The organism is Caulobacter sp. GW821-FHT11E11, from assembly GCF_058808315.1.
The window spans coordinates 1-86,324 of record NZ_JBXARO010000011.1 but is presented as its reverse complement, the minus strand read 5'-3'; the positions used below and the strand labels follow the sequence as shown (position 1 = coordinate 86,324).

The 86,324-nt window shown below is 67.1% G+C and carries 78 protein-coding genes and 2 tRNA genes; 37 read left to right on the top strand and 43 right to left on the bottom strand.

Going from position 1 to position 86,324, the window contains the following annotated elements; genetic code table 11:
* The first annotated feature begins 85 nt into the window (after positions 1-85).
* On the top strand, positions 86-1,078 hold the full coding sequence (locus AC1RR5_RS23940; RefSeq protein WP_492925763.1) for an LLM class flavin-dependent oxidoreductase: 993 nt from the start codon (positions 86-88) through the stop codon (positions 1,076-1,078).
* Here the strand turns inward: AC1RR5_RS23940 and AC1RR5_RS23935 are convergent.
* The 7 genes from AC1RR5_RS23935 to clpX form a co-directional block, all read right to left on the bottom strand.
* The gene (locus AC1RR5_RS23935; protein ID WP_492926021.1) at positions 1,075-2,277 is read right to left on the bottom strand and encodes a glycosyltransferase family 4 protein; all 1,203 of its coding nucleotides are present in this window, start codon (positions 2,275-2,277) and stop codon (positions 1,075-1,077) included. The two genes, AC1RR5_RS23940 and AC1RR5_RS23935, sit on opposite strands and share 4 nt — an antisense overlap.
* A gap of 74 nt (positions 2,278-2,351) precedes the next feature.
* Positions 2,352-2,552, bottom strand: a complete 201-nt coding sequence (locus tag AC1RR5_RS23930; RefSeq protein WP_492925761.1) for a type II toxin-antitoxin system antitoxin — start codon at positions 2,550-2,552, stop codon at positions 2,352-2,354.
* 1 nt (position 2,553) lies between these two features.
* A complete protein-coding gene (locus AC1RR5_RS23925) occupies positions 2,554-3,426 on the bottom strand; it encodes an SPFH domain-containing protein (RefSeq protein WP_492925759.1) in 873 nt (290 codons plus the stop codon).
* Between the two features lie 128 nt (positions 3,427-3,554).
* Positions 3,555-3,629 (bottom strand) — tRNA-Val (locus AC1RR5_RS23920).
* Positions 3,630-3,741: 112 nt separating this feature from the next.
* A complete protein-coding gene (locus AC1RR5_RS23915) occupies positions 3,742-4,020 on the bottom strand; it encodes an HU family DNA-binding protein (RefSeq protein WP_172271492.1) in 279 nt (92 codons plus the stop codon).
* Positions 4,021-4,163: 143 nt separating this feature from the next.
* A complete protein-coding gene (gene lon / locus AC1RR5_RS23910; RefSeq protein ID WP_492925757.1) occupies positions 4,164-6,563 on the bottom strand; it encodes an endopeptidase La in 2,400 nt (799 codons plus the stop codon).
* A 401-nt stretch (positions 6,564-6,964) separates the two neighbouring features.
* Complete coding sequence (gene clpX / locus AC1RR5_RS23905) at positions 6,965-8,227, bottom strand: ATP-dependent Clp protease ATP-binding subunit ClpX (protein WP_492925755.1); 1,263 nt, start codon at positions 8,225-8,227, stop codon at positions 6,965-6,967.
* 341 nt (positions 8,228-8,568) lie between these two features.
* On the opposite strand from clpX, the gene AC1RR5_RS23900 reads away from it, so the two are divergent.
* A complete protein-coding gene (locus AC1RR5_RS23900) occupies positions 8,569-9,240 on the top strand; it encodes an HAD-IB family hydrolase (protein ID WP_492925753.1) in 672 nt (223 codons plus the stop codon).
* A gap of 84 nt (positions 9,241-9,324) precedes the next feature.
* On the opposite strand, the gene AC1RR5_RS23895 is transcribed toward AC1RR5_RS23900, so the two are convergent.
* From AC1RR5_RS23895 to AC1RR5_RS23870, 6 genes are all read right to left on the bottom strand, one after another.
* A complete protein-coding gene (locus tag AC1RR5_RS23895) occupies positions 9,325-9,963 on the bottom strand; it encodes an ATP-dependent Clp protease proteolytic subunit (protein WP_199170567.1) in 639 nt (212 codons plus the stop codon).
* 183 nt (positions 9,964-10,146) lie between these two features.
* On the bottom strand, positions 10,147-11,505 hold the full coding sequence (gene tig / locus AC1RR5_RS23890; protein ID WP_492925751.1) for a trigger factor: 1,359 nt from the start codon (positions 11,503-11,505) through the stop codon (positions 10,147-10,149).
* Between the two features lie 196 nt (positions 11,506-11,701).
* Positions 11,702-11,786: transfer RNA gene (locus AC1RR5_RS23885), tRNA-Leu, on the bottom strand.
* A 45-nt stretch (positions 11,787-11,831) separates the two neighbouring features.
* Positions 11,832-13,283 (bottom strand): NAD(P)H-hydrate dehydratase, encoded by a 1,452-nt coding sequence (locus AC1RR5_RS23880; RefSeq protein WP_492925749.1) that lies wholly within the window; start codon positions 13,281-13,283, stop codon positions 11,832-11,834.
* Positions 13,284-13,293: 10 nt separating this feature from the next.
* Complete coding sequence (locus tag AC1RR5_RS23875; protein WP_492925747.1) at positions 13,294-13,857, bottom strand: histidine phosphatase family protein; 564 nt, start codon at positions 13,855-13,857, stop codon at positions 13,294-13,296.
* Positions 13,858-13,862: 5 nt separating this feature from the next.
* Positions 13,863-15,413 (bottom strand): acetyl-CoA acetyltransferase, encoded by a 1,551-nt coding sequence (locus AC1RR5_RS23870; RefSeq protein ID WP_492925745.1) that lies wholly within the window; start codon positions 15,411-15,413, stop codon positions 13,863-13,865.
* 235 nt (positions 15,414-15,648) lie between these two features.
* Here AC1RR5_RS23870 and AC1RR5_RS23865 point away from each other — a divergent pair, with 235 nt between their 5' ends.
* The 3 genes from AC1RR5_RS23865 (at position 15,649) to AC1RR5_RS23855 (ending at position 19,911) form a co-directional block, all read left to right on the top strand.
* Positions 15,649-15,987 (top strand): P-II family nitrogen regulator, encoded by a 339-nt coding sequence (locus tag AC1RR5_RS23865; RefSeq protein ID WP_492925743.1) that lies wholly within the window; start codon positions 15,649-15,651, stop codon positions 15,985-15,987.
* Between the two features lie 43 nt (positions 15,988-16,030).
* A complete protein-coding gene (gene glnA, locus AC1RR5_RS23860) occupies positions 16,031-17,440 on the top strand; it encodes a type I glutamate--ammonia ligase (protein WP_492925741.1) in 1,410 nt (469 codons plus the stop codon).
* Between the two features lie 296 nt (positions 17,441-17,736).
* Entirely contained in the window at positions 17,737-19,911 is a 2,175-nt protein-coding gene (locus AC1RR5_RS23855) for a TonB-dependent receptor (RefSeq protein WP_492925739.1), read from the top strand.
* 63 nt (positions 19,912-19,974) lie between these two features.
* On the opposite strand, the gene AC1RR5_RS23850 is transcribed toward AC1RR5_RS23855, so the two are convergent.
* Entirely contained in the window at positions 19,975-20,358 is a 384-nt protein-coding gene (locus AC1RR5_RS23850; RefSeq protein ID WP_492925737.1) for a putative quinol monooxygenase, read from the bottom strand.
* Entirely contained in the window at positions 20,355-21,236 is an 882-nt protein-coding gene (locus tag AC1RR5_RS23845) for a LysR family transcriptional regulator (protein WP_492925735.1), read from the bottom strand. Before AC1RR5_RS23845 ends, AC1RR5_RS23850 begins: the two co-directional genes overlap by 4 nt.
* A 74-nt stretch (positions 21,237-21,310) precedes the next feature.
* Between AC1RR5_RS23845 and AC1RR5_RS23840 the strand changes: the two genes are divergently transcribed.
* Positions 21,311-21,934 carry a hypothetical protein gene (locus AC1RR5_RS23840; protein ID WP_492925733.1) on the top strand — a complete coding sequence of 208 codons (624 nt, stop codon included), beginning with the start codon at positions 21,311-21,313 and terminating at the stop codon, positions 21,932-21,934.
* Here AC1RR5_RS23840 and AC1RR5_RS23835 read toward each other — a convergent pair.
* A complete protein-coding gene (locus tag AC1RR5_RS23835; RefSeq protein ID WP_492925731.1) occupies positions 21,931-22,278 on the bottom strand; it encodes a Kazal-type serine protease inhibitor family protein in 348 nt (115 codons plus the stop codon). The two genes, AC1RR5_RS23840 and AC1RR5_RS23835, sit on opposite strands and share 4 nt — an antisense overlap.
* A gap of 140 nt (positions 22,279-22,418) precedes the next feature.
* Between AC1RR5_RS23835 and AC1RR5_RS23830 the strand changes: the two genes are divergently transcribed.
* From AC1RR5_RS23830 to parE, 3 genes are all read left to right on the top strand, one after another.
* Complete coding sequence (locus tag AC1RR5_RS23830) at positions 22,419-23,882, top strand: amidohydrolase (RefSeq protein ID WP_492925729.1); 1,464 nt, start codon at positions 22,419-22,421, stop codon at positions 23,880-23,882.
* Positions 23,882-25,234, top strand: a complete 1,353-nt coding sequence (locus AC1RR5_RS23825) for an amidohydrolase family protein (RefSeq protein ID WP_492925727.1) — start codon at positions 23,882-23,884, stop codon at positions 25,232-25,234. Before AC1RR5_RS23830 ends, AC1RR5_RS23825 begins: the two co-directional genes overlap by 1 nt.
* A gap of 103 nt (positions 25,235-25,337) precedes the next feature.
* Positions 25,338-27,449: a DNA topoisomerase IV subunit B gene (parE, locus tag AC1RR5_RS23820; RefSeq protein WP_492926019.1), complete on the top strand. Its 2,112-nt coding sequence runs from the start codon at positions 25,338-25,340 to the stop codon at positions 27,447-27,449.
* 563 nt (positions 27,450-28,012) lie between these two features.
* Here the strand turns inward: parE and AC1RR5_RS23815 are convergent.
* A complete protein-coding gene (locus tag AC1RR5_RS23815; RefSeq protein ID WP_492925725.1) occupies positions 28,013-28,735 on the bottom strand; it encodes an EcsC family protein in 723 nt (240 codons plus the stop codon).
* Between the two features lie 135 nt (positions 28,736-28,870).
* Here AC1RR5_RS23815 and AC1RR5_RS23810 point away from each other — a divergent pair, with 135 nt between their 5' ends.
* The 4 genes from AC1RR5_RS23810 to AC1RR5_RS23795 all read left to right on the top strand — a co-directional run bounded on the left by AC1RR5_RS23810 (position 28,871) and on the right by AC1RR5_RS23795 (position 33,815).
* Entirely contained in the window at positions 28,871-30,202 is a 1,332-nt protein-coding gene (locus AC1RR5_RS23810; protein WP_492925723.1) for a YaaC family protein, read from the top strand.
* Positions 30,203-30,320: 118 nt separating this feature from the next.
* Positions 30,321-31,010: a DnaA regulatory inactivator HdaA gene (gene hdaA / locus AC1RR5_RS23805; protein ID WP_492926017.1), complete on the top strand. Its 690-nt coding sequence runs from the start codon at positions 30,321-30,323 to the stop codon at positions 31,008-31,010.
* Between the two features lie 196 nt (positions 31,011-31,206).
* On the top strand, positions 31,207-33,432 hold the full coding sequence (locus tag AC1RR5_RS23800; RefSeq protein ID WP_492925721.1) for an RNA degradosome polyphosphate kinase: 2,226 nt from the start codon (positions 31,207-31,209) through the stop codon (positions 33,430-33,432).
* On the top strand, positions 33,429-33,815 hold the full coding sequence (locus AC1RR5_RS23795; RefSeq protein WP_492925719.1) for a hypothetical protein: 387 nt from the start codon (positions 33,429-33,431) through the stop codon (positions 33,813-33,815). The genes AC1RR5_RS23800 and AC1RR5_RS23795 overlap by 4 nt, the downstream gene beginning before the upstream one ends.
* On the opposite strand, the gene AC1RR5_RS23790 is transcribed toward AC1RR5_RS23795, so the two are convergent.
* On the bottom strand, positions 33,812-34,768 hold the full coding sequence (locus AC1RR5_RS23790; protein ID WP_492925717.1) for a phosphotransferase: 957 nt from the start codon (positions 34,766-34,768) through the stop codon (positions 33,812-33,814). The genes AC1RR5_RS23795 and AC1RR5_RS23790 overlap by 4 nt on opposite strands.
* 170 nt (positions 34,769-34,938) lie before the next feature.
* Here AC1RR5_RS23790 and AC1RR5_RS23785 point away from each other — a divergent pair, with 170 nt between their 5' ends.
* Positions 34,939-36,429 (top strand): Ppx/GppA phosphatase family protein, encoded by a 1,491-nt coding sequence (locus AC1RR5_RS23785; protein ID WP_492925715.1) that lies wholly within the window; start codon positions 34,939-34,941, stop codon positions 36,427-36,429.
* A gap of 157 nt (positions 36,430-36,586) precedes the next feature.
* On the top strand, positions 36,587-36,859 hold the full coding sequence (locus AC1RR5_RS23780) for a hypothetical protein (protein ID WP_492925713.1): 273 nt from the start codon (positions 36,587-36,589) through the stop codon (positions 36,857-36,859).
* Positions 36,860-36,955: 96 nt separating this feature from the next.
* Here AC1RR5_RS23780 and AC1RR5_RS23775 read toward each other — a convergent pair whose 3' ends face one another.
* The 5 genes from AC1RR5_RS23775 to rnd all read right to left on the bottom strand — a co-directional run bounded on the left by AC1RR5_RS23775 (position 36,956) and on the right by rnd (position 44,997).
* Entirely contained in the window at positions 36,956-38,845 is a 1,890-nt protein-coding gene (locus tag AC1RR5_RS23775; protein ID WP_492925711.1) for an alkaline metalloproteinase, read from the bottom strand.
* Between the two features lie 150 nt (positions 38,846-38,995).
* Complete coding sequence (locus tag AC1RR5_RS23770; protein WP_492925709.1) at positions 38,996-40,483, bottom strand: PAS domain-containing sensor histidine kinase; 1,488 nt, start codon at positions 40,481-40,483, stop codon at positions 38,996-38,998.
* A gap of 129 nt (positions 40,484-40,612) precedes the next feature.
* Complete coding sequence (locus AC1RR5_RS23765; protein ID WP_492925707.1) at positions 40,613-41,842, bottom strand: serine hydrolase domain-containing protein; 1,230 nt, start codon at positions 41,840-41,842, stop codon at positions 40,613-40,615.
* Between the two features lie 136 nt (positions 41,843-41,978).
* Positions 41,979-43,643, bottom strand: a complete 1,665-nt coding sequence (locus tag AC1RR5_RS23760) for an ATP-binding protein (protein WP_492925705.1) — start codon at positions 43,641-43,643, stop codon at positions 41,979-41,981.
* Between the two features lie 184 nt (positions 43,644-43,827).
* Entirely contained in the window at positions 43,828-44,997 is a 1,170-nt protein-coding gene (gene rnd, locus AC1RR5_RS23755; protein ID WP_492925703.1) for a ribonuclease D, read from the bottom strand.
* Between the two features lie 137 nt (positions 44,998-45,134).
* Between rnd and purM the strand changes: the two genes are divergently transcribed.
* Positions 45,135-46,160 carry a phosphoribosylformylglycinamidine cyclo-ligase gene (gene purM, locus AC1RR5_RS23750; protein WP_492925701.1) on the top strand — a complete coding sequence of 342 codons (1,026 nt, stop codon included), beginning with the start codon at positions 45,135-45,137 and terminating at the stop codon, positions 46,158-46,160.
* The gene (gene purN, locus AC1RR5_RS23745) at positions 46,160-46,741 is read left to right on the top strand and encodes a phosphoribosylglycinamide formyltransferase (protein WP_492925699.1); all 582 of its coding nucleotides are present in this window, start codon (positions 46,160-46,162) and stop codon (positions 46,739-46,741) included. Before purM ends, purN begins: the two co-directional genes overlap by 1 nt.
* Here purN and AC1RR5_RS23740 read toward each other — a convergent pair.
* Entirely contained in the window at positions 46,738-47,091 is a 354-nt protein-coding gene (locus AC1RR5_RS23740) for a PRC-barrel domain-containing protein (protein WP_492925697.1), read from the bottom strand. The genes purN and AC1RR5_RS23740 overlap by 4 nt on opposite strands.
* 173 nt (positions 47,092-47,264) lie before the next feature.
* Here AC1RR5_RS23740 and AC1RR5_RS23735 point away from each other — a divergent pair, with 173 nt between their 5' ends.
* Positions 47,265-47,888 (top strand): DedA family protein, encoded by a 624-nt coding sequence (locus tag AC1RR5_RS23735; protein ID WP_492925695.1) that lies wholly within the window; start codon positions 47,265-47,267, stop codon positions 47,886-47,888.
* Here the strand turns inward: AC1RR5_RS23735 and AC1RR5_RS23730 are convergent.
* Complete coding sequence (locus tag AC1RR5_RS23730; RefSeq protein WP_492925693.1) at positions 47,885-49,390, bottom strand: tetratricopeptide repeat protein; 1,506 nt, start codon at positions 49,388-49,390, stop codon at positions 47,885-47,887. The two genes, AC1RR5_RS23735 and AC1RR5_RS23730, sit on opposite strands and share 4 nt — an antisense overlap.
* Positions 49,391-50,065: 675 nt before the next feature.
* On the opposite strand from AC1RR5_RS23730, the gene AC1RR5_RS23725 reads away from it, so the two are divergent.
* Positions 50,066-50,425, top strand: coding sequence for a DUF3892 domain-containing protein (locus AC1RR5_RS23725; RefSeq protein ID WP_492925691.1), 360 nt, complete (start codon positions 50,066-50,068; stop codon positions 50,423-50,425).
* Between the two features lie 77 nt (positions 50,426-50,502).
* Here AC1RR5_RS23725 and ndk read toward each other — a convergent pair whose 3' ends face one another.
* Positions 50,503-50,922, bottom strand: a complete 420-nt coding sequence (gene ndk, locus AC1RR5_RS23720; protein ID WP_454716404.1) for a nucleoside-diphosphate kinase — start codon at positions 50,920-50,922, stop codon at positions 50,503-50,505.
* Between the two features lie 94 nt (positions 50,923-51,016).
* Between ndk and AC1RR5_RS23715 the strand changes: the two genes are divergently transcribed.
* A complete protein-coding gene (locus tag AC1RR5_RS23715) occupies positions 51,017-52,876 on the top strand; it encodes an ABC-F family ATP-binding cassette domain-containing protein (RefSeq protein ID WP_492925689.1) in 1,860 nt (619 codons plus the stop codon).
* Between the two features lie 93 nt (positions 52,877-52,969).
* Positions 52,970-53,371: a hypothetical protein gene (locus AC1RR5_RS23710; protein ID WP_492925687.1), complete on the top strand. Its 402-nt coding sequence runs from the start codon at positions 52,970-52,972 to the stop codon at positions 53,369-53,371.
* A gap of 13 nt (positions 53,372-53,384) precedes the next feature.
* Here AC1RR5_RS23710 and AC1RR5_RS23705 read toward each other — a convergent pair whose 3' ends face one another.
* Complete coding sequence (locus AC1RR5_RS23705; protein WP_492925685.1) at positions 53,385-54,290, bottom strand: LysR family transcriptional regulator; 906 nt, start codon at positions 54,288-54,290, stop codon at positions 53,385-53,387.
* Positions 54,291-54,424: 134 nt separating this feature from the next.
* Here AC1RR5_RS23705 and AC1RR5_RS23700 point away from each other — a divergent pair, with 134 nt between their 5' ends.
* The gene (locus AC1RR5_RS23700) at positions 54,425-55,174 is read left to right on the top strand and encodes an SDR family oxidoreductase (protein WP_492925683.1); all 750 of its coding nucleotides are present in this window, start codon (positions 54,425-54,427) and stop codon (positions 55,172-55,174) included.
* A 120-nt stretch (positions 55,175-55,294) separates the two neighbouring features.
* Here AC1RR5_RS23700 and AC1RR5_RS23695 read toward each other — a convergent pair whose 3' ends face one another.
* From AC1RR5_RS23695 to AC1RR5_RS23675, 5 genes are all read right to left on the bottom strand, one after another.
* On the bottom strand, positions 55,295-56,986 hold the full coding sequence (locus tag AC1RR5_RS23695; RefSeq protein WP_492925681.1) for a cellulase family glycosylhydrolase: 1,692 nt from the start codon (positions 56,984-56,986) through the stop codon (positions 55,295-55,297).
* A gap of 84 nt (positions 56,987-57,070) precedes the next feature.
* Entirely contained in the window at positions 57,071-59,560 is a 2,490-nt protein-coding gene (locus tag AC1RR5_RS23690; RefSeq protein WP_492925679.1) for an MASE1 domain-containing protein, read from the bottom strand.
* Between the two features lie 92 nt (positions 59,561-59,652).
* Complete coding sequence (locus AC1RR5_RS23685; protein WP_492925677.1) at positions 59,653-59,997, bottom strand: peptidase inhibitor I78; 345 nt, start codon at positions 59,995-59,997, stop codon at positions 59,653-59,655.
* Positions 59,994-60,455 (bottom strand): DNA polymerase III subunit chi, encoded by a 462-nt coding sequence (locus tag AC1RR5_RS23680; protein WP_492925675.1) that lies wholly within the window; start codon positions 60,453-60,455, stop codon positions 59,994-59,996. The genes AC1RR5_RS23685 and AC1RR5_RS23680 overlap by 4 nt, the downstream gene beginning before the upstream one ends.
* Positions 60,456-60,457: 2 nt before the next feature.
* A complete protein-coding gene (locus AC1RR5_RS23675) occupies positions 60,458-61,939 on the bottom strand; it encodes a leucyl aminopeptidase (RefSeq protein WP_492925673.1) in 1,482 nt (493 codons plus the stop codon).
* A gap of 226 nt (positions 61,940-62,165) precedes the next feature.
* On the opposite strand from AC1RR5_RS23675, the gene lptF reads away from it, so the two are divergent.
* From lptF to AC1RR5_RS23630, 9 genes are all read left to right on the top strand, one after another.
* Positions 62,166-63,305 (top strand): LPS export ABC transporter permease LptF, encoded by a 1,140-nt coding sequence (lptF, locus tag AC1RR5_RS23670; protein WP_492925671.1) that lies wholly within the window; start codon positions 62,166-62,168, stop codon positions 63,303-63,305.
* Positions 63,302-64,408: an LPS export ABC transporter permease LptG gene (gene lptG, locus AC1RR5_RS23665; RefSeq protein ID WP_492926015.1), complete on the top strand. Its 1,107-nt coding sequence runs from the start codon at positions 63,302-63,304 to the stop codon at positions 64,406-64,408. Before lptF ends, lptG begins: the two co-directional genes overlap by 4 nt.
* A complete protein-coding gene (locus tag AC1RR5_RS23660; RefSeq protein WP_492925670.1) occupies positions 64,401-66,815 on the top strand; it encodes an LPS-assembly protein LptD in 2,415 nt (804 codons plus the stop codon). Before lptG ends, AC1RR5_RS23660 begins: the two co-directional genes overlap by 8 nt.
* A gap of 188 nt (positions 66,816-67,003) precedes the next feature.
* Positions 67,004-68,350 (top strand): peptidylprolyl isomerase, encoded by a 1,347-nt coding sequence (locus AC1RR5_RS23655; protein ID WP_492925669.1) that lies wholly within the window; start codon positions 67,004-67,006, stop codon positions 68,348-68,350.
* Positions 68,351-68,352: 2 nt separating this feature from the next.
* Entirely contained in the window at positions 68,353-69,351 is a 999-nt protein-coding gene (pdxA, locus tag AC1RR5_RS23650; protein ID WP_492925668.1) for a 4-hydroxythreonine-4-phosphate dehydrogenase PdxA, read from the top strand.
* Between the two features lie 11 nt (positions 69,352-69,362).
* Entirely contained in the window at positions 69,363-70,184 is an 822-nt protein-coding gene (rsmA, locus tag AC1RR5_RS23645) for a 16S rRNA (adenine(1518)-N(6)/adenine(1519)-N(6))-dimethyltransferase RsmA (RefSeq protein WP_492925667.1), read from the top strand.
* Positions 70,185-70,195: 11 nt separating this feature from the next.
* Complete coding sequence (locus tag AC1RR5_RS23640; protein WP_492925666.1) at positions 70,196-70,717, top strand: SMI1/KNR4 family protein; 522 nt, start codon at positions 70,196-70,198, stop codon at positions 70,715-70,717.
* A 4-nt stretch (positions 70,718-70,721) separates the two neighbouring features.
* Positions 70,722-71,171, top strand: coding sequence for a GNAT family N-acetyltransferase (locus AC1RR5_RS23635; RefSeq protein ID WP_492925665.1), 450 nt, complete (start codon positions 70,722-70,724; stop codon positions 71,169-71,171).
* A gap of 73 nt (positions 71,172-71,244) precedes the next feature.
* Entirely contained in the window at positions 71,245-72,135 is an 891-nt protein-coding gene (locus tag AC1RR5_RS23630) for a pepsin/retropepsin-like aspartic protease family protein (protein ID WP_492925663.1), read from the top strand.
* Here AC1RR5_RS23630 and AC1RR5_RS23625 read toward each other — a convergent pair.
* Entirely contained in the window at positions 72,110-72,514 is a 405-nt protein-coding gene (locus AC1RR5_RS23625; RefSeq protein ID WP_492925661.1) for a MerR family transcriptional regulator, read from the bottom strand. The genes AC1RR5_RS23630 and AC1RR5_RS23625 overlap by 26 nt on opposite strands.
* A gap of 70 nt (positions 72,515-72,584) precedes the next feature.
* Between AC1RR5_RS23625 and AC1RR5_RS23620 the strand changes: the two genes are divergently transcribed.
* From AC1RR5_RS23620 to AC1RR5_RS23610, 3 genes are all read left to right on the top strand, one after another.
* The gene (locus AC1RR5_RS23620) at positions 72,585-73,325 is read left to right on the top strand and encodes a MauE/DoxX family redox-associated membrane protein (protein WP_492925659.1); all 741 of its coding nucleotides are present in this window, start codon (positions 72,585-72,587) and stop codon (positions 73,323-73,325) included.
* 72 nt (positions 73,326-73,397) lie between these two features.
* Positions 73,398-75,047 (top strand): sensor histidine kinase, encoded by a 1,650-nt coding sequence (locus tag AC1RR5_RS23615; protein ID WP_492925657.1) that lies wholly within the window; start codon positions 73,398-73,400, stop codon positions 75,045-75,047.
* A gap of 271 nt (positions 75,048-75,318) precedes the next feature.
* Entirely contained in the window at positions 75,319-75,576 is a 258-nt protein-coding gene (locus AC1RR5_RS23610) for a GlsB/YeaQ/YmgE family stress response membrane protein (protein WP_492861191.1), read from the top strand.
* Between the two features lie 36 nt (positions 75,577-75,612).
* Here AC1RR5_RS23610 and gmk read toward each other — a convergent pair whose 3' ends face one another.
* The 8 genes from gmk to AC1RR5_RS23570 form a co-directional block, all read right to left on the bottom strand.
* Entirely contained in the window at positions 75,613-76,254 is a 642-nt protein-coding gene (gene gmk, locus AC1RR5_RS23605) for a guanylate kinase (protein ID WP_492925655.1), read from the bottom strand.
* Positions 76,247-77,128, bottom strand: a complete 882-nt coding sequence (locus AC1RR5_RS23600) for a YicC/YloC family endoribonuclease (RefSeq protein WP_492925653.1) — start codon at positions 77,126-77,128, stop codon at positions 76,247-76,249. The genes gmk and AC1RR5_RS23600 overlap by 8 nt, the downstream gene beginning before the upstream one ends.
* 4 nt (positions 77,129-77,132) lie before the next feature.
* Positions 77,133-78,227, bottom strand: a complete 1,095-nt coding sequence (gene mltG, locus AC1RR5_RS23595; RefSeq protein WP_492925651.1) for an endolytic transglycosylase MltG — start codon at positions 78,225-78,227, stop codon at positions 77,133-77,135.
* On the bottom strand, positions 78,224-79,504 hold the full coding sequence (gene fabF / locus AC1RR5_RS23590) for a beta-ketoacyl-ACP synthase II (RefSeq protein ID WP_492811043.1): 1,281 nt from the start codon (positions 79,502-79,504) through the stop codon (positions 78,224-78,226). The genes mltG and fabF overlap by 4 nt, the downstream gene beginning before the upstream one ends.
* Positions 79,505-79,670: 166 nt before the next feature.
* On the bottom strand, positions 79,671-79,907 hold the full coding sequence (locus AC1RR5_RS23585; RefSeq protein WP_004615098.1) for an acyl carrier protein: 237 nt from the start codon (positions 79,905-79,907) through the stop codon (positions 79,671-79,673).
* A gap of 138 nt (positions 79,908-80,045) precedes the next feature.
* Positions 80,046-80,786 carry a 3-oxoacyl-[acyl-carrier-protein] reductase gene (gene fabG, locus AC1RR5_RS23580; RefSeq protein WP_492925649.1) on the bottom strand — a complete coding sequence of 247 codons (741 nt, stop codon included), beginning with the start codon at positions 80,784-80,786 and terminating at the stop codon, positions 80,046-80,048.
* Between the two features lie 19 nt (positions 80,787-80,805).
* Complete coding sequence (gene fabD / locus AC1RR5_RS23575) at positions 80,806-81,750, bottom strand: ACP S-malonyltransferase (protein ID WP_492925647.1); 945 nt, start codon at positions 81,748-81,750, stop codon at positions 80,806-80,808.
* A 68-nt stretch (positions 81,751-81,818) separates the two neighbouring features.
* Complete coding sequence (locus AC1RR5_RS23570; RefSeq protein WP_492925645.1) at positions 81,819-82,289, bottom strand: group II truncated hemoglobin; 471 nt, start codon at positions 82,287-82,289, stop codon at positions 81,819-81,821.
* A 112-nt stretch (positions 82,290-82,401) separates the two neighbouring features.
* Here AC1RR5_RS23570 and AC1RR5_RS23565 point away from each other — a divergent pair, with 112 nt between their 5' ends.
* From AC1RR5_RS23565 to AC1RR5_RS23555, 3 genes are all read left to right on the top strand, one after another.
* Positions 82,402-82,938 carry a peroxiredoxin gene (locus AC1RR5_RS23565; protein ID WP_492925643.1) on the top strand — a complete coding sequence of 179 codons (537 nt, stop codon included), beginning with the start codon at positions 82,402-82,404 and terminating at the stop codon, positions 82,936-82,938.
* A 69-nt stretch (positions 82,939-83,007) separates the two neighbouring features.
* Entirely contained in the window at positions 83,008-84,135 is a 1,128-nt protein-coding gene (locus AC1RR5_RS23560) for a helix-turn-helix domain-containing protein (RefSeq protein WP_492925641.1), read from the top strand.
* A gap of 69 nt (positions 84,136-84,204) precedes the next feature.
* The gene (locus AC1RR5_RS23555; RefSeq protein WP_492925639.1) at positions 84,205-85,014 is read left to right on the top strand and encodes a sterol desaturase family protein; all 810 of its coding nucleotides are present in this window, start codon (positions 84,205-84,207) and stop codon (positions 85,012-85,014) included.
* On the opposite strand, the gene AC1RR5_RS23550 is transcribed toward AC1RR5_RS23555, so the two are convergent.
* Together AC1RR5_RS23550 and AC1RR5_RS23545 are read right to left on the bottom strand one after the other, a co-directional pair.
* Positions 84,989-85,651: a hypothetical protein gene (locus tag AC1RR5_RS23550; protein WP_492925637.1), complete on the bottom strand. Its 663-nt coding sequence runs from the start codon at positions 85,649-85,651 to the stop codon at positions 84,989-84,991. The genes AC1RR5_RS23555 and AC1RR5_RS23550 overlap by 26 nt on opposite strands.
* Before the next feature lie 47 nt (positions 85,652-85,698).
* Complete coding sequence (locus AC1RR5_RS23545; RefSeq protein WP_492925635.1) at positions 85,699-86,223, bottom strand: DUF2059 domain-containing protein; 525 nt, start codon at positions 86,221-86,223, stop codon at positions 85,699-85,701.
* Positions 86,224-86,324: the final 101 nt, after the last annotated feature.

The window sequence follows — 86,324 nt, the reverse complement described above, 5'->3', positions numbered from 1 at the left end:
CCACCGTCCAGTGGTTCTTCTCCTTACATCGATAATGCTCTTCGCAACGCCTTGAGTTGCGGTTTCCGCACGCCATGTAGCGGACATGACCTCCGCTTACCCGCCGTTCTCCGTCCTCGACCTGGCGCCCGTTCCGCAAGGCACGCCCGTCGGACAAGCCCTCCACAACAGCCTCGATCTGGCCCAGCACGCCGAATCCCTCGGCTTCCACCGCTATTGGCTGGCCGAGCACCACAACATGCCGGGAATCGCCTCGGCCGCGACGGCCGTGGTCATCGGCCACGTGGCCGGCGGGACGAAGACGATTCGAGTCGGTTCGGGCGGCGTCATGCTGCCCAACCACGCACCGCTGATGGTCGCCGAGCAGTTCGGCACGCTCGCCGCGCTCTATCCTGGCCGCATTGACCTAGGCTTGGGCCGCGCGCCCGGCACCGACCAGGCCACCATGCGGGCTTTGCGTCGCTATGCCGGCGCCGTCGATTCGTTCGCCCAGGACGTCGTCGAGCTGCAGCACTGGTTCAAGCCGGCCGATCCCGACCAGAATATCCGCGCCGTGCCGGGCGAGGGCCAGGACGTGCCGATCTGGCTCTTGGGCTCCTCGACCTGGGGCGCGCAGCTGGCCGCCGCCCTCGGCCTGCCGTTCGCTTTCGCCGCTCACTTCGCGCCCGACTCGCTACTGGACGCTCTGCTGCTCTATCGCCGGCACTTCAAGCCGTCTGAGGTCTTGGACAAGCCCTACGCCATGGTCTGCATCGGGGTGTGCGCGGCCGATACCGACGCGGAGGCGACTCGCCTGGCGACCTCGACCCAGCAGCAGTTCCTGGCCCTCCGCCGTGGCCGTCCGGGCCTGTTGCCGCCGCCAGTCGACGACATCCGCGAGCACGCCTCGGAAGCCGAGTTGGCGGGTCTGGACCACACCTTCCAATACTCGGCGATCGGTTCGCCCGAGACGGTGAAGCGCAAGGTCGAGCAGATTCTGAAGCTGACCGAGGCCGACGAGCTGATGTTCGCCTCGCAGATCTACGATCACGCCGCCCGCAAGCGCAGCTACGAGATCCTCGCAGCGCTCAGGGGCTAGTGGTCGCGCAGCTGAAGCTGGTCGCCGAACGCCTTGCGACCAGTCAGGCCGCCGTAGATTCCGCAGAGTTGGCGGAAAACCGCGTCCCAGCCATGGCGCTCGACCGCGCGTAGGCGTGCCGCCGCGCCGATGGCGGCGACGTCGCGCGCGAACAGGGCCTCGATCGCCTCGGCGAAGGCGGCGGGCTCTGACACCGACGCCAGCTGACCAACTTCCTCGTCGACCGATTCGGCCACACCGCCGGCGGCGACGCCGACCACGGGCAGGCCGCAGGCCATGGCCTCCAGCACGATCAAACCAAACGGCTCGTTGTCGTTGCCGTGGACAAACGCGTCGCAGCTGGCCAGCACGCCAGCCAGGGTCGCCGGATCGCGAACATAGTCCAGGCACAGGGCCCGGTCGCTGACTGGCGCTCCACCGCCGGCGCCGACAAACAGCAGCTTGTAGGGCGCGCCCAGACGCTCGACCGCACCGACCAGCACGTCCAGCTTCTTCTCACGCGCCGGACGGCCCGCAAAGACCAGCAGGCGCTCGTCCGGCGAGACGCCGAGTCGCCGGCGCAGACCATCACGATCCGCGCGCGAGGGATGGAAAAGATCGGTGTCGACGCCCAGTGGCAGGCCGATGGCGTTGTGCACGCCGGCCTCGATCAGCCGGCCGGCGATGAACCGGCTGGGGGCCACGGCCTGGTCGAACTGGCGATAAATCGCCGCCCAACGCTTCTGGACGGGCTTTTCGGCCCACTCGCCAATATGCAGCGCCGCCAGCTTGCCCAGATCGGTGTGGCAAAAGCCGACGACCGGGATGCCCAGGGCGTCCCCTGCCCTCAACGCCGCCAGGCCCGGGGTGTAGGGATCGCCGGCCTCGATGATGTCGGGACGCTGACGGATCAGGCGCTCCATCCAGGCTGCCTTGACCACGGGCCAGCGATAGCCGGCCCCGAACGGCAGCGGCGCGGCATAGATCGAGACTCGGCCTAGGCCGTCGTAGGAATCGCGCGCGCCCGGCACGACCAGCGTGTGGCGTACATCCTGGCGATTGGCCGCCAGCCAGGCGCGCTTGGAGGCCAGGTAACGACGCACGCCGCCACTGCGCGGCGCATAGAGCATGGTGGTGTCGACGAGGCGGACGGGGCCATCAGTCGACGGAGCGATGTCAGAGAGAAAACCAGGCTGGCTCAACGGTCGGGTCGATCGCAGGTCCGTCACGCCGATTCCTCATCGCTACTCCAGGCCCCCCATACGGCCCTGGAACGATAAAGCTTTTGCGACACTCACAGTTCCTCGCCGTTCCCGGACGATTTCAGAGTGACGCCGCGCCGCCCGAGGGCCTCACGCAGCAACATCTCTACCTGAGCATTCACGCTGCGCAACTCCGCATCGGCCAGCCGCTCGACGGCGGCCAGCACCTCAGGACGGACGCGCATCAGGAACGCGCGCCGCCCGCCTTTCGCCTCGTTGGGGTCGCCCGCCACGTCAGCCGTACAGTGTGCCGGTGTTGACCACGGGCTGGGCCTCGCGGTCGGCGCACAGCACCACCAGCAGGTTGGAGACCATCGCCGCGCGCCGCTCGTCGTCCAATTCGACGACGCCCCGCTCGGACAGTTGGGCGAGCGCGCTCTCGACCATGTCGACGGCCCCGGCCACGATCGTGCGGCGGGCGGCCAGCACGGCCTCGGCCTGCTGGCGCTTGAGCATCGAGCCGGCGATCTCGGGGGCATAGGCCAGGTGCATCAGGTGGGCCTCGTCGATAGCGACGCCGGCGACGTTGCAGCGCAGCTGCAGGTCTTTCTGCAGCCGGTCGCCGACCTCCTCGGCGTGGGCGCGCAGGGTCGGCTCGCCCTCCTCGGCGTGGTCGTAGGCATAGTGCGAGGCGACCTCGCGCAGGCCGGTCTCGATCTGGATGTTCACGAAGGCGACGTAGTCGTCGACGTCGAACAGGGCCTGGCCCGAGTCCTTCACCCGCCAGACGATGTTGGCGGCGATCTCGATCGGGTTGCCGCGCTTGTCGTTGACCTTCAGCGTCTCGCTGGTGACGTTGCGCACCCGCAGGCTGATCTTCTTGCGGCCGTACCAGAACAGGATCCAGCGCAGGCCGGTCTTGCGGTCGGTGCCCACGTACGAGCCGAACAGCGTGATGGCGTAGGCCTCGTTCGGCTGCAGCGAATAGAAGCCGGCCGACACCAGCATGAACAGCAGGATCAGACCGACACCGATGGCGGGCAGGTCCTGCACGAACATGAAGATCGCGCCCCCGACCAGGAACGGCAGCGCCAGCAACGGCAGGCCGCCGCTCGTGCCGCCGTGCGCGCGTTCGACGGTCGGATTGATGGTGTGGGTCTCGGTCATGGCGCTCCTCCAGCGGTGCGATCAAAGTGATATCACTTCGACCAGCGTTACGCAGGTTAAAACGGCGCCATGTAGCCACGCCCCGCGCTGGCTGGCGCGAGGTTGGATCGGACGGGTGCTGGAAGGAATGGTGGGCAGTGAGGGGATCGAACCCCCGACCCTCTCGGTGTAAACGAGACGCTCTACCGCTGAGCTAACTGCCCTCTTGGGTCGGCGCTTCTAGCCGTAGCCGCGCGCCGCGCATAGCGCGAAAACGAAAAGGCGGAACGTCAGCCCCCCAGGATGACGCTCCGCCTCTCTTAAGCGGAAACTGGTTTAGCCGTTCAGCGAGGACTTCAGGCCTTCGCCGACCTGGAAGCGCGCGGTCTTGGACGCGGGACGGTTGACCGTCTCGCCGGTGCGCGGATTGCGGGCGGTGCCGGCGGCGCGGGCCACGGCCTTGAAGGTGCCGAAACCGACAAGGCGAACGTCCTGACCCGATTTCAGCGAGTCGGTGACGGCGTCGATGAAAGCCTCCAGCGCGTCCTTCGCCTGGTTCTTGTTGATGCCCGCCTTCTCGGCGATCGCCGTTACGAGTTCGGCTTTTGTGGTCATGTTTTTCTCCCAGCCTGAGCAGCGCCGCTTATTCCTTACGGCGCTTGGCTCAGCGGGGGATTATGGCGGCATAAAATGCCCCGTCAAACGCGAGCGGCGCGGGAAACTCCCGCGCCGCCTAAGTTATCAACGATTAGTTGCGTTTAGTGGGTCAGAACGGCGTCCCCGTCGGGGTCATCCTTCTTCGCACCCGCAGCAATCGGCTCATCCGCCTCGTTCCATTCGACCGGGGTCAAAGGGCCGGTGAGGCCGTGCTTGAGCACCTCGTCCATGGTCGAGACCGGGATGATTTCCAGACCATCCTTGACGCTCTGGGGCACATCCACGAGGTCCTTCTCGTTCTCCTGCGGGATCAGCACGGTCTTCACGCCGGAGCGCAGAGCCGCCAGCAGCTTTTCCTTCAGGCCGCCGATGGCGGTGACCCGGCCGCGCAGGGTGATCTCGCCGGTCATGGCGATATCCTTGCGGATCGGGATGCCGGTCAGCACCGAGACGATGGCCAGACCCATGGCCGCGCCGGCGGACGGACCGTCCTTGGGCGTGGCGCCGTCCGGCACGTGGATATGGACGTCGGTCTTCTCGAAGATCGGCGGCTTGATGCCGAACTGCGTCGCCCGCGAACGGACGTAGCTGTTGGCCGCCGAGATCGACTCCTTCATCACGTCCTTGAGATTGCCGGTGATCGACATGCGACCCTTGCCCGGCATCTTCACGGCTTCGATGGTCAGGATGTCGCCGCCGAATTCCGTCCAAGCCAGACCGGTGACGATGCCGACTTGGTCGACTTCGTCGGTCTCGCCGTAACGGTACTTCTTGACGCCCGAGTACTTGGCCAGGCGCTCATCGTCGATGGTGATCGTGGCCACCTTTTCGCGGGCCAGATCACGCACCGTCTTGCGCGCCAGGGCGCCCAGTTCCCGCTCCAGTGACCGCACGCCGGCTTCCCGGGTGTAGTAGCGGATCAGGTCGCGGATCGCCTTGTCCGGAACGATGAACTCGGCCGGCTTCAGGCCGTGGTCCTTGCTCAGCTTCGGCAGGATGTGACGCTTGGCGATCTCCAGCTTCTCATCCTCGGTGTAGCCGGGGATGCGGATGATCTCCATGCGGTCCAGCAGCGGCTGGGGCATGTTCAAGCTGTTGGCCGTCGTGACGAACATCACCTGGCTCAGGTCGTAGTCGACCTCCAGATAGTGGTCGCCGAAGGTCGAGTTCTGCGACGGATCGAGCACTTCCAGCAGCGCCGAGGCGGGGTCGCCGCGGTAGTCGCTGCCCATCTTGTCGATCTCGTCCAGCAGGACGAAGGCGTTGGTGGTCTTGGCCTTCTTCATCGACTGGACGACCTTGCCGGGCATCGAGCCGATATAGGTGCGGCGGTGACCGCGGATCTCGGCCTCGTCACGCACGCCGCCCAGCGACATACGCACGAACTCGCGACCGGTGGCCTTGGCCAACGACTTGCCCAGCGAGGTCTTGCCGACGCCGGGAGGACCGACGAGGCACAGGATCGGGCCCTTCAGCGAGTTGGTCCGGGCCTGGACGGCCAGGTACTCGAGGATCCGTTCCTTGACCTTGTCGAGGCCGTAGTGGTCCTCGTCGAGGATGCCTTCGGCTTCCGGCAGGTCGATCTTCTTGGTCTTGGCCTTGCCCCACGGGATCGACAGCAGCCAGTCCAGATAGTTGCGGACGACGGTGCTCTCGGCCGACATCGGGCTCATGTTGCGCAGCTTCTTCAGCTCGCTCTCGGCCTTGGTGCGGGCTTCCTTGGAAAGCTTGGTCTTCTTGATGCGCTTTTCGAGATCGATCAGCTCGTCGCGCGAGTCATCCGGATCACCCAACTCGCGCTGGATCGCCTTCATCTGTTCGTTCAGATAGTACTCGCGCTGGGTCTTCTCCATCTGGCGCTTGACGCGCGAGCGGATCTTCTTCTCGACCTGCAGCACCGAGATCTCGCCCTCCATCAGGGCGAAGACCTTCTCCAGGCGCTTCACGACGTCGAAGATTTCCAGCAGGTGCTGCTTGTCGCCGATCTTCACCGACAGGTGGGCGGCGATGCTGTCGGCCAGCTTGCCCGGCTCGGCGATCTGCGGGATCGACGCCAGGGCCTCCGGCGGCACCTTCTTGTTCAGTTTGACGTAGTTTTCGAATTGCTCGACGACCGCGCGTGACAGGGCTTCGGCCTCGGGGCCTGCGCCTTCGTCTTCGCTGACTTCGCCGATCTGGGCCTCGTAGAAGGACTCCTGGTCGGTGAACTTCACGACGGCCGCGCGGCCCTTGCCTTCGACCAGCACCTTGACGGTGCCGTCGGGCAGCTTCAGCAGCTGCAGGACGGTGGCCAGGACGCCGACGTCGAAGATGTCGCCCGGCGCCGGATCATCATCCGCCGAGTTCTTCTGGGTGACGAGCAGGATCTGCTTGTCGCCGCGCATGACTTCCTCGAGCGCGCGCACGGATTTGTCGCGGCCCACGAAGAGCGGCACGACCATGTGCGGGAACACAACGATATCCCGCAGCGGCAAAACAGGAAGCGTACGTAGTTCGGACATGTGCTCAATACTCCCGGCCGTCAGCGCCCCTAGACGCCTTGGCCCTGCGGGCCGCCGTAACATCAGACGATGCGCCTGAGTCGATCGGCCCGTCCGCCCGTGACTGGGCGAATGGTCGTTATTTATGTGGACGTTTTACAACAGGGTTCAAGCGCACTCGCCCAACAGCGGCGACAGGTCGCGCAGCACAGGCAAAGCTGGGGCGCGCATGCCCCTTGTCCGGCCGTAGAGGGCAAGTTCGTCCAAATCCCAGTATTTTATGGGCCTTTCGCTCGCTCAAGCTGCCCGTGGCGCCGAAGCCTCACTGGTCGTGCAACAGGTTTACGAAGCGGCTTTATCCACGAAAAAGGCGCGCCTCCCTGTGGAAGACGCGCCCTGTTTCTCGCGGTGAAGCTTCAGCTTTAGGCCGAAGCGGCCCCGCCCTTCTTCTCGGCGTAGATCAGCAGCGGCTGAGCGCGGCCTTCGACGACCTCGGCATTGACCACCACTTCCTCGACGCCCTCGTAGTTGGGCAGCTCGAACATGGTCTCCAGCAGGATGCCTTCCATGATGGAACGCAGGCCGCGGGCGCCGGTCTTGCGGGCGATGGCCTTCTTGGCGACGCCGTGGAGGGCGTCCTCGGTGAAGGTCAGGCCGATGTTCTCCATCTCGAACAGGCGCTGGTACTGCTTGACGAAGGCGTTCTTCGGCTCGGTCAGGATCTTGACCAGGGCGGTCTCGTCGAGATCCTCCAGGGTCGCGATCACCGGCAGACGGCCGATGAATTCCGGGATCAGGCCGAAGCGCTGCAGATCGTCGGGCTCGACGTTCCGCAGGATCTCGCCCGTGCGGCGCTCTTCCGGATCGGTCACTTTCGCGCCGAAGCCGATCGACTTGGCCGCGCCGCGCGCCGAGATGATCTTCTCGAGGCCGGCGAAGGCGCCACCGCAGATGAACAGGATGTTCGTGGTGTCGACCTGCAGGAACTCCTGCTGCGGATGCTTGCGCCCGCCTTGCGGCGGCACGGAGGCGACGGTGCCTTCCATGATCTTCAGCAGGGCCTGCTGCACGCCTTCGCCCGACACGTCGCGCGTGATCGACGGGTTGTCGGACTTGCGGCTGATCTTGTCGATTTCGTCGATGTACACGATGCCGCGCTGGGCGCGCTCGACGTTATAGTCGGCGGCTTGCAGCAGCTTCAGCACGATGTTCTCGACGTCTTCACCGACGTAACCGGCTTCGGTCAGCGTCGTGGCGTCGGCCATCGTGAATGGCACGTCGATGATTCGCGCCAACGTCTGGGCCAGCAGCGTCTTACCCGTACCGGTCGGACCGACCAGCAGGATGTTCGACTTGGCCAGTTCGACGTCGTTGTTCTTCGATGCGTGGTTCAGCCGCTTGTAGTGGTTGTGGACAGCAACCGCGAGAACCTTCTTGGCGTGACCTTGGCCGATCACATAGTCGTCCAGAACTTCGCAGATCTCACGCGGCGTCGGGACGCCGTCCTTGGACTTCACGAAGGCGATCTTGTGCTCTTCGCGGATGATATCCATGCAAAGCTCGACGCATTCATCACAAATGAACACCGTCGGCCCTGCGATGAGCTTGCGCACCTCGTGCTGGCTCTTTCCGCAGAAAGAACAATACAGAGTGCTCTTGGTGTCGCCGCTCGCGGCTTTCGTCATGATCGCTTCTCACACTATGGCGACTTACGGCTTACGCCGGTGACGCCCCTCCGAGCGCACACACCGCCACCGAAGCAGACAGGATATACGCCGGGAGTTGTCTAATCCTTGACAATCCCCGATCCGGGCGCGGTTCACAAGCCTTGGAGGCGGGCTTTCCGCCTGAAACGCTCGAACCCGCCGGATCGTGTCATGACCCAGTCATCTAAATTGGGCGATTGGCGCTCGGGCGCAAGCGTCGGTCGTCTTGGCCCTTACCGCGAGCGCCGGAAGACCGTATGACCGAACACTGGAATCGTATGGAACGGCGCGCGGCGGGCGCGGCTGGCAATGGAAGGTCTATGGCGAAGCGTTCGTTGATGGCCAAGGGGTTGAGCGCGTCGCGCCCGATGACCGGCGACATGGGCCACGAGCCCGCCCTGGTGGCTTTCGACTTTGACGGCACCCTGACCGTGAAGGACAGTTTCAACGCATTCCTGAAGTGGCGCGCGGGCCGCAGATGGACACGCGGCGTCATCCGCCTGACCCCGTCCCTGATCGCCTATGTGTTCGACAGGAACCGCGCGAAACTCAAGGCCGCCGCGGTTCGCGAGTTCATGAAGGGCGCGACGGTCACCCAGATCGAGAACGACGCGCGGGCCTTCGCCGAGACCCACGCCCCGTCCCTGCTGCGTCCCGACGCCCTGGCCGTCTGGCGGTCCTGGCGGGCCAAGGGCGCCAAGCTTGTCATCGTAACCGCCTCCCCCGAAATCACCGTCGCGCCGTTCGCGCGGGGCCTGGGCGCCGACATGCTGATCGGCACGCGGCTGATGACCAACGAGGATGGCCGCATCCTGGGCGGGCTGGACGGGAACAACTGCCGGGCCAAGGAAAAGGTGCTGCGCCTGCGCGAGGCCTTCGGCCCCGACGTACACCTGACGGCCGCCTATGGCGACACCTCGGGCGACACCGAGATGCTCGCGATCGCCGACGAGAAGGGCTACCGCGTGTTCCGAGGCCGCCCCGCGACCTGAGCGGATTTGTCGCAGCTAAACGGGCAAAGAAAAAGCCGCCGATCCTAAGATCGGCGGCTTTCTCGTTTTCAGCGTCCGATCGCCTTATTCGGCGATGTCCGGACCGTCGCGGCTTTCGTTGATGTGGTCGATCAGACCCCAGGCCTTGGCTTCCTCGGCGCTCATGAAGTGGTCGCGGTCCAGCGTGCGCTCGACCTCTTCATAGGTGCGGCCGCAGTGCTTGACGTAGATTTCGTTCAGGCGGCGCTTGGTCTTGATGATGTCCTCGGCGTGGCGCTCGATGTCCGAGGCCTGGCCGCGGAAACCGCCCGACGGCTGGTGCACCATGATGCGCGAGTTCGGCAGCGAGATGCGCTGGCCGGGCGCGCCGGCGGCGAGCAGCAGGCTGCCCATCGAGGCGGCCATGCCCATGCACACCGTCGAGACCGGGCTCTTGATGTATTGCATGGTGTCGTAGATCGCGAGACCAGCCGTCACCACGCCGCCCGGCGAGTTGATGTACATGGCGATCTCTTTCTTGGGGTTCTCGGACTCCAGGAACAGCAGCTGGGCGCAGATCAGGCTGGCCATGCCGTCCTCGACCGGACCGGTCAGGAAGATGATCCGTTCCTTCAGCAGGCGCGAGAAGATGTCGAAGGCGCGTTCGCCACGGCTGGTCTGCTCGACCACCATCGGAACCAGGTTCATGGCCGTGGCCATCGGATCGTACATCATCGGGATCACCCTTCGTCGTGTGCCTAAACACTTGCTTATGGGGCGCGCGAAAACGAATCAGCTCCGCCGCGCCGTCGCTCTCGCATATCGCGTGGCGCTTAACAGGTTGCAAGGAGCCGGCGGTTTCGCGGCCAAACGAAAAAGGCGCGGCCCTCGCGAGCCGCGCCTCATTTCTTTCAGCTTTCGCCGGCCTTAGCCGCCGTAGCCTTCCGGCAGGTCGTCTTCTTCCAGGAGCTCGTCCTTGGAGACTTCCTTTTCCTCGACCTTGGCCTTGCCGAAGATCAGGTCGACGACCTTGTCTTCGTAGATCGGGGCGCGCAGGGCGGCCTGCAGGTCGGCGCGCTGGCGGTACATGTCGAACACTTGCTGGGCCTGAGCGCCGTACTGGCGGGCTTCGCGCATGATCGCGTCGGTCAGTTCCTGGTCGGTGACGACGACGTCGTTCTTGCGACCGATTTCGGCCAGCACCAGACCCAGGCGCACGCGGCGCTCAGCGATCTTGCGGTACTCGTCCTTCAGGGTGTCTTCCGACTTCTCGGCGTCTTCCGGCGGCAGGCCGCCGCGGGCCTTGTCGGCCTCGACCTGTTGCCAGATGCCGGCGAACTCGGCGTCGACCATGCGCGGCGGCAGGGCGAAGTCGTGCTTGGTGTCCAGGACGTCCAGCAGGGCGCGCTTCAGCTTGAAGCGCGAGCTGTTCTCGTAGCGGCTGCCCAGGTTCGAGCGCAACAGGTCGGTCAGGGCGGCCAGGTCCGACAGGCCCAGGCGCTTGGCCAGCTCGTCGTCGGCCTTGCCGTCGACCGGCGCGCGGACTTCGGTGACCTTGGTGGCGAACTCGGCGTCCTTACCGGCCAGGTCGGCGGCTTGGTACTCTTCCGGGAACTTCACCTTCACGACGATCTCGTCGCCCGGCTTGGCGCCGACCAGTTGTTCTTCGAAGCCCGGGATGAATTGGCCCGAACCCAGGACCAGCTCGGCGCCTTCGGCCTTGCCGCCGGCGAATTCGACGCCGTCGATCGTGCCGACGAAGTCGATCAGCAGTTGGTCGCCGTCCTTGGCCTTCAGGCTCTTGCCCGTGCGCGGCTCATAGGTGCGGGCCTGCTTGGCCAGCTCGGCCAGGGCTTCTTCGACTTCCTCGTCGCCGACCTTGTAGACCGGCTTGACCAGTTCGATCGACGTCGGGTCGATCGGTTCGAATTCCGGCATCACTTCGACGGCCAGATCGAAGACCAGGTCTTCGCCGCCGTTGATGACCTTGTCCATGTCCGAGGTCGGGTTCAGCTCGGGCTGACCGGCCGGACGCAGCTTGTTCTCTTCCAGGACCTTCGAGGTCGTCTCGTTCAGAGCCTGCTCGATGACTTCGCCCATCAGGCCCTTGCCGTACAGGCGGCGAACGTGGGCCGTCGGCACCTTGCCGGGACGGAAGCCCTTCACGTTCATCTGCGGCGCGACTTCGGCGATGCGCGCTTCCAGGCGCGTGGCCAGTTCACTCGCGGGCACCGTGACACCGAACACGCGGCTGAGGCCTTCGCCCGACTTTTCAACGATCTGCATCGACATTCTTTAATTCTCGGGTCCGAGGCGCCGAGCGCCCGAGCTCCGCCCTGGGGTCCAAAGATCGACGCCGCCCGCGAGGCCGGGGCGGCGAAAGAGCGCCCTTATGTCACGACGTGCGCGAGCATCCAAGAGCGCGATAAGTAAAACTCGTGACAGCTTGCCCGGTCTTTTGAGCAGGCCGTCACGAGGCGTCTGGTGCGGATGAGAGGACTCGAACCTCCACGCCTCTCGGCGCTAGAACCTAAATCTAGTGCGTCTACCAGTTTCGCCACATCCGCGTGCGAGGGGGATTACGGACTTAACCCCCGCCGCGCAAGTCCCGGTCAGCGTCGCGCGTAAAGCTCGCTCAGCACGGCGGGCGCGAGATCCGGCAGGTCCTCGGCGATCAGGCCAGGGCCGTGGCGGGCGCCGCATTCGGCGTGGATCCAGGCCCCGGCGCAGGCGGCCTCGAAGCTGTCCATGCCCTGGGCGATCAGGCCGCCGATGAAGCCGGCCAGCACGTCGCCCGAACCGGCCGTGGCCAACCAGGGCGAGCCATTCAGCGACACGGCCGCCCGGCCGTCGGGCGCGGCGACCACGGTGTCTGGGCCCTTGAGCAGGACGACGGCCCCTGCCCGCCTAGCCGCCTCGCGAGTCGCGGCGATGCGCTCGGGCGACCGTCCCAGCAGGCCGGGGAAGATCCGCTCGAACTCGCCCGGGTGCGGGGTGAGTACGTCGTCGCGATCGAGGCAGGCGAACAGGGTCTCGACGTCGTGCCGAAAGCTGGTGAGGGCGTCGGCGTCGACGACCAGGGCCGCGCCGGTCTGGGCCAGGGCCTGCAGGTTTTGTGCGGTCGCCTCCCCTACCCCGGCGGCCGGACCGATGATCACCGCGTCGGCATCCTCGGCGGCGACGGCCAGGTCGGCCTCCGCCCCGAACGGCGCCAGCATGATCGCCTCCAGGTGGGCGGCATTGACCGCCAGGGCGCCCGGCGGCGACAGCAGGGTCACCGCGCCGGCGCCGATCCGCAGGGCCCCGCGCGCCGCCAGCCGCGCCGCGCCGGTGCTCCACATCTCGCCGCTGATCACCTTGAGTCGGCCGCGCGTGTGCTTGTGAGCGTCCAGCGCCGGCCACGGGAAGCGCTTGCCCCACAGGTCCGGATCATTCTCAAAGAGGTCCGCGCTCTCGCCGGGCCACAGGCCGATGTCGGCGACGATGATCTCGCCGCAGGCCTTACGGCCCTCGACCAGCACGTGGGCGGGCTTGCGGCGATGGAAGGTCACGGTCAGATCGGCGCGGAAGGCGGTCTCGCCCAGCGGTCGGCTGGTGTCGCCGTGCAAACCGGACGGCGTATCGACCGCGACGATCGTCAGCGGCTGCTCGACGGAAGCCCGCGCCAGCTTGGCGACTTCGCCCTCCAGCGGCCGCGACAGGCCCGCCCCGAACAACGCGTCTATATAGAGCGTGCCGCCGGAGAGCTCCGTCGACAGCGCCCGCGTCTCGCCCTTCCAGCGGGAAGCGGCCCAGCGGCAGGCGTCGGAGGACGGCGGATAGGCGGCCTCGACCACGACCTGCCAACCGCGCCGGCGCAGGTGACGGGCGGCGACATAGCCGTCACCGCCGTTGTCGCCGGGGCCGCACCAGATCACCACGGGGCGTCGGGCGTAGCGGGCGCGAACGGCCTGGGCCACCGCCTCCCCGGCTCGCTCCATCAGGACCGGCGTCGGCGTGCCGCGCTCGACGGCGGCGCGGTCGGCCGCGGCCATCTGGGCGACCGTCAAAATCTCTCGCGCCACGCCTACTCCTTCACAGCACCTGGCTCTGAGCTTCACGCCCTTTCTCCACCAGGATCAAGCGGTCGCCTTCGATCCCGAAGACGGTGCGCGAGCAGTGGTCGGGCCGGAACGCCATGACCTCGGCCTGGCCGGTCGCGACGCCGACCGCCGCGTTCAGGGCGACGAAGTGACTGAACACCGCCGCGCCCGCGTGCTCGCGCAGCGCTGCCGCGACGCCTTGCGTCCAGGCGACATAGTCCAGGTCGCCCTGGATCTCGTCCCAGCGACCGCCAAAGGCCTGGCGCAACCAGGCGGGCCGTTCTTCGTGGCTCAGCGCCGCCGGGGTCGGGATCTCGCCGACGCGCGGATCGATGACGATCTCCACGCCCAAGGCGTCGGCCAGCGGCTCGGCCGTCTCGCGGCAACGGCGCAGCGGTGAGGACACCACCCGCGTCGGCCGCTCCGGCAGGGCCAGGATCTCCTTGGCGACGGCCAGGGCCTGCAGCAGGCCCGTGTCGTCCAGGCCTGGATCCTCGTCATCGCCGCCCCAGGTGGCGGCGGGTTTCCCATGGCGGATCACATGCACTCTATTCATGGCGCTCAGTCCGGGACGAACAGGTTGCGCACGCCGTCCGGATGCGGTCCGACCACGCCGGTGCGGCCGACGCCTTCGCGGCTTTCCAGGTCGCGCAGCACCTCGGGATCGTCGGGCGTCTGGGCGACAAAGCGGCGGCCTTGCGCGTCGCGACCGATGATGATGCCCATGCGGACACCCTCGCGGCCGTGCACGACGGTGTAGGTCTCGATGGTCGCCGGTCCCTCAGGCTTCTCGACGATCTCGGGATGCGGCAGGGCGTCGATCTGGGCCTGGATCACCGACGGCGGCTGGCGCTCCCATTTCCCCTCGACCGGCTTGGTCGAATAGATGCCGACCGACTGCTTGGTCAGGAACCAGCCGTTGGCCGTCGACAGGCCATAGGCGCCGGGTCGCTCGCGCAGCCGCGTGACCATCTCGGCGATGGCGTGCAGGGCGTAGTTGTTTCCCGGCCCGCCGAAATACGGCAGGCCGCCGGTGATCGTCAGGCCGCGCGGATCGTCCAGGGCCAGGCCGATCTCCTCGGCCCCGACCCGCACCGCTGAAGGGAAGCAGGAATAGAGGTCAATGACGTCGAGGTCCTCGACCCCGATCCCGGCCATCTCCAGCGCCCGTTCGCCGGTCAGGCGCATGGCCGGACTGGAGTGATAGTCCTGCCGTTCCAGCGGATACCAGAGGTCCGAGGCGTCGGCGCAGCCGTGCAGGAACACCCACTTGTCTTCCGGCACGCCCAGCTCACGCGCCTTGGCGACGCTGGCGATCAGCACGGCGGCCGACTGGTCCACCTCCATAACGGCGTTCAGGTACTTCGGGTACGGATAGCCGACCATCCGATTGCGGTCGGTTACGGTGACTAGTTCCTCGGCCGAACGCTCGACCGGGAACCAGGCGTGGGGATTGGCGGCGGCGACCTTGGTGAAAGGCGCGAAGAATTCGCCCAACTGCTTCTGGTGATCCGCCAGCGACCGCCCGTCCCGCGCCCGCAGCGCGTTCTCGAACAGAGGATAGGTGTTCACCGGATAGCCCAAGCCGTGCGCGCCCTCCTGCCGGGTGACGCCCGGACGCGGATCGCCGATGCGCTTTGGCGTACTGGTGATGTCGTCGCCCCAGCCCTCGAAGCCCAGGCCGCCCTTCATCCTCTTCATCAGCGAACCCAGGAATTCGGCGCCCGTCACCAGGGCCAGGCTCGACTCGCCCTGGGCGATCCGTTCGCAGACGATATTGACCGCCTGCTGCGGGCTGTTGCCGCCGGTCTCGGTGTAGACGCTCCACCCCGGCGCCGCGCCGACCGCCCGCGCCAGCGAGGCCGGCGGATCCGCCAGACGCGGCAACGGCAACTTCGACAGCCCTCCCGGGGCGTCGATGCTGAACGCAACGACCGCCAAAGCGTCGAGATCGGCAAGAACCGACCCTTTCAGCCCGGCATCGAGAACCGCTCTATCCGCCGCAGTTTTCAGCAATTCCAGCGGAGATGGTGAATTTCCCGGCTCGCCTCGATACGTGAATTGGCCCGCGCCAATCAAAACCGGCGTGTCGTCGCGCACGTTCACCCCCATTCAAACGATCGTTGGGCGCGATCGTAGGCGCGAAACCGCATGCCGCAAGGCCATTTGGCGGCCATTCCGAAAATGCACATTTCGACGGCGCCAGACGCCCAAGATTTAATCACATGCCTGGAAGTCAACCGTTCGGTCAGGTTTGTCGCAGGCCCTCGCTTGCGACGCTCCGGACGGCGTGATGGTTGCCCGCTCAGTGAAGGCGGTTCGCCGCCGACGGGACCGAGTGGAACCGATGAAGAAGATCGAAGCCGTCATCAAGCCGTTCAAGCTGGATGAGGTGAAGGAGGCCCTGCAGGACATGGGCGTCCAGGGCATGACCGTGCTCGAAGCCAAGGGCTATGGCCGTCAGAAGGGCCACACCGAACTCTATCGCGGCGCCGAGTACGTCGTGGACTTCCTCCCCAAGATCAAGGTGGAGGTGGTCGTCGAGGACAGCCAGCTGGAACCCGCGCTGGAAGCCATCACCCGCGCCGCCCGCACGGGCCGCATCGGCGACGGCAAGATTTTCGTCTCGGAGATCGCGGAAGTCATCCGCATCCGAACCGGAGAAACCGGCCCGGCCGCCGTCTAAGGCCCGGTCGCAATAGCTACAGACTCTACAAAGGGGATACGGAATGACTACCGCCAAGGATATCCTGAACCTGATCAAGGAAAAGGACGTCAAGTACGTCGACGTCCGCTTCACCGACGTGCGCGGTAAGCTGCAGCACGTCACGTTCGACATCGACCTGGTTGACGATGACTTCCTGAACGACGGCACGATGTTCGACGGTTCGTCGATCGCCGGCTGGAAGGCCATCAACGAGTCGGACATGAAGCTGCGCCCAGACCTGGATAGCGCGATCATCGACCCGTTCTACCAGCAGACGACCCTGGCGCTGTTCTGCGACGTCGTGAACCCTGACACCGGCACCCCCTACAACCGCGACCCGCGCTCGATCGCCAAGGCCGCGCTGAACTACGTGAAGTCGGCCGGCATCGGCGACACCGTCTATTTCGGTCCGGAAGCCGAGTTCTTCATCTTCGACGACGTGCGTTGGTCGACGGCTCCGCACGACACCGGCTACTCGTTCGACTCGACCGAACTGCCGGTCAACTCGGGCAAGGTCTATCCGGAAGGCAACATGGGCCACCGCCCGGGCCCCAAGGGCGGCTACTTCCCGGTGAACCCGGTCGACTCGGCCCAAGACCTGCGCGGCGAAATGCTGGCCGTCATGGGCGAACTGGGCATGAAGCCGGAAAAGCACCACCACGAGGTGGCCCCGGCCCAGCACGAACTCGGCCTGAAGTTCGACACCATGGTCGTGATGGCCGACCGGATGCAGCTCTACAAGTACGTCATCCACAACGTCGCCGCCGCCTACGGCAAGACGGCCACCTTCATGGCCAAGCCGATGTTCGCCGACAACGGCTCGGGCATGCACGTCCACCAGTCGATCTGGGAAAACGGCAAGCCGCTGTTCGCCGGTGACAAGTACGCCGGCCTCTCGCAAGAGTGCCTGTGGTACATCGGCGGCATCATCAAGCACGCCAAGGCCATCAACGCGTTCTCGAACTCGACGACGAACTCGTACAAGCGCCTGGTGCCCGGCTACGAAGCCCCGGTGAAGCTGGCCTACAGCTCGCGCAACCGCTCGGCCTCGATCCGCATCCCGCACGTCGACTCGCCGAAGGCCAAGCGTCTGGAAGCTCGCTTCCCCGACCCGATGGGCAACCCCTATCTGACCTTCGTCGCCCTGCTGATGGCCGGCCTGGACGGCATCATCAACAAGATCGATCCGGGCGCTCCCGCCGACAAGAACCTGTACGACCTGCCGCCCCGCGAGCAGAAGAAGATCCCGGAAGTCTGCGGCTCGCTGCGCGAAGCCCTGGAAAGCCTGGACAAGGACCGCGCCTTCCTGAAGGCCGGCGGCGTCATGGATGACGACTTCATCGACAGCTACATCGAGCTGAAGATGGAAGAGGTGATGCGCCTGCAACTGCACCCGCACCCGGTCGAATTCGAGATGTACTACAAGTGCTAATCGCTTAAGCGGTCAAAGCAACGACGAGGGCCGGAGAGCGATCTCCGGCCCTTTTTCGTGGGCGCCGCAAGGTCAACAAGGCCAGTAAGTAGAATAACTTATTACTTACCAGGCGCCGCCTGAACAAAATTGTCGCAACTTCGCAACATAATCGACGTAATCGGCTCCAAACGGCCGTTTTCGAGCAAAGCAAGATATCCGAAGAGCCGCTGTTTCGCTTATCGCAGCGCAATAGCAGCGCCGTTAACGCCCCGGTCAGAGTCGGCGAGCGGTCCTCATCAGCACAGGATGTCTCCATGCTCTCCAACCGCTCTTTCCGTCGCGCGCTCACGGTGTCGTGCGGCCTGACCGCCCTGGCGGTCTCGCTCGCCGCCGGCTCGGCCTTCGCCCAGGACGTCACCGTCGGCGAAGTCGTCGTCACCGCCCAGAAGCGCAGTGAAAACCTCCAGGACGTCCCGGTCTCGGTCGCCGCCATCGGTGGCGAGCGCCTGCAGTCGGCCTTCGCAGCCGGCGACGACATCCTGACCCTGTCGGGCAAGGCCCCGGGCCTGTACGCCGAGTCCTCGAACGGCCGCGCCGCCCCGCGCTTCTACATCCGCGGCCTGGGCAACGCCGACTTCGACCTGGCCGCCTCGCAGCCCGTGTCGATCATCCAGGACGACGTCGTCCTCGAGAACGTCGTCCTGAAGAGTTCGCCGATCTATGACCTCGACCACGTCGAAGTCCTGCGCGGCCCGCAAGGCACGCTGTTTGGCCGCAACACCACTGCCGGCATCGTCAAGTTCGACACCATCAAGCCGTCGGACGAGATCAAGGGTCGCGCCACGGCCTCGTACGGCAGCTACAACACATTCACGTTCGACGGCGGCATCGGCGGCGCCATCGTCCCCGGCAAGGTCGCGGCCCGCGCCTCGGTGCTGTACCAGCGCCGCGACGACTGGATCGACAATACCTTCACCAAGAAGGACAACGCGCTGGGTGGCTTCAACGAAAAGGCCGCGCGCCTGCAGGTTCTGGTCACGCCGAACGACAAGCTGAGCGCCCTGTTCAACGTCCACGCCCGCGACCTGGACGGCACCGCCGCCGTGTTCCGCGCCAACGTGCTGACCAAGGGTTCCAACAAGCTCAACAGCAACTACGACCGTGACTCGGTCGCCTACAGCAACGCCGCCAACAACCCGCAGAAGTACAAGGGCTACGGCGGCTCGGCCAACATCGAGTACGACTTCGACGGCGCCAAGCTGACCTCGATCACCGCCTACGAGAACACCCACGGCTACAGCCTGGGCGACATCGACGGCGGCAATCCGGGCGGCCCGGGCTTCATCCCGTTCCAGTCGGACACCCAGGACGGCATCAAGAACCTGTTCCAGTGGACGCAGGAAGTGCGCCTGGCCAGCGACACCGACGGCCCGCTGAGCTGGCAAGTCGGCGGCTTCTACTTCGACACCAAGTACGACATCCGCACCGACCCGTTCTTCATGCCGGCCACCACCCTGCGCCAGAAGAACAAGGCCTGGGCCGCGTTCGGTCAGGCCTCGTACAAGGTCAATGACCAGCTGACCCTGACGGGCGGCCTGCGCTACACCGACGACGACAAGGACATGAACGTCGTCTCCGGCCCGAACCCCGCGCCTTCGGTCGCCGTGTCGGACTCCAAGGTCACCTGGGACCTGTCGGCCTTCTACAAGATCGACGAGGACGTCAGCGTCTACGCCAAGGTCGCTTCGGGCTTCCGCGGCCCGTCGATCCAGGGTCGTGACATCGCCTTCGGCTCGCCGGCCTCGGCCGCCAAGTCCGAAACCATCATGTCCTACGAGCTGGGCCTGAAGAGCGAGCTGTTCGAGCGCCGCGTGCGCCTGAACGGCGCGGTGTTCGCCTACACCATCGACGACCCGCAGTTCAGCGCGGTCGGCGGCGGCAGCAACTCCAACCGCCTGATCAACGCCAAGAAGGGCGAGGCCTACGGCCTGGAACTGGACAGCGAGTTCGCGGTCACCGAGAACTTCGTGGTCACGGCCGGCTACAGCTACGCCCACACCAAGATCAAGGACAGCACGCTGGCCGTCGCGCCTTGCGCCGCCTGCACCGTCACCGATCAGCTGACCGCCGGCGGCCTGGCCCTGGTGAACGGCAACCCGTTCCCGAACGCGCCGAAGTACACCTTCGACTTCACGGCCCGCTATTCCTACCCGATCGCCTCGGGCGAGCTGTTCGCCTTCACCGACTGGAAGGTCCAGGGTTACACGAACCTGTTCCTGTACCAGTCGAAGGAGTTCTACTCGAAGGGCGACTTCGAGGGCGGCCTGAAGCTGGGCTACGCCAACAAGGCCGGCGGTTGGGAAGTGGCGGCCTTCGCCCGCAACATCACCAACGAGAGCAACATCAAGGGCGCGATCGACTTCAACAACCTGACCGCGTTCGTCAACGAACCGCGCGTGGTCGGCATCTCGCTGGACGCTCGCTTCTAAGACCTTCGGGTCCTCAGAAACTGGAAAGGCCGCGGAGCGATCCGCGGCCTTTTCTTTTGATCGCTACTTCAGGCCGTGGCCGCTGACCGGGATGGTCTCGAAGTGCTGCGGGAAGCCGGCGATGATCGGCCGGGCCTTGGCGATCGCCGCCTGCACCGCCGGCAACTTCAGCGACGCGGCGTGGGCGTCCTTGTCGGTCCAGACCTCCGTGATCCAGATCGCATCGGCGTTGGCCGGATCCTTGGCGATCACGTAGCTGAGGCAGCCGGGCATGTCGTTCACGCCCTCGCCCAGGATGGCCAGCAGCTCGTCGCGCTTGCCGGGCGCGGCCAGCATCTGTCCGATTAGTCCGTACATGGGCGTCTTCTCCTGGGCATGGGCTATGGTCGCGAGGGCGGCGACGGCGAGGCCGCCGACCAGTACGTCGCGTCGAACGATCTGGGTCATGAGCCTTCTCCTACCGCCAGCGCGGACCGGATGGTGTCAGCATCGGCCGACACGAGCGCCGCGCCCAGACCCAGGAGATGCAGGGTGTTGACGCAGACCGGCAAGCCGGGCGGCCGGATCACGCGGACCCGCTCCCGCCACGCAGGGGCCTGAACCAAGTCCAGCGGCGCGATGATCGCCCCGCGCCCGGCGGCGCAGCTCTCCATCGCCTCCTCGATCTCGCCGGTGTGGTCCAGGCGGCGCAAAGCATCGGGCTGACGGCCGAACACCGTCTCGAACCAGTGGCCGAAGACGAACTTGTATTCGTCGTAGGTGACGAAGGTCGTGGTCGCCATGGCGGCGAGGTCCGCCGGCGCCGGGGCGCCCTGGGCCACGGCCAGGACGATCTCCTCCTGCGCCAACGGTTTGGACTGCACCGGCGCAGCGGTGACCGGGCGATAGGTTACTGCCAGATCGGCGGCGCCGCTCGACACCGCCGCCAGCACCGTCTCGTGCGCGCCGAAGGTCAGCTCCAACGGGCGATCGACGGGCAGGCTGGCCATCAGGCATGGCGCCAGGCGATAGCGGCCGAACGCCGAGACGGTGGCGATCCGCAGCGGCCGAAGGGCCGGATCCTCCTGCGCCAGCCGCATCCGGGTGCGCTCGACCTCGTCCAGGGCCCGGCCGACGGTCTCGAACAGCGCCTGCCCCGCCGCCGTCAGCCGCAGCGCCCTGCCCGCCCGCTCGAACAACGGCCGGCCGATCTCGGCCTCGAAGCGCTTGAGGTCGTGGTGGATGGCCGGCGGCGACTTGCCCAGGCGCGGGCTGGCGGCGGCGATGCCGCCCGCCGCCGCCACCGCGTGGAACACCGCCGCCCGGCGCAGGTCCGCGTGCCGCATGATTTCGCTATCCGAAAGAATGACGCTCTTCGTTCGAAATATTCCCGAACGCCGTTCGCCGCTAGGTCTGGCGCATGACCTCTCTGCTCCTGATCGCCCAAGCCGCCTTCCTGTTCGCCTACGACATCGATCGCGGAAAGGAAGACGCCTTCGAGGCCGGCTATGCCGCGCACCTCGCCTGGCACGCCGAGCACAAGGATCCGCTGCCCTGGTACGGCTGGTACGTGACCAGCGGTCCGCGGACCGGGCTCTTCATCGACGGGACCTTCGGCATCCCGTTCTCGGCGATGGACCAGCGCGTCGATCCAGCCGGCGACGGCGCCGACATGGAGGCCAGGGTGCTGCCGTTCGCCAAGGCGCGGACCTATTCTGCGCTCGAGTACTGGCCCGAAGTCAGCACGGCCCGCACGCTGGAGGACCGCAAGCCGACCGCCGTGCTGGACGCCTTCGCCGTGACCGTCGCGCCCAAGAACGTCGCGGCCTTCGAGACGGCGCTGAGCCGCGAGCCGAAGGGTCAAGCCGCCTGGTACCGCACGGTCAGTGGCGGATCATCGGGCGCCTACCTGGCGCTGGTCCCGCGCCAGAGCTGGGTGGACTTGGCCGGCCGCCCCGCCCTGCTGGGCAAGGCCGCCGCCCTGGTCGAGCACGTCGAGGTCGAGAGCTGGTCCTACCGGCCCAGGCTCAGCCGCATCCCCTAGGCCTTGCACTCGCCTTCGGAGGCGACGCTGACACCGGCCCCGGACGCCTGACAGGCATTGCCGTAGGTCTTGCCGTCGCAGCCACAGACCGGCTTGTAGATCATCGGGCAGACCTGCGGCTTCTTGCGGCAAGTCCCCGCCGCGTCGGCGATGGTGCGGCAGGCATTGGTTTCCATCTGGCAGGTCAGGCCGGCCTGGCACTGGAAGCCAGCGAAGCCGCCACACATGCCGCCCTCGGCCACCGGGGTGCGCGGCGATTGAGCCGGCGGCGTACCGCCACCCGAAGCCGGCGCGCTGCAGGCGGTCAGCACGATCATGGCGAGACAGGCGAGCAGACGGCGCATGGACGACCTCCGATAGGCGCGCCGCCAAAAGCGTGCCGCGCAACAAATTTGCCGTAAATGCGTCCGTCGGACGCTGTTCGACTTGATAGCGTGGTTCTTTTCGTCTGTCCTTCCCGCCTCTTCGAGAGTCGGGGTTTTTCATGATCAGATGGCGTTCCGTGGCGATGGCCACGAGCCTCTTGGCGCTTAGCCTTTCGGCCTGTGCGACGACCGGGACGACAGCGCCCGCCAAGCCCGCTGCCAAGGCGCCGGAAAAGGCCGAAGCCAAGCCGCTGCCCAAGGGCCTGGACGGCCAGGCCTCGACCGGCTTCCCGTCGACCTACGCCCCGCTGCCCTCGCGCGCCACGGCCTTCGTCGGCGCCACGATCCTGACCGCCACCGGCCAGCAGATCGAGAACGGCGTCGTCTTCGTGTCCGGCGGCAAGATCTCGTCCGTCGGCGGTCCCGAGACCCCCATCCCGGCCGACATCGCGGTGATCGACGCCAAGGGCAAGTGGATCACCCCCGGCATCATCGACGCCCACAGCCACCTGGGCGTCTATCCCTCCCCCGGCGTCCAGGCGCGCTCGGACGGCAACGAGGCCACCGATCCCAACACGGCCCAGGTCTGGGCCGAGCACTCGGTCTGGCCGCAGGATCCCGGCTTCAACCGGGCCCGCGCCGGTGGCGTCACCACGCTGCAGATCCTCCCCGGCTCGGCCAACCTGTTCGGCGGCCGCTCGGTGACCTTGAAGAACGTGCCGGCCCTGACCATGCAGGGCATGAAGTTCCCCGACGCGCCCTACGGCCTGAAGATGGCCTGCGGCGAGAACCCCAAGCGCGTCTATGGCGGCAAGAGCCGGTCGCCCTCGACCGCGATGGGCAACGTCTTCGGCTATCGCAAGGCCTGGATCGACGCCGCCGACTACGCCCGCAAGTGGGATGATTATCGCGCCAAGCAGCAGAAGGGCGAGAAGGCCGATGCGCCCAAACGCGACCTGCAGCTGGAGACCCTGGCCGGCGTCCTGAAGGGCGACATCCTGGTCCAGAACCACTGCTACCGCGCCGATGAGGAAGCGGTGATGATCGATATCGCCAAGGAGTTTGGCTACAAGATCACGATGTTCCACCACGCGGTGGAGAGCTACAAGATCGCCCCGCTGCTAGCGAAGGAAGGCATCTGCTCGGCCACCTGGGCCTCGTGGACCGGCTTCAAGATGGAAAGCCTGGACGGCATCGACGCCAACGCCGCCATCCTGTGGAAGAATGGCGCCTGCGTCGTCATCCACTCCGACGATCCGATCATGACCCAGCGGCTGAACCAGGAAGCCGCCATCGCCATGACGGCGGGCGCCAAGCTCGGCTACGACATTCCTCGATCCGAAGCGATCAAGTGGATCACCGCCAACCCGGCCAAGGCCATGGGCATCGGCGACAAGACCGGCTCGATCGAGCCCGGCAAGGCCGCCGACCTGGTGGTCTGGAGCCGCGACCCGTTCAGCGTCTACGCCCAGGCCGAGAAGGTCTTCATCGACGGCGCGCTGATCTATGACCGCCAGGACAAGCGCTTCCAGCCCAAGTCCGATTTCGAGCTCGGCCAGCCCGGCCAGGGAGCGTTCAACTGATGATCCGGTCACTGTTTCTGGCCAGCGCCGCCTGCGCCCTGGCCCTCCCCGCCGCGGCCCAGACGGTCGCCATCGTCAACGCCCGCATCGAGCCGGTCTCCAGCGCCGCGATCCCGAACGGGACCCTGGTGATCAAGGACGGCAAGATCGCCGCCGTCGGCGCCAGCGTGACGGTCCCGGCCGGCGCCAAGGTGATCGACGCCAAGGGCGGTGTCGTCACGCCCGGCCTGGTCGCGCCGTCCTCGAACCTGGGCGCCTCCGAAGTCAGCGGCGTCCGCGAGACCCGCGACGACGGCACCGGCAGCGCCCTGAGCGCCGCCTTCGACATCAGCTACGGCGTCAACCCGGCCTCGCCGATGCTGGGCCTGGCCCGCGACGGCGGCGTCACCAGCTCGGCCGTCGTGCCGGTGCTGTCCGGGACCGGCGGCGGCGCTCACGAGCATGCCGACGATGGCGTGGTCGAGGAGATGACCGCCGGCCACACCGGCGACGGCGACCCGCCGCTGTTCGGCGGCCAGGCGGCGTTCATCCGCCTCAAGGCCGGCGCCAGCGACATCGTCGAGGCCTCCAAGCTGGCCGTCACCGTCTCGCTGGGCGAGAGCGGAGCCCGCGCCGCCGGCGGCTCGCGCGGCGCCGACCTCGTCCTGATCCGCTCGGCCCTGGAGGACGCCCGCGCCTTCGCCAGCCGTCGCGCGGCCTTCGAGCAGGGCGCCACCCGCGACTTCGGCCTCTCGCGCCTGGATCTGGCGGCCCTGATCCCGGTCGTGCAGGGCAAGACGCCGCTGCTGATCCGCGTCTCCCGCGCCGCCGACATCCGCCAGGCCCTGAAGCTGGCGGCCGACGAGAAGATCCGCATCGTCCTCGAAGGCGTCGAGGAAGGCTGGATGGTCGCCCCCGAGATCGCCAAGGCCGGCGTGCCGGTCATCGTCGATCCGCAGGCCGACCTGCCCGACAGCTTCGAGGCCCTGGGCTCGCGGCTGGACAACGCCGCCCGCCTGAACGCGGCGGGCGTCACGGTCGCCATCAACGGCGCTCGCGACTTCAACAACCTGCGCCAGGAGCGGCTCAACGCCGGCCTCGCGGTCGCCAACGGTCTGCCCTACGCGGCCGGTCTGGCGTCCGTGACCCTGACCCCGGCCAAGATCTGGGGCCAGGACGGCAAGATCGGCTCGCTGGACGTGGGCAAGATCGCCGACATCGTGGTCTGGAACGGCGACCCGCTGGAGACGACCAGCTGGCCGCTGAACGTCTTCGTCGGCGGCGTCGAGCAGCCGCAGGACAGCCGCCAGACCCAGCTGCGGGACCGCTACGCCGCCACCGACGGCAGCGGTTACCCGCCCGCCTACCGCTAAGACCCGATCCGCCCCTGGCAAAGGCTGGGGGCGGATTTCGCTTTTCAGGGGAAGCCCGCGAGCCCATACGAGGCCCCCGCGTTCGAATCGCTTAAGACTCCTCCTGATGTCCTCCGACAAGACCCCCTCGCTATTCGACGACGACGCCCTGGCGCCCGTCCCCGCCGCGCCGTTCCAGGCCAGCGTGGAGCCGCACGTCGAGCCGACGCCGCGTCCGATGCCGCCGCCGCCCCCGTCGAGCAAGGCGGCCCCGCCGCCCTCGCCCGCCAAGACCTCGGCGCCCGGCGAATACTCCGCCGCCGACATCGAGGTGCTGGAAGGGCTGGAGCCCGTCCGCAAGCGCCCCGGCATGTACATCGGCGGCACCGACGAGCGGGCGCTGCACCACCTGTTCGCCGAAGTGCTCGACAACTCGATGGACGAGGCCGTCGCCGGCTTCGCCAAGACCATCGAGGTCAAGCTCGACGCCGACGGCTATCTGTCGGTCAAGGACGACGGCCGCGGCATGCCCGTGGATCCGCACCCCAAGTACCCCGGCAAGTCGGCGCTGGAGGTCATCATGACCGTCCTGCACGCCGGCGGTAAGTTCACCGGCAAGGCCTATGAGACCTCCGGCGGCCTGCACGGCGTCGGCGCCAGCGTCGTCAACGCCCTGTCCGAGCGCGTGGAGGTCACCGTCTGGCGCGACGGCTTCGAGCACCTGCAGGTGTTCTCGCGCGGCAAGCCGCTGGGCCCGATCGCGCAGATCGCCCCGTCGCGCAAGAAGGGCACCATGGTGCGCTTCAAGCCCGACGACGAGATCTTCGGCGAAGGCACCAACTTCAAGCCCGCCCGCCTGTACCGCATGGCCCGCTCCAAGGCCTATCTGTTCCGCGGCGTGCAGATCAAATGGTCCTGCGATCCCTCGCGGATCCATGACCAGACCCCGCCCGAGGCCACCTTCCACTTCCCCAACGGCCTGGCCGACTTCCTGGCCGAGCGCACCAAGGGCCTGAACACCGTCACCCCCGAGAGCTTCTCGGGCCGCATCGAGCGCCAGGGCGAGGCCGGCGCGGTCGAGTGGGCCGTCAGCTGGACGCCCCAGGGCTTTGGCGAGCACGACGGCTTCATGCAGTCGTACTGCAACACGGTCCCGACCCCCGAAGGCGGCACCCACGAGAGCGGCTTCCGCGCCGCCCTGACCCGCGGCCTCAAGGCCTATGCCGACCTCAAGGGCGAGAAGCGCGGCGCGATCATCACCGCCGACGACGTCGTCGCCCAGGCCGGCGCCCTGATCTCGGTGTTCATCAAGAACCCGGAATTCCAGGGCCAGACCAAGGAAAAGCTGTCGACGACCGAGGCCCAGCGCTTCGTCGAGGCGGCCCTGCGCGACCCGTTCGACCTGTGGCTGACCTCCAGCCCCAAGAACGCCCAGGCCCTGCTGGAATTCATCATCGAGCGAGCCGAGGAACGCCTCAAGCGCCGCAAGGACAAAGAAGTCACCCGCGCCAGCGCTACCCGGAAGCTCCGCCTCCCCGGCAAGCTGGCCGACTGCGCCGGCGGCGCGGTCGACGGCGCCGAACTGTTCATCGTCGAAGGCGACTCGGCCGGCGGCTCGGCCAAGCAGGCCCGCGACCGCAAGTACCAGGCCATCCTGCCCCTGCGCGGCAAGATCCTGAACGTCGCCAGCGCCAGCGGCGAGAAGTTCACCGCCAACAAGGAACTGTCGGACCTGATGCTGGCCCTGGGGGCCCAGGGCGGCAACAAGTATCGCGAGGAAGACCTCCGCTACGACCGCATCATCATCATGACCGACGCCGACGTCGACGGCGCCCACATCGCATCCCTGCTGATCACCTTCTTCTACCGCACCATGCCGGACGTGATCCGCCAGGGGCACCTGTACCTGGCCCTGCCGCCGCTCTACCGCATCGCCCATGGCGGCAAGTCCGAATACGCCCGCGACGACGCCCACAAGGACGAGCTGCTGGCCACGGTGTTCAAGGGCAAGAAGCCCGAGATCGGCCGCTTCAAGGGCCTGGGCGAGATGATGGCCTCCCAGCTGAAGGAGACCACCATGGACCCCAAGAAGCGCACCCTGGCCCGCGTGACCCTGCCGCGCCACGAGGAGACCGTGGAAGAGCTGGTCGAGACCCTGATGGGCCGCAAGCCCGAACTGCGCTTCCGGTTCATCCAGGAGAACGCCGAGTTCGCGACGGCGGATCTGGATCTCTAGCGCTCACGGCTTCGCCGCCTCACGCGGCCAGCCGCTGAAGGTGTTGGGGAGGCGACGGAGCGGCCGGGCGAACCCGGGGACCGTAAGGTTTGTTGTGTTTCGGCTCGCTGACCGCTCCGCCAGGCTGTTCTTGCCCGTGAGGATGGGAGGCGTGAGCGTCTTTCAGCTCGGGTCCCCATTAGCCCCCGGACGGGCGCGGACCAAGTCGATCGGCTACATCCGTCTCGACCCCGACGATCCACGATAGGCGGCTTGTACGATCACCGCCCTGTCGCTCCGCTGATGGCTTTGGCCCCGGACGACCCGTCACTCGCGTGCGATCCTAAAGAGTAATCCACGCAACCTGACGAAACCGCTCGGGAACCGCCAGCGGCCCCGCTCAACCTAGCCCCGCCGCCGTCTTGGGCCGGATCCAAACGCCCTCCCCCGCGACGGGGATGGCTATGATTGTGCGGCGGTTCTGAACGCAGATCATTCAGCGGCGTCTAAAATCGACAAGCGATTGATTTCGCTGACTTCGATCTCGCGAATTCCGAGGATAGAGCGCCCTGAATCCCCTCTTTCTATGAGAGAGGGAGTCTGGAGGCCGCCCCCTGCTCCGCCCGCATCCGGTAGGCCATCACCGCCGTATGGCCCAGCCGCTCGACCAGCCGCCAGTTGACGATCGCCCCCAGCGGCGCGCCGACCACGGGGATGAACTGGGCCAGCTTGGCCAGGTCGATATGGTCCCGGTACTGCTGCTGGAAGGCCCGCCAGTCGAAGTCGTCCAGGTGCTGGGGATGCGCCCGCGCCTCCCAGTCGTCCATCGCCGCCAGCACCCCGGCCCGGTGCTGGGCGTCCGAAAACGCCAGCTCGAAGATGTGCAGGATGAACAGGCGCTCGGGCAGCTCGGTCCCGTCATGGCCGAAGATCGCGGCGATCTCGAACAACAGCTTGATCTTGAAGCTCATCAGCAGCGGGAAGTCGGCCGCCGCCGCCAGGAAGCCCCCGAACCCGGTGACCCCGCCCTCGACGGACGCCGCCTTCTTCCACCCGTCGATCGCCTTGGCCGCCTTGGCCCGCCGCTCGTCCAGGGTCAGGCCGATCAGCGGCGACCCCGTCGTGAAGTCCGACCCGACCAGCAAGGCCCGCGTCATCCCCTCGATGGCGGCGGTGATGGCGGCGTGGACCTTCTCCGGGATCAGCCGGTTGATCCGCTGCTGCGTGGCGCGGGCGAGGCCGTTCAGCGGGCCGGGCGAGCGGAGCAGGTCAGCGCGCCAAGTGAGGAGGTCAGGGGAGATGGGCATAACGGGGCCTTACTCATCCTCACTATAGGCTCGCCAGAAGTTTTGACATTCGCGACGCCACTTGCTTGTTCAAATCACCCGACTAACATCACACTTAAACGCTAAGGCGAAAACTCTCCGGGGGGAGATACAGGCGTGCTGGAAGAAATTGTCGAGGATAGCGTCGACAGAGCCCTCGCTTCGAACCAACCAATATTTTCAAAAGATGTTGACTACGAAACGCTTGTTCAGCGGCGCCGGGAAATACAGCTCGAATGGAAGGCGCTCAAGGAGTCAGGCGATGACACATATCCTGATCAAAAGGCATTTGAAATCGCCAAGGAAATGCCGGATCTGAAGGCACCTGGCGTTATACCCGCGAAAAATTACTCCGTATTGGTAAAGGAGGCCAACGGAAGAATTAATTCGGACAACTACCTCCAACTTCTCTCCCTAGACAGCCTCGATTTTGACGATTCCGTTTTGGAGTTGGCAGAAAGCCTCGAGAATAGCCCGGATATTAGAAAGCTATACAGACTAAGAAAGAAGACTACCGGTGAAAGCACTAACGCCGGAATCAATTCCGATGAAGCAAGTAGATTGAAAAACTGCTTTTCTCAGGGGCGCGAGTTATACCTAGCCGGGAAGAACGGCTCACTCATGGTGAAGCCGTTAAATTTTTTCTATGCGATAACTGCCTATTCATATGGAATAATTGTCCTCAACAACCCCATACGTTACTCTAAAGGAAACATTCCAGGTTCTCACGGCCTATCATACTCCCCTGACACCATAAAAATTCAGTTCGGCGGGGACACAGCTCGAGGAACCTTTAGCGATCTTCTAACATCATTCCCAACTCAACTTATAAAAAGTCGAGGCGTGGAAATACATCAAGATTGCACCAGCTCGGTGTTTGACTTCTATAATATCAAATTCACATCAAGCCTCGGCACTCTTCTCAGCATGATTCCGGAGATGGCCGAATATTATAAATTGACTACTGGGAAGAATAGTCGAGCTCACCCATTAGACATCGTCAATGCCTACGATACACGTAGCGTCCGATGGGAGTTTCAGATCGGAAATGGCGAACATCGCCCAGAACGCGATGACATCGAACGATCATTTTCAGGCTTCGACATCAGCGAACGGCACGGAAAATACGTGGTATCCGTTCCAGCACAAGAAGCCCACAAGATCGGCGCGTGCATCTATACCGATATACGTGGCGATTTCTGGTACATAGAGAATCCATTTCACCCTATAATTATGCCAGAAATATGCACCCATTTCCTCATATCGAATATGTTCTCAAACATCATGAGATACAGACCTGACGAATGGGGAAACATACTTCTGAACGAAGTTTCATCCGAAATATCCCTTATAACTCGCCATTACTTTTCTTCCTTCGAGAGGAAGTTTTTTATTCTGATGCTTAGGGCTGCATCTCGCTACATCCCGCACGTGAGCCCTAGCCGCTAGCTTGCCATCCACACTCCCTTCCCTTCCATCCCCACTATCCCCAGCCCCGTCGCTCGCCCTACCCCGCGGGTCGCCCTATATGGCTAGCGACACGTTCACCACGCCGGGCGCCCGAGGCTTGTCCACCCAGTTCAGACTGCCGCTGACCGCCGCCCCGACCTGGGGACGGGACGACTTCGCCGTGTCGGTGGTGAACAGCGACGCCCTGGCGCGGCTGGACGCCTGGCCGGCGTGGCCTGAGGGCCGGCTGGCGCTGGTCGGGCCGGCGGGCAGCGGCAAGACGCACCTGGCGCGGGCCTGGGCCGCGCAGGCGCAGGCGGTGATCATCGACGCCACCGGCCCGGCGGCGGCCGCTCCCGACCTGCCGGCCCTGCGCGGCAAGGCGATCCTGGTCGAGGACGCCGACCGGCGCGGTGAGGCGCTGAGCGACGAAGCCCTCTTCCACATCCTCAACATGGCCGGGGTCGACGGCGGGACCGTGCTGCTGACCGGCCGCGTCGCGCCGCTGGCCTGGGCGTGCGCGGTGCCCGACCTGCGCTCGCGGCTGAACGCCCTGTCCGTGGCCACGATCGAGGAGCCCGACGACGTGGTGCTGGAGGCGGTGCTGCGGCGGGCCTTCGCGCAGCGGCTCTTGAAGCCCGATCCGGACCTCTATCCCTACCTGGTCTCGCGCCTGCCCCGCTCGGCGGCCGAGGCGATCGCGGCGGCGGACCTGCTGGACGAGGCGGCGGCGGATCGCAAGCGCGAGCTAAACAAGGCGCTGGCGCGGGAAGTGCTGGGGGATTTCGAGGGCGAGGAATCCGAATAGCCCCCTTCCCCCTTGATGGGGGAAGGGTTGGGGATGGGGGCGACCTGCCGAGCCGGCAGGCGCCGGCGCGGTTTAACCGCTGCATCACCCCCAACCCTGCCCTTCCCCCATCAAGGGGGAAGGGTTGCGACGATGTCTTCGTCCCGTCACTTGTCTCGTTCACCATGGCGGAACACACTCTGCCTATAGTGATCTCATGACTGACGCCGTGACCATGCCACTCGCCGCCAATGTTCCGCAGACGGAAAGCCAGACGGGCCTCGTCCTCGACGCCGAGTGGATGGCCTCGCCCGAGCGGTTCTTCAATCGCGAGCTGTCGTGGCTGACCTTCAACCAGCGGGTCCTGGAAGAGAGCGCCAATCCGCGCCACCCGCTGTTCGAGCGCCTGCGGTTCCTGTCGATCAGCGCCAATAACCTCGACGAATTCTACATGGTCCGCGTGGCCGGCCTGAAGGGCCAGGTGCGCGAGGGTGTGCGGGTGGTCAGCCAGGACGGCATGACGCCGGGCGAGCAGCTGACCCGCATCAACACCGCGGCCTTCGACCTGATGACCGAGCAGCAGAAGATCTGGCGCCAGGTCCGCACCGAGCTGTGGGACGAGGGCCTGAAGCTGCTGGACGCCAAGGACATCGAGGGCGAGGACCGCAAGCTGGCCGAGGACATCTTCCTCAACCAGATCTTCCCGGTGCTGACGCCGCTGGCCATCGACCCGGCCCATCCGTTCCCGTTCATCCCGAACCTGGGCTTCTGCCTGGCGCTGAAGCTGCGCCGCATCTCGGACGACAAGCACCTGTACGCCCTGGCCCCGATCCCCTCGCAGGTGCGGCGGTTCTGGGAGCTGTCCTCGGTCGTCTCGCGCGGCAAGAAGCGCCAGCGCAAGATCGTGGCGCTGGAAAGCTTCATCATCCTGTTCCTGGACCACCTGTTCCCCGGCTACGAGGTCGAGGGCCGGGGTCTGTTCCGCCTAATCCGCGACAGCGACCTGGAGATCGAGGAAGAGGCCGAAGACCTGGTGCGCGAGTTCGAGGCGCGGCTGAAGAAGCGCCGCCTGGGCCGCGTGGTGCGGGTCAAGATCCAGACCACCATGCCGCCGGACCTGCGCGAGTTCATCATCGAGGGCCTGCGCGCCGAGCCGGAAGACGTGGTGCTGGTCGACGGCAAGCTGGGCCTGGCCCAGATGTCGGAGCTGATCCCGCCGGACCGTCCGGACCTGAAGTTCCCGCCCTTCAACGCCCGCTTCCCCGAGCGCATCCGCGACCACGGCGGCGACTGCTTCGCGGCGATCCGCGAGAAGGACATTCTCGTCCACCACCCGTTCGAGAGCTTCGACGTGGTGGTGCAGTTCGTGCGCCAGGCCGCGCGCGATCCCAACGTGCTGGCGATCAAGCAGACCCTGTACCGCACCTCCAAGGACAGCCCGATCGTGGCGGCCCTGATCGAGGCGGCCGACAACGGCAAGAACGTCACGGCCCTGGTCGAGATCAAGGCGCGCTTCGACGAGGAGAATAACCTCAAATGGGCGCGCGACCTGGAGCGGGCCGGCGTGCACGTGGTGTTCGGCTTCGTCGACTGGAAGACCCACGCCAAGCTGTCGGTGGTGGTGCGCCGCGAGGCCGACCAGTCCTTGCGGACCTACTGCCACTTCGGCACCGGCAACTATCACCCGCAGACCGCGCGGGTTTACACCGACCTGTCCCTCTTCACCTGCGACCCGGCCCTGGGGCGCGACGGCGGCAAGCTGTTCAACTTCATCACCGGCTACGCCCAGCCCGGGCGGCTGGAGAAGCTGTCGTTCTCGCCCCATACGCTGAAGCCCGACCTGCTGCGGATGATCGAGACCGAGGCCGACGCGGCGCGCGCCGGCAAGCCGGCCGGCATCTGGGCCAAGATGAACTCGGTGGTCGATCCGCAGGTGACCGACGCGCTGTACGCCGCCAGCCAGGCCGGCGTGCAGATCGACCTGGTGGTGCGTGGCATCTGCTGCCTGCGTCCGGGCATCAAGGGCCTGTCGGAGAACATCCGGGTCAAGTCGATCGTCGGCCGCTTCCTGGAGCACGCCCGCATCATCGCCTTCGCCAATGGCGGGCCGATGCCCTCGGCCCAGACGCGCCTGTTCATCAGCTCGGCCGACTGGATGCCGCGCAACCTGGACCGCCGCGTCGAGAGCCTGGTGCCAATCGAGAACCCGACCGTGCACCAGCAGGTGCTGGACCAGATCATGGTCGCCAACCTCAATGACGAGGCCCAGAGCTGGAAGCTGGACAGCGAGGGCGACTATGCCCGCGACCCGGCCTGGAACAGCAAGGGCGCCTTCTCGGCCCACGACTACTTCATGACCAATCCCAGCCTGTCGGGCCGCGGTCACAAGACCACCGACATGCCGCGGGCCTTCGACCACGTGGGGCCCAAGCGGAAACGGTGAGGCGTCTAGCGCTCGTCCTGCCGCTTCTGCTGCTGACGGCCTGCGGGCCGACGGGCGCGCGGCGGGCCGAGATCTGCGCGCTGCAGGCCCTGCCCGCCCGTCCCGGTGTCGACCGCTTCGGCGTCCCGCCGGGCGTGGAGCGCAAGGCCCAGCTGGAGGGCGAGGCCTATGGGCCGGGGATCGCCGGCGGCTATCACATCCGCTGGTGGGGCGTCTGCGGGAGGCAGGCCGACACCACGGACATGATCCTGATCGGCCCCGCCCCCTGGGCCCTGACCAAGGGCGGCCCGCGCGCCGATGGCCGCCAGGCTGCCTACGGCACCTGCTATCACCGCAAGACGGATGACGGCTGGAAGACCGTGGCCTGCCGGATCAATCCCTAGACCGCGACCCGCGCCGCCGCGTCGAAGGCGTCCGAGCCCAGGTTCGCCGTAACCGTCCGCAGCCGCGCCAGGCCGTAGGCCCGCCGCCCCTCTGGCGTGTCCAGCAGCGGCTCGCCCAGGGCCAAGCCTTGGTGGATCGTATCGAGGTCCGGACCGTCCAGGCCGTCGCCCCTCGCCTGTCCGGCCAGGAAGATCGCCGCGTGGAAGACATGGCTGACCTGCCGGAACAGCCACAGCCTGGCCCGCTCGGCCGCCGTGGCCTCGCGACCGAAATAGGTGCGCAGCAGCAGGACCTCGCTCTCCGGGTCGGCGGCGTAGGTGTTGGCGATGGCGGCAAGGTCCACGTAGCGATCCGCCCGGAACGCCGCCTCCCAGTCGATCAGCCAGACCCGCCGGCCGTCGAACAGGATGTTGCGCGGATTGAGGTCGTTGTGGCTCGACACCGGCTGCGGCTCCAACGCCTTGCAGACCGCGTAGAGCCGGCTCCAAGGCGCGAACGCCCCGACCGGAACCGCCCCCTCCGCCTGCCCGACCAAGGCCGCCAACCCATCCAGATAGTCCACCAGCGGCGGGAAACCCTCGATCGCGTGCAACGCCCGCACCGTCTGGGCCAGCTCGGCCACGAACTCGCTCCGCGCCAGCAGCATCGGCTGGGCCTCGACAAGATCGAGGATCACCACCCCATCCTCCGCATCGGCGTACCGCACACGCGGCGCGATGCAGGCCCGCGCCGCCAGCGTCATGCAGGCATAGGAGCGATGCGGATCGCGCAGGCCGTCCCGCTCCGGCGTCTCGACCTTCAGCAGATAGGCGATCCCGCCCACCCGGATCCGCCACACGCCCGCGCCCGACAGCCCGCCCGACAGCGGCGTCCAGCCGTCCAGCACCTCGGTCCCGAACGCGGCGCGCAAGGCCTTGGACACGGCGGGCATCTGGTCGGGCGAAGTCGGCATCGGCGGAACCTCTCGAAAGCGGCCGCCTTATTCACCCGGATGAAATTGGAGTCAATATAACCCGGATAATATTTCGAACCGTTTTCCGACAAGCCTTTCCGCGCGTTCTGCTCCACGGATTTTCGAACGGACCGGCTTCCCCTGATCCGCGAATAGGCTAAACCGGACCCATGCCATTCCAGGCGCCGCGCGACGCGGCCGTGATCGATATCGGTTCCAACTCGGTCCGCCTGGTGGTGTACCGGCTGGAAGGCCGCGCCATCTGGACCGTCTTCAACGAGAAGATCCTGGCGGGCCTGGGCCGCGACCTGGCCAAGACCGGCCGCCTGGCGCCCGACGGCGTCATCCAGACCCTGCAGGCCCTCAAGCGCTTCCGCGCCGTGCTGGAGGCGGTCAATCCGGCCGAGACCTTCGCCGTCGCCACCGCCGCCGCCCGCGACGCCCAGGACGGCCCCGACTTCATCGCCCGCGTGAAGGCCGAGACCGGCTTTTCCGTCCGTGTGCTGACCGGCGAGGAAGAGGCCCACTATGCCGCCGTCGGCGTGCTGGCCGGGGCGCCCGACGCCGAGGGCGTGGTCGGCGACCTGGGCGGCGCCAGCCTGGAACTGATCCGCCTGAACGCCACCGGCGCCGGCCAGGGCGTGACCCTGCCGCTGGGGCCGTTCAGCCTCGCCTCGCCCGGCGCCGGCTTCGACGCCGAGCGCGCCCGCCGCCTGGCTCGCGAGCGCATCTCGGCCGTGGCCGCCGACTTCAAGACCGACACCTTCCACGCCGTGGGCGGCGCCTGGCGGAACCTCGCTTTGCTGCACATGCGGCTGTCGGGCTATCCGCTGCACGTCGTCCACCAGTACGAGATCCCGGCGAACGAGGCCCTGGAGGCCGCGCGCCTGGTCGCGCACCAGTCCAAGAGCTCGCTCGAACGCATCGAGGGCATGAGCAAGAAGCGCTCGGAGACCCTGCCCTACGCCGCCGTGGTGCTGGAAACCCTGATCGAGCAGCTCAGCCTGAAGCGCATCGAGATCTCGGCCTATGGCGTCCGCGAGGGCCTGCTGTTCGAGGCCATGCCGCCGCGCATACGGGGCCTGGACCCGCTGATCGAGGGCTGCACGGCCCTCGGCGCGCGCCAGGGCGTCGCCGACGACCTGGGCGTGGCGCTGGACGCCTGGATCACCCCGGCCTTCCGCACCCTGCCGCCGTTGTTCGGTGAGCGAGACGGGATCTTGGTCTCGGCGGCCTGCCGCCTGTCGGATGTCGGCGCTCGCCTGCACCCAGACCATCGCGCCGACCTGGTGTTCGAGCAGGTGCTGCGCGCGCCGATCGCCGGCCAGACCCATGCCGAGCGTTGTTTCCTGGCCGTGGCCGCCCACGCCCGCCACGCCACCAACTTCCATCCGCCGGAGCTCCAGACCCTGGAGCGCCTGCTGAGCCCGACCCAGCTGAAGCGCGCCCGGGCCCTGGGTGCGGTCATGCGGCTGGCCTGCGATCTCTCGGGCCGCAGCCCCAGCCTGCTGGCTCACTCGCGCCTGACCCTGGACAAGAACCATCTGATCCTGGCCGCCGAGCCCGGTTTCGCCGATCTCCTTCTGGGCGAACAGACCGGCAAGCGCGCCAATACTGCCGCGCAACACCTTAACCTGAAGTCCAAGATTATTACCGGATAGTGTCAGGTATAGATCGGCCAAAGAACATGCTTAACCGAGCCTGAACTTCCCCAATACGGGGAAAATGACAAGTTGTCGCAGGCAAACACCGTTCTTCGAGCATGGTTTGTTAGCTTTGCCACGCGCATCGTGCCTCCAACGACATAACAGGAGGTCAGTGATGTTGCAGCGTAAGTTCGACTACCTCGACGCCATCGCCCCGGCCGCTCAAACGGCCAAGCGTCCCGACCTGCGGATCGCCAACGATCACGACGCGCCCATCGCCAGCGGCGCCCGCAGCTTGCAGTCCGAAATCGGCCGCGTCTTCGCCCAGGAAAACACCTGGTCGGTCCGCCGCACCGTCGCCATCGGCGTCGTCTTCCACCTGGGCGTCTTCTGCGCCCTAGGCCTGGCGGCCGGCGGCGCACTGGCGCAGTTCGGACACCACTAACGACGCAACGCCAAATTCCCTCTTTCGTCGGAAGAGGGAATTGAGCGTCCTCCGCGCCGGGATCAGCTGAACCTCTCTACTCGCCCCACTCGGCCTTTAGCCGCCGTAGATGAAGTCGAGGGTGTAGTAGCCATTGCCGGGGTCGAGGATGTTCACGGCGAACGGCGCCGCCCCATCCGCCAGGTCCGCGAGCCATGCGGCGTTGGAACGGGCCATGACCCCGACGTCGGCCTTCTCCGCCTCGGCAAGCAGCCAGCCGACCATCGCGGCCTTCGTGCCGATCCCCTCGACGCCATCGCCGCCATAGGACGCGAAATAGTTCACCCGCGTGTCGATGAGCGCATGCAGCTTCTCGTTGGTCGGCGAGCCTCCGAAGATCGCCCTGTAAGCTTCACGCGTGGCATCGAAGAGGCTCAGCGTCGCGTACTTGGCGGCGAACGCATCCTTGCCCTCGCCGAGCTTGCCCAGGTTGACCGCGAAGTTGATGTAGCGGTTTTCCAAGTTGAAGCTTTGGTAGTAGGCGCTGTTCAGATTGTTGCTGTTCGGGCCTGTCGGCGAAACCAGGTAGTCGATACCGGCCTGGCTCGGAATCTTCCCCGTGAAGAACTGATAAGCCATCGTCGCGACCGAGGTCGTCGCGTCGGCGAACTTGATGATGGCGGACGTGACCGACGCCTCGTCGATTTCGCCTGAAGTCCATTGCGTCAGAAGCGATTGCGACAGCGCCGCCACGCCCGGGTTCGCGGTCGTGGCGCGAAGGATGCCCGCGACCTGCGTGCCGATCTCCGTGCTGGACGGGGCCTTGGCGAAGAGCAGGGTTTCGATGTTGGTCAGCCGGTCGACGCCGTCCGGCGAGCCCGGGCGCAGATCCGTCACCGTGATCGCACCATCTGCTCCGGTCTTGATCGAATAGCTGTCCATGGTCCCGCGGTAGCGCGCCGTGTCCTTGCCCGATCCGCCGTCGAGGATGTCGTCGCCCGCGCCGCCCTCGAGGATGTCGTCGCCGCGGCCGCCGGACAGCGCGTTGGCCGCGGCGTTTCCCTTCAAGGTGTCAGCATTGGCGCCGCCGATCACGTTCTCGATCACCGTCGAGAAGGCGATGCCGACATTGTTCGACCAGGTGTGGGTCTTGGGAAAGTCGAAGCTGAGCAACCCACGCTCCGACTCGGGAACAAGGGCGACTTGGTCGGCGATCGACCAGTAGGCGATGGAGGAATACGCGCCGGGCGTCAGGTCTACATAGGACGATCGCGTCAGGTTCGACAGATCGAAGGTGTCGATCCCGCCGGCGTCATAGATTGCCTCCATGATCGGCTTGTCCGCCGTCCAGCTGTAGGTCGTGTCGCCGGCTCCGGTCGTCAGGCTGGCGCCGTAGATCTGCTGGATGGCGGCGATGTCGAAGACCATCGGCGTGGTGAAGGCCACCGCCTCGTAGTGAAACTTCCCGTCGCTTCCTTTGGTGAGCCACTGGAGATCGTATGGCCCGCGCGTGTAAGCCATCAGGCTGTAACGGCCGTAGTCGTATTCGGTGGGGATCGTCGGCGACCCGTCGAACGTGTGCTTGAGGCCAAGCGCGTGACCGACCTCATGGATGACGAGCGACGGGCTCACGGCGCCCTGGGAACCGCCGATCCAGACGTCGCCGCCCTGCGGGATGGTGGAGGCGGGCGAGGCGTAGCCCGCGGAACCGGGGATGTAATCCGTCACATCGGTCAAGGCGACGCGGATCTGTCCGGGCTGGACGAGATCATCGGTCTCGACCAATTGCACCGCAATCAGCCGCGCCCACGACTGGATCGCCGCCCGTGCGATTTCGATCTCCGCGCTGGTCAGCGGACGATAGCCGGCGTTGAACGGCTCGGACCCGCTCGCATAGCCCGCCCAGGTGCTTCCGGCCTTCGGGAAGCTGTAGGTGATCGTCTGCCCGGTCCAGACGAACGGGGTCACCATCGCGGCGGCCGCCTCAGCAGCGGTTGGATAGCTCATCTTCGCCCCCGCGCGCTATCGGCCCGCACCGCGCCGATCCACCTCTAGCGTCAAGATATGGCGCGCACACGTCAAGCATGAAGGCAGTCGAAAGGCGGACGCTCGCAACGTGAGCTTCCACTCGTTCAGGGAGAGGCAGCCTCTTGCTTCTTAAAGCGCCCCCGCCACCGCGTTCAGCAGGGTCCGGTCGTCGAACGGCTTGCGCAGCACCGCCGCGCCGCTGATACCGTCCAGGGCCAGGGTGTCGTAGTAGCCGCTGACGAACAGGATCGGCAGCTTGGGCATGCTGCGTTGCAGGCGGCGGCCGACCTCGTCGCCGTTCATGCCCGGCATCAGGAAATCGACCACGGCCACGTCCGGCTTGACGGCGTCCAGCTTGGCCAGGCCTTCGTGCCCGTCGGCGGCCTCGACGACGCTGTAGCCGGCGCCTTTCAGGGTCTCGACCAGCACCGCGCGGACGCTGTCGTCGTCGTCGATGACCAGCACGGTCTGGCCCGCGCCTTCGATCATCTCGGCGACGCCTTCGTCGACCTCGACGACCGGCGCCTTGGGGGCCTCGGCGCGCTTGAAGCGCAACTCGATCCGCGTGCCGGCGCCGGGCGCGCTGTCGATGCGCAGGCTGCCGCCGCACTGGGTGACGAAACCATAGACCTGAGCCAGGCCCAGCCCTGTGCCCTTGCCCCGCGCCTTGGTGGTAAAGAACGGCTCGATCGCCTGGCGGGCCACATCGGGGGTCATGCCGCCGCCGGTGTCGGCCACGATAACCAGATAGTTGTCGAGCCCGTCGGCGCGGCTTTCGACCCCTAGCGAGCCGCCGCCCGGCATGGCGTCGCGGGCGTTCAGCGCCAGGTTCAGGATCGCCAGTTCCAGCTGGTCCGCGTCGGTGAAGACGGAGGCCTCCCCGCCATCCAGCGCGAACGTCATCTCGATCGCCGGCGGCAGGGCCGTCCGCACCAGTTCGCGGGCCTTCTCCAGCACGGGGTCGAGCACAGTCGGCTGGAGGTTCAGCTTCTGGGTCCGCGAGAAGGCCAGCAGCTGGCCGGTGAGCTTGGAGCCCTTGTCCGCGGCCGCGGCGGCGCTGTCGACGAAGCGGCGGCCGGGATGATCCTCGTCGATCCGCTTGGCCAGCAGCTGCAGATTGCCGACGATGGCCATCAAGAGGTTGTTGAAGTCGTGGGCGATGCCGCCGGTCAGCTGGCCCACGGCCTCCATCTTCTGGGCTTGGCGCAAGGCGTCCTGGGCGGCGGAGAGGTCGACCTGCAGGCGCAGCCGCGCCGAGATGTCCTGGGCGTGGTGGAAGGCGCCGACGATCTGGCCGGCGTCGTCGCGCAACGGCGCGTACCAGATCTCCCAATACGGCCGGTCGAAGCTCGGGTCGCCGAACTCCTCGACGACGCTGAACACCTCGCCGGTCAGGGCGCGGGCCATGAAGCTCCGGATAATGGGCGCCTGCTCGGGCAGGAAGAGGTCGGGAAAGACGTCGCCCAGCTTCACCCGGTAGCCGTAGATCCGGAAGAACTCGTCGCTGTGGGCCTGGTTGAAGCCGATCAGGCGGAAGTCATGGTCGAAGGCGCAGATCGGCGACCGATCCGACTGGCCGATGATCTCCCAGAGCTTGTCCTTGATGACCGCGCCCATTCGTCTCCCGGAGGTGCTTCAGGCCTCGCCGCGCCTCATGGTTGAGACTGTAGAGAGCGAAACGCAAGTTCGCCAAGAGTGATCCCGCTACCATCCCCCTGCGCCAAACGGTCGCAGGCGCCGGCAACCCTACCCCGAGACTTCGGCCGCGCTGGTGGTCGGCGGGGAGCCGCTGTCCAGGTCCAGATAGTCGGTGAAGGGCAGCTGGTAGGCGCGGTCGAAGAACTCGGCCTGGAAGCGGAAAGGCAGGTTGGCGTCGCTGTTCCACAGCATGACGATGCCTGTCTTGGTCGCCGGATCGAACATCATGGTCGAGCGGTACCCCGAGACGCCGCCGCTGTGGCCGATCAGGTGGTGGCCCTTGTAGTCGAAGCTGCGCATGCCCAGGCCGTAGCCGGGCGACTTCAGCTCGCGGGCGATGTTCAGGCGGCCATAGGGCCGGCCGGTGGCGACGCGGGCGCGCTGCACCTCGTCCAGCACCGCCGGCGGCAGCACGTCGGGGCGAAGGCCCATCTGGGCCTGCATCCAGGCGGCCAGGTCGACGATGGTCGAGTTGACCCCGGCGGCGGCGGGCACGCGGTAATAGGCCTCCGACAGTTTCAGCTCGTTGCCGTGGCGATGCGGCCGGGCCCAATGCGCGGCAGAGGTCAGGCCGGTCATGCCGATGGTGGCCCCGCTCATGCCCAGCGGCTGGAAGATCCGGCGGCGCACGGTGTCGGCATAGGGCGCGCCGGTGCGCTCGCGGATGACCTCGCTGATCGTGTCGTAGGCGATGTTCTGGTAGCTGTGGCAGGTGCCCGGTGGGCAGACCGTCTTCAGCGCTCCGAAGCTGCTGCGGATCTTGGCCGGGTCCTGCCCGTCCTCCAGCTGGCCGTCGTAGGCGTTCTTGCCCAGGCCCGTGCGCTGGGACAGCAGCTGCTCGATCGTCAGGCTGTTCTGGGCGTCGCCCGGCAGGCGCAGGCTGGTGTCGAAGACGCCCAGCGGGTCGTGCAGCGAGAAGGTCCCATCGGCCGCCAGCCGGGCCGACAGCGTGCCGGCGATGGTCTTGGACAGCGAGGCCCAGCGGAACACGGTGCGCGGGCTGACCGGCTCGCCGTGCTGGCTGGCGGTGACGCCATAGCCCTTCACGAACGACAGTCGCCCCTGCTCGACCACGGCGACGCCCAGGCCCTCCATCGAGGGGTCGGTCATCATCGCGCCGACGCGGGCGTCCAGCGCCTTGTAGTCGATGGTCCCATGCCAGTCGGCGGGCGCTTCAGGCAGCTTGGCGGCCTGCTCGGCCGTCGCCTCGGCGCCGGTCTTGGGCGCCTTGTCGCGGGCGCGCGGCAGAAGCACCGCGGCGACAATCACGAGCAGCACGCCCCCGGCGATCAGCCACTGAACATGCCGCTTTTTGCTGAGGACCCCGACGTGAGACACTACCGATAGAACCTTGAATCACCTGGGAGACTTCTAAGCAGGATCGCCCGCGATGTGGGGCGAAAATGCGAAGCGATCAGCCAAAAAGCGCCGCGTAGAGGTCGCGGGCATTCACGGGCTTCTCGACCCAGCCGGTCATGCCCGCCTCGCGGCAGGCGGCGACTTCCTCGGGCGAGACGGCCCCGGTGACGGCGATGACCGGGGTAGCGCGATTGGCGCGGCTGGCGCGCAGGCGGCGGGTGGCTTCCAGGCCGTCGACGCCGGGCATGCGCACGTCCATCAGGATGGCGTCGAACACCCGGCGCTCGGCCATGGCCAGGGCGCTGAGGGCGTCCTCGGCGGTCTCGACCCGGGCCCCGAAGGCCTCCAGCATCTGGCGCAGAGCCCGGCGGTTGATGTCGTGGTCGTCGACCACCAGGATCAGCGGGGCCTCGCCCCGGCGTTCCAGCGCCGCGTCGGCCTCGGGCGCAGGCGGCTCGGCGCCCTCCGGCGCGGGCAGGCGCAGGGTAAAGCGGGCGCCGCCGTCCTCGGCATTGGCGGCGGAAAGCTCGCCGCCCATCAGACGCGCCAGATCCCGGCTGATCGACAGACCCAGGCCCGTGCCCCCAAAGGCCCGCGCGGTGTCGGCGCCGGCCTGCTCGTAGGGACTGAACAGCCGCTCGATCTGGTCGTCGGCCAGGCCCGGGCCGGTGTCGCGCACCACGATGGCGACCGCACGTGGCTTGCCGGCTTCGGTGCGGACCTTGACCCGCACATCGCCCTCGGCGGTAAACTTGATGGCGTTGCTGAGCAGGTTGTTGAGGATCTGACGCACGCGCATGGGGTCGCCCCGCACCCAGCGCGGCAGGTCCTCGGCGCCCATCAACGACAGGCCCACGCCCTTGGCGTCGGCGGCGCCCCGCCAGAAGCCGACGGTGTCGGCGACCAGGGCGCGCAGATCATAGTCGACGATCTCGACGCCCATGCGGCCGGCCTCGATCTTGGAGAGGTCCAGCAGGTCGTTCAGCAGGGTGCGCATCATCAGCCCGGCGTCGGCGATCAGCGAGGCGTCGGACTTGTCGCGCTCCAGGGCCTCGGCGCCGTTCAGGATGGCGTTGATCGGCGTGCGCAGCTCATGGCTGACCATGGCGATGAAGGCCGACTTGGCGGCGGTCTGGGCCTCGGCGGCGCGGCGGGCGGCGCGCTCGGCGGCCAGGGTGCGCTGCGACCACAGGAAGACCATGGCCAGGGTCAGGCAGAACAGGCCCACGCCGGCGACGTAGAACGGCATGATCGGATCGCGGCTCGCGCCGGCCGCCAGCGGCGTGATGAGCAGGTAGCTGACGTGCGGAACGCCGGACGCGACGAAGGCCGCCAGGCAGCCCTCGGCCCCCATCAGCGCGGTGATGATCGAGCCCGACAGCAGCAGGATCGCCCCCGCCGCCCCGACCGGCGTGCCCGTGGCCCAGACCGGAATGGCCAGCCAGCCGAACACGAAGGCCAGCACGACGTCGGCGGCCAGGTTCAGCGCCACTGCCCGACGCGGATCCGCGCTCTTCAGGAAGTGGTTGAGCGCCAGCACCTCGGCGACCTGCGCCGCCACATAGGCGGCCGACCAGAGGAGCACGAACTCCAGGCCCGGCTTGACCATCGCCAGGGCCGCCAGCACCAGGACGACGAAGAGCCGGAGAGGAACCTGCTTGCGGCGTGACACGGCCGCGGGGCGGTACGCGACCGCCAGATCCTCCCAGAAAGCACTCAACGCCAATCCCCTACTCGGCGCGTCCGGTCTCCGTGAAGCCCCGGGCGCGACGCCTTGTACGCCAGCAAACCTTTGCACGGCGTTGTACAGGACCCGATATGGGGAGCAAAAGCCCTACTTTCCTTAAGGTCACGGCGCCATTCCTCTAAGGGCCAGCCCTCTAGAGGAATGAAGCGCCGCGCTCTTAGTCAGCCTTGGGCGCGCGACGCACTTCGACGACGCGGACCTTGGCGCCGTCCAGCACCAGGGCCAGTTCGCCGCGCTTGATCTTCAGGGCGTCGGCCCCGAAGGCGTCGCGGCGCCAGCCGGCCAGGGCCGGCGTGGTGGCGTTGTCGTCGGCGGCGATCTTTTCCAGGTCCGAGACCGTGGCGATCAGCTTGGAGGCCACGCCGGCTTCTTCGGCGCGGGCCTTCAGCAGCACCTTGAGCAGCTCGACGACGGCGCCGGCGTTCTGGGGCGGCGGCGGGCCGGGCTTGTCGACGACCGGGGCGTAGCCTTCCGGATCGGCCAGGGCCGACTTGATCGCCGCCAGCAGGTCGGGACCAAACTTGCTGCCGCCAAAGCCCTTGGGCACGCCGCGCAGGTTGTTCAGGGCGTCCAGGCTGGTCGGCGCCTGGGTCGCCAGTTCGTCTATGGCCTCGTCCTTCAGGATGCGGCCGCGCGGCTGGTTACGGCTCTGAGCGGTGCGCTCGCGCCAGGCGGCGACAGCCTTGAACACGGCCAGATATTTCGGCGCGGTCTTGCGCGGACGCAGGCGACGCCAGGCCTTTTCCGGATCGACGTCGTAGGCGGCCGGGTCGGAGATGGCGGTCATCTCTTCCTCGACCCAGGCCAGGCGGCCCGATGTTTCGAGGCGCTCGCGCAGGGTCGGGAACAGGGCGGCCAAGTGGGTGACGTCGGCCAGGGCGTAGGTCAGCTGGGCCTCGGTCAGCGGCCGGCGGGCCCAGTCGGTGAACCGGCTGGACTTGTCCAGCTCGATGCGCAGCATCTGGCGGACCAGGGCGTCATAGGCGATCTGCTCGCCGAAGCCCGCCGCCATGCCCGCCACCTGGGTGTCGAACAACGGCTTCGGCATGGCCTTCAGGTTGTTGAAGATCTCGACGTCCTGGCGGGCGGCGTGGAACACCTTGAGGATGCTCTCGTCGCGCATGACGGCCAGCAGCGGCTCGAGGTCGATGCCCTCGGCCAGCGGATCGATGACGGCTTCGTGCGTGGGCGACGCGACCTGGATCAGGCACAACATGGGCCAGTAGGTCGTCTCGCGCATGAACTCGGTGTCGACGGCGACGAAAGGCTCGCCCGCGAGCGCATTACAGAACGCCGCCAGCTCGGCGGTAGTGGTGATCGGCTTCATCGGCTGCTAATAGCCTCGCGCACCCCCGAGTCTGCAAGCGTCAAGACGCGCCTAGCGTACCGGGAAAGCAAATTTTCCGCGTGTTCGGAGGGTCTTACCGCCTTCCGATAGACGAAAGAGCGAGCGACAGAGCGACCATGAGCGATCTGCCCAACGGCCTTACCTACGCCCAGGCGGGTGTCGACATCGATGCGGGCAACGCGCTCGTGGACGCCATCAAGCCCCTGGCCAAGGCCACCCGCCGCCCCGGCGCGGAAGCCAGCCTGGGCGGTTTCGGCGCCCTGTTCGACCTGAAAGCCGCCGGCTACGAGGACGCCCTGCTGGTCACCACGACCGACGGCGTCGGCACCAAGCTGCGCATCGCCATCGATGCGGGCATGCACGCCACGGTCGGCATCGACCTGGTGGCCATGTGCGTCAACGACCTCCTGGCGCAAGGCGCTGAGCCGCTGATGTTCCTGGACTACTTCGCCACCGGCAAGCTGGACATCGAAGTCGCCAAGAGCGTGGTCGCCGGCATCGCCGACGGCTGCAAGCTGGCCGGCGCGGCCCTGGTGGGCGGCGAAACCGCTGAAATGCCCGGCATGTACAGCGACGGCGAATATGACCTGGCCGGCTTCTCGGTCGGCGCGGTCGAGCGCGACGGCGTGCTGCCCAAGCTGGACAAGCAACGGGCCGGCGACGTCATCATCGGCCTGGGCTCGTCGGGCCCGCACTCCAACGGCTACTCCCTGGTGCGCCGCGTGGTCGAGCGCTCGGGCCTGGCCTGGGACGCCCCCTGCCCGTTTGAAGACGGCAAGACGCTGGCCGAGGCCCTGATGGCCCCGACCCGCATCTATGTGAAGTCGCTGCTGCCGCTGCTGCAGTCGGGCCGCGTCAAGGGCGGCGCCCACATCACCGGCGGCGGCCTGATCGAGAACCCGCCGCGCGCCATCGCCGAAGGCCTGGCCGCCGAGTTCGACTGGAACAGCTGGGCCCAACCGCCCGTGTTCGACTGGCTGGCCCAGGTCGGCGGCATTTCCGAGCACGAGATGCGCCGCACCTTCAACTGCGGTGTCGGCTTCATCGTCATCGTGGCGCAAGCCGACGCCGAACCGGTCCTGGCCGCCCTGCTGAACGCCGGCGAGGACGCCTTCATCTGCGGCCAGCTGGTCAAGGCTTGATGAGCGTAAAGACCAAGGTCGCCGTCCTGATCTCGGGCCGGGGCTCCAACATGGAGGCCCTGGTCCGCGCGGCGAAGGCGGCCGACTGCCCGTTCGAGATCGCCCTTGTCCTGGCCAACAAGCCGGACGCCGGCGGCCTGGCCACGGCGGCGGCCGAGGGGATCGAAGCCCTCTGCGTCGACCAGAAGCTCTTCGGCAAGGACCGCGAGGCCCATGAGCGGGCCATCGACGCGGCCCTGCGCGAGCGCGGGATCCAGGTCATCGCCCTGGCCGGCTATATGCGGATCCTCACGCCGTTCCTGGTCGACGCCTGGGAAGGCCGGATGATGAACATCCACCCCTCCCTGCTGCCGGCCTATCCCGGCCTGGACACCCACGCTCGCGCCATCGCGGCGGGTGACGCCGAGGCCGGCTGCACAGTCCACCTGGTCACGGCCGGCGTCGACGAAGGTCCGATCCTGGGCCAAGCCCGCGTGCCGATCTTGCCTAGCGACGACGACCACACCCTGTCGGCCCGCGTGCTGGAGCAGGAACACAAGCTCTACGCCGCCACCCTGGCCAAGTTCGTCGGGACGCTCTAGACGGGCGTGACTGTCACATCCGAACCGGCGTCGAAGTACCGGTTGGACTGCTCGTCCCAGGCGTAATCCAGGCTGCCGATCTGCGTACGATCGTAGCTGGGAGAGCCTTTGAACTGGTCCTTCGAAACATCGGCCTGAAACAGCTTGGCCATGGGCTCGTAGTGGACAATCGTCCACGGCACGGGATGGTATTTTCCGGATCCGCCCAACAGTCCCGGCGCCTCCACGACCAGGAACTCGATCTTTCCCGTATCCAGGTCGACGAAAGTTTCGCGAATGACGCCGAGCTTGGCGCCGCCTTGGCCGATCAAATCCTGGTCCAGGATGTCCTTGCTCTTCGTCAGCGGCATGGAGCCCTCTCGCGTTCGGCTCACCATCGAGCCCTTTCACCAGGAGATAGCGCCTTGGCCGGCCACAGGTTTCGTGGCGCTCACCGGCCTGGGACGGCGTGTCGCAGCCCCTAACGGCCCGTAAAGCCTAACGCGTCAGAACTTCGTCACTATGTGTCGCCATGATGCACTTCATGGACGCCTGGATCGCCGATCTCTTTCGAGTCGCTGCAGACAACGCCGGTTTTGCCGGCGCGGCGCTGTTCGTCTTCACACTGTTGGAGGCGCTGCTGGTCGTCGGCCTGCTGATCCCGATCCTGGGCGTGATGCTGGCCGCCGGGGCGCTGATCGCCCAGGGCGTACTGCACCCGGTCGAAGCCATTCTCTGGTGCAGCGCCGGCGCGGCCGCCGGTGACGCCGTCTCCTATCTGATGGGCCGCGGCCTGGGCGGCCGTCGCGCCACCCAGCTGCTGTTCGGCGGCAAGCGTCGCCTGCTGGCCCGCGCCAAGCTCCTGACCCGCCGCCACGGCGTGCTGGCCATCGCCGCCGCCCGCTACCTGGGTCCGGCTCGACCGTTCATCCCGATCCTGGCCGGCATCTCGCGCTCACGCCCTTGGAGCTTCCAGGTCGCCAACATCCTGTCGGCCCCGCTGTGGGTGATCTCACTGCTGGCCCCCGGCTACCTGGCCGCCCGGAACCTGCAGATGTTCGGCAGCAACCCGGCCCTGGCCAGCGGCATCGTGCTGGCCCTGATCCTGGCCATCGGCCTGGTGGTCATGGGTTTCAAGCGCACCCAGCGCCTGCGCGTCGCCGCCTAGGGCTTTACGCCCACCCGCGCCATCGCCTCCAGCACCTGCTTGGCCTGGCTCGCCGCCAACCCGCCATTCGGATCGGCCGAGATCGGCTTCAGCAGCTGATAGGCCGTCGCCGCATCGTCGGCGTAGAGGAAGGCCATCGCGGCCACCAGGCGGATTTTCGTCACCTCCGGCGCCAAGGTCACGGCCCGGCGCAGCAACGCCAGCCGCTCTGGCGACGGCCTGTCGCCCTCGGTCATGGTCTGGGCCAGCAGGAACAGGGTCTGGTAGTCGTTCGGCTCGGCCGCGTCGGCCCGGCGCAGATAGACCTGCGACGCGGCTAGCAGCTCGGCGCGATGCGTCTTGTCAGCCGCCGCTCGATAAAGCTTGCTGGTTCCCATCAGCCGCAGGGCTTCCAGGTTGTCGCCGTCCTCGGACAGAAGTTGCTCCAGCAGGCGCTCGCCCTTGTCGCGATCGCCCAAGGTGATCTCCGCCCGCGCCAGGGCCTGGCGGCTGTAGCGTTCGGTCGGCCGACGCTCGGCGGCCTTGCGGATCTTGCGCAGCAGCGCGCCGCGATCGGGAATGGCCCCGGTTTTCATCTGCTGCAGCTCCAGGATCAGGTCATCGGCCCCGGCCGGCATCCTTCGGATCTTTATGGGCGGCGCCGAACCGCTGGCGCGCGGCAAGGTCGTCACCACCGGCTCCTTGCGCACGAAGGCCCGCAGGGCGTCGGGCAAGGCCTCCAGCGACTGGCCAAATACTTGCGCCCAGATGGCCTTCGGATCGCCCCCGCTCTCCGCGACGCGGTCCAGATAGGTCGCCAGCCTCGCCTTGCGGTCGGGATCGGCCCACAGGTAGCGGACCAGCAGGGCCGACTGGGCGTCGAAGCGCTGGCGCTCGGGCAAGCTCCAGCCGTCGCTGCTTTCGGTGATGATGTCGGGGATCCGCTCCAGGCCGCGCATAGCCAGGGCGTCGTCGAACAGCGCGGGCGTCCGGCCGATCGTCACGGCCTGAGGTTGGATGTCGACGCTGCTGTAGTAGATCGCCGCGCCCTTGGTCAACCAGCGCGGCTGGCGGAACGGGAAGTTCTCGCTGAAGAAGTGGAAGCCATAGGCGCCCAGCACCACGTCGTCGCCCGCCGTGTGATCGACCACCCCGAAGAAGGCGAAGTCGTCGCGCACCACCACGGCGAAGATGTCCTCGACCTCGGCCACGTCCAGCGACAGCGCCGTCACCGCCGCGCCGGGCATGAACCGGCGATACTGGACATTCATGTTGGCGCCGATCTCGGCCGCACGGACCAGATAGATCGGAAACTTGCGCGGCGCCGGCCCGTCCTGGCGGCCATACAGCCCCCGCAGCAGCCGATCCAGCGCCTCAACGTCAGCGACCGTCTTGCGCAGGACCTCGGCGTTCTCGTCGGAATAGACGATGACATGCTCGCTCTCGGCGCGCAGCCACCGTCCGCTAGCCTGGGGCGAGACGACGACATCGTCGACGGACTGGGCGGTGGCGGGCGCGGGCACCAGAGTCAGCAACCCCAGAGCTAATGCGCCAAACAACGCTTTTCGAAAGAGTAGGCTGAGCGCGCTACTCACCGGATAAACCCAAGCGCGCATGACACCGATAGACACAACCATTTGCCAGTAAGCAAAGGTAAGAATCGCTCACGAAATCCATACATTGGAGATTCAGGCCGAGCCATAAACGGCGAATGAGGCCAATTAACCCTGTGAAGCTTATCTCACCGGCACATCTGTTCGACTAATGTCGGCGGATTCGGACAGAAAAAATACCCACAAACCATCCACACGCTACATTTGCTGTGGATAACCATGCCACACACCATCCCTAGTGGGTTGCCGACACCGTAGATACACGTCAGCGTTCCATCAGCCAGTGCAGGGCTGGGCTGCATAACCACGTGTTAGGAGAATGGGTATGGCTAAAGCGCCTCCCAAAGGTCCGCACCGTTCTGCCTCTTCCGGGCGCTACGTCACGACGCAAACCGCCGTGCGTAACCCGCGAGGTACGGTGTCGGAACCGCCGAAAAAGAAGTAGGCGACAGCTTCTAGTTCAAGCAGCGTGATGCGTTTGATCTAGAAATCGGAGCGGAGAGGTCATCCGACCGTCGGCAAACTTAGGTTGACCCCTCCCCTCCTTGCACCACCGGCTTTTGCGACCAGCGATGAACGAAAGCTATGTCGCCATACGAGCGCTTGGCAACTCTGAAATCGCTATTTTACCTCGCGAAGCCGTCTCTTTTGCACAGCAAGATGAAGGCATCAAAGATGGCCACTCGGTATCAAGTAACCTGCATTACCCCTGACGGCAGCGACTCTGATCAACGCATCGACGCGATCGGTGGCAGCGGCTGGAAGCTTCTCATCGACGACGCGATTTCGAAGATCGAGAACAAAACCTATGAGTTCTGGACCTACGCCGCCGGAACGGCGACGGACGTCATCGTGGCAAAGCGTTCCAATGGCCGAAAATACCTCAAAACCGTGGCCGATGGCGTAGAACCGAACAACCTGCTCGCGCTGCCGACCTGCAGCTAAAGCGCCGTTTGTTTGAAACTAAAAAAGGCCGGCGGGTCACCCCGCCGGCCTTCTCGTATCGATAAGGCTGGAAAGCCTTAGCCGACGATTTCTTCTTCGGTGAAGAACTGGGCGATTTCGATGCCCGCGTTTTCCAGGCTGTCCGAGCCGTGGACCGAGTTTTCGCCGATCGACAGGGCGAACAGCTTGCGGATCGTGCCTTCGTCGGCGTTTTCCGGGTTCGTGGCGCCCATGACTTCACGGTACTTGGCCACGGCGTTGTCGCCTTGCAGCACTTGGACGACCACCGGCTCGGCGGTCATCTGGCCGACGAGTTCGCCGTAGAACGGACGCTCGGCGTGCACTTCGTAGAACTTCTTGGCTTGGGCTTCGGTCAGCTTCACGCGGCGCTGAGCGACGATGCGCAGGCCGGCGGCCTCGATCACGGCGTTGACCGAGCCGGTCAGGTTGCGGCGGGTGGCGTCCGGCTTGATGATCGAGAAGGTGCGTTCGGTCACGGAGTGATCTCACAGAAAAGTTGTGGATTGGGAGGTTGCGGGCTTATAGCCGTGCGCCTCCTCCCCGCCAACCCCGCCGCGTAACCTTCATAAAATGCTTCAGATCCGTGACCTGACCTTCAACGCCTGGGGTCGGAAGTTCTTCGACCATGCCAGCGTCAGCCTGCCGCCGGGCGCCAAGGTCGGCCTGATCGGTCGCAACGGCGTGGGCAAGTCCACCCTGTTCAAACTGATCCTTGGCCAGCTGCACGCCGGCGACGACGAGATCAGCCTGCCCAAGAGCGCGCGGATCGGCTCGGTTGACCAGGAGCACCCGTCCACGCCCTTCACCCTGCTGGACACGGTGCTGGAGGCTGACGAGGAGCGCCACAGCCTGCTGACCCGGCTGGAGACCGCCAATCCCGAGGAGATGGGCGAGATCTGGGGCCGGCTGATCGAGATCGATTCCGACGCCGCCCCGGCCAAGGCCTCGGAAATCCTGGTGGGCCTGGGCTTCACGCAGGACGACCTGGCGCGGCCGATGAGCGAGTTCTCGGGCGGCTGGCGGATGCGCGTGGCCCTGGCCGCGGCGCTGTTCGCCGAGCCCGACATGCTGCTGCTGGACGAACCGACCAACTATCTCGACCTGGAAGGCGCCCTCTGGCTGGAGGCTCGTCTCCAGAAGTACCCGCACACCGCCCTGATCGTCAGCCACGACCGCGAGCTGCTCAACAACAGCTGTACGCACATGCTGCACCTGGCCGGCGGCAAGCTGGAGCTCTACACCGGCGGCTACGACGACTTCGAGGAGCGCCGCGCCGAGAAGGCCCGCCTGCAACTCTCCGCGAAAGCCAAGCAGGACGCCGAGCGCGCCCATCTGCAGGCGTTCGTCGATCGCTTCAAGGCCAAGGCCTCCAAGGCCGCCCAGGCCCAGTCGCGCATGAAGCGCCTGGCCAAGATGCAGCCGGTGGCGACCACGATCGAGGAGCGCGTCGCGCCCTTCACCCTGCCCTCGCCGCCGCGCCCGCTGGCCCCGCCGCTCATTCGCCTGGAGAAGGCGAACGTGGGCTACGAGGCCGAGCGCCCGATCCTCAAGAACCTCAACCTGCGCATGGACCTGGATGACCGCATCGGTCTCCTGGGCGTCAACGGCGCGGGCAAGTCGACCTTCGCCAAGATGATCGCCGGGGCCCTGACCGTCCAGAAGGGCGAGCTGCACCGCGACAAGAAGATGAAGGTCGGCTGGTTCCACCAGCACCAGATCGAGGCGATGGATCCGGAAGACACCCCGCTGGAGATCATCCGCCGGGCGATGCCGGACGCCTCGGAAAGCTCGCGCCGCTCGAAGCTGGCGCAGTTTGGCCTGGGCTTCGAGAAGCAGGAGACCACGGTCGCCAACCTGTCGGGCGGCGAACGCGCCCGCCTGCTGCTGAACATGGTGGCGATGGAAGCGCCGCACATGCTGATCCTCGACGAACCGACCAATCACCTGGACATCGACAGCCGCCGCGCCCTGCTGGACGCCCTGAACGACTACAACGGCGCGGTGATCCTGATCACACACGACCGTTCGCTGATGGAGCTGGTCGCCGACCGCCTGTGGCTGGCCGCCGACGGCACGGTGAAGCCCTTCGACGGCGACATGGACGACTACGCCAAGTTCGTGCTGGACCGCGCCAAGCAGGCCGTGAAGCCGACCCAGGTCGCGCGTGAGCCCGTCGCGGTGGAAGCGCCGAAGAAGAAAGCCGTCGTCGAGCCTCTCAAGCGCAAGATCGAGGCGGCCGAACAGGTCGTCAATCGCACCACGCGCCAGGTGACCGAGCTGGAAACCCAGCTGGCCGACCCGCAGCTCTACAAGAACCCGACCAAGGTCGCCGAGCTGACCAAGCGCCGCGACAACGCCAAGTCCAAGCTGGACGAGGCCGAAGCCGCCTGGATGGATCTGGCCGAGCAACTGGCGGAAGCCGAAGCTTAAACTTGGCCATTGATCGGCATGGTTTAGGGTGAACGCCCCCTAAACCATGTCGTTTAGGGCTTCTCGCACACCTCGTGGCGCATGGTCCGCCCCATGAGCAGTCCCGCCCATCCCCGCAACCACGTCGTGGCGAACCCCGAAGGGCTCTCCTCGTCCGTCGTCCTCGAGGCGTTCGCCGAGTGGGTGAACGACCGGATCGGCGAGGCCATGCGGATCGAGATGGACCTGGCGTTCCGCGACCGTCCGTTCGACGTCGTGGTCGGCCGCGTCCCGGCCCTGGTCGGCTGGGAAGCCAAGTTCATCCAGCCTGGCGCGCCCGCACCCAAGGGCAAGATGTGGACGGTCTACCGTCTGCACGACCAGGCCGGCCGCCCCGCGCACCTGCCCCACTCCGGCGACCTGGTCGAGGACCTGACGCCGCTGCTGGGCGAGCTGGGCTACCTCGGTGTGTTCGAAGACGGCGTGGCGATGTTCCCAGGCGTCGGCAAGCGCTAGCTAGCGATCCCGCTTACCTGTCCCATGGGGGCGTTCCCTTGAACGCCTCGGCCAGGAAATCCACCATCAGCCGCACCTTGGCGCTGAGATGCCGGCGGCTGGGATAGACCGCCAGCACGTCGATGTCGGGCAGGCTCCACTCCGGCAGCAGCCGCACCAGCCGACCCTCGCGCAGGTCCTCGCCGATCAGGAAGGTCGGCTGCCAGATCACGCCCTGACCGGCCAAGGCCGCCGCCCGCGCGGTGTCGCCATTGTTCGAGTACATGACCGGCCGCATCCGCACCGTGGCCTCGCGGCCGTCGGTGTGGGTCAACCGCCAGTCCTCGGCCATGGCGGTGTAGCTGTAGGCCAGGCAGCGGTGGGTCGCGAGCTCGTCCGGCGTCGTCGGCGTCCCGTGGACCTTCAGATAGTCCGGCGACGCGCAGACGATGTTGCGCGAGGTCGCCAGCTTGCGCGCCACGTGCGCCTGTGACCCACCGCGCGAGATGCGGATGGCCAGGTCGTAGCCTTCTTCCACCAGGTCAACGACGCGGTCGGACAGGCTGATCTCCAGCTCGACCTTCGGATGCCGCGCCATGAACTGCGGCCACAGCAGCGCCAGGTGCCGGACGCCGAAGCTCAGCGGGGCGTTGATCCGCAACCGTCCACGCGGCTCGGCGACATTGGCGGAAGCCGCCGCTTCCGCCTCCGCGATCTCGTCCAGGATGGCGCGGGCGCGTTCGTACAGCGCCTCGCCGGCCTCGGTTAGCGACAGGCGGCGCGAGGTGCGGTTCAGCAGCCGCGCGCCCAGGTGGGTCTCCAGCTCGGCGACATAGCGGGTGACATTGGCCGGCGAAGTGTCCAGCGCCTCGGCCGCCTTGGCGAAGCCGCCGCGGGTGACAACGGTGGTGAAGACCTCGTATGCGCGCAGCCGATCCATGGGCGCCCCATCATTCAGGAAAGCTGAATGATAAAGCTCCTTTCATCCTATCGTTCAAGCGAGGTGACCCGCCTAAATCATCCTCACTGACCGACGCGCGGTGCGCCGGCCCGTCAAACGGAAGGATCACCCCCATGTCCCGTCTCGCTCAAAAGACCATCCTGATCACCGGCGGCACCACCGGCATCGGCTTCGCCGCCGCCCAGCGCGCGATCGAAGAAGGCGCCAAGGTCGCCATCACCGGCACGAACGCCCAACGCCTCGAAGAAGCCAAGGCCGCCCTCGGCGGCGACGTCCTGACCATCCAGGCCGACGCCGGCGACGTCGCCGCCCAAGCCGTGATCGCCAAGACCGTCGGCGACGCCTTCGGCAAGCTGGACGCTGTCTTCGTCAATGCCGGCATCGCGCCGTTCGGTCCGCTGGAAAGCTGGACCGAGGAGACCTTCGACAAGGCCATCGGCGTCAACCTGAAGGGCCCGCTGTTCCTGATCCAGGCCCTGGCCCCGATCCTGAGCAATCCGGCCTCGATCGTGCTGAACGGCTCGATCAACGCCCATATCGGCATGCCGAACTCGAGCGTCTACGCCGCCAGCAAGGCTGGCCTGATCTCGCTGGCCCGCACCCTGTCGGGCGAGCTGATCGGCCGGGGCATCCGGGTCAATGTCATCAGCCCCGGGCCGGTGACCACGCCGCTCTACGGCAAGCTGGGTTTGGACGCGGCCTCGCTGGACGCCATGTCGGCCGGCATCCTGGCCAACCTGCCGGCCGGCCGCTTCGGCGAGCCCAAGGAGATCGCCGACGCGGTGATCTTCCTGGCCTCGGACGAGAGCCGCTTCACGGTCGGCAGCGAGCTGATCATCGATGGCGGGATGAGCACGCTGTAGTCGCGGCCTCCCCCACCTGACCGCTTCGCAGTCGTCCGCCCCCAAAGGCGGGCGGAAGAATACAGCGGCCTTCTTCCCCCTCTGGGGGAGGAGGGTCGAAGGCCCGGAGGGGGCAAGTGTTTAGCGCGCGGGCGCGAGTTTGATCGCCGACACCGTCGCCGCCCCCGTCGACTTCACCACCAGCGTATTGGTCCCCGGCAGCAGGCTCACGACCGCGCCGCTCTTCACCGCCGCGCCGCCGTTGACGGCGACCTCCGTCGGCCCCTCGCCCACCACGCTGACCGCATAGCGCCCCGCCGTCGCCGAGACCGTGTAGCGCAGCCACTCGCCGGCCACGAAGTCGGTGACCTTCAGCGACCCGTCCGCCGCCCGCTCCAGGTCGACGCCGTCGTTCCGCCCCGTGCGCCCCTTGTTCCACGGCGTGCGCTGGCCGCCGGTCGAGACGTGGTAGTTAGCCGCGTCCGTGTCGGCATAGGCCGCGCCGATGACGCCCAGGTCGTACTGCCAGGCCGGGATCGTCGCGCCCTTGGCCCCGACCATGTGCTTCGTGAAGGGCCGCGTGCTCGCGTCATGCGGCTGGCGGAACATGGCGTCGATGACGTCGGGATGGGCCTCGTTGTTTTCGAACCGCACGTCGTGCGAGGCCACCTTCATCAGCACCGAATAGGCCTTGTCGGCGCTCACGGGCGTCTTGGCCTCCCCCGTCAGGGTCGCGACGACGTCGTCATAGGCCGGGTCGACCTTGATCTCGAGCGGCTGGTTGAAGCCGATCTTCTTCAGCGGCCAGAAGGCCCAGCCGATCTCGTGCTTCTCGACCAGGCGGATGGCGTCGGCGAACCAGACGTTGGAGTTCTCGCCGCTCTCGCCCAGCCACAACGGCAGGCCGGTTTCCTCACGCAGCTTCAGATGCTGAGCGATCGAGGCGTCGTCATTGACGTTCCAGTACTTGTGGAAGCTGAGCGCCATGTTGGCGTCCCAGGGCTTGCCCATGCCCTTGTAGTTGTTGCCCCAGCAGTTGCCCTCGATGATGATCATGTGGCGCGGATCGATGGCGCGGATGGCGGCCGTGGCCTCCTGGTAGAAGCTCCAGAGCTTGTCCTGCTTCTCGTCCTTGCAGCCGTTCTTATTGCCGGCTCCGTCGAAGTCCCAGTTGGGCTCGTTGAGCAGGTCATAGGCGCCGATCATCGGCTCGTCCTTGTAGCGGGCAGCCAGCTTCTTCCAGAGCTCGATGGTCTTGCGACGGGCCTCGGGGCTGTCCCACAGCGAGGGCTTGGCCGGGTCGCGGTCGGCGATCGGCAGGTCGTTGCCCTGCCCGTTCGGCGCGGCGTGCAGGTCGAGGATCAGGTAGACGCCGTTGGCCTTGCTCCAGGCCAGCAGGTCGTCGATCCGCTTGAAGCCGTCCTCATGCCAGGTGTCGACGCCGGGCTTGGGCTCCTGATCGACCGGCAGCGTCAGCAGGGCGTAATGCATCGGCAGGCGCACGGAGTTGAACCCCGAGGCGGCCATGGCGTCGATGTCGGCCTTGGTGGTGTGGTTGTCGAGCCAGGCCTTGTGGATCGCCTGCTGACGAGCGGGGCCCACGAGACCCGCGATCTTGTCCTGGATGATGTGCTGCTGGCCCAGCTTCGACAGGCGCAGCATGTAGCCTTCCTGCAGCATCCAGCCGCCCAGGCCCATGCCACGCAGGATCACCGGCTGACCGGCCTCGTCGACGATGCGGGCGTCCTTGGCCTTCAGCCAGCCTTCTGCCGATGCGGTGGTAGTGGCGAGAAGTGCGAGCGCAGCGGCGCTCATGGCTAGCCAGGACTTCATGCAGCGGCCTCCCGTCAGAGGTCGCCTCTGAACGGGCGACGCTTACTGGTATGACCAATTCCTGGCTTAGAATGACAACGTTGTCTAGTCGGTCTGTGAAACCGGTCCGGCCAAGGCGCCGGATAGGGTCGACAGCAGAGAGGCCACCGTGAGCGGCTTCGGCGTCGCGCCGTCGAACACCGGGTCCAGCGGCCCCATGCGCACGTCGGCCGAGAAGGCGATGATCGGCGAGCCGGCGCTGGGCCCGGCCTCTGCGCGGATCCGCTGGGCCGCCGAGACCCCGTCCAGCCGCGGCATGCGCAGGTCCATCAGGATGGCGTCGAATGGTGTGGCGGCGGCGGCGGCGACCCCGTCCTCGCCGTCGACGGCCTCGGCCACCTCGACCCCGACCGCCTCCAGCACCGAACGGACCAGCTCGCGGTTGCCGGCATTGTCGTCGACCACCAGCACCCGCACACCCGGCGGTGGCAGGGGCAGATCGGTCTCGCCCTCGATGTCGTCCGCCGCGTCCTGCGACGGTCCGGTCTGGGCCGGGATCTCGAACCAGAAGCGCGCGCCCTGCCCCAGCGTGCTTTCGACGCCGATGTCGCCGCCCATCAGCTCGACCAGCCCGCGCGAAATCGCCAGGCCCAGGCCCGTGCCCCCGTGCTCGCGGTTCAGCGCCGCGTCGATCTGGGCGAAACGGGCGAAGATCAGGGCCTGGTCGGCCTGGGCCACGCCTGGCCCGGTGTCGGTCACGCTCATCCGCAGGCGGCCGGCCTGGATGTCGTACTCGGTCTCCAACCGCACCTCGCCCACCTCGGTGAACTTCACGGCGTTGCCGATCAGGTTCAGCAGCACCTGGCGCACGCGCTCGGGATCGATGAACAGCTCCGGCGGCGCGGTGTCGTCACCCACCGAACGCAGCACCAGGCTCTTTGCGGCCGCGTCGGGGGCCAGCATCTCCAGCACCTCGGACACCAGGCCCGTGATCGCCACGGTGCGCGGGTTCAGGGTGATGCGGCCCTGCTCCAGGCGCGAGAAGTCGAGGATGTCGTTGATCGTCGCCAGCAGGGTGCGGCCGCCGGTGGTGATGCGGTCGACATAACGCTTGCCCCGCTGGCTCAGGCCAGGCTCCTCGCTCAGCAGGTTGGCGAAGCCGATCACGGCGGTCAGGGGCGTGCGCAGCTCGTGGCTCATATTGGCCAGGAACTCGCCCTTCACGGCGGCGGCCTGCTCGGCCTCGGCGCGGGCGGCGCGCAGGTCCAGCTCCAGCGTCTTGCGGGCGGTGACGTCGCGGATGATGTCGGTGATGCCGGTGGGCGCGCCGGTGACCGGATCGCAGGCCAGGGTCGGACGCGATTCCAGCCAGATCATCCGGCCGTCCTGGCGGAAGGCGCGGTACTCGACCGTCTCGGCCGGCGGCGCGGTGACGCCCTGCGGGCAATCGCGCTGCAGCTCGACCACGCGGCGGATCGCAGCCCGGTCGTCCTCGTGCAGGATCTTCAGATACCGCGTGCCCAGCAGCTCTTCGGGCTCGTAGCCCAGGATCGTCCGGGCGGCGGGCGACATGTAGTTCATCTGCCCATGCAGATCGCTGTGGGCGATGATGTCCAGGGCGCTCTCGGCCAACAGGCGGTAGCGGGCCTCGCTGCGTTCGGCCTCGGCGCGGGCCTCCTCGACATTGGCCAGGATGGCGCGGCGCTGGCGTTGAAAGGCCGCGACCGGCAGGCTGACGAAGATCGAGACGGCCAGGAACAGCTGCAGCACCGTCGACTGCGTGCCCGTCCCCGACAGGATCAGGTGGATTGGACCTCGGCCGGCGATGGTCAGGATCAGGGCGATGGCGGCCACGAGGACCGCGCTCAGCGCCGCGCCCAGCACCTCCTGGCGCCAGGCGACGAACAGCATCGCCGGCGGCACCAGGAACAGCAGCGGATATTTGCCCTGGGCGAAGACCACGACGGTCATCAGGCAGCAGATCACGATCGACAGCGCGCCGTCGCGGGTCAGCGGCCGCTCGCGCAGATAGAGCCCAGCCTTGAAGAACACCAGCAGGCACGGCCCGATGGTCAGCATGCCCAGGATGTCGTTCAGCACCCAGCCGATGACATTCGGCACGAGTTCACCGCCGCGCAGCACCGTGTGGATCGACGAGGCGACCGTGCCCACGATCGCGGGGGCCATGAAGCCGCCCAGCAGCACGAAGGCCATCATGTCGCGCGGCCGGCCCAGGTCGATCCACTCGCCCGTCACGCGCCGCACGGCATAGGCGGCCAGCAGGCCTTCCGACAGGTTCAGGCTGACCAGCATGGCATTGACGACCGAACTGTCGCCCGCGTGCGCGCCGGCCGTCAGCGCGCCGACGGCGGCGCCGATCAGCAGCGCCGGCCAGCGCCGCGACGGCGATGACAGCAGGCACGCGGCCAGGAAGCCGTTCGACAGCCAGATCGGCGTGACGTGATTGTAGGCGCGGGGAATTTCAACGCAGAGATAAGCGAGAAACGCGAAGCCGAACGCGACGCCCAACGCCGCGAGAAGCGTGGCCGCCAAGTCGTTGCGGGTTCTGGGTCCGATCGTCGGTTGGTCGACCATGCTCTGAACCAGCCGGTCTTAAGAATCTCCGGCCGTCGAGTTATTTCATCTCAGACGCACGGAAGCCAGAAAAGCTTAGGAGAACGCAGTTCTCAGCCGCATTTGACTTCCTGGACAATTCCAGTGTCGGCGTTGAACAGGATGTTCAACCGGTCGGCGCGGAAGTCCATGGTCACAGGACAGGTCGTGCAGGCCACGCGCCAGCGCGACGGGTCGACTGGGGCCGGTAGGCTGGTGCGCGGCTTGCCGACGAAGGCTTGGGCGTCCTTCAGGCCGCACTGGTCCTTCTCGGCGTCGGAGGCCGGCGGCTTGGCCGGCAGAGCGATGGCCGGCGGCGCCGTGGGGGTGCTGGGCGGCGGCGGCGGGGCCGGCTCCGGCGCGCTGGAACAGGAGGCCAGGACCAAGCCCAAGACGACGGCGGACAGTACGCGCTTCATGCCTGCTTCTCCCAACCGCGTTCGGCGCCCTGGCGCCAATAGGATACCGGATGTCCGGCTTTCTTGAAGACGGACCAGCGTCCGCGCGCCATGGCCAGCGCCTCGTCATTCCTGCCATCGAACAACAGGATGCAGCGCGAAACCCCTGAAAGATCTCCAGGTTCTGCCCCATCGATGAGGAACAGCGCGTCCCCGGCATTGGGGTTCCCGTCCTCGCCGGTCAGCAGCACCGGCTGCCGCTCGGCCATCGGCTCGGAGGCCAGCCCATGCGGCAGGAAGCTGTCCTCGCGATAGGTCCACAGGTGCTGGTCCAGCGCTTCGATGCGACGAGGATCGCCCCCGCGCACCAGCGCCTTCCAGCCCCGCCCCAGGGTCTTCTCCAGCAGCTCAGGCAGCACCGCCTCGAGCGGCGAGCGCTCCAGGTGGTAGAACCAGACCTCGCAGGGACCCGCCGTCATGCTCAGCTTTCGTAGGCGTCGGCGACCAGGCGGTTCAGCAGACGCACGCCGTAGCCGGCCGCGCCGTCCGGCACGGTCGGATCGGCCGACGGCTTCTTCCAGGCCACCGAAGCGATGTCGAGGTGCGCCCACGGCGTGCCGTTGACGAACTTCTGCAGGAACAAGCCGGCGGTGATCGAACCGGCCGGACGGCCGCCGATGTTCTTCATGTCGGCGATCGGGCTTTCGATCTGCTTCTCGTAGGCGGCCGGCAGCGGCAGGCGCCACAGCGGCTCGCGCTCGGCCTTGCCGGCGCTGAGAAGTTTATCCGACAAGCCGTCGTTATTGCTGAACAAACCGGCGTAGTCATGACCCAGCGAAATGATGATCGCGCCGGTCAGCGTGGCCAGGTCGATCATGAACTGCGGCTTGAAGCGCTCCTGGCAATACCAGAGGGCGTCGGCCAGCACGAGGCGGCCTTCGGCGTCGGTATTGATGACCTCGATGGTCTGACCCGACATCGAGGTGACCACGTCGCCCGGACGCTGGGCGTTGCCGTCGGGCATGTTCTCGACCAGGCCCAGGATGCCGATGGCGTTGACCTTGGCCTTGCGGCCGGCCAGGGCGTGCATGACGCCGGTCACGGCGGCCGCGCCGCCCATGTCCCACTTCATGTCTTCCATGCCGTCGGCCGGCTTGATCGAGATGCCGCCGGTGTCGAAGGTGACGCCCTTGCCGACGAAGGCGATCGGCTGGCTGGCCTTGTCGGCCCCGCCCAGCCACTTCATGACCACCAGCTGGCTCTCGCGGCGGCTGCCCTGGCCCACGCCCAGCAGGCTGCCCATGCCGAGCTCGGCCATCTGGGCCTCGCCCAGGATCTCGACCTCCAGGCCCAGGCTTTCCAGGCTCTTGGCGCGGGCGGCGAACTCTTCCGGATGCAGGATGTTGGCCGGCTCGGAAACCAGGTCGCGGCTGAACACGATGGCGTCGGCCAGGGCCGACAGCGGCTCATAGGCCTTCTGGGCCTTGACCGGATCGGCGGCGGCGACCTTGACCACCTGGACGGAGGGCTTCTTCTCGGCCTTCTCGGTGGTGCGGTACTTGTCGAAGCGATAGGCGGCCAGGCGAGCGCCGAACGCGGCGCGGGCGGCGCTCTCGGCGTCGGCGCCCAGCTTGAGGACAAGTTCCGTGACACCAGAGCCCTTCACGGCCTGATAGGCCGAGGCGGCGGCGGTCTCGACCGCTTCCGGCTCCACCGCGCCCGAACCGTCGACGCCGACCAGCACCAGGCGGGCGGCTTCCAGGCCGTGCGGGGCGACGACGTCCAGGGTCTGGCCCTTGGCGCCGGTGAAGCGGCCGCCGGCGATGGCGCGCGCCAGGGCGCCGCCGGTGGCCTCGTTGGCCGCCTTGGCTTCCGGCGAGAGGGCCGCGCCCTCATGGGCCAGGACCGCGAGGGCGGCCGTGGCGCCGGCCTGGGTGTCGACGGGGACGAACTCGATACGCATGCCGCGCTCCTGCATCTGGGCGACTTCTAACTGGCGCGTCACGACGCGCTGCCGCTCATCTCGAACTAGGCGGCATAGTCCAATGCCGCGCCATAGAAAAGGCTCCGTTCGCCGCCACTCGGCATGGCCAAGTTAGGTCCCTAGTTGTGCCGACGCGAAGCCCCCGTGTAGAACGACCCATCTTCGGGGTTCGTCCCACGAATCCAACCGCCCCGAACGCCCCGTAATGCGCCTCATAGAACGCTATCTTTTCCGCCAGTTGCTGGGTCCGACGCTGCTGGCGACGGCGGCCTTGGTGGCGCTTGCCCTGCTGGCGCGCAGCCTGTCGGAATTCGACGTGCTGGTGGAGCAGCGCCAGAGCGCGCTGGTGTTCCTGAAGATCATCGTGCTGGCCCTGCCGCAGCTGTTCAGCATCATGATGCCTCTGGCCCTGTTCGTGGCCGCGCTGGTCGCGCTGAATCGTCTGCACACCGAGCAGGAGATCGTCGTCTGCTTCGCCGGCGGCATGAGTCGCTGGAGCGTCATCTCGCCGGCCATGCGCCTGGCGATCTTCGCGGCGCTGATCTCGCTGATCTCGGGCCTTTGGCTGCAGCCTTGGAGCGCCCGCCAGATCCGCGAGACCGCCTTCGAGATCAAGACCGACGTCGCCTCGACCCTGGTCCAGCCCGGCCAGTTCACCGAGCCGGGCCCCGGCCTGACGGTCTATGCCCAGTCGATCGATCGCGACAACAAGATCCAGAACCTGTTCATCCATCAGGAACTGCCCAACGGCGCGGCCTCGACCTATTCGTCGCGCGAGGCCGAGATCGCCACCCGCCGGGGCGAGCCGGTGCTGATCATGCGCCATGGCTCCAACCAGCAGTTCTCGCGCCAGGGCGTGCTGCAATACACCTCGTTCGACGAGTACACCTTCGACCTGTCCAGCCTGTTCAAGACCGACGAGCTGCTGCACTACAAGATCGCCGACCGCTATCCGCACGAGCTGTTCTTCCCGGACATGACCCAGGAATGGGAGCAGCGGAACAAGGGCAAGATGCTGGCCGAGGGCCATTCGCGCTTCGCCGGCCCCCTCTACAACATCGCCCTGATGACCATGGCCCTGGCGGCCGTTCTCGGGGGCTCGTTCAGCCGCATGGGCTATGGCAAGCGGATCGCCGCCGTCGGCGCGGCCGCGGGCGTGGTGCGCATCGTCGGCTTCGGCGTGCAGGCGGCCTGCGAGGACAGCGCCTGGCTGAACGTCCTGCAGTACCTGGTGCCCCTGGCCGCCATGTGGTGGGGCCTGGCCCAGATCTTCCGCGAGAAGGTCACCACCCGTCGCAAGGCCAGGCTGGCCCGGACGCGCCCCGCAATGTCGGGAGCCGTCTGATGCTGACCATGGGCATGCTGGAACGCTACGTCCTCAAGCGCACCATGAGCGCGCTGATCGGCGCCCTGGCGGTGCTGGGCGCGATGGTGATGCTGATCGCCTTCGTCGACATCGCCCGCAATGTCGGCACGCGGGCGGACGCGACCTTCTTCCAGCTGCTTTACCTGACCATCCTGCAGGCCCCGGCGACCATCCTGATCCTGGCGCCGTTCGTGTTCCTGTTCGGCACCATGTGGGCCTTCGTCGAACTGAACCGGCGCAGCGAGCTGATCGCCATGCGCGCGGCCGGCGTCTCGGCCTGGCGGTTCATCATGCCGGCGGCCTCGTCGTCGTTCGTGATCGGCCTGCTGACCATCACCCTGCTCAACCCGCTGACGACGGCCATGACGGCCAAGTACGAAAGCGAGCGCGACGCCGTGATGAACGGCTACCTGAAGGAAGCCCCCAAGGGCACCTGGCTGCGCCAAGGCGACGACAAGACCCAGATCGTCATCCGCGCCCGGGCGCGCGAGTTGGTCGATGGCTCGGTGCGTCTGAAAGGCGTGTCGCTGTTCGTCTATGCCCTCAACAGCAAGGGCGTCATGGACTTCACCCGCCGGATCGAGGCCAACGAGGCGCGGCTGGAGCCGGGCTTCTGGCGCCTGACCGGCGTGCGCGAGGCCACGCCTGGCGCCGGCGCGATCCGCTCCGACAGCCTGTCGATCCCGTCGAACCTGGACGACCGCACCGCGTCCGAGCGCTTCAACACGCCGTCGGCGGTGGCCCTGTGGCGCCTGCCGGCCACGATCGAGCGCACCGAGGACGCCGGGTTCTCGGCAGCGCCGTTCAAGCTGCGCCTGCAGCAGGACCTGGCCACGCCGCTGCTGTTCGCGGCGATGTCGGTACTGGCCGCGGCCTTCTCGCTACGCCTGATGCGGCTGGGCGGCCTCGCCGCTCTGGCCGGCTCGGGCGTCGCGCTGGGCTTCGGATTCTTTTTCTTCAACGAGCTGTGCAGCACCTTGGGCAAGGCGGACGTTCTGGCCCCGTTCATCGCCGCATGGACGCCGCCGACCGTCGCGCTTTTGGCGGGCTTCACTTTGCTTTGCTATACGGAAGATGGGTGAGTCATTGCGCTCAGGGACAACCATGACTGAAACGCGCGTCCGCGCATCGTCCGTCTGCCGTAAGCTGCTGCTGAGCGGCGTGACGTGGCTGGCGTTCGCGTGCGCCGCCCATGCCCAGCAGAGCCTGGTCAACATTCCGCCGACTCCGGTGGTCCCCGCCGCGCCGTCAGACGGCCTGGGCGACGAGGGCTATTATCTGGAATCCGACCTGCTGATCCGGGACGACAAGAACCAGATCATGACGGCCCAGGGCTCGGTGCAGGCGCGCTACCAGGGCCGCACCCTGCGCGCCGACCAGGTGATCTACGACGCCAAGACCGGCTCGGTGACCGCCGACGGCCATGTGCAGGTGCTCAATCCGGACGGCACGGCCGAGTTCGCCGACCACATGGAAGTCGACAAGGACTTCAAGGCCGGCTTCGCCCAGAACTTCGCCGCGCGCCTGGACCAGAACATCAAGATCGCCTCGGTCACCGCCGTGCGCCGCAACGCCAACATCCAGGAGCTAAACAAGGCGATCTACACGCCTTGCGAGGTCTGCGCCGAAAAGCCGACCCCGACTTGGTCGGTCCAGGCCGACAAGATCGTCCAGGATAAGCAGAAGCAGCTGATCTACTACAAGAACGCCACCATCCGCCTGTGGGGCGCGCCGATCCTGTACATGCCGCTGTTCTGGCACCCCGATCCGTCGGCCAAGCGCAGCTCGGGCTTCCTGGCGCCCAAGATCGACTTCTCCAAGGGCCGGGGCATCTCGTACAACCAGCCCTATCTGTACGTGATCTCGCCGTCGTCGGACGTCATCGTCTCGCCGCAGATCAACAGCCAGGTGAATCCGTTCGTCAACGTGAACTACCGCAAGCGCTTCTACTCGGGGATCCTCGAGGCGCGCGGCGGCTTCACCTACGACAAGGACTTCGACATCCGGGGCGACCGCTTCGGCCAGGCCACGGCCCGCAGCTACATCCTGGCGAACGGCAAGTTCGACATCGACGAAAAGTGGAAGTGGGGCTTCTCGGCCGAGCGCGTCTCCGACGCCCTGCTGTTCGACAAGTACAAGGTCAACGACGTCTACCAGCAGCGTGGCCTGTTCACGAGCGACGACCATCGCCTGGTCTCGCAGCTGTACGCGACCCGCCAGGACCAGCGTTCGTGGTTCTCGGTCTCGGCCGTCTCGGTCCAAGGTCTGCGTGTCGTCGGCACCAGCGCCACCGGCGCCGCCAACGCCTTCGAGAACAGCGGCGCCTTCCCGCTGATCGGCCCGCTGGTCGAAGCCCGCTGGGAGCCGAACGCGCCGGTGCTGGGCGGCCGCCTGCGCCTGCAGGGTTCGGGCGTGATGCTGAACCGCTCGGAGTCGCAGTACGGCGAAGCCCCCTACTTCCTGCCCACCTACAAGGGCCAGGACGGCGTCGACTCCAGCCGCGCCAGCTTCAAGGCCGACTGGCGCACCAGCACGATCGTCGGCAACGGCCTGAAGATCTCGCCCTTCGCCCAGGCGCGCGGCGACGCCTATTCGATCAAGACCTACGTCAGCCCCGCGGCCGCGGCCCTGGGCGATGAGTCCAAGGACACCTACACCCGCGCCCTGGGCGTGGGCGGCGTCGACTTCAGCCTGCCGTTCTACAAGCCGCTGTCGAACGGCGGCAGCGTGGTGCTGGAGCCCCTGGCCCAGGTCGCCGTCGGTTCGGACAGCTCGCGCGTGAAGACCGTGGTCGCCCGCAACGGCGCGACGACCTACCTCTACAACGAGGACAGCGCGACGCTGGAGTTCGACGAGACCAACCTGTTCCAGGCCAACAAGTCGCCGGGCTTCGACCTCTATGAGGGCGGCCAGCGCCTGAACGTCGGCGGCCGCGCCACCTACAGCCGTCCCGACGGCCGTGGCGGCAGCATCCTGGTCGGCCGCAGCTTCCGCTCGGAATTCGACCCGCTGCTGCCGGCCCGCACCGGCCTGCAGAGCAAGTCGTCGGACTGGATCGTCACCGCCACGGTCACGCCGGTCCGGGGCATCAACGCCTTCGTCCGCACGCGCCTGGACGCCCAGACGCAGGAGATCCACCGGATCGAAACCGGGGTCGACGCCTACACCAAGCGCGGCTGGGGCTCGATCCGCTACCTGAAGGACGAGATCGACTCGAACGGCGCCCGCCAGGAGAGCTTCGAAGCCCGCGGCGAAGTGAAACTGAGCAAGCGATTCTCGCTGACCACCTTCGGCCAGCGCGACATGGTCCAGGATGTCTGGCGTCGTCGCGACGTCGGCGTGGCCTATCAGGACGACTGCATTCGCATCGACGTGATCTACCAGCAGGAAGACCGATACGCCTCGACGGCGACTGGTCTGCGGCTGCAGCCTGACCGTACGATCGTGTTCCGCCTAACGCTCGCCACATTAGGTGATACAGGGTACTGAGTGACCGCGCCTGGGGGGCGTGCGGGGCAAACCCGCATGTCAGACGGGCGTGTCTTGGGGGCGACGGCCGAAAGGAAATCGCCGGACAGGCGATCGCCGCCCCTTAAAACATGATAATCGACCGCGCTTCCGCAAGGGGGCGGACCCGGTCTAGAGGAACGACACTATCCATGCGGTCTGCGCGTAGCGTGACGACTTTCGCGGCCGGCGCCGCGTCCATTTTCGCCCTGACCGTGGCGAGCCTCGGCCTGCCCGCTTTCGCGCAGACCCAGGAGGCCGCGCCGCCTCAGGTCGACGCCCCGCCGGCCGCCGCGCCGGCGCAGCCGGCTGCGCCCCAGCCGCTGCAGGAAAGCGTCGCCGCCGTCATCAACGACGAGATCGTCTCCAGCTACGACCTGATGCAGCGCATGCGCCTACTGATGGCCACGTCGGGCATGCAGCCGACCCAGGAGAACCTGCCGCAGATCGAGCAGGAAGCCCTGCGCTCGCTGGTCGACGAGCACCTGCAGATGCAGGAGCTGCGCCGCGTCGAGAAGCAGCAGAAGATCACGATCATCTCGACCGACAAGGAAGTCGACGAGCAGATCGCCGACATCGCTTCGTCCAACAAGATGAGCGCCGACCAGCTGAAGCAGTCGCTGGTGCAGCAAGGCATCGGCCTGGACACCTGGCGCGCCCAGCTGCGCGCCGATAGCAGCTGGCAGTCCTGGATCCAGGGCCGCTACGGCTCGCGCCTGCGCATCGGCGAAGACCAGATCAAGGCCTACCAGCGCCGCCTGGCTGATTCGGCCGCCAAGCCGCAGTACCAGATCAGTGAAGTCTTCCTGGATGCCAACCGCGTCGGCGGCATGGAAGTCGCCATCAACGGCGCCACCCAGCTGATCGGCCAGATGCAGCAGGGCGCGCCGTTCGCGGCCGTGGCCCGCCAGTTCTCGGGCTCGGCCACCGCGGCCAACGGCGGCGACGTGGGTTGGGTGAACCAGGGCGAAATGCCTTCCGAGGTCGACGCCGCCCTGGAGCAACTGCGCCCCGGCCAGCTGTCCAAGCCGATCCAGGTCAAGGACGGCGTCTACATCATCTATCTGCGCGACAAGCGCGCCGGCTCCAAGACGGCGATCGTCGACCTCAAGCAGGTCGCCGCCCCGCTGGCCGCCGACGCCAACGAGGCCCAGATCGCCGCGGCCACCAAGCTGCTGACCGACCTGAAGCCCAAGATCTCGAGCTGCCAGACGCTGGAAACGGCGGCCGGCAAGGTCGATGGCCTGGTCGCCGGCGACCTCGGCGAGGCCGAGATCACCGACCTGGCTCCGGCCTTCCAGGACGCGGCCAACAAGCTGGATGTCGGCCAGGTCTCGGACCCGATCCGCACCGACGCCGGCATGCACCTGATCGCCGTCTGCGGTAAGCGCCAGGGCGGCGCCAACGCGCCGAACCACGACCAGATCGAGAACCGCCTGCGGGGCCAGCAACTGGCGCTGATCGCCAAGCGCTACCTGCGCGACCTGCGCAACCAGGCCACCATCGAGACCCGATAGGCGTGATACGGCCCCTCGCCCTCAGCGCCGGTGATCCCGCCGGTGTCGGCGCGGAGATCATCGCCAAGGCCTGGGCCGCCCTGCGCCAGGACGGCCCGCCTTTCGTCGTGGTCGGCGACGCCCAGCTGCTGGCCTCGGCCGGCGGCGGGGTGAAGGTCCGCACCGTGACGCGAGCCCAGGACGTCGCGGGCATGTTCCCCGAGGCCCTGCCGGTCATCGACATCCCCCTGCTGTCCCCGGTCGTCGCGGGCCAACCCTCTCCGACCTATGCGCCGCAGGTGATCCGCTGGATCGAGACCGGCGTCGGCCTGGCGCTGTCGGGCGCTGTTTCGGGGCTGGTGACGGCTCCGATCGCCAAGGCCCCGCTATACGAGGCCGGCTTCAAGTTTCCCGGCCATACCGAGTTCCTGGCTGAGCTGACCATGACCGAGGCGATGGACGGCGCCCGCGGGCCGGTGATGATGCTGGCCGCCGGCGACCTGCGTGCCACCCTGGTCACCATCCACACCGCCCTGGCCAAGGTTCCGGGCGCGCTGGACGTGGAAAGCATCGTCAACAGCGGCCTCGTCACCGCCCAGGCCCTGCGCCGCGACTTCGGCATCGCCCAGCCGCGCCTGGCCATCGCCGCCCTGAACCCACACGCGGGCGAAGGCGGGGCGCTGGGCCGCGAGGAGATCGAGATCATCACCCCAGCCGTCCGCGCCCTGCAGGACCTGGGCGTCGACTGCTTCGGGCCGGCCCCCGCCGACACCCTGTTCCATCCGGAAGCCCGCGTCCGCTACGACGGCGTTCTCTGCATGTATCACGACCAGGCCCTGATCCCGGTCAAGATGCTGGACTTCTGGGGCGGGGTGAACATCACCCTGGGCCTGCCGATCGTGCGCACCTCGCCCGACCACGGCACCGGCTTCGACATCGCTGGACGCGGCATCGCTCGTCCCGATAGCCTGATCGCCGCCATCAAGCTGGCGGCCGACATCGCCGCCCGTCGCGGCGCCTGAGAGAACCTGAGATGAGCCTGGCCGACCTGCCGCCCCTGCGCGAGGCCCTGGAGCGCCACGACCTGATGGCGCGCAAGAGCTTTGGCCAGCACTTCCTGCTGGACCTGAACATCACCCGCAAGATCGCCCGCCTGGCCGACGTCCATGAGGGCGACACCGTGGTCGAGGTCGGCCCTGGCCCCGGCGGCCTGACCCGCGCCCTGCTGGAAACCGGCGCCCGCGTTGTGGCGATCGAGAAGGACAGCCGCTTCCTGCCTCTGCTGGCCGAGCTGTCCGAGGCCGCCGACGGCCGCTTGGAGCTGGTCGAGGGTGACGCGCTGAAGGTCGACGGCGCCAAGGCCGCCGGCAGCGTCCCGGCCCATGTCGTCTCCAACCTGCCCTACAATGTCGGCACCCAGCTGCTGATCAACTGGCTGACGGGTCCGTTCCGCCCGCTGTCGATGACCCTGATGTTCCAGAAGGAAGTCGCCGAGCGCATCGTCGCACATACTGACGATGATGCTTACGGCCGCTTGGCCGTGATCTCTCAGGTGCTGTGCGACGCCAAGACGGTCATGGACCTGCCGGCCAAGGCCTTTACGCCGCCGCCGAAGGTCGCTTCGGCCGTGGTGCGCCTGGTCCCCAAGGCCGATCCGCCGCCCGCCGACGTCATCGCCGCCCTGGAACGCGTCACCGCCGCCGCCTTCGGCCAGCGCCGCAAGATGCTGCGCTCCAGCCTCAAGGGCCTGGGCGGCGCGGACCTCTGCGAGAAGGCTGGCGTCAGCCCCGACGCCCGGGCCGAGGTCATCGACCTGGCCGGGTTCTTGGCGCTGGCAAAGGCGACCCTGGGCTAGGAGAGATCGTCATGTGGGCAGAGATCATCGAGCGGATCGCGGCGCGGTCACCAGACGTCCTTCCCACCCTGAACCCTGCAGCCTCGCCCGATCAGATCGCCGCCCTGGAGCAGCGGGTCGGCGCGCCGCTGCCGGACGCCTTCAAGCATTATCTCGCCATCGCCAATGGCCAGAACGATCTGGGCGCCGAGCACGCCCTCCTCGAAGACAACCGTTTCCTGCCCATCGACGAAATCATCGAGACGATGGATCTGATGGAGGACCTGTTCGGCGACGAAGAGCCCATCGCGCACATCGTCGAGAACCGAATCCAGCCGGCGCTGTGGGACAAGCTCTGGGTTCCGTTCGCGGCGTTCGATGGCAGCCCTCGGCTGATCCTCGACCTGCATCCTGGCCGCAACGGCGCTGACGGACAGATCCTGCTGCATTTTCCCGGTGTCGACCTGGAAGACGACGGCACAGTGATCGCACCCGGCTTCGCGCAATTCTCCGCCGACCTGTTGCGGGACCTGACGAACGCGCCCACCTCCTGAGCGCATGTCGAACCGATACGGCCTCTCGATCAGAACCGCCCAGATCGGCGATGCGGATGGCCTGGCCGAACTGCTTTCGACGTCCGGCCAGACCGTCGGCAAGGACCGGCTGGCGCAGCGCCTCATGGCCCTCCTGGACCAGCCCGGCGCCCTGCTGATCGCCGACGAGTGGGGACCGCCCTCGGGCGTCATCGCGGTGCACTGGCATGCCGTGCTGACGGCCGATCTGAAGGTGGGATCGATCTCCACCCTGCTCGTCGCCCCGGAGCGCCGCCGCAACGGCATCGCCCGCCTGCTCCTGAAGGCGGCCTCCCAGGCGGCGCGATCGGCGGGATGCGGCGAGCTTCTTGTGGAGGCGCCAGAAACAGCGGACGACCTACGCGTCTTCTGCCTGGCCACGGGCTTCGAGCAAAGCGGCGAAACCTTCGCCCGCGCGCTGCGCAAGCGTGCCTAACAAGCTTCAGCTTAGGTTCATCTAGGCCGCGCCTATCCTCAGGTTGAGCGTATCGCTCGACGGGGAGAAAGCCATGGCCGTTCGCCTGATCCTGGCCTGCGTGATGCTGTTCCTGGCCGCGTTCGCGGTAATGGCGGGCGAGCGTGGCGTCGTTCCGTCGGCCTTCGCCACCGACGGCTCGCACCACGTCTATGTCCGGGTGTCGATCAATGACGCCAAGCCGGTCTGGATGCTGCTGGACACCGGCACCTCGCCCTCAACCATCGATCGCGACTATGCCCGCTCCATCGGGCTGACGCTGGGCCGCGAGCGCAACATCGGCAAGGGCGTCGGCGGCGACGCCATCCCCATCGCCAAGGCCTCGGTCGCCCAGCTGCGGATCGGCGGGACCCGTCGCGACAAGGTCGCCTTCGAGGCCATGCCGTTCAGGTTCACCGCGCCGGATGGCGAGACTGCGGTCGGCGTGATCGGTCGCAGCGCCCTCACCGGCCGCACCCTGGTCCTGGACTATCCGGCCCGCCAGGTGCGCCTGACCGAGGACAGCGGCCTGGCCGCCTGCCGCTGCGGCGCGCCGATCAAGCTGCCCTATGGCATCCCGTCCGTGCGGGCGGCGCTGGGCGGTCGCACGGTCGATACGATCATCGACAGCGGCGGATCCTACGACGTCCTGATCACCCCGCCGGGCGCGAGTCGTCTGGGCCTCGTCGAGGCGATGAACGCGGGACAGGCCTCGACCGGCCACGGCTATGGCGGCGGCGCCCCGATCCGCTCGGGTCCGGGTCCCGCCTTGAAGGTCGGCGACCAGGAGAAGCCCGCCACCGCGATCGCCTACATCGCTCTGCCCATCAAGATCGATGCGGCGCTGGGGACCTGGTTCCTCAAGGACTACCGCACCACGATCGACTACCGCGCCCGCCGGGTGCTGTTCGAGCCCGCGCCTAGCCGGCCTCGAACGCCTCGATGATCGGGCATGGCCCGGTGTCGGACGCCGCGCAGGCGCCGGCCAGCTTGGCCAGGGACGCCCGCGCCGCCTGCAGTTCGGCGATCTTGGCGTCCAAGGCCGCGATCCGCTCTCCGGCCAAAGCCCTGGCCCTCGCCCGGTCCTGGCCGGCGTCCAGGTCCAGCAGCTCGCCGATCTGCTCCAGGGTGAAGCCCGCCGCCTGGGCCTGGCGGATGAACTTCAGCCGCCGGACGTCCTCGACGTCGTAGCGCCGGATCCCACCCGACAGCGCCGAGCCGCCGGACTTCTCGGGCGTTCGAAGCAGTCCGCGACGCTGGTAGTAGCGCACCGTCTCCACGCCGACGCCGCCCTCGCGGGCCAGGGTCGCGATCGTGCCTGCCATGCCTTGACTCCGTACCATGGTACGGAACCTACATGGGGAGGGCCAAGTCGCGAGCCAAGGAGTTCAAGCGATGAGTCCCGCCAAGACCGCCGTGCTGTACCGCATGGTCATGCCCGAGCATCTCTGCCCCTCCGGCCTCAAGGCGCGGCGCCTGCTGAAGTCCAAGGGCTACGTCGTCGAGGACCACTGGCTGAAGACCCGCGCCGAGACCGACGCCTTCAAGGCGCAGCACGACGTCAAGACCACGCCCCAGGTCTTCATCGATGGCGAGCGGATCGGCGGCTACACCGACCTGCGCCGACGCTTCGGCGCGCGCGATCCCAAGGCCCTGACCTACACGCCGGTGCTGGTCGTGTTCGCCGTGGCCGCCCTGATGGCCCTGGCGGCCAGCCAGGCGGCCTTCGGGACCCCGCTGACAGTGCGGGCGGCCGAATGGTTCGTGGCCTTCTCCATGAGCCTGCTGGCCATGCTGAAGCTGCGCGACGTCGAGACCTTCTCGACCATGTTCCTCAACTACGACCTGCTGGCCCGCCGCTGGGTCCCGTATGGCTACGTCTACCCGTACGCAGAACTGGCGGCCGGCGTGCTGATGGCGGCGGGCGTCCTGACCTGGTTCGCCGCGCCCTTGGGCCTCGTCATCGGCGGCATCGGCGCCGTGTCGGTGTTCAAGGCGGTCTATGTCGACAAGCGCGAGCTGAAATGCGCCTGCGTTGGCGGCGACAGCAACGTGCCGCTGGGCTTCGTGTCCCTGACCGAGAACCTGTTCATGATCGCCATGAGCGTCTGGATGTTGGCTGGCCGACACGCGTAATCCCTTGCGTCAAAGCCTATTGACGCTAAGCCTCGCGCTCTCCAGCCTAACCAAGGGCTGAGCGGGGCGAACGTGACTACCAATAGTGCGGCGAAGGCGCCCTCCACGGTCGCGCGGCGCCTTCTCTTCATGGCCTTGACCCTGGCCGCCCCAGCGATCTTGCTGATGGGCGCGCTGGTGGCGATGCAATATGGCGAGGGCCAGCGCCGGTTCGCCACTCAACTGGTCGCCATGACCCGGGCCCTGTCCCTGGCCACCGATCGCCAGATCGGCCAGGGCCAGAGCGTGCTGCAGGGCCTGGCCGTCTCGCCCGCCCTGGCCGAGGGCGACCTGGCCACTTTCGAGAAGCAGGCCCGTGACGCGGTAAAGGGCCGCGAGGGCTGGATCGTGCTGATGACCATGGAGCGTCAGCTGATCAACACCCGTATCCCGCCCGGCGTGACGACGCCGATCGCGCCGGTCACACCCGGGTCCTGGGCCGAGATGACCACGGGCAAGTCCAACGTCAGCAACCTGATTCCCCGCCACGGGGCCGGCCCGATTATCGGCACCAATGTGCCGGTGCTGGTGAAGGGCAAGCTGCTGGTCCTGGCCTATATGCAGCAGCCGGCCAACTTCCACGCCCTGATGACCGGCCAGGCCTTCCCCGACAGCTGGACCGCCAGCATCGTCGACCGCAACGCCGCCCTGGTGGCCCGCTCGCGCGACCAGGAGAAGATGCTGGGCAAGCACGCCAGCCGCGACATGCAGAAGGCTATGGCCCGCGCCAATGACGGCGTGGTGCGCACCCACACCCTCGACGGCGTCCAGACCCTGTCGGCCTTCAGCCGCTCGCCGACCTATGGCTGGACCTTCATCGTCGGCGTGCCGCGCGAGGAGCTGAACCGGACCGTCCTGACCTCCCTGGGCCCGGCCGTCGCCGGCGCGGCCCTGCTGATCGCCCTGGGCATCACCGCCGCCCTCGCCTTCGCTCGCCCGATCTCGCGCGACGTGCGCAGCCTGGTGGGCGAGGCCGAGGCCCTGGCGGCCGGCGCGTCCCTGGATCCCGCCCCGTCGCACCTGCAGGAGATCGCCGAGGTTCGCGGCTCGCTGCAGGCCGCCGCCGACATCCTGCGCGCCCGCGAGGCCGAGGCCCGCCAGGCCGCCGATCGCCAGCAGCTGATGATCAACGAGCTGAACCATCGGGTGAAGAACACCCTGGTCGTCGTCCAGTCCCTGGCCCGCCACAGCCTGAGGGACGGTGGCGACAAGGGCCTGGCCCAGTTCAACGACCGCATCCACGCCCTGGCCACGGCCCACGACCTGCTGACCCGCCGCAACTGGGAAGGCGCGGACCTGGGCGAGCTGCTGTCCGAGACCCTGCAGCCCTATGCCAGCCAGGTCAGCCTGGACGGCCCGCCCCTGCCCCTGGCGCCCAACGCCGCCGTGGCCCTGGCGATGATCTTCCACGAACTGGCCACCAACGCCTCCAAGTACGGCGCCCTGTCGAGCGAGGCCGGCCGCGTCGCCGTGAGCTGGAGCCTGGAAGGCCGCACCCGCCTGGTCCTGTCCTGGCGCGAGACCGGCGGCCCCTTGGTCAAGCCGCCCAAGCGCACCGGCTTTGGCTCGCGCCTGATCGCCGCCAGCCTGAAGGGCGATCTGGCCGGCTCGGTCGAGGCCGACTACGCCCCGGGCGGCCTGACCTGCGTGATGACCATTATCGCGCCACCGCTGGTTCCCTGAACGACCGATCGTCGCAGCGCCGCCTTGTCGCCTTGGCTTGGCCACGGAGCGTCTGCAATAGGTTCCCTAAGTCGTAGGGGATTTTTGCGTTATGGACCTGACCTTCCTGATCGGAGCCGTTCTGGGCTCGGGCCTGTTCATCGCGTTCGGCCGGCCGCCGGCCGAGAAGCTGATCGCCTATGTTCAGGAACGAATGCGCGGGAACTAACGGCGCCGTTGGGCTCTTGTTTGAGCAAGGCCGCGCAGGGCGGCCGCTCACGGAGTCCCTACGATGTCCATTCTCGCCTGGCTCCTTCTGGGCCTGATCGCCGGCTTCATCGCCAGCAAGCTCGTCAACCGTTCCGGCAGCGGCGTTCTGCTGGATATCGTGCTCGGCATCGTCGGCGCATTCGTCGGCGGCTGGCTGTTCAATCAATTTGGCAACAGCGGCGTGTCGGGCTTCAACCTCTATAGCCTGCTGGTGGCCACCATCGGCGCCGTCGTCATCCTGGCGCTGTACCACCTGATCTTCGCTCGTCGCGCCCTCTAGGACGCCGAGCTCTGCGGCGGGCCTTCGGGCCCGCCGTTAGATCTCTTCCTTGAGGAGATCGCCCACAAGGTCGCCGATCCACGGGTTACGAGCCCGCTTGAGACGCTCGGCGTGATAGATGTGGGCCAAGTCCGCGTAGGCGCGGTCGAAATCATCATTCAGAATGACGTAGTCGAACTGCTCCCAGGCGGCGACCTCGTCCTTGGCGCGCGACAGACGGCGGTGGATCACTTCCTCGCTGTCCTGGCTGCGCGCGTGCAGGCGGCGGCTCATCTCGGCCAGCGACGGCGGCAGGATGTAGACCAGCACGCTGTCCTGCTGGGCCTGGGCATGCACCTTCATGGCGCCCTGGAAGTCGATGTCGAACAGGGCGCTCTGGCCCTGCTCCAAGGCCTGCATGATCGGCGGCTTGGGGCTCCCGTAGAAGTTCCCGTAGACTTCGGCCCACTCCAGGAAGGCGTCCTGGTCGATCATCTCCTGGAACGCTTCGCGCGTCGTGAAGTGATAGTCGCGGCCGTGGTGCTCGCCCGGACGCGGCTCGCGGGTCGTATAGCTGATCGACAGGTGCAGGTCGTTGTGGTCGGCCACCAGGCGGCGGGTCAGCGAGGTCTTGCCGACGCCCGACGGGGCGACGACCATCAGCAGCAGGCCGCGGGTATTGTGGTGGGGCTTATTCAACGTTCTGGACCTGCTCGCGGAACTGCTCGATCACGGCCTTCAGTTCCAGACCGATCGCGGTCAGGGCGGTCAGGGCCGATTTCGAGCAGAGGGTATTGGATTCTCGCATGAATTCCTGGGAGAGGAAGTCGAGCCGACGGCCTGACGCGCCCTCGCCCGACAGCAGACCGCGCGCCGCCACGACGTGGCTGGCCAGGCGGTCGAGTTCCTCGCGCACGTCGGCCTTTACGGCCTGGGCGGCGGCTTCCTGGATGATGCGCTCTTCGTTGGCGGCCTCGCCGACCAGTTCGGTCATGCGGCGAGCGAAGCGTTCCTTGAGGATCGCCGGCTGGCCGGCGGCCTCGCGTTCGGCGTCGGCGGTCAGGCCTTCGATGCGGTCGATAAGGCCGTTCAGCACCGGATCCAGGGCAGCGCCCTCCTCCAGCCGCGCTGCCTTCAGCCCATCCAGGGCCTGGGCGATCGAGCCGGCCATGGCGGCCTCGACGGCGGCGCGGGTCTCGGAGTCGTCCTCGTCCTCACGCGCCTCGATCACGCCCTTCAGGGCCAGCAGGCCGTCCAGGGTGGGTTTGGCGACCATGCCGGTGGCGACATAGGGGTCGCCGGCCCGCAGATAGCGCTCCAGGGTGGCGACATTGACCTGGGTCTCGCCCGAGGTCTCGGCGCGCTTGGCCTGGACGTTGACGGTCAGCTGGCCACGCTGGAAGCGGCCTTGCGAGCCCTCGCGGGCGGCGCGTTCCAGGCTCTCGAAGCCCGGCGGGCCACGGAAGCGGGTCTCGAGGTTGCGGCCGTTGACGCTGCGCGCCTCGACCGCCCAGGTCCAGGCGCCGTGAGCGCCCTCGACCCGGGCGAAGCCCGTCATCCCCGAGATCGGCATGGCCCTAGTTCCCCGCCGGCTTGGCAGGAACCACGGGAACGCTCTCGCCGGCGCGATCACGCTCGATCTGACGCCACTTGGCGACGTTGGCGTTGTGCTGCTCCAGCGTCGAGGCGAACACGTGGCCGCCCGTGCCGTCGGCGACGAAGTAGAGGTCGCCGGTCTTGGCCGGGTTCAGCGCCGCTTCCAGGGCCGCGCGGCCCGGATTGGCGATCGGCGTCGGCGGCAGGCCGGTGATCTTGTAGGTGTTGTACGGCGTGAACGCGTCCAGCTCGGACCGGCGCAGGCCACGGCCCAGCGGACGACCGCGCGAGATGCCGTAGATCACGGTGGGGTCAGTATCCAGGCGCATGCCGGTGCGCAGGCGGTTGACGAACACGGCCGCCACCTGCGGACGCTCGCCCTTCACGCCCGTCTCCTTCTCGACGATCGAGGCCATGATCGCGGCCTCTTCCTTCGACTGGTAGGGCAGGCCCGACTGGCGCGTGGCCCACAGCTTGTTCAGCAGCTGATCGCGATCGTCCATCATGTGCTTGAGGACGACGGCGCGGTCTTCGCCGCGCTGGACCTCGTAGGTCTCGGGCAGGATGGCGCCTTCCGGCGGGGTCGCGGCGTCGCCGACCAGCAGGTCGGACTTGTTGAGGATGTCCATGACCATGTCCGAGGTCAGGCCCTCGGGGATGGTGATCCAGTGGCGGACGATGCGGCCATGGCGCACGGCGTCCAGCACCTGGGCCATCGAGGCGCGCGAGGCGAACTCGTACTCGCCGGCCTTCAGGCTGCGGGCCGCGCCCGTGGCCTTGGCGGCGGTCATGAAGATCGACGACGAGCGGATCACGCCGCCACGCTCCAGGCTGGCGGCGATCTCGGGCAGGCTGGCGCCCTTGCGCAGGATGACCGTCGTCTTGTCGCCGCTCGTCGCGGCCGGACCGGGACCGTTATAGAGGAAGGCCACGCCCAGGATGGCGACCATCCCGATCACGACCAGGGTCGTGAACGCGCCGAACAGGGCGCGGATCAGCCGCCGTCCCACCGAGGCGGTTTCCCGGCGACCAGTGCGCGCGGGGGCTTTGCGGGGGGGCGACGGCTTTTTGCTCACGAGACCTTCTTGAACACGACCGTGGCGTTGGTGCCGCCGAAGCCGAAGCTGTTGGACACGGCCACGTCGATCTTCATCGGAACGGCCTTGTTCGGCGCCAGGTTCATGGCGACGTTCACGTCCGGATTGTCGAGGTTGATCGTCGGCGGGGCGATCTGGTCGCGGATCGCCAGGATCGAGAAGATCCCCTCGATCGCGCCCGCGGCGCCCAGCAGGTGGCCGGTCATCGACTTGGTCGAGGACATGACGACGTTCTTGGCGTGATCGCCCAGGAAGCGCTCGACGGCGCCGGCTTCCAGGCCATCGGCCATGGTCGAGGTGCCGTGGGCGTTGACGTAGTCGATGTCCGAGGGCTGGAGCCCTGCGTCCTTCATCGCCGCCGCCAGGGCGCGGCCGCCGCCTTCGCCGTCTTCCGACGGGGCGGTGATGTGGTGGGCGTCGCCCGACAGGCCGTAGCCGACCACTTCGGCGTAGATCTTGGCCCCGCGCGCCTTGGCGTGCTCGTACTCTTCCAGGACCAGGGCGCCGGCGCCCTCGCCCATGACGAAGCCGTCGCGGTCCTTGTCATAGGGACGCGAAGCCTTTTCCGGGGTGTCGTTCCATTCGGTCGACATGGCGCGGCAGGCGATGAAGCCGGCCACGCCGACCTTGCAGACGGCCGCTTCGGCGCCGCCGGCGATCATCACGTCGGCGTCGCCGTACTTGATCAGGCGCATGGCGTCGCCGATGGCGTGAGCGCCGGTGGCGCAGGCCGTGACGACCGCGTGGTTGGGGCCCTTGAAGCCGTACTTGATCGAGACCTGACCCGAAATGAGGTTGATCAGGGCCGAGGAGATGAAGAACGGGCTGACGCGGCGGGGGCCCTTGGCCTCCAGCTCGAGCGCGGTGTCGGCGATCGTCGACAGGCCGCCGATGCCCGAGCCCAGAATGACGCCGGTGCGCCACTTGTCCTCGTCGGTCTCCGGAACCCAGCCCGAATCCTTGATGGCTTCGTCGGCGGCAGCGATGCCGTAGAGAATGAAATCGTCCACGCGCTTCTGGTCGCGCGGGCTCATGGTCTGGTCGGGGTCGAAGCTGCCTTCGACGTCCGGGCCACCGCCGCCGCGTCCATCGACGCGCGGCACTTCGCAGGCGACCTTGCAGGCATAGTCGGTCGGATCGAAGGCCGTGATGCGGTTGGCGCCGGACTTGCCGGCCAGGATGTTCTTCCAGGTCACGTCAACACCGTGGCCCAGAGGGGTCAGCAGGCCGATACCCGTGACGACAACTCTACGCATGGATCACTCCCAAACCTTCGATGCGGGACGCAGGATGTGGGGAGTTATCCCGCCCACGCCAGCCGCGAATCTTGGCCTCAAACGAAAACCGCCGCGCGCACGATGGCAAGAGCCCGTGCGACGCGGCGGAAATGGTCAGGTTCGACTAGCGAACTCGACGCCTAACTTAGGCGGTCTTTTCCGTGATGAACTTCACGGCGTCGCCAACCGTCTGGATGTGCTCGGCGGCGTCGTCCGGGATTTCGATGTCGAACTCTTCTTCGAACGCCATCACCAGCTCGACGTTGTCGAGGCTGTCGGCGCCCAGGTCGTCGATGAAGGAAGCCTTCTCGGTGACCTTCTCGGGATCGGCATCCAGGTGTTCGATGACGATCTTACGCACGCGCTCGAGAATGTCGGACATTCTGTTAGTCCCTCGTTGAGAAAATTTCGGCCCATGAACAGCGAGGCGAAGACCAAGCTATTCGCAGGAATTGTCGGGCTCCGCCTATCACGTTCTTTTTCGGCTTGCTAGCGGCAGACCGAGGAACGAGCAGCGGTTTTAGATCATGGCCATGCCGCCGTTGACGTGCAAGGTCTGACCGGTGACGTACCCGGCCTGGTCGCTGGCCAGGAAAACGCACGCAGCCGCGATATCGCTCCCTTCGCCCAGCTTGCCAGCGGGAATGGTCGACAGGATGCCGGCCTTCTGGGTTTCGTTCAGGGCGTCGGTCATCGGGCTGGCGATAAAGCCGGGCGCCACGCAGTTGACGGTCACGCCACGGCTGGCCAGTTCCTGGGCCAAGGCCTTGGAAAAGCCGATCATACCGGCCTTTGAGGCCGCGTAGTTGGTCTGGCCGGGGTTGCCGGTGACGCCGACCACTGAGGTGATGCCGATGATGCGACCGGCGCGGCGCTTCATCATGCCCTTGGCGGCGGCGCGCGACAGACGGAAATAGCCTTCCAGGTTGACCTTGATCACGGTCTCCCAGTCCTCGTCCTTCATGCGGACGATCAGGCCGTCGCGGGTGATGCCGGCATTGGCGATCACGATGTCCAACGGCGCGCCGGCGGCTTCCTCGGCCTTGGCGACCAGGCCATCGACGGCGGCCGAGTCGGAGAGATTCGCGGCGACGAACGACACGCGCTCGCCGAACTGGGCGGCCAGCTCCGAGAGAGCCGATTCGCGGGTGCCCGAGAGGACGACGTGAGCGCCTTGCGCGTGCAGGGCCTTGGCGATGGCGCCGCCGATGCCGCCCGTGGCGCCGGTGACGAGAGCGGTCTTGCCGGTCAGATCGAACATGTGTCGGTCTTCCTTCGAATTAGAGCGAGGCGGCGAACGCTTCGAGGTCCGCCGGAGTGTTGAGCGGGGTCGCCTCGGCGTCCGGGGCGATGCGCTTGGCCATGCCCGAGAGGACCTTGCCGGCGCCGGCCTCGGCGAAACGCGTGACGCCGCCGTCGGTGGCCAGCCAGGTCATGCTCTCGCGCCAGCGGACGCGGCCGGTGACCTGCTCGACCAGCAGCTTGCGGATGACGTCCGGGTCGTGGACCGGCGTGGCGGTGATGTTGGCGACCAGCGGCGTGCGCGGGGCGATGATGGTGGTCTTGGCGAGCGCCTCGGCCATCTCGTCGGCGGCCGGCTGCATCAGCGGGCAGTGGAACGGGGCCGAGACGTTCAGCGGAATGGCGCGCGCGCCCAGCTCCTTGGCCTTCTCGATGGCCTTGTCGACGGCCGCCTTGGCGCCCGAGATCACGACATTGCCGTTGTTGTTGTCGTTGGCCACGACGCAGACACCGACTTCCGAGCCGGCGGCCGCAGCGGCTTCAGCCAGGGCAAGGTCCGTCTTCGGACCGATCAGCGAGGCCATGGCGCCCTCGCCCACCGGCACGGCGCGCTGCATGGCCTGGCCGCGCAGCTTCAGCAGGCGCGCGGTGTCGGCCAGGCTGATAGCGCCGGCAGCGGCCAGGGCGGAATATTCACCCAGGCTGTGACCGGCCACGAAGGCGGCGCGATCGATGCCGATGCCGAATTCCTTTTCCAGGGTCCGGGTCACAGCCAGGCTGACGGCCATCAGGGCCGGCTGGGCGTTCTCGGTCAGGGTCAGGTCGCCTTCGGGACCTTCCTTCATCAGCGAAAACAGCTTCTGGCCCAGGGCGTCATCGACCTCCTGGAAGACCTCGCGGGCGCTGGCGAAGGCCTCGGCGAGATCGACGCCCATGCCGACCGACTGGCTGCCCTGGCCGGGGAAAATGAAGGCGATGCTCATGGCGGCCCGCTCCGTCTCAAGTAGATTCAAGGCCGGGAGGGTTAGGCCAAAGGGGGCCGGGCGGCAAGTCAGCCCAGCCAAGGCCCTCCAGGCGGTCCCCAGCCCCACACCGGCATCGGCGGCTCGCCCTCGGGTTCAGGAACGCCCTCGGCCGAGTTGATCACCGCCAGGCGCGTGCCCCATTCCAGATAACCGACGAAGGCGGCGCGGAACTCCGGATCGTCGGGCAGGCCAACCTCGTCGGCGGTCTCCAGCATCAGCGCCACCCAGGCCCGGCGCTGCTCCTGAGTGAGATGCCGGCCCATGTGCTTGCGGATCATCGCGGCATGGCCGCCGCCGGCCTCGGTATAGGTCTTGGGCCCGCCGAACACCTCGCCGACGAAGGCCGCCACGTGCTGGGCGTGATGCAGGTCCATCTGCGCGAAGACCGGGGCCAGAACCGGATCCTCCGGGACCCGGGCATAGAACGTCTCGAACAGCGTCTTGAACCGCTCGGGGCCGCCGGCCCATTCCGCCAAAGTCGGGACCTTGTCCGTCATGCGTCTCTCCCCATCCGCCCTGCGCACGTAACGACGAAGGTAGCGGTTTGGAAGACGGGAGAATGAGGTTATCCAAGGTGTGACCGTTAACCGCCTCCCCCTGGAGCTTCCGATGTCCCGTCTGCTCGCCGGTATCGCCGCCGCCGCCCTCGCCATGGCCGCGACCTCCCCCGCCCTGGCCGCCCTGAAGGTCGGCGACAAAGCCCCGGACTTCACCACCAGCGCCGCCCTGGCCGGCAAGGACTTCCAGTTCACCCTCAACAAGGCCCTGAAGAAGGGCCCGGTGGTGCTGTATTTCTTCCCGGCCGCCTACACCGCCGGCTGCACGGCCGAGGCCCACGAGTTCGCCGAGGCCACGCCCGAGTTCGAGAAGCTGGGCGCCACGGTGATCGGCGTCACGGCCGGCAATGTCGACCGCATCAAGGACTTCTCCAAGGAGCACTGCCGCGACAAGTTCGCGGTGGCCGCCGCCAACGCCGACCTGATCAAGAAGTACGACGTGGTGCTGTCGCAGAAGCCCGAGTGGTCGAACCGCACCTCGTACGTGATCGCGCCGGGCGGCAAGATCCTCCTGGCCTATACCGACGGCAACTTCGCTGGCCACGTCACCCAGAGCATGGACGCCGTGAAGGCCTACAAGAAGAAGTAGCCAGCCTTTTGCGGTTCCGACCAGCCGCGCGGGTTGAGGCTCGCGCGGCGCACGGGAGATGATCGACCCATGATCGATCCCGCCCATATCGACCTCTCCGGCCTCGAGCTGGGGCTGCGCGGCGTGGCCGTCGGCGCCTTCGCCGCCACGGGCATTTCCCTGGCCGCCAGCCGCAACATGACGCCGACGCGCTGGGTGGGCGTGCTGATGATGGCCTGCGCCATCGCCCACAGCTTCGAGAGCCATTTCTACTACACGACGCACCTGCACTTCAGCGTGCTGACCTGGTTCCTGAGCTCGATGGCCGCCGGGGTGTTCTGGCTGTTCTGCTCGGTGCTGTTCGAGGACGAACCGAAGATTCCGGCCTGGCGCTTCGCCGTGCCCGCCCTCGCCATGGCGCTCTGGCTGCCCGGCGCGTTCCTGCCGCCCTCGCCGGCCCGCGCGATCGCCTGGTGGATCTTCGCCGCCGCCTCGCTGGCCATCCATATCCACATCCTGCTGATGACCTGGCGCGGCTGGCGCATCGACCTCGTCGAGCGGCGACGGCATCTGCGCGCCCCGATCGCGGCCGCCGCGACCGGCTACATGCTGGTCCAGACCCTGTGCGACTTCGGCCTGGGCGAAGGCCCCGTGCTGCCCAGCCTGGTGCAGGCCCTGGCGCAGGCGCTGCTGGGCGTCGGCTCGGCGCTGGCGCTGCTGCGGGCCGAGCCCGTGCTGGTCCAGGCCGGAACGCCAGCGGACGCGGCGCCGGCGCCCAAGCCCGCCGAGGCCCTGGACCTCACCCCGGCCGACCGCCTGGTGCTGGCGCGCCTGGACAAGGCCATGAACGAGAACGAGGTCTGGCGCGGCGAGGACCTCTCCATCGGCACGCTGGCGGCCCTGGTCGGCGCGCCCGAGCACCGGCTGCGCAAGCTGATCAACGGTACGCTGGGCCACCGCAACTTCGCCGACTACGTCAACGGCCGGCGGATCGAGGCGGCCAAGGTCGCGCTCTCCGATCCCGAGCAGGCGCTGAAGTCGGTCTCGACCATCGCCTACGAGCTGGGCTTCGCCTCGCTGGGGCCGTTCAACCGCGCCTTCCGCGCCGCCACCGGCGTAACCCCGACCGCCTGGCGCCAGGACGTCACGCCGGCTCATCCGCATCTGCGGCTGGTCGAAAGCGGCGAAGCCTCTTCGAAAACCGACAAACGGGCCTGATTTCAAGTTCGGCGCGACGGCTGAAGACCCGGTCGCTTCCTTGGCGAGGTCCTCTCATCGGAGCCTCCCATGCTCGACACTCTCCTCCCCTTCGCCCGCAACTGGCTGACCTCCATGCAGGTCGACGTCACCCGCTATGTAGTCTTTTCAGTCAGCGTCTGGCTGGCCCTGTGGGTCGTGCTGGCCATTCCGCTGGCTGGTCGCAAGATCCGCGACAGCCGTCCGGCCGCGCGCCAGCTGCTGATCGAGTTTCTGACCTCGATCCGCTCGATCATGATCTTCTCGACCCTGGGCCTGCTGACCTTCGGCCTGTTCCGCGCCGGCTGGCTGCCGGGGCCCTACATCGCCAAGGGCTGGGGACCGGTGTGGTTCTGGACCAGCCTGGTGCTGATGATCGTCGCCCACGACGCCTGGTTCTACTGGACCCACCGGCTGATCCACGACCGGCGGCTGTTCCGGCGCTTCCATCGTCGGCATCACCGGTCGAACAATCCCTCGCCGTTCACCGCCTACAGCTTCGATCTGGGCGAGGCCTTCATCAACGGCGTGTTCGTGCCGCTGTGGATGATCCTGGTCCCGACCCAGTGGCCGGTGATCGGGCTGTTCATGCTGCACCAGATCGTGCGCAACACGATCGGCCATTCGGGCTACGAGCTGTTTCCCGCCCGCAAGGACGGCCGGCCGCTGATCCCGTTCCTGACGACCGTGACCCACCACGACCTGCACCACGCCCAGGCGGGTTGGAACTACGGGCTCTATTTCACCTGGTGGGACAAGCTGATGTGCACCGAGCACCCGGAGTATCTCAAGCGGTTCGCGGCCGTCACGGCCCGCAAGGACAAGTCGCTGGAAGCTACCAGCCGACCTTCACCAGCTTGACCATGGCGCGGGCGTCCTGCAGCCGCCAGGCCTCGCGCTCGTTGTTGACGCCTCGCAGGCTGACCGTGAACTCGGCGGGGATGTCGAACGGGCGCGTGATGCTGAAGTCGACGCCCTCCTCGCCCTGCGAGCCGCCGCCGAAGGCGATCGAGCCGACGGGGCGGCCATCCAGGGTCAGGGACGAGCGGATGTTGGCGCGGGCCACCGGGATCTTGCCGGGCACGGCGATGGCCTGGCTGGCGTCCATGTCCATCGAGACGCGGACATAGTTGGCGCGCGGCAGCAGGCCGAAACCGAACAGCTTCGACATCGACGAGCGCAGCTTGGCCTCGTTCTGGTTCCAGGAAGCGCCCAGGGCCATCGAGCGCTCGCCGATCCGGTCGGCATCGGGCTTCTTCGACAGGTTCAGGTCGAAGTCATAGGTCGGGTTGTCGAGCATGCCCGACGACTTGACCGTCAGGGCGACCTTCTCGGTGTCGGTGGAGAGATCCAGCGGCAGCGCCGCCGAATAGCCGGCGAACCGGCCTTCGTGGGCCGAGACCGACATGGCGGGCTTCTGGATGAGCTCGGCCCGCGCGACGCCGGTCAGCGTCACTGTCGCCAGGATCAAGCAGGAGAGGAAAGCGCCGCCCTTCATCGAGCTTCTCCCTAGCACAGCTGACGGGAGCGGCAAGACAAGCCAGGCTATTTCCCGAGCGCGCCCAGGCCTTCCAGCTTCTTGGACATTCGTTGTTCAAGGTCCGCCTGGATGACGGGCGCGATCTCGACCATCGCCTTGGTGGCCGCGGGGGCCAGCAGCGGCATCTTCTTCAGCACGGACTGGCCGATCGGGCTCTCATAGAAGTCGACCATGCCTTGGAGCTCTTGCTCGGAATAGACCTCGGCATAGGCGGGCGTGAGCTTGTCCATCACCAGGCTCATCAGGCCGCTGTCCATCAGCTCGCCGACCGATTCCGAGAGCGCGCCGCTCAGCAGCGTCTTCTGCTGGTCGGTCAGGTTCTTTCGCTGACTGACGATCATGTCCATCTGCTGCTGCATCATGGAGCGCATCATCGGGGCCATGGTCTGCTCGACATGCATGGCGTCGATCAGGCGGCGCGTCAGGGCCAGGGTCTTGGCCGAAGGCTCGGCCCGGGCCGTGACCGGCGTCGCCAGGGCGCCCGCAAAGGCTAGAATGGCCAGGGCCAGAATGGTCAGGAGCTTCCGCATCGGCCTTCCCCGAAAGAGCAACGCCCTAGGGCCAATCGACATTCAGGATTCTCAGGCGCCGAGATGTCTGATTCATAGGGCTCCGTTCGATTGACGGAGCC

Excerpts from the sequence above, each read along its gene's own strand:
- AC1RR5_RS23555 (WP_492925639.1), top strand. The coding sequence starts at position 84,205 with ATGCTCGACACTCTCCTCCCCTTCGCCCGCAACTGGCTGACCTCCATG.
- AC1RR5_RS23840 (WP_492925733.1), top strand. The coding sequence starts at position 21,311 with ATGACCTCTCTGCTCCTGATCGCCCAAGCCGCCTTCCTGTTCGCCTAC.
- AC1RR5_RS23740 (WP_492925697.1), bottom strand. The coding sequence starts at position 47,091 with ATGCCGCTGACGAAGAGCAAGGACATCCTGGACCAGGATTTGATCGGC.
- AC1RR5_RS23735 (WP_492925695.1), top strand. The coding sequence starts at position 47,265 with ATGGACGCCTGGATCGCCGATCTCTTTCGAGTCGCTGCAGACAACGCC.
- AC1RR5_RS23560 (WP_492925641.1), top strand. The coding sequence starts at position 83,008 with ATGATCGATCCCGCCCATATCGACCTCTCCGGCCTCGAGCTGGGGCTG.
- AC1RR5_RS23700 (WP_492925683.1), top strand. The coding sequence starts at position 54,425 with ATGTCCCGTCTCGCTCAAAAGACCATCCTGATCACCGGCGGCACCACC.
- AC1RR5_RS23550 (WP_492925637.1), bottom strand. The coding sequence starts at position 85,651 with ATGAAGGGCGGCGCTTTCCTCTCCTGCTTGATCCTGGCGACAGTGACG.
- glnA (WP_492925741.1), top strand. The coding sequence starts at position 16,031 with ATGACTACCGCCAAGGATATCCTGAACCTGATCAAGGAAAAGGACGTC.
- AC1RR5_RS23630 (WP_492925663.1), top strand. The coding sequence starts at position 71,245 with ATGGCCGTTCGCCTGATCCTGGCCTGCGTGATGCTGTTCCTGGCCGCG.
- AC1RR5_RS23640 (WP_492925666.1), top strand. The coding sequence starts at position 70,196 with ATGTGGGCAGAGATCATCGAGCGGATCGCGGCGCGGTCACCAGACGTC.
- AC1RR5_RS23625 (WP_492925661.1), bottom strand. The coding sequence starts at position 72,514 with ATGGCAGGCACGATCGCGACCCTGGCCCGCGAGGGCGGCGTCGGCGTG.
- rnd (WP_492925703.1), bottom strand. The coding sequence starts at position 44,997 with ATGAAGCCGATCACCACTACCGCCGAGCTGGCGGCGTTCTGTAATGCG.
- lptF (WP_492925671.1), top strand. The coding sequence starts at position 62,166 with ATGCGCCTCATAGAACGCTATCTTTTCCGCCAGTTGCTGGGTCCGACG.
- AC1RR5_RS23850 (WP_492925737.1), bottom strand. The coding sequence starts at position 20,358 with ATGACCCAGATCGTTCGACGCGACGTACTGGTCGGCGGCCTCGCCGTC.
- AC1RR5_RS23610 (WP_492861191.1), top strand. The coding sequence starts at position 75,319 with ATGTCCATTCTCGCCTGGCTCCTTCTGGGCCTGATCGCCGGCTTCATC.
- fabF (WP_492811043.1), bottom strand. The coding sequence starts at position 79,504 with ATGCGTAGAGTTGTCGTCACGGGTATCGGCCTGCTGACCCCTCTGGGC.
- AC1RR5_RS23685 (WP_492925677.1), bottom strand. The coding sequence starts at position 59,997 with ATGAAGCGCGTACTGTCCGCCGTCGTCTTGGGCTTGGTCCTGGCCTCC.
- AC1RR5_RS23785 (WP_492925715.1), top strand. The coding sequence starts at position 34,939 with ATGCCATTCCAGGCGCCGCGCGACGCGGCCGTGATCGATATCGGTTCC.
- AC1RR5_RS23715 (WP_492925689.1), top strand. The coding sequence starts at position 51,017 with ATGCTTCAGATCCGTGACCTGACCTTCAACGCCTGGGGTCGGAAGTTC.
- AC1RR5_RS23790 (WP_492925717.1), bottom strand. The coding sequence starts at position 34,768 with ATGCCGACTTCGCCCGACCAGATGCCCGCCGTGTCCAAGGCCTTGCGC.
- clpX (WP_492925755.1), bottom strand. The coding sequence starts at position 8,227 with ATGACGAAAGCCGCGAGCGGCGACACCAAGAGCACTCTGTATTGTTCT.
- AC1RR5_RS23675 (WP_492925673.1), bottom strand. The coding sequence starts at position 61,939 with ATGCGTATCGAGTTCGTCCCCGTCGACACCCAGGCCGGCGCCACGGCC.
- AC1RR5_RS23925 (WP_492925759.1), bottom strand. The coding sequence starts at position 3,426 with ATGACCGAGACCCACACCATCAATCCGACCGTCGAACGCGCGCACGGC.
- AC1RR5_RS23870 (WP_492925745.1), bottom strand. The coding sequence starts at position 15,413 with ATGGGGGTGAACGTGCGCGACGACACGCCGGTTTTGATTGGCGCGGGC.
- AC1RR5_RS23545 (WP_492925635.1), bottom strand. The coding sequence starts at position 86,223 with ATGCGGAAGCTCCTGACCATTCTGGCCCTGGCCATTCTAGCCTTTGCG.
- fabD (WP_492925647.1), bottom strand. The coding sequence starts at position 81,750 with ATGAGCATCGCCTTCATTTTCCCCGGCCAGGGCAGCCAGTCGGTCGGC.
- AC1RR5_RS23565 (WP_492925643.1), top strand. The coding sequence starts at position 82,402 with ATGTCCCGTCTGCTCGCCGGTATCGCCGCCGCCGCCCTCGCCATGGCC.
- AC1RR5_RS23585 (WP_004615098.1), bottom strand. The coding sequence starts at position 79,907 with ATGTCCGACATTCTCGAGCGCGTGCGTAAGATCGTCATCGAACACCTG.
- AC1RR5_RS23725 (WP_492925691.1), top strand. The coding sequence starts at position 50,066 with ATGTCGCCATACGAGCGCTTGGCAACTCTGAAATCGCTATTTTACCTC.
- purM (WP_492925701.1), top strand. The coding sequence starts at position 45,135 with ATGAGCGATCTGCCCAACGGCCTTACCTACGCCCAGGCGGGTGTCGAC.
- rsmA (WP_492925667.1), top strand. The coding sequence starts at position 69,363 with ATGAGCCTGGCCGACCTGCCGCCCCTGCGCGAGGCCCTGGAGCGCCAC.
- fabG (WP_492925649.1), bottom strand. The coding sequence starts at position 80,786 with ATGTTCGATCTGACCGGCAAGACCGCTCTCGTCACCGGCGCCACGGGC.
- AC1RR5_RS23620 (WP_492925659.1), top strand. The coding sequence starts at position 72,585 with ATGAGTCCCGCCAAGACCGCCGTGCTGTACCGCATGGTCATGCCCGAG.
- purN (WP_492925699.1), top strand. The coding sequence starts at position 46,160 with ATGAGCGTAAAGACCAAGGTCGCCGTCCTGATCTCGGGCCGGGGCTCC.
- AC1RR5_RS23915 (WP_172271492.1), bottom strand. The coding sequence starts at position 4,020 with ATGACCACAAAAGCCGAACTCGTAACGGCGATCGCCGAGAAGGCGGGC.
- AC1RR5_RS23855 (WP_492925739.1), top strand. The coding sequence starts at position 17,737 with ATGCTCTCCAACCGCTCTTTCCGTCGCGCGCTCACGGTGTCGTGCGGC.
- AC1RR5_RS23825 (WP_492925727.1), top strand. The coding sequence starts at position 23,882 with ATGATCCGGTCACTGTTTCTGGCCAGCGCCGCCTGCGCCCTGGCCCTC.
- tig (WP_492925751.1), bottom strand. The coding sequence starts at position 11,505 with ATGCAGATCGTTGAAAAGTCGGGCGAAGGCCTCAGCCGCGTGTTCGGT.
- AC1RR5_RS23680 (WP_492925675.1), bottom strand. The coding sequence starts at position 60,455 with ATGACGGCGGGTCCCTGCGAGGTCTGGTTCTACCACCTGGAGCGCTCG.
- AC1RR5_RS23845 (WP_492925735.1), bottom strand. The coding sequence starts at position 21,236 with ATGCGGCACGCGGACCTGCGCCGGGCGGCGGTGTTCCACGCGGTGGCG.
- AC1RR5_RS23835 (WP_492925731.1), bottom strand. The coding sequence starts at position 22,278 with ATGCGCCGTCTGCTCGCCTGTCTCGCCATGATCGTGCTGACCGCCTGC.
- AC1RR5_RS23775 (WP_492925711.1), bottom strand. The coding sequence starts at position 38,845 with ATGAGCTATCCAACCGCTGCTGAGGCGGCCGCCGCGATGGTGACCCCG.
- AC1RR5_RS23940 (WP_492925763.1), top strand. The coding sequence starts at position 86 with ATGACCTCCGCTTACCCGCCGTTCTCCGTCCTCGACCTGGCGCCCGTT.
- AC1RR5_RS23800 (WP_492925721.1), top strand. The coding sequence starts at position 31,207 with ATGACTGACGCCGTGACCATGCCACTCGCCGCCAATGTTCCGCAGACG.
- AC1RR5_RS23570 (WP_492925645.1), bottom strand. The coding sequence starts at position 82,289 with ATGACGGACAAGGTCCCGACTTTGGCGGAATGGGCCGGCGGCCCCGAG.
- AC1RR5_RS23710 (WP_492925687.1), top strand. The coding sequence starts at position 52,970 with ATGAGCAGTCCCGCCCATCCCCGCAACCACGTCGTGGCGAACCCCGAA.
- lon (WP_492925757.1), bottom strand. The coding sequence starts at position 6,563 with ATGTCCGAACTACGTACGCTTCCTGTTTTGCCGCTGCGGGATATCGTT.
- AC1RR5_RS23875 (WP_492925747.1), bottom strand. The coding sequence starts at position 13,857 with ATGAATAGAGTGCATGTGATCCGCCATGGGAAACCCGCCGCCACCTGG.
- AC1RR5_RS23865 (WP_492925743.1), top strand. The coding sequence starts at position 15,649 with ATGAAGAAGATCGAAGCCGTCATCAAGCCGTTCAAGCTGGATGAGGTG.
- AC1RR5_RS23815 (WP_492925725.1), bottom strand. The coding sequence starts at position 28,735 with ATGCCCATCTCCCCTGACCTCCTCACTTGGCGCGCTGACCTGCTCCGC.
- AC1RR5_RS23770 (WP_492925709.1), bottom strand. The coding sequence starts at position 40,483 with ATGGGCGCGGTCATCAAGGACAAGCTCTGGGAGATCATCGGCCAGTCG.
- AC1RR5_RS23635 (WP_492925665.1), top strand. The coding sequence starts at position 70,722 with ATGTCGAACCGATACGGCCTCTCGATCAGAACCGCCCAGATCGGCGAT.
- AC1RR5_RS23830 (WP_492925729.1), top strand. The coding sequence starts at position 22,419 with ATGATCAGATGGCGTTCCGTGGCGATGGCCACGAGCCTCTTGGCGCTT.
- AC1RR5_RS23705 (WP_492925685.1), bottom strand. The coding sequence starts at position 54,290 with ATGGATCGGCTGCGCGCATACGAGGTCTTCACCACCGTTGTCACCCGC.
- AC1RR5_RS23900 (WP_492925753.1), top strand. The coding sequence starts at position 8,569 with ATGGCGAAGCGTTCGTTGATGGCCAAGGGGTTGAGCGCGTCGCGCCCG.
- AC1RR5_RS23600 (WP_492925653.1), bottom strand. The coding sequence starts at position 77,128 with ATGCCGATCTCGGGGATGACGGGCTTCGCCCGGGTCGAGGGCGCTCAC.
- AC1RR5_RS23690 (WP_492925679.1), bottom strand. The coding sequence starts at position 59,560 with ATGGTCGACCAACCGACGATCGGACCCAGAACCCGCAACGACTTGGCG.
- AC1RR5_RS23695 (WP_492925681.1), bottom strand. The coding sequence starts at position 56,986 with ATGAAGTCCTGGCTAGCCATGAGCGCCGCTGCGCTCGCACTTCTCGCC.
- AC1RR5_RS23660 (WP_492925670.1), top strand. The coding sequence starts at position 64,401 with ATGGGTGAGTCATTGCGCTCAGGGACAACCATGACTGAAACGCGCGTC.